The organism is Thermomonas flagellata (assembly GCF_022419185.1).
Lineage (GTDB): Bacteria > Pseudomonadota > Gammaproteobacteria > Xanthomonadales > Xanthomonadaceae > Thermomonas > Thermomonas flagellata.
In genome coordinates, this window is the sequence record NZ_JAJOZK010000003.1 from 1 (window position 1) to 112,591 (window position 112,591).

The following is a 112,591-nucleotide window of genomic DNA, read 5'->3' on the forward strand; positions in this document are numbered from 1 at the left end:
GTTCGGGCTGCAAGAAAGGACGGTCCGGCACAGGCACCCAGTGCTCAGTCGCGGGCTTCATTCACTGGCCCAGAGGCCGCTCGGGCTGCCCGAGCCGGTCCGCGGGCTGAAAGATACAAGGCCGCCATGCTCGATTCCCATGCCCATGCCGCCGCCGTGGATGCCGTGTTCGCGCGCGCCCCGGTGATCCCGGTGATCGCGATCGAACGCCGCGAGGACGCGCTGCCGCTGTGCCGCGCGCTGGTCGAGGGTGGCCTGCCCGTGCTCGAGATCACCCTGCGCACCGCGCACGCGCTGGAGGCCATCCGCGCGGTCGCCGCCGCGCTGCCCGAGGCCTGCGTCGGCGCCGGCACCGTGCTGTCCGCGGCCGACATGCAGGCCGCGGCGGAGGCCGGGGCGCAGTTCCTGATCGCGCCCGGGGCGACCGAGGCGCTGTACGCGGCGGGGCGCGCGCTGCCGGTGCCGCTGATCCCGGGCGTGGCCACCGCCAGCGAGCTGATGCGCGGGCTGGAGCACGGCTGGCGGCGCTTCAAGTTCTTCCCGGCCGCGGCCAGCGGCGGCGTGGCCGCGCTCAAGGCGCTGGGCGGGCCGCTGCCGATGGCGCGCTTCTGCCCGACCGGCGGGATCGACGCCGCCAGCGCCCCGGCCTATCTCGCCTTGCCCAACGTGGCCTGCGTCGGCGGTTCGTGGATGCTGCCGGCGGCCGCGGTGCGCGCCGGCGACTGGGCGCAGGTGCGCGCGCTGGCGCGCGCGGCGGCCGCCCTGGCGCGGCCGTGAGCGCGCTCAGCCCCGCGGCGTGGCCGGCGCGCCGGCCGCCAGCCAGCGGCTGAGCACCACCGCCACCAGCACCGTCGCCAGCAGGGTGATGAACATCAGGTGCAGGTAGTGCAGCGGCGTCCAGGCGAAGGTGAACACGCCGTACAGCACCACCCCAAACGCCAGCGCCAGGCGGATCGCGCGCGCGTCCGCGCCGCGCACGAAGATCGCCACGAAGAACGCCGCCAGCACCGGCATCGAATACAGCCCGTTGAGCTGCTGCAGGGTCGCGATGATGCTGCGCGCGTGCTCGTACAGCGGCACCAGCGCCAGCGATGCCAGCATGAACACGATCTGCACCGCCTGCCCGACCCGCTTGGCGTCCGCGCGCGGGTTGACCAGCGGCTGCCACAGGTCGAGCGTGAACAGTGCCGCGGCCGAGTTCAGGCCCGCGTTGTAGCTGGACAGCACGGCACCTGCGATCGCCGCCGCGAACGCCCCCGACAGCCAGGCCGGCAGCACGTCGCCGGCGAGCCGCCCGTACGCGTCGTCGTTGATGTCGCCATAGAGCTTGTAAGCGATGATCCCTGGCAGGATCACGATGACCGGGGTCAGGAACTTCAGCGCCGCCGCCGCGTAGATGCCCTTCTGCGCCTCGCGCACGTCGCGCGCCGCCATCGCCCGCTGCGCGATCAGCATGTTGGTGCCCCAGTAGAAGATGTGCGCGAACACCATCCCGGTCAGCAGGGTCGGCCACGGGATGTCGGAATCCGGCCCGCCCCACAGGGTCAGACGTTCGCGCGGGATGCCCGAGAAGTCCCAGCCGATCCGCTCCAGCGCGAACCAGGTCACCAGCCCGCCCATCACCAGCAGCACCAGGCCCATGTAGGTGTCGGAGATCGCGATCGCGCGCAGCCCGCCCAGCGCCGCGTAGGCCAGCCCGGCCAGCGCCAGCAGCGCCGCAATCGCCAGGATCGGCAGGTCCGGCTGGAACATCGACTTCATGAAGCGCGCGCCGGTGTAGAGCACCATCGGCAGCAGGATGAACATGTAGCCGAGCAGGAACAGCAGCGACACCGTGCGGCGCAGGCCGGCGCCGCCGGGCAGGCGCTTCTCCAGCAACTCGGTGGTGGTGCTGCAGCCGTGGCGGAAGTACATCGGGATCAGCACCTTGGCCAGCACCAGGAGGCCGGCGGCGGCGCCGAACTCCCACCACACCTGCAGCAGGTTCTGCGCGCCGTTCATGCCGACGATCTGCTCGGCGCTGATGTTGGTCAGCAGCAGGCTGCCGGCGATGAACGGCCAGCTCAGGTGCTTGCCGGCGAGGAAGAAGTCCTGCCCGGCGTCGCGGCTATGGCCCTCGCGCCGGTAGCGCCACCAGGTGGCGAGCGCCACCAGCGCGCTGATCGCCAGGAACACCCCCAGTTGGATCCCGTTGCCGTGCATCTGCCCTCCCGTGCGCGAACACGCGGCCCCCGCCTGCGCGCGCAGACGGGGGCCGGCCGGACGTCACCGCATGGCGCGGTCAGAACTTGTAGTTGACGCCGAGCAGGTAGGTACGGCCGTAGTCGGTGTACTTGCCTGGATAGCCGACGCCCGCGGTGGACGGTTCCACGAACGGCTCGTTCTTCAGGTTGTACAGCTGCAGCAGCACCGACAGCCCGCGCAGGGCGCCGTCCTGGAACTCGTAGCCCATCTGGAAGTCGGTGACCTTCTCCCCGGCGAAGTAGCGGTTGCGGTCGCGGTCGCCGCCGAAGCCCTCCACCTCACCGCGGAACTTGCTGCGGCCGCGCTGGCTGATCCGCGCCGAGAAGCCCCAGCGCTCGAAGTACAGGCTCATGTTGGAGACGTACTTGGACAGCCCCGGCAGCTGCGCGTTGGCGCCGCCCGGGTGGATGCTGCTGCTGACGTCGGCGTAGTTGCCCTGGAAGCCGAAGCCCTCCAGCGGCGCCCAGAACACGTCGAACGGCAGCGACAACGCCAGCTCGATGCCCTGCAGGGTGCCGCCCTGGCCGTTCACCGGCTGGGTGAACCAGCCCACGGTCGAGGTCACCGGGTAGTTCCCGGTCGGCAGCGGCAGCTGGGCGAAGTCGAAGCGGGTGGTGGCGTTGTAGATGTAGGTCTTCAGGTCCTTGTAGAAGTAGCCGGCGGTGAAGTAGCCGGTCTTGCCGAAGTACTTCTCGAACCCGAAGTCGAGCGCGTTGGCCAGCCACGGGCGCAGCGCCGCGTTGCCGCCGCTGCCGCTGAACTCGCGGCGGGTCGGGTCGTAGCCGTAGTTGGCGCTGGCCACCATCTCGTCCATGCGCGGGCGCGCCATCTGGCGGCCGAGCGCGAAGCGCACGTTGATGTCCTCCGGCAGCGCCAGCTTGAGGTTCAGGCTCGGCAGGTACTCGGTGTACTTGGCGCCGTAGCTGGCGGTGCCTGCGATCGGCACGCCGTTGAACATCGCGATCGCGTCCGACTTCTGGTCGGCCCGCACCGCCTGCACGCCGAGGTTGCCGGTCAGCGGCGCGCCGAACAGCTCGGTGTCGATGTTGGCCTGCAGGTAGACGGTGGTGAGCTTCTCGTCGACCGTCCAGTTCTTGTTGTTGATGTCCGGGTGGGTCTTCGGCAGCAGGATGTAGGTATTGCCCAGCATGCCGGTCAGGTTGAGGTCGAGCACGCGGTCGATGCCGGCGAACCCGGGGCTCACGCCGGCCACCGCGCTGGACGGGATCGGCAGGTAGACCGGGTTGCTGCTGGCGCAGTTGGCGGCCACGCACAGGGTGTTCTCGTCGGAGCCGCGGCTCTTGCTGCGCTCGCTGTAGTTGGCGCCGAACAGCAGCTTGCTGAAGGCGCCCTCGGCGAAGGCGTACTCGAAGTCGATCCGGCCCGAGTTGAGCTTGTCCTTGATCGACATGTCCTTCAGGTAGCCGGCCTGCCAGCGGTCGCCGCCCCAGCCGCCCGGATCGGCCAGGCGCAGGATCGAGGGATCGGTGTAGTCGTAGCCGGTGGTGAAGTTGAACCAGCGCCCGGACGGGTCCAGGCTCATCTGCAGGGTGTCGCCCGGCAGCGCCGGGTTGAGCACCGCGTAGCCCTCCAGGATCTGGTGCTTGCGGTCGGCCTGCGAGTGGCTGAGGTCGACGCTCATGGTCCAGGCGCCGTCCAGGCGGAAGGTGTTCTTCCAGCCGATCGAGGTCAGCGTGTCGCGGTAGTTGTTCTCGTCGTTGCGCACCACCGGGCGGAAGTTGCGGAAGCTGGCCTGGGTGACCAGGTTGTCGGCGTTGCGGGTGAACGAGATCGGCGCCCCGGTCGAGCCCCAGACCGTGCCGAACTGCAGGCCGGCGCGGTTCTGGTCGGTGTCGAACTTGGAGTAGAACACGTCCAGGGTCGATTCCCAGCGCTCGCTCGGGCGGTACTGCACGGTGCCGGCGAGGCCGTCGCGGCGGTTCTTGGTCTGGTAGTTGAAGACGTTGGCGCCGCCGAGCAGGCCGTTGTCGTAGCCCCAGGACTCGAACTCGCGCGACTGCCCGGGGCTGTCCAGGCGGGCATAGCCCAGCGCCAGGCCGAGGGTGTTGTCGGCGAACTGGTCGATGTAGGCGAAGCTGAAGCGGCTGCCGTACTTCTTGCGGTCCTGCACCTTGTTCATGTCGCCGCGCAGGTTGGCGGCGAGGGTGCGCTGGTCGTAGTCCAACGGGCGCACGGTGCGCAGGTCCACGGTGCCGGACAGGCCCTGCCCGACCAGCGCCGCGTTCTGGGTCTTGTACACCACCACCGAGCTCATCAGCTCGGACGGGTACTGGTCGAACTCCACCCCGCGGTTGTTGCCGAGGCTGACCTGCTCGCGGCCGTTGAGCAGGGTGGTCGAGAAGTCGCCGGAGAAGCCGCGGATGTTGATCTCCTGCGCGCGCCCGCCGAAGCGCTGCGCGGTCACGCCGGTCAGGCGCGCCAGCGAGTCGGCGATCGACACGTCCGGCAGCTTGCCGATGTCCTCGGCGGTCACCGCCTCGATGATCTCGTTGGAGGCCTGCTTCATCTCGATCGAGCGCTCGATCGCGCCGCGAATGCCGACCACCGTCACCTTGTCGAGGTTCTTGGCCTCGTCCTGCTTCTTCTTGTCGGCCGCGGCCTGCGCGTCCTGGTCGGCCTGCGCGGCGGTCTGCGCCTGCGCGTTCACGGCCAGGGCCAGGGCCGCCGAGGCCAGCGCCACGCTCAGCAGGTTTCGCTTGAATCGCACCATCTTCCCCTCCCGGAAGGCTGTCGGATGTGGCCGCGCTGCCGCGGTGGGGCGGCGCGAACGGCGGCGATGTTAATCCGCCGTTACGGTTGGCAATCGCGTTGCATACGTATTCATGCCCCGCCCCCGCATTCACTGCCATGCAGGGCGGATGGCAACGTTTGCAGTGCCGGGCGTCCGCCGGCTGGCAGCGCAGCGGTAGGCACCTGCTGCTGCGTCGCAGCAAGCCGCCGCGCGGACGCCTCAGGGGCGCGCCGGGTCGCCGCCGGCCGGCAGCACGTACACCACCGCCGTCCGCCCCGGCACCCTGAACGTGCCACGCGCGCGGTCGATCCGGGCCTGGCGCGGCCGTGGGTCGGCCGCGGTGGCGGCCGCCTGCACCGGGTGCAGCACGTAGGGCTTGGCGGCCTCCTGCGGCAGCGCCAGGGTCACCGCCTGCGGCGCGAGGTTGACCAGGTACAGCACCTCGCGCTGCGGCCCGGGCAGCCCCTGCCCGTCCAGATGGCCGACGATCACCCGCGGATCCTGGCCGGGGCCGCTGTTCGGGAAGCGCAGGCGCGCCTGCACCGCGGCCGCCTCGCGCAGCCGCAGCAGCGGGGTCTCGGCGCGGATCCGCAGCCAGTCGCGGAAGGCCGCGCGCATCCAGGCGATGTCGCGCGGCGCCGGGCGCGCGCGCGGGTTGCGCAGCGCCGGCCGCAGCAGCGGCCAGTCGCCGCCGTTGTCGCGCGCCGGCGGCAGGCCGCGGCCGAAGCCGTTGTCGCGCCCGGACCAGTCCAGCCGGTTGAACCAGTCGCCGGAGTCGTAGCTGTTGCGGTCCAGCGACTTGCTGCGCAGCAGTTCGATCCCGGCGTGGAAGTACGGCACCCCCTGCGCCAGCACGGTGAAGGCCACGCCCAACAGCTGCACGCGCGCGCGCTCCGCCGCCGGGGTGTCCGCCGGCAGGCGCAGCGCGTCCAGATCCCACAGGGTCAGGTTGTCGTGGTTCTCGACGTAGTTGACCACCTCTTCCGGCGAGCTCGCGTAGCCGGCGGGCTGCCCGTGGTAGTCCAGCGCCGCCAGCGGCGCGACCCGGCCATCGGCCAGGGGCAGGCGGTAGTCGCGCAGGCTGCCGGCCAGCCCGGCGCGCGCCAGGTCCGCCGCCTGCAGCGCCTGCGCGCGGCGCGCGCCGTCCGTGGCCAGGCCGTTGAGCAGGCCGCGCGCGTCGCGCAGCGCCGCGCCGCTGTCGCAGCAGCCGCCGCCGCGCAGGGCGTCGCGCAGGCGGTCGTTGAAGGTGGCGATGCCGGTGCCGTCCAGCCGCCCCTGCGCGGCCTGCACGAAGCGCGCGCCGTCGGCGACCTCGCCGAAGTTCCAGCCCTCGCCGATGAACGCGATCCGGCGCCCGGCGGCGGCGCCCACCGCGGCCTGCGCGGCCTCCATCACCGCGCGCGGCTGGTGCCCCATGAGGTCGAAGCGGAAGCTGTCGATCCGGTAGTCGCGCGCCCAGCGCACCAGGGTGTCGCGCAGCAGGCGCGCCATCATGCGGTGCTCGGTGGCGGTGTTGGCGCAGCAGGTGGAGGTGGCCACCCGCCCCTGCGCGTCCAGCCGCTGGTAGTAGCCCGGCACGATGCGGTCGAGCACCGCGCCGTCCGCCTGCCCGGCGGCATGGGTGTGGTTGTAGACCACGTCCATCCCCACCCGCAGCCCGAGCGCGTGCAGCGCCTGCACCATCGCGCGGAACTCGCGCACGCGTACCGCGCCGTCGTCGGGATCGCTGGCGTAGCTGCCCTCCGGTGCGCCGAAGTAGAGCGGGTCGTAGCCCCAGTTGTAGCAGTCGCGCGCGGCCTGCGCCGCCAGTACGGCCTGCGGGCGCGGATCGTCCGGCGCGCTTGCGCGCAGCGCCGGCGTGCGGCAGCCGCGCTCCGGCACGGTGGCGAAATCGAACACCGGCAGCAGCTGCACGTCGGTCAGCCCGGCGCGCGCCAGCGCGGCCAGGTGGCGGCGGCCGGCCGAACCGGGATCGGCGAACGCCAGGTACTTGCCGCGACGGGCCGCGGCCACGCCGGGGTCGTGCGCGGAGAAGTCGCGCACGTGCAGCTCGTAGACCTGCATGTCCACGTTCGCCGCGGCCGGCGGCGGGCGCGTGGCCCGCGCCCAGCCGGGCGGCGCCAGCGCCGGATCGTCGAGATCGCCGAGGTAGCCGCGCGCGCCGTCCGCGGACAGGCTGATCGCATACGGATCGCCGACCCGGTTGCGCACCCAGCCCAGGCCCGGCACGAACACCTCCACCAAATAGGCGTAGTAGCGCCCGCGCAGGTCGCCGGCGAGCGTGCGCTGCCAGGTCCCGGTGTGCGGGTCGAAGGCGAGCGGCAGCGGCGCGGCGGCCGGCGCATGCGCATCCGGGTACAGGCACAGCGCCACTGCGCGCGCGGTCGGCGCCCACAGCCGGAATTGCGCCTGCGCCACCGCGACCTGCGCGCCGAGCGCCAGCCCCGGTGCGTCCGCGGCGGCGTAGGCGGCATCCAGCGCGCCGGGCAGCTGCACGTAGGTCGCCTCCTGCACCCGCCCCTGCGCGTCCTCGCGCACCAGCAGCAGCTGGCCGCGCCACAGTGCGGGCAGGCGCGCGCGCTCCGCCGCCGGCACCTGCAGCTCCACCCCCGGCCCGGTGAAGGCGAAGCGCGCGGCGACCTCCGGCGCGAGGGCCGGCGCCGGCTCCAGCGTGATCGCCGCCTCCAGGCCCTGCGCCGGCGCGCCCGCGGACACCCGCAATCGCCCCTCCGATGAAGCCAGCAGGCGGTAGCGTCCCGGCGGCTGCCCCGGCCAGCGCAGGGTGGTCGCATCCAGCCAGTAGGCGCGGGCATCGCTGCGCGGATCGGCCACCGCCTGCAGCAGCCGCTGCGGCGGACCGTCGCAATCGTTTGCAGCGGCCTGCGGCGCGAGCAGGCAGGCCGCGGCCAGCCAGATCAGGGCCGACGCCCACTTGCGCACGGCCCCGGCCACGCGCACATACTGCCGGCCACCGCCGGTCCGGCCCACTGCTGCCTCAGGCTCCATGGACGCATCCTCCCGCATCACCCGCATCGTGATCGTCGGCGGCGGCACCGCCGGCTGGATGACCGCCGCCGCGCTGTCGAAGGTGCTCGAGCGCGGCTACGAGATCACCCTGGTCGAATCCGAGGAGATCGGCACCGTCGGCGTGGGCGAAGGCACCATCCCGATGATCAAGCTCTACAACCAGGCGCTCGAACTGGACGAAGCCGACTTCGTGCGCCGCACCAATGCCAGCTTCAAGCTCGGCATCCACTTCGTGGACTGGTGGCGGCGCGGGCAGTCCTACTTCCACGGCTTCGGCAAGATCGGCCAGGACCGCGGGCTGGTCACGTTCTACCAGTACTGGCTGAAGCTGGCCGCGCTGGGGCGCGCGGCGCCGCTGGACGAGTACTCGATCAACACCGTGGCCGCGCTGCGCAACCGCTTCCTGCCGGCCCTGCGCGAGCGCCCGAATTCGCCGCTGGCGGACATCGCCTACGCCTTCCACTTCGACGCCGCGCTGTACGCCGCGTACCTGCGCCAGTACGCCGAGAGCCGCGGGGTGCGCCGGATCGAGGGCAAGGTGGTGGACGTCGCCCTGCACCCGGAGACCGGCTTCGTGGAGGCGGTCGCGCTGGACGGCGAGCGGCGCGTGGCCGGGCAGCTGTTCATCGACTGCTCCGGCTTCCGCGGGCTGCTGATCGAGCAGGCGCTGCACACCGGCTACGAGGACTGGACCCACTGGCTGCCCTGCGACCGCGCGGTCGCGGTGCCGTGCGCCAACCCGGACGGGCCGATCACTCCGTACACCCGCTCCACCGCGCGCCCGGCCGGCTGGCAGTGGCGGATCCCGCTGCAGCACCGGATCGGCAACGGGCATGTGTTCTGCAGCCGCTACATGAGCGAGGACGAGGCCACCGCGCTGCTGCTGGCCAACCTCGACGGCGAGCCGCTGGCGGAACCGCGCACGCTGCGCTTCGTCACCGGCAAGCGCCGCCGCACCTGGAACCGCAACGTGGTCGCGATCGGGCTGTCCTCCGGCTTCATGGAGCCGCTGGAGTCCACCAGCATCCATCTGATCCAGTCCGCGATCGCGCGCCTGACCGCGTTCTTCCCCTACACCGGCTTCGACCAGGCCGACATCGACGAATTCAACGCGCATGCCGACTTCGAGGTCACCCGCATCCGCGATTTCCTGATCCTGCACTACCACGCCACCGCCCGCGACGACAGCCCGTTCTGGGACTACTGCCGGACCATGCAAGTGCCCGAGCCGCTGCGCCGGCGGATCGCCCTGTTCGAGGCGAACGGCCGGGTGTTCCGCGAGGCCAACGAGATGTTCGCGGAGATGAGCTGGGTGCAGGTGATGCACGGCCAGGGTCTGCGCCCGCGCGGCCACCATGGGCTGGTCGAACTGCTGCCGGAGCCGGAGCTGGCCGGGTTCGTGGAGAACGTGCGCCGGGTGATCGCCAACTGCGTCGACCAGATGCCCGGCCACGACGACTTCATCCAGCACGTAGTGAGCCAGGCGCGCGCGGCCTGAGGCGCGCATCCGCGGTTAGTCCAGGGCGAGGCAGGCGACACCGCGCGGCGGCAGCTGCAGGGCGGCGCCGTCCCATGTCGCCGGCGCCGGTCCGGGCAGGGCGACCGCGGTGCCGGCCAGCGGCGGCGTCCAGCGGCAGGCCGCGGGCGACAGGTTGAACACCAGCAGCAGGCGCTGGCCGGCATGCTCGCGCACGAACGCCAGCAGCGGCGGCGGTGCGTCCAGGAAGCGGATGCTGCCTTCCACCAGCGCCGGCTGGCCGCGCCGCCAGTGCAGGAAGGCGCGGGTGGCGTGCAGCACCGAGCGCGGATCGCGCTCTTGCGCGGCCACGCTGCGCGCGCGGTGGGCTTCTGGGATCGGCAGCCACGGCGTGCCGCTGGTGAAGCCGGCGTGCGCGCGATCGTCCCACGGCATCGGCGTGCGGCAGCCGTCGCGGCCCTTGAAGGCCGGCCAGAACGCCTTGCCATACGGGTCCTGCAGCGCCGCGAACGGGACCTCGGCCTCGGGCAGGCCCAGCTCCTCGCCCTGGTACAGGCAGACGCTGCCGCGCAGGCAGCACACCAGCGCCACCAACTGCCGTGCCAGCGCGTCGTCGCCGGCCTCCGGCACGCCGCCGCCCCAGCGCGTGACCGCACGCTGCACATCGTGGTTGGAGATCGCCCAGCACGGCCAGCCCGCGCCCAGCTTCGCCTCGAGCGCCTCCACCGTGGCCCGGATGTAGGCTGGGCTCGCGTCCTCGGTCAGCAGCTCGAAGCTGTAGCCCATGTGCAGGCGCCCGGGCGCGCAGTACTCGGCCATGGTCGCCAGCGAATCCTCGGAGGAAATCTCGCCGAGCGCGCCGACGTCCGGGTAGCAGTCCATCAGTGCGCGCAGTTCCTCGAGGAAGCCGAGGTTCTCCGGCTGGGTGTTGTTGTACCAGTGGTACTGGTAGGCGTACGGGTTGTCGGGGCTGAAGCCGCGGCCGGTGCGCAGCGCGGCGGGCTTGGGCGGGTTGTCGCGCAGCTGCGCGTCGTGGAAGCAGAAGTTGATCGCGTCCAGGCGCAGGCCGTCCACCCCTCGGTCGAGCCAGAACTTCACGTTGTCCAGCTGCGCCGCACGCACCTGCGGGTTGTGGAAGTTGAGATCCGGCTGCGCCGCCAGAAAGTTGTGCAGGTAGTACTGCGCGCGCCGCGGCTCCCACTGCCAGGCCACGCCGCCGAACAGCGACAGCCAGTTGTTGGGCGGTGTCCCGTCCGGCTTGGGATCGGCCCACACGAACCAATCGGCCTTCGGGTTGTCGCGGCTCTGCCGGCTCTCCTCGAACCACGGATGGCGCTCGGAGCAGTGGCTGAGCACCTGGTCGATCATCACCTTCAGCCCGAGCGCATGCGCCTTGGCCAGCAGGCGGTCGAAATCGGCCAGGGTGCCGAACAGCGGATCGACGTCGCGGTAGTCGGCGATGTCGTAGCCGAAGTCGGCCATCGGCGAGGTGAAGAACGGCGAGATCCAGATTGCGTCCGCGCCGAGCGCGGCCACGTGCTCCAAGCGCGCCTCGATCCCGCGCAGGTCGCCCACGCCGTCGCCGTCGCTGTCGAGGAAGCTGCGCGGGTAGATCTGGTAGATCACCGCGCCGCGCCACCACTGCCGTTGCTCCATCGCCATTCCGCCCTTGCCGGATCGCCGCGGACTATGCCGCGCACGGCCGCGGTACGCGCGGGCCGAGGGCCATGCCGGGCTTGAATACGTTTACATCCCGCGCAGTGCGCGCGTGCCCCGCGAATATGCGGCGACGCGTCACGACGCCGGGCGCCTGCGCCGGCACACTCCGCGCTGTTTGCCCACCGCCCTTCCGCGCATGCCCACGCCCCCGAACCCCGCATCGCCAGTGACCACCGCCAAGCCCGCGCTGTCGTTCTGGCAGATCTGGAACATGTGCTTCGGCTTCCTCGGCATCCAGTTCGGGTTCGCGCTGCAGAACGCGAACGTCAGCCGCATCTTCCAGACCCTGGGCGCCAGCATCGACGCGATCCCGGTGCTGTGGGTCGCCGCGCCGCTGACCGGCCTGCTGGTACAGCCGATCGTCGGCTACCTGTCCGACCGCACCTGGACCCGGCTCGGGCGGCGGCGGCCGTACTTCCTCGCCGGCGCGGTGCTGGCCTCGCTGGCCCTGTTCGCCTTCCCGAACGTGCCGGCGCTGTGGATCGCGGCGGGCATGCTGTGGATCCTGGATGCCTCGATCAACGTCTCGATGGAGCCGTTCCGCGCGTTCGTCGGCGACCAGCTGCCGCCGGCGCAGCGCCCGCTGGGCTATGCGATGCAGAGCTTCTTCATCGGGGTGGGCTCGGTGGTCGCCAGCCTGCTGCCGTTCGTGCTGGAACACTTCGGGGTGGCCAACACCGCGCCCGCCGGGCAGGTGCCGGACACCGTGCGCTACGCCTTCTACGCCGGCGGCGTGGTGCTGCTGGCGGCGATCGTCTGGACCGTGGCCAGCACGCGCGAATACCCGCCGGAACAGCTGGCCGCCTTCGACGCGGCCGCGCCGGTGCCGGCGCGCGACCGCCATTCCGGCCGGGTGCGCGCGATCGCGCTGCTGCTGCTGGCCGGCGGCGCCGCGCTGGCGGCCGTGGTCGCCGCGCGCGGGCTGGACAAGGCGCTGTACATCCTGGCCGGGCTGCTGGCCGGGTTCGGACTGGCGTACCTGCTGCGCGGCGCGCTGCGCGCGGACAACGCCTTCACCCGCATCCTCGACGACGTGCGCGACATGCCGGCGGCGATGGCGCGCCTGGCGGTGGTGCAGTTCTTCTCGTGGTTCGCGCTGTTTGCTATGTGGATCTACACCACCGCGGCGGTGACCGCGGTCCACTTCGGCAGCAGCGACCCGACCTCGGCCGCGTACAACGCCGGCGCCAACTGGGTCGGGGTGCTGTTCGCCGCGTACAACGGCTTCGCGGCGCTGGCCGCGATCGCGATCCCCTGGCAGGTGCGCCGGCTCGGCCTGCGCGGCAGCCACCTGGTCAACGCCGTGCTCGGCGGGCTGGGCCTGCTGTCGATGCAGTGGATCCGCGACCCGCACTGGCTGCTGCTGTCGATGGCCGGGGTCGGCATCGCCTGGGCCTCGATCCTGTCGCTGCCCTACGCGCTGCTGTCGGACAGCCTGCCCGCGGCCAAGATGGGCGTCTACATGGGCATCTTCAATTTCTTCATCGTGATCCCGCAACTGGTCGCGGCCAGCCTGCTGGGCTTCCTGCTGAAGTCGCTGCTCGGCGGCCAGGCCATCCACGCGCTGGCGGTCGGCGGCATCAGCATGATCGTCGCCGGGCTGTGCGTGCTGTGGGTGCGCACCCCGCACGACCGCAGCGCCTGAGGAGTCCACCGATGCGCGTCTCCCTGCCCCGCCTGCTGCCGCTGTTCGGCCTTGCCGCCGCACTCGCGCTGGCCGCCTGCCGACATCCCGCGCCGCCGGCCGCACCGCCGCCGGCCTCCGCATCCGCGCCGGCCGCCGCGGACTACTACGGCACCCTGGAGCCGTTCGCGGCGAATGCGGTGTATTTCGTGCTGACCGACCGCTTCGTCAATGGCGATCCCGGCAACGACCACCGCGACCAGGGCGGCAAGTACCGCACCTTCGACATCCCGCTGCCGCCGTGCGACGGCGTGGCCGGCAACATCGGCTACCTCGGCGGCGACTTCAAGGGCCTGGCCGAGCATTTGGACTACATCCGCGCCATGGGCTTCACCGCGGTGTGGATCACCCCGATCGTGGACAACCCGGACCAGCACTTCACCGGCGGCACCCCGCCCGGCTGCGGCAGCATCCTCAGCGACCACGGCAAGGCCGGCTACCACGGCTACTGGGGCGTGAACTTCTACAAGGTGGACGAACACCTGCCCAGCCCGGGCATGGATTTCCGGGACCTCACCGCGGCGATGCACGCCAAGGGCATGAAGCTGGTGCTGGACATCGTGGCCAACCACGGCTCGCCGGCCTGGGGCATGGCCTTCGACCAGCCCAAGTTCGGCAAGGTCTACGACCGCGATGGCCGCCTGCTGGCCGACCACCAGAACCTGCCGCCGCAGCAGCTCGACCCCGTGCACAACCCGCTGCACCGCTTCTACAACACACTCGGCCCGGTCGATCCCGCGCACGGGTCGATGTACGCCGGCAACCTGGCGGAACTGGCCGACTTCAACGAGGACAACCCGGCGGTGCTCGACTACCTGGCCGGCGCCTACGAACAGTGGATCGCACAGGGCGCGGACGCCTTCCGGATCGACACCATCGCATGGATGCCGGACGCCTTCTGGCAGAAGTTCACCAGCCGCATCCGCGCCCGGCATCCGGGCTTCTTCATGTTCGGCGAGGCCTTCGACTACGACGCCGCCAACATCGCCCGCTTCACCCGGCCCGGCCACGGCGAGGTCAGCGTGCTGGACTTCCCGATGAAGCAGGCGATGGAGGCCGTCTTCGGCCGCCAGCAGGCCGGCTTCGAACGGCTGGCCCCGGCGCTGCACCTGACCGGCGGGCCCTACGCCGACCCCTACGCGCTGGCCACCTTCTACGACAACCACGACATGCCGCGGCTGGACGCCAGCGACGCCGGCTTCATCGACGCCCACAACTGGCTGTTCACCGCGCGCGGCATCCCGGTGGTCTACTACGGCTCGGAGATGGGGTTCATGCGCGGGCGCGCCGAGCATGCCGGCAACCGCAACTACTTCGGGGTGGAGGGCATCCGCGCCGCGCAGGCCAGCCCGATCCACGTCGCGCTGACCCGCATCGCCAACGTGCGCAAGGCCTCGCCCGCCCTGCAGCGCGGGCTGCAGCTGGACCTCGAACTGGCCGGCAACCGCGCCGCGTTCTACCGGGTGTACCAGCACGCCGGCCAGCACCAGATCGCGCTGGTGCTGCTGAACAAGGGCGAGGCGCCGGAACGCTTCCGCATCGACCGCCTGCTGCAGCCGGGGCACTGGGTGTCGGCGATCGACGGCAGCACGCGCGATGTCGCCGCCGGCGGTACGCTCGAGGCCGAGGTGCCTGCGCACGGCGTGCAGGTATTCCTGCTGGATGCACCGGTGACCCAGCCGGCGCTGCGCGCGGCGCTGGACGCGGCGATGGCGGACGCGCGCGGCCGCCTGCCCGCCCGCGACTGAGCCGGCCGCGCGTCAGCCTCCGCTGGAGGCGCGCACCACCAGCTGCGGCGCCAGCACGATGCTCTGCGCCGGCTCGTCGCGCACCAGCCGCAGCAAGGTGTCCACCAACAGCTCGCCGGCACGCGCGGTGTCCTGCACCACCGTGCTCAGCGGCGGATCGGCGAAGCGCGCCATCGCGGTGCCGTCGAAGCCCACCACCGCGACGTCCTGCGGCACCCGCAAGCCGGCCTCTTTCAGCGCCTGCAGCGCGCCGATCGCGATCAGGTCGCTGGCCGCGAACACCGCATCGAAGGGCTCCCCGCGCGCCAGCAGGGTGCGCGCCGCCGCGTGCCCGGCGGATTCGGTGCTGGCCGCATCGACCTGCAGCGCCCGGTCCATCGCCAGGCCGGCCTCGGCGAGCGCGGCGTCGCAGCCGCGGTAGCGCGCGAAGAACTCCGGATAGTGGCTGCTGGCATCGCCCAGGAAGGCGATCCGGCGCCGCCCCTGCGCCAGCAGGTGGCGGCCGACCAGCGCCCCGCCCTCGGCGTTGTCGCAGCCGATCGAGATGCCCGGCTGGCCCGGCTCGACCTGGCCCCAGCGCACGAAGTGGGTGCCCTGCTCCACCAGCCGCTCCAGCTTGCCGCGGTAGGCCAGGTAGTCGCCGTAGCCGAGCAGGATCAGCCCGTCGGCCTTCATGCTGTCCTCGTAGTCGGCGTGCCAGTCGTCCGAAAGCTGCTGGAACGACACCAGCAGGTCGTGCCCGTGGCGCGCGCAGGCGCGGGTGATCGAGCCCAGCATGGACAGGAAGAACGGGTTGATGTGGGAATCGTCCGGGGTCGGATCCTCGAACAGCAGCAGCGCGAGCGTGCCGGCGCGCTGGGTGCGCAGGCTGGAGGCGTGGCGGTCGACCTTGTAGTTGAGCGCGCGCACCGCCTCCTCGACCCGGCGCCGGGTCTCGGCGTTGACCAGCGGGCTGCCGCGCAGCACGCGCGAAACCGTGGCCTGCGACACCCCGGCGCGGTGGGCGATGTCGAGCGAGGTCGCGCGGGTCCTGCGGCGTCGGCGGGGCGGTGCGTCGGGCGTCATCGCCGCAGTGTAGCAACGCCGTGCGCGGGCTCAGCCGGACGCGGGCGGCAGCACCCAGTCCGGCCGCTCCCAGTGGCAGGTGTAGCCGTGCGGGTGGCGCTGCAGATAGTCCTGGTGCTCCGGCTCGGCTTCCCAGAACGGGCCGGCAGGGGCCACCGTGGTCACCACCCGGCCCGGCCAGCGCCCGCTGGCGTCGATCTGCGCGATGACCTCGCGCGCGGTGCGCGCCTGCTCCGGCGTGGTGGCGAAGATCGCCGAGCGGTAGGAAGGCCCGCGGTCGTTGCCCTGGCGGTCGGGGGTGGTCGGATCGTGGATGCGGAAGAAGTACAGCAGCAGATCGCGGTAGGACAGCCGCGCCGGGTCGAACACGACCTCGACCGCCTCGGCGTGGTTGCCATGGTGGCGGTAGGTCGCATGCGCGACATCGCCGCCGGTATAGCCCACCCGCGTGCGCAGCACGCCCGGCAGGTGCCGCAGCAGTTCCTGCATGCCCCAGAAGCAGCCGCCGGCGAGGATCGCGGTCTCGGTGCGCGGGGAAGCCTGCATGGTCGGGATCTCCGGTGGTGCCATCAGTCGACCTTGCGCAGGGCCAGGGCATTGATGCAGTAGCGCAGGCCGGTCGGCGGCGGCCCGTCCGGGAACACGTGGCCGAGATGGCCATCGCACACCTGGCAGGTCACCTCGATCCGGTGCATGCCGTGGCTGTCGTCCGCGTGGTAGCCGACCAGGCCCGGCGCCAGCGGACGCGTGAAGCTCGGCCAACCGGAGCCGCTGTCGTACTTGCTGTCGGCATCGAACAGCACGGTGCCGCACCCGGCGCAGGCGTAGCGCCCCGGCTCGAACCGGCTGCACATCGGCGCGCTGAACGGGCGCTCGGTCGCCGCCTCGCGCAACACGGCATAGCGCTCGGGCTCCAGCCGCGCCCGCCACTCGGCCGGCGCCAGTTCCATCCGCCGCGGCGGGGGCGGATTCCCGGCGCGTGCCCAATGCAGCACCTCGCGCCAGGTCGGGGACGGATCGGCAGCGGTCGACGTGGTCATGGCCATCAGGTACGCCCGGGCGAACGGACGCGATGCATTGCAGCGGATGCCGGCTTGCGCCGGCGTGAAGCCTGCTCACTCGACGCTGCATGTGCGTGTGCAAATGGTTTGAGAGCAGGTGAGCTGAGTATGGAACTTGTAATCAATCAGGCAGTGAGTCCGGGGTTGATGGTATCGGGTTTCGACCAGTTCCGACGAACGCTCGCCGGGGGCTTGTAGCCATGGGCACTGTGCGGCCGCTGCTCGTTGTAGAACTGCCGCCAGCGTTCGATCAGCACCTTTGCCTCGGCGCGGCTGCGGAACCATTCGCGGTTCAGCAGCTCGTCCCGCAGCTTGCCGTTGAAGCTCTCGACGAAACCGTTCTGCCAGGGGCTACCTGGCGCAATGAACGCCGGGCCGATCGCCGCGTCGCGCAGCCAGCGCATCACCTTGGCCGCCGTGAACTCGGCGCCGTTGTCGGAGCGGACAAAGGCCGGCTTGCCGTAGAGCCGCATCAGCCGCGACAGGGTCAGGATCACGTCCTGCGCCCGCAGGCTGGCATCGACCTCGATCGCCAGGCATTCGCGGGTGTATTCGTCGATCACGCACAGCATCTTCAGCGAGCGCCCGTCGACCATCTGGTCGTGGACGAAGTCGTAGCTCCAGACCGCATTCGGGCGCACCGCGCCCGGCAGGCGGATGTCGTTGCCGCAGCGGCGGCGACGCGGCCTGCGGCGGGGGATGTTCAAGCCCAGCTGGCGCCACAGGCGCCGCACCCGGGCCTCGCCCAGGTCCAGCCAGGCCGCCATCCGGCGATACCCGAAGCGCGGCACCTTCGGCGATGCGGCAAGCAGCCGCTCGGCCACCGATTGGTCCTTGGCGGCCTGGCGCGGGACGTAGCTGGCGATGCGGCGGCTCAGGCCCAAATAACGAAGCGCCTTTCGCTGCGAGAGACCCCGACGGACCAGCACCTGAACCGTGTCGCGTCGTTCCGACGGGGTCGTCATTTTTTTCGGACGATCTCCTTCATCCCATCAATGACCAGCATCTGCTCGGCGACCAGCCGCTTGAGCCGGGCATTCTCAGACTCGAGGTCCTTGAGCCGGCGGGCATCTGGAACGTCAAGGCCGCCGAACTTGTTGCACCACCGGAAAAAGGTCTGCTCGGTGACGTTGTGCTTCTTGCACAAGGCCTTGATCGACATGGCGCCGATCTCGGCCTCGCGCAGGATGCCGATGATCTGCTCGTCGGTGAATCGCTTCTTCATGGAGCTCTCCTTGCCTGTTGAGGGTAGAGAACTCACCAGCCAGGTGGCTACACGATCCATCTCAGGTCAGCCGCCCGCGCGGCGCAGGCGGATGCGAAGGGCTGGAAGGAATGGCTACAAGCGGTCAGCGCCGCGGACGGACGATGAGGATGTAGGCGACGACGATGCCAAGGAACAGCGCGAAGCCCATGGTGACCAACATGGCTGCGCCGGTCGCCAGGCGCAGCGCGCGCTCAAGCCATGCGGGCCACATGCCGGCAAAGCCGAACATGAGGAAGACCGCGAACGCGATCATGAGCAACGAATACCAGCCGGGCAGGTGATGTGATGACCGCTCCATTGAACCTCTCCATCCGACTGGGTGTCGATGCAAAGGCAGGACTCGAGGCATTTGCCGGCCTCAAGCGCACGCTAGCGCAGAATGAAACTGCGCTCAAGACGGCGCGCGAGGAGGCCGCCCGGCTGGCCGCGCAGCTCAAGGACGTGGGCGGGACGGATGCCGGGCTGAAGGCGCAGTTCGACGCGGCTCGCTCGCGCGCCGCCATGCTCAAGCGGGAGGTCTCGGAAGGGCGCGAGCGCGTCGATGACCTGCCCCCAATCGCCGTACCACTGATTACTGGGAGAGTCCGGGGTTGAAGGGTACTTGGTGTTGCGGGGTTTGGGTACGGTGGTGGGCGGCGAACTGTGCGGGTGGGATGCGGCCGCAACTGCTGTGTGGTCGCACTTGGTTGTAGTCGCGGCGCCACTCGCTGATCACCTCGCGGGCCTGGGCAAGCGACGTGAACCAGTGCTCGTTCAGACACTCGTCGCGGAACTTGCCGTTGAAGCTCTCGATATAGCCGTTCTGCATGGGGCGGCCGGGCTCGATCAGCAGGTGCGCGATGCCGTGCTGCTGGGTCCACGCGATGAAGGCCCGGCTGGTGAACTCCGGACCGTTATCCGTGCGCACCGCCCGCGGGTAGCCGCGGAACCGCGCAGCCTGATCCAGTACGCGCACGACATAGGCGCCGCTGATGCCATGGTCGACCGTGATGTCGATGCACTCGTGGGTGAAGTCATCGGCCACCGTCAGGCTCTTCAGGCGGCGACCATTGGCCAGCGCGTCGCTGACGAAGTCCATGCTCCAGACTGCATTGGGCGCGGCGACAGCAGACAGTGCCTGGCGCTCGACCGGCGGCCTGCGGATCTTCTTGCGGCGGCGCACGGCCAGGTTCGCCTCGCGATAGAGGCGGTAGACCTTCTTGTGGTTCACGGTCGGATACTCCCGGCGCAGCAGGTCGTGCAGGCGGCGGTAGCCGAACCTGCGGCGCACCTGCGCCAGTTCGATGATCCTGGCCGACAGCGCCTGCGTCGCAGGCGCCGGCTCGGGCAGATGGCGGAAGGCGTCGCGGGACAGCCCCGCAAGGCGGCAGGCCCGGCGCTCGCTCACAGCCAAAGCCTCGAGCATGCGACGGACCGCCTCGCGCTTGCGTTGCGGGGCTAGCGTTTTACCCCGAAGCCGATCTTCAGCGCTTCGATGTCCAGGTGCGCCTCGGCCAGCAGGCGCTTGAGCCGGCTGTTCTCGGCCTCGAGGGCCTTCAGGCGCCTGGCGTCCTCTGCCTCCATGCCGCCGTACTTCGCACGCCACGCGTAGAAGCTGGCCGGGCTGAAGCCGTGCTGCCGGCCCAGCTCCGACACCGCCATGCCGGCCTCAGCCTGCTTGATGAACCCGATGATCTGTTCCGTGGTGAATCGACTCTTGCGCATGTCCGTCCTCTCTGGATGACGGACTCTACCTAGCTTCGAGTGGTACGGCTTGAGGGGGGCAGGTCAGTAGGGGTACAGCCAGTTCTTGGCATAGCTCCAGAAGCCTTCGATGCCGTTGATATGGTCGCGCCCGACCGGTCGCCCCTTCTCCTTGCGGATGACCACATGGTCTCCGCGCAGCTTCAGGGTGGCGTAGGCCTGCCACTGGTCTGTGTAGTAAAGCGAGCCTTCGCGGGTGTGGGCATCGATCTGCTCCATGACCGCCCGACGGTCGTGTGTGGCGATCGGCATCGCCTTGACCTCGCCATTGCGCTTGATGATGCCGAACACGATCACCTTGCCTAGGGCACCCCAGCCACGAGGCCCGTGGCGAGCGCTTCCGAACGTGGTTTCATCGCATTCCACCGCGCCGGTGAACGGCGCCCGCCACTGCTCGGCATAGGCGCAGCAGGCGCGCAGCACCCGGTACATCTTCTCGGCCGTGTTGGCTCCGCAGACGGGCCTGAAGCGCTGCCGGTAGACCGGCACACCCAGCACGAAGCGCTCGATCAGTTGGCGCTTCTGAGCGTCCGTGAGCCTGATGCTTGCCCACGCTGACAGCTCCTCCCGCTGGCGATGGCCGCAGGCCTTGCACTTGTACCGACCATCGGCCAACGCCCAGAACCGGGCACGTCCACAGGCAGTGCACTTACGCATGAGAACCAGCCTAAGCTGGTCCAGAAACTAGGGGAATTACCAAATGAAAACGCCGGCACGAGGCCGGCGTTGCGACGATGGCGCGCCCGGAAGGATTCGAACCTCCGACCCCCAAGTTCGTAGCCTGGTGCTCTATCCAACTGAGCTACGGGCGCGTAGAAGTAAAATTATGCGGCAACCGGGTCGGTGCGTCAACGCAAAATCGTCTTCGATCGACCGCCTTGCCATCCGCGCATCGCCGCCGGGTGGCGGAGACTGAGGGATTCGAACCCTCGATGGAGCTTTTGGCCCCATACTCCCTTAGCAGGGGAGCCCCTTCGGCCTCTCGGGCAAGTCTCCGTGGGGCGATCCGCGAGCCGGCAAGGATACAGGCAGGCGGCGCATCCGGCAAACCCGCGCCGCTGCCTCGCGCTCATTCCTCTTGGCGAGACGCCGCCTTGGCGGCCTCGTCGGACTGGATGCGCTGGTAGATCTCCTCGCGATGGACGGCCACGTCCTTCGGCGCGGTGATGCCGATGCGCACCTGGTTGCCCTTCACGCCCAGCACGGTCACGGTGATGGCGTCCCCGATCATGAGGGTCTCACCGACACGCCGAGTCAGGATCAACATGCTGCAACTCTCCTGTCGCTAACGGCAGCGCCGCGGAACCCGGTTCCGCCACGTCCTGCATCGCATTCGTCCGATGATACGGGGCGGCGTTCAGCTTCGACAAGACACATCTTCACGCCGCCCCTACCCGTTCACGCACCCAGACCGTGACATCGGCCAACGCGGCCTGCAGCGCCGGGCCGTCCTCGCCGCCGCCCTGGGCCATGTCCGGACGCCCGCCGCCCTTGCCGTTGCTGCGGCGGGCGACCTCGGCCAGCACCTCGCCGGCCTTGACCCGGGCCAGCGCGCGACCGCTGACGCCGGCCACCAGCGCCGCCTTGCCGGCCTCGGCCCCGGCCAGCACGATGACCGCGTCGCCAAGCTGCTGCTTGAGGCGGTCGGTGGCCTCGCGCAGCGCCTTGGCGTCGAAGCCCTCCAGCCGCGCCGCCACCACCTTGATGCCGTCCACGTCTTGCGCCTGCGCGGCGAGGTCGTCGCTGGCGTTGGACGCGGCCTTGGCCTTGAACTGCTCCAGCTCGCGCTCGAGCTTCCTCTGGCGCTCCAGCAGCGCGCGCAGCTTGTCGGCCACGTCCTGCGCGTTGCCGCCCAGCAACTGCGCGGCCTCGTGCAGGCGGCGTTCCTCGGACGCCACGTAATCCAGCGCGCCCTGCCCGGTCACCGCCTCGATCCGGCGCACGCCGGCGGACACGCCGCCCTCGCTGACGATCTTGAACAGGCCGATGTCGCCGGTGCGCGCGACGTGGGTGCCGCCGCACAGTTCGGTGGACGCCTCGCCGAAGCGCAGCACGCGCACGCGCTCGCCGTACTTCTCGCCGAACAGCGCGATCGCGCCGAAGTCCAGCGCCTCCTGCATGCCCATGTGGCGGATCTCGCCGACGTGGTTGGCGCGGATCTGCGCGTTGACCCGGCGCTCGATCTCGGCCAGCTCGGCCGCGGTCAGCGGCTGGAAGTGCGAGAAGTCGAAGCGCAGGCGGTCCGGCGCGACTAGCGAGCCCTTCTGCTGCACGTGGGTGCCCAGCACCTCGCGCAGCGCGGCGTGCAGCAGGTGGGTGGCGCTGTGGTTAAGCACGGTCGCGGCGCGGCGGGCGGCGTCCACCGCGCCATGCACGCGGTCGCCCACGCGCAGCGTGCCGGACGCCAGCTGGCCGAGGTGGCCGTGGTACTGCCCGGCCAGCTTCAGGGTGTCGCGCACTGTGAAGCGTAGCCCGGGCGCTGACAGGTCGCCGGTATCCCCGACCTGGCCGCCGGACTCGGCATAGAACGGGGTACGGTCCAGCAGCACGATGGCCTCGGCGCCGGCCGCGATCGCCTCGACCGGGCGCCCGTCCTGCAGCAGCGCGACCACCGTGAGGCCCTCGGCCTCCAGCTGCTCGTAGCCGAGAAAGCCGGTCGGCGCCAGCTGCGCCACCAGCTCCGCCGGCAGCTGCACGCCGCCGCCGAACTTGCCGGCCGCGCGCGCGGCCTGCTTCTGCTGCGCCATCGCCGCGTCGAAGCCGGCCAGGTCCACGGTCATCCCGCGCTCGCGCGCCATGTCCTGGGTCAGGTCGAGCGGGAAGCCGTAGGTGTCGTACAGGCGGAATGCGGCCTCGCCCGGGATCACCCCGCCGGCGCCGGCCTGCGCGGCGACCTCGGCGAAGATGCGCATGCCGGCATCCAGGGTCTCGGCAAAGCGCTCCTCCTCGGCCAGCAGCGCGCGCTCGGCGGTGGCGCGGCCCTCGCGCAGCACGGGGTAGGCCTCGCCCATCAGGGCGTCGAGGGTGGCGACCAGCTTATGGAAGAACGGCTGGCGCACGCCCAGCATCCAGCCGTGGCGCAGGGCGCGGCGGATGATCCGGCGCAGCACATAGCCGCGGCCCTCGTTGGAGGGCAGCACGCCGTCCACGATCAGGAACGCGCTGGCGCGGATGTGGTCGGCGATCACCCGCAGCGACTTGTTCTCCAGGTCGGCGGTGGCGGTGAGTTCGGCCGCGCGCTTGATCAGCGCCTGGAACAGGTCGATCTCGTAGTTGGAGTGCACGTGCTGCAGCACCGCGGCCAGGCGCTCCAGGCCCATGCCGGTGTCGACGCACGGCGCCGGCAGCGGCACCAGGCGGCCGTCCGGCTGGCGGTCGAACTGCATGAACACCAGGTTCCAGATCTCGATGAAGCGGTCGCCGTCCTCGTCGGCGCTGCCCGGCGGGCCGCCCGCGATGTGCGGGCCATGGTCGTAGAAGATCTCGGTGCACGGGCCGCAGGGCCCGGTATCGGCCATCTGCCAGAAGTTGTCGGACGCATACGGCGCGCCCTTGTTGTCGCCGATGCGGACGATGCGCTCCTCCGGCAGGCCGATGTCGTCGCGCCAGATGGCGTAGGCCTCATCGTCGGTGTGGTAGACGGTGACCAGCAGCCGCTCCTTCGGCAGCTTCCAGACCTCGGTCAGCAGTTCCCAGGCCCAGGCGATCGCCTCCTTCTTGAAGTAGTCGCCGAACGACCAGTTGCCCAGCATCTCGAAGAAGGTGTGGTGGCGCGCGGTATAGCCCACCGAATCGAGGTCGTTGTGCTTGCCGCCGGCGCGCAGGCAACGCTGGACGTCGGCCGCGCGCACGTAGCTGCGCTTCTCCGCGCCCAGGAACACGTCCTTGAACTGGACCATGCCGGAGTTGGTGAACAGCAGGGTCGGGTCGTTGCCCGGCACCAGCGGCGCGGACGGCACGATGGTGTGGCCCTTGGAGGCGAAGAAATCCAGGAAATCCCGGCGGATGTCGGCGGTGGTCTTCATGCAGGCGGCGGAGGATGGCGGGACCGGCGCGCCGGGCCCCGCGGGCGGACGCAACCGGCCTGGCGGCCGAGTCCGCTAGTGTACACAGCCATTGCGACGATGCCGGGCGCGCGCCGCTGCGCCCCGCCTGCGCTTGCGGTGGTTGCAGCGATCGGGCCGGCGCGGCCCTGCCGGGACCGCGCCGCGGGCTGCCCGGGATCGGCGATGGCTCTACGCCCCCGCGTCCAGGTCCTCGTCCTCGGCGGCATGCTCCGCCAGCACCTGCGCGGCCAGTTCGCGCCCGAACCCCCGCCGCCGCAGCAGGTCATGGGCCTTGCGCCGCGCCGGCGGATCGCCCGCCTGCCCGTGGCGCCGGCGCAGCAGGCGGCGGGCGGCCGCCTCCCACTCCTCCGCCGGGCAGGCGGCGAGTACTTCGGCGATGAGGTCGGCGCCGAGGCCGTGGGTGCCCAGTTCCGCGCGCACCCAGGCCGGCCCATAGCCGGAGGCCAGGCGGGCGCGCAGCAGGGACTCGGCGAAGCGGCGGTCGTCCTGCCAACCGGCGGCGGCCAGGCGCGCCACCGCCTGCGCCGCTTCTTCGGCCGGCACCCCGCGCGCGGCGAGCTTGCCGGCCAATTCCCGCTGCGAATGCTCGCGCCGCACCAGCAGGCCGAGCGCCCGCTGCAGCGGCGGCGGCTCCGGCCGGCGGCGGCCGCCGCGCCTGCCGCCCGCGCTGCCGCCGGGGTCCTGGCTCATGCCTCGGCGTCGGCCTCGGCCTCGCCGCGCGGGATGTCCTGCGGGACGTACTTCTCGCGCAGGGCGGCCTCGAGCTTGGCGGCGGCGGCCGGATTCTCCTTCAGGTACTGGCGGGCGTTCTCCTTGCCCTGGCCGATGCGCTCGCCGTCGTAGCTGTACCAGGCCCCGGCCTTCTCGACCAGTCGCGCCTCCACGCCCATGTCGATCAGCTCGCCCTCGCGGCTGATGCCCTCGCCGTACAGGATCTCGGTCACCACCTGCTTGAACGGGGGCGCCAGCTTGTTCTTGACCACCTTGATCCGGGTCTGGTTGCCGATGATCTCCTCGCCCTTCTTGACGCTGCCGATGCGGCGGATGTCCAGCCGCACGGAGGCGTAGAACTTGAGCGCGTTGCCGCCGGTGGTGGTCTCCGGGCTCTGGCCCGGCATCATCACCCCGATCTTCATGCGCAGCTGGTTGATGAAGATCACCAGGCAGTTGCTGCGCTTGATGTTGGCGGTCAGCTTGCGCAGGGCCTGGCTCATCAGGCGCGCCTGCAGGCCGGGCAGCTGGTCGCCCATCTCGCCCTCGATCTCGGCCTTGGGGGTGAGGGCGGCGACCGAGTCCACCACCACCATGTCGATCGCGTTGGAACGCACCAGCATGTCGGCGATCTCCAGCGCCTGCTCGCCGGTGTCCGGCTGCGACAGGTAGAGCTCGTCCAGGTTGACCCCGAGCTTCTGCGCGTAGATCGGATCGAGCGCGTGCTCGGCGTCGATGAAGGCGCAGGTGCCGCCGGCCTTCTGGCACTGGGCGATCGCCTGCAGGGTCAGGGTGGTCTTGCCGGAGGATTCCGGGCCGTAGATCTCGACCACCCGGCCGCGCGGCAGGCCGCCGATGCCGAGGGCGATGTCCAGCATCAGCGAGCCGGTGCCGACCGTCTCCACCGCCTCGACCGTGCGGTCGCCCATGCGCATCACCGAGCCCTTGCCGAACTGGCGCTCGATCTGGGTCAGGGCGGCCGCCAGCGCGCGCTTCTTGTTCTCGTCCATCGGGATGCTCCTCGCGTCGTGAATGTCTGGGATGGGGACAGCCTAGGCCGGCGGCGTCGCACGGGCTGCGACGCGACCCGCCGGAAGGGAAGGATCGCCGGCACCGGCCGTGGGCGCGATCGGGAAAGCCCGCGCCCCGGCTCGGATTGCCGCCCGCGGGCGCCCGGGCCGGGGCCTACGCATGCGGGCGCACCAGGCCGCAGTACAGGCCCTCGATGGCGAAGTCCTGGCCCGGGCGGACCTCGATCGGAGCATAGTCCGGGTTGCGCGGCAGCAGGCGGATGCGGCCGCCGGAGACCTTGAGCAGCTTGACGGTGATCTCCTCGTCGATGCGCGCGATCACCACCTGCCCGCTGCGCGCCTCGGACGTGCGGTGCACGCCGATCAGGTCGCCGTCGAAGATGCCCTCCTCGCGCATGGAGTCCCCGCGCACCCGCAGCAGGTAGTCCGGGGCCGGCGAGAAGAAGGCGCGATCCAGCAGCAGGACCTGCTCACTGCCGATGTCGGCGCCGATCGGGACGCCGGCCGCGACCTGCCCCAGGACCGGCAGGCGCAGGATTTCGTCCTCGGCCGGCAGTTCCAGCTGGCGCGGGCCGTCCGGCCACTGCCGCAGGCGCAGCCCGCGCGCGCGCCCGGGCACGCGCTCGATCATCCCGGCCGCCTGCAGCGCCTCCAGGTGGTACTGGGCGGCGCGCACGCCCTTGAAGCCGAAGGCGCGGGCGATCTCCGCCTGTGACGGCGCATAGCCGTCGGCCTCGATGCGTTCGGCGATGAAGGCGTGGATGGCACGCTGGGTGGCGGTGAGCGGCATGTTAGTAGCATTGCTACTAATGCCGCCGCTGTCAAGCCGGCGCATCCTCCAACTGCCGCAGCAGGCCGGCCAGCGCCGCCGCGACCGTCTGCCGGCGCACCGCCTCGCGGTCGCCCGCGAACCGGAACAGTTCCGCGCGCGCGTAGCCGCCGCGGCGCTTCCAGCCGATCCACACGCTGCCGACCGGCTTGTCCGGGCTGCCACCGCCGGGGCCGGCGATGCCGGTGACCGCGACCGCGAGGGTGGCACCGGAATGCACCAGCGCCCCGGACACCATTTCCACCGCGGTCTCGCGGCTGACCGCGCCGAACTGCTCGAGGGTTTGCGGACGCACCCCCAAGAGCGCCTGCTTGGCCTCGTAGCTGTAGGCGACCATGCCGCAGTCGAACCAGGCCGAGGAGCCCGGGATGTCGGTCATGCACTTGGCGATCCAGCCGCCGGTGCAGCTTTCGGCCGTGACCAGCATCTGGCGCGCGGCCTGCAGGCGCGCGCCGAGGTCGCGCGCGAGGGCATCGAGGTCGGCATCGGTCGGGACGGCAGTGGTCATCGGCAGCGCTGCGGGCATGGGATGGGCGCCAGTTGTAGCACCCTTCCCGGCCCGGCGACCGGTCCGACCGTGGGACCGTGGCGGGGATGCAGGATGCTCGGCCGTTCCTGGCCGCCGCGCCCGAAACGCAAGGCCGGCCCGGGGGCCGGCCTTGCGTCCATCGCGGCAGCGAGGCTCAGAAGCGCTTGCGCAGGGTCGCCCCGTACATCCGCGGCGCGCCGAGGAAGGCGTTCCACGAACCGGCCTGCAGCGGCGCGTCGAAGGCCACCTGCATGTACTTGGCGTTGGTCAGGTTCTCCGCCCACAGTTCGAAGGTCCAGTCGCGGTCGCGGCTGCCGATCCCGACCCGGGCATTGACCAGAGTGTAGGCCGGCTGCAGCTTCTCCGGGTCGAGGTCGGAGCCGGTGTTGTACTTGGTCATGTACTTGGCGCCCAGGTGCAGGCGCAGCAGCAGGTCGGCGCCGACGTCGAACTCGTAGGTGGCCGAGCCGGTCAGCGACCACTTCGGCGCGAAGCTGACGGTATTGCCCGGCAGCAGGCGCAGGTCGGCGTCCGGCAGCGGATCGCGCCCGTACCTGGTATCGGCATAGGTGGCGCCGCCCTGCAGGAACAGGCCGCCGTGCTGGTACAGGATCTCGGTGTCCAGGCCCTTGGAGGTGACCTTCGGGATCGCGCGCACCACGAAGCTGGTGCCAAGGAAGCTGTTGAGCTGGAAGTCCTTGTAGATCTGGTGGAACAAGGTGCCGTTGAGCAGCAGGTTGCCGCCCAGCCAGGTGGTCTTGGCGCCCAGTTCGTAGCTGTCCACGAACTCGGCCGGGAACGAGGTGTCGTTGACCGGGATCACGCCGGCGGTGCCGCTGGACAGGCCGTTGTTGGACTGCACGCGGTCGAAGTTGAAGCCGCCGGCCTTGTAGCCGCGCGCAGCCGAGGCGTAGGTCATCACGTGCTCGTTCCAGCGGTACGCCGCCTTCAGGGTGCCCGACCACTCGCCCTCGGACAGGCGCTGGCGGGTGCTGCGGCCGTTGTGCTGCGGATTGACCCAGGGCAGGCAGCTGAAGCCGATCACGGTCGGCGCCGCCGCGCTGGCCTGGGCCACGGTCAGGCCGCGCGCGACCAGCGCGGCCACCACCTGCGCCGGGTTGGCCAGCATCGCGCCGCAGCCGAGACCGCCGTTGGGGTTGCTGTACTGCGAGGCGAGCGTCTTCTTTTCCTTCGTGTAGCGCAGGCCGAGGGTGAAGTCGAGGCGCTCGCTGGCGTGCCAGGTGTTGTTGGTGAACAGCGCGGTGCTCTTGGCGTTCTGGCGGTAGGTGTCGGCCGCGGCATGGCCGAGGAACACGGTGCCGGCCGGGCGCCCGGACGCCTGCGACAGGAACAGCGGCGCAGTCGGGCTGGTACCCAGCGCCGGGTTGATCCGGCTCAGGATCGCGATCGACAGGTACGGCTCGTAGGCGGCGCCGACCCGGTAGGCCTCGTTGCGGTCGAGGTCCTCGTTGGAATAGAACAGCCCGACCAGCCAGTCGACATGGTCGTTGCTGCCGGCCAGCCGCAGTTCCTGGCTGAAGGTGTCGAACGCGCTGTAGCTGTCGCGCTTGTCCGGGTTGCGGTAGAGAATGTCGGCAGTCGTGTAGTCGTAATCGAGGCCGTTGACCGTACTCCACTTGCGCTTGGCGGTGATCGAGGTCAGGGTCGCGCCGCCGAACCACGGGGTGGTCCAGTCGGCCTGCAGCGACAGCCCCTCGTCGCGCACGCGCTGGGCGGTGCTGCGGTTGCTCCAGGCGACCCGCGCGTACGGGTCGGCGACCGGCGCCACCCCGGAGTCGGGGACCAGCGCGTCGATGATGGCGGCGGTCGGGCCGCGGATGATGGTCACCGCCGTGCAGCAGTCCTCGTTGCGGCGGGTGAAGTCGGCCGCGAGATTGAAGCTCAGGGTGTCGGTCGGATCCCAGCGGTACTGCGCGCGCACCGTGTAGAAATTGCGGTTGAAGTCGCGCGTCGCCTCGCGCGGGCCGGTGCCGGTGTTGACCTTGATGAAGCCCTCGCGGCTGCGGTCGGCGGCATACAGCCGGAACGCGGAGTGCTCCCCGATCGGCAGGTTGAAGCTGCCGGCCAGGCCGAACGCGGAGTAGTTGCCGGCGGTCAGTTCGACGTCGGCGGCCGGCTCGAAGTCCGGGCGGCGGGTGACGATGTTGATCACGCCGGCCGAGGTGTTCTTGCCGAACAGGGTGCCCTGCGGGCCCTTGAGCACTTCGATCCGCTCCAGCTCGCCGAGGTCGCCGAAGCCGACCCCGTTGCGCGGGCGGTACACCCCGTCAATCACGATCCCGACCGAGGACTCCAGGCCGATGTTGTCGCCCACGGTGCCGATGCCGCGGATGCGCGCCACCGTCTGCGCCTCGCTCTGGGTGCTGGTCACGGTCAGGCCCGGGACCACGGTCTGCAGATCCTTGATGTCGCGCACGCCGTTTTCCTGCAAGGTCTCGGCGGACAGCGCGGTGACCATCACCGGCACGTCCTGCAGGGCCTCCTCGCGCTTCTGCGCGGTCACCACCAGCTTGTCGAGCGTCTTCGGTTCGTCGCGGCCCGGCGCTTCCTGCGCATGCGCCGGCAGCGCACAGGTGGCGATCAGCCCGGCCAGCACGGCGATGGCCAGCGGCGTGGGTCGTGGATGCATGGCGTTCATAGGTCTTCCCCCGGATGGATGGCGATGGAACCGATGTGCGCAGGCGCCCGCCGTCGTGCATGCAACGGCGGATCGTCGCGGGTGCGGCCACGTGGGGGATGGACGCGCGGCGCGCGCCCCTGCGCACCGGATGTGAACGCTAGCACATCGGCGCGCGCCCGCGCAGCCGGCGGCTGCATTCGCCCCGATCACGGCGGCCGATGCGGCACACTATCGCGCCCGCCGCCGCCCCCGCCATGCCCTCGGACCCGCACACCCCGCTGATGCGCCAGTACTTCGCCGCCAAGGCGGAGCATCCGGACGTGCTGCTGTTCTTCCGGATGGGGGATTTCTACGAGTTGTTCTACGACGACGCGCGCAAGGCGGCGCGGCTGCTGGACATCACCCTGACCCAGCGCGGGCAGTCGGCCGGCCAGCCGATCCCGATGGCCGGGGTGCCGGTGCACGCCTACGAGGGCTACCTGGCGCGGCTGGTGGCGCTGGGCGAATCGGTGGCGATCTGCGAGCAGATCGGCGACCCGGCGACCAGCAAGGGCCTGGTCGAACGCAAGGTGGTGCGCATCGTCACCCCCGGCACCGTCACCGACGAGGCGCTGCTGGACGAACGCCGCGACACCCTGCTGCTGGCGATCAGCCGCGGCAAGGGTGGCTACGGCCTGGCCTGGGCGGACCTGGCCAGCGGCCGCCTGCGCGCCAGCGAGGTGGCCGGCGAGGACGCGCTGGAAGCCGAGTTGGCGCGCCTTGCGCCGGCGGAGACCCTGATCGCGGACGAGGACGGCTGGCCGCCCTGCGTGCAGGAGGCGCGCGGCCTGCGCCGGCGCCCGCCGTGGCTGTTCGACCCCGACTCCGGCCGCCGCCAGCTACTGCAGTTCTTCGGCGTGCACGATCTCACCGGCTTCGGCCTGGACGACCGCCCGCTGGCGATCGCCGCCGCCGCCGCGGTGCTGGGCTACGTGGAGGAAACCCAGAAGCAGCGGCTGCCGCACCTGCGCAGCATCGCGCTGGAGGCCGGCGACGAGGCGATCGCGATGAACGCCGCCACCCGCCGCCACCTCGAGCTGGACAGCCGGGTGGACGGCGATACCCGCGCCACCCTGCTCGGCGTGCTCGACAGCACCATCACCCCGATGGGCGGCCGCCTGCTGCGGCGCTGGCTGCACCGCCCGCTGCGCGAGCGCGCACCGCTGCGCCAGCGTCAGCACGCGGTGCAGGCGCTGCTGGACGGCGGCACCCAGGTGCCGCTGCGCGAGGCGTTCCGCGGACTGGGCGACATGGAGCGCATCCTCGCCCGGGTGGCCCTGCGCAGCGCGCGTCCGCGCGACCTGGCCACCCTGCGCGACGGCCTGTCCGCGCTGCCGGCGATCCGCGCGCTGCTGGCGCCGCTGGACTCGCCGCGGCTGCAGGCGCTGCACGCCGAACTGGGCGAACACGCCGCCACCGCCGCCCACCTCCAGGCCGCGCTGGTCGCGCAGCCGCCGCTGCTGGCGCGCGACGGCGGGGTGATCGCGGACGGCTTCGACGCCGAACTGGACGAACTGCGCCGGCTGTCCACCCATGCCGACCAGTTCCTGCTCGACCTGGAGGCGCGCGAGCGCGCCGCCACCGGCATCGCCAGCCTGAAGGTCGGCTACAACCGGGTGCACGGCTACTACATCGAGATCGGCAAGGCCCACAGCGACAAGGTCCCGGTGCACTACACCCGGCGCCAGACCCTGACCGGCGCCGAGCGCTACATCACCGAGGAGCTGAAAGGCTTCGAGGACAAGGTGCTGTCCGCGCGCGAACGCGCGCTGGCGCGCGAGAAGCTGCTGTACGAGGGATTGCTGGATACCCTCAACGGCGTGCTGGAGCCGCTGCGCCGCTGCGCGCTGGCGCTGTCCGAACTGGACGTGCTGGCGTGCTTCGCCGAGCGCGCGCTGGCGCTGGACTGGAACCGGCCCGAGCTGCGCGACGCGCCCGGCCTGCGCATCGAACGCGGCCGCCACCCGGTGGTGGAGGCGCTGCGCGATGCGCCGTTCGAACCCAACGACCTGGTGTTCGACGCCGAGGCCGAGGGCGGCGGCACCCGCATGTACGTCATCACCGGCCCGAACATGGGCGGCAAGTCCACCTTCATGCGCCAGAACGCGCTGATCGTGCTGCTCGCCCACATCGGCAGCTTCGTGCCCGCCGCGCGCGCCGAAATTGGCCCGATCGACCGCATCCTCACCCGCATCGGCGCCGGCGACGACCTCGCCCGCGGCCAGTCCACCTTCATGGTGGAGATGAGCGAGACCGCCTACATCCTGCACCACGCCACCGAGCAGTCGCTGGTGCTGATGGACGAAATCGGCCGCGGCACCTCCACCTACGACGGGCTGGCGCTGGCCGACGCGGTGGCGCGCCAGCTGGCGACGGTGAACCGCAGCTACACCCTGTTCGCCACCCACTATTTCGAACTGACCGCGCTGGCCGAACCGGGCAGCGGCATCGCCAACCTGCACCTGGACGCGGTGGAGCACGGCGAGGCGCTGGTGTTCATGCACGCAGTGCGCCCGGGCCCGGCCAACCGCAGCTTCGGCCTGCAGGTCGCGGCGCTGGCCGGGCTGCCGCGGACCGTGCTGCAGCAGGCGCGCGCGCGCCTGGCGGAACTGGAGGCGCAGGCACGCGAGGCACCACTACCTGCGATGACCGCGCCGGCGCTCGAAGCCCCGCAGCAGTTCGGGCTGTTCCCGCCTGCCTCCGCCGCGCTGGAAGCGCTGGCCGCGCTGGACCCGGACGCGCTCAGCCCGCGCCAGGCACTGGAGGCGCTGTACCGGCTGAAGGCGCTGGCGACGGCCTCCGGCGCCGGCCGGCCTTGACGCCGCGCGCGGCCGGGCCTGCTAGGGTGGCAGTGGGACTCCCCCGTACCGGAGGAGCCTGCCGCCATGGCCAGCCTCAGCGACGACCTGCTCGCGCAACTCACCGGCCCGGCACTGGGCCAGATCAGCCGCCAGCTGGGCGCCGACCCGGCCCAGACCTCCACCGCCATCGGCGCGGCCCTGCCGATGCTGCTCGGCGCACTCGGGCGCGACCACGCCGGCGCCGGCGGGATCGCCGAGGTCCTCGGCGCGGTGCTGGGCGGACAGGCCTCGCCGCAGACCGACGGCCAGGGCCAGCTCGGCCACATCTTCGGCGACCGCCTGCCGCGCGCCGAGGCCGGGCTGGGGCAGGCCAGCGGCCTTGGCCGCGACCAGGCCGGCCGCCTGCTGGCCATCCTCGCGCCGATCGTGCTGGCCTACCTGGGACGGCGCATGTTCGCGGGCGGCAGCGCCGGACCGCACGCCCTCGGGCAGCTGCTCGGGCAGGAACAGCAGCAGCTGGCCGAGCGCGGCAATCCCGGCCTCGCCCTGCTCGGCCAAGTGCTGGACCAGGACGGCGATGGCCAGTTCGGGCTGGACGACGTGCTGCGGCTCGGCGGGCGGCTGTTCGGCGCGGGTCGCTGAGCGCCAGACCGCACGCCAGCGCACGCCGTAGGCACAGTCTGAGAAGGGCGGCACGGCCGCAGTCGATGCAGCGGGCCGATCAATAGTCTGTTGCTATCGTAATTTTCCAATCATTCGATTTTTCATAGAGACCGGCCCGGCCTAGAGTGAGGCCTCTACCGCCGGGAGCCCGCTCCATGAACGTCGAATCGAAGTGCCCGTTCCACAGCGCCGCCGCCGTCCGCAGCAGCACCACCAACGAGGACTGGTGGCCGAATGCGCTCAACCTCGACATCCTCCATCAGCACGACCGCAAGACCAATCCGATGTCGCCCGGGTTCAACTACCGGGAGGAAGTGAAGAAGCTCGACGTGGCCGCGCTCAAGCGCGACCTGCACGCGCTGATGACCGACAGCCAGTCTTGGTGGCCGGCCGACTGGGGCCACTACGGCGGCCTGATGATCCGCATGGCCTGGCATGCCGCCGGCACCTACCGCGCCGGCGACGGCCGCGGTGGCGGCGGCACCGGCAACCAGCGCTTCGCCCCGCTCAACAGTTGGCCGGACAACGCCAGCCTGGACAAGGCGCGACGCCTGCTGTGGCCGATCAAGAAGAAATACGGCAACAGGATCAGCTGGGCCGACCTGATGATCCTGGCCGGCAACATCGCCTATGAGTCGATGGGTCTGAAGACCTTTGGCTTCGGCTTCGGCCGCGAGGACATCTGGCATCCGGAGAAGGACATCTACTGGGGAGCGGAGAAGGAGTGGCTGGGCCGCGGCCGCTACGAGGACGACAGCGACCCGACCTCGCTGGAGAACCCGCTGGCCGCGGTGCAGATGGGCCTGATCTACGTCAATCCCGAGGGCGTGGGCGGCAAGCCCGACCCGGCGAAGACCGCGCTGGAGGTACGCGAGACCTTCAAGCGCATGGGCATGAACGACGAGGAGACCGCGGCCCTCACCGCCGGCGGCCACACCGTCGGCAAGGCCCACGGCAACGGCCGCGCCGAGCGCCTCGGCCCGAACCCGGAGGCCGCCGACGTCACCGAGCAGGGCTTAGGCTGGACCAACCCGGACATGCAGGGCAAGGCCGCCAATGCGGTGACCTCCGGCATCGAGGGCGCCTGGACCAGCAACCCGACCCAGTTCGACATGGGCTACTTCGAGATGCTGTTCGGCCACGAGTGGGAGCTGCGCAAGTCCCCGGCCGGGGCCAACCAGTGGGAGCCGGTCGACATCAAGGAGGAGGACAAGCCGCTGGACGCCAGCGACCCGTCCAAGCGCCACAACCCGATCATGACCGACGCCGACATGGCGATGAAGGTCGATCCGATCTACAACGCGATCTGCCGCAAGTTCATGGCCGATCCGGAGTACTTCAAGGACACCTTCGCCCGCGCCTGGTTCAAGCTCACCCACCGCGACATGGGCCCGAAGGCGCGCTACCTCGGCCCGGACGTGCCGGCCGAGGACCTGATCTGGCAGGACCCGGTGCCGAAGGGCAGCACCGGCTACGACGTGGCCGCGGTGAAGGCGAAGATCGCCGCGAGCGGGCTGTCGGTGGGCGACCTGGTGAGCACCGCGTGGGACAGCGCGCGCACCTTCCGCCAGTCCGACTACCGCGGCGGCGCCAACGGCGCGCGCATCCGCCTGGCCCCGCAGAAGGACTGGGAGGGCAACGAGCCGGCGCGGCTGGCGCGGGTGCTGGCGGTGCTCGAGCCGATCGCCAAGGAGGCCGGTGCCTCGCTGGCCGACGTGATCGTGCTGGCCGGCAACGTCGGCCTGGAGCAGGCGATCCAGGCCGCCGGCTTCGACGTGCCGGTGCCGTTCGCCCCCGGCCGCGGCGATGCCAGCCAGGAACAGACCGACGTCGAGTCGTTCGCCCACCTCGAGCCGCTGGCGGATGGCTACCGCAACTGGCAGAAGAAGCAGTACGCCGCCAGCCCCGAGGAGATGCTGGTCGACCGCACCCAGCTGATGGGCCTGACCGCGCCGGAGATGACCGTGCTGATCGGCGGCATGCGCGTGCTCGGCACCAACCATGGCGGCACCCGCCACGGCGTGTTCACCGACCGCGTGGGCGCCCTGACCACCGACTTCTTCGTCAACCTGCTGGACATGGGCAACCGCTGGGTCAAGGCCGGCGACCACTACGAGATCCGCGACCGCGCCACCGACGCGGTGAAGTGGACCGCCACCCGGGTCGACCTGGTGTTCGGCTCCAACTCGATCCTGCGCGCCTACGCCGAGGTCTATGCTCAGGACGACAACAAGGAGAAGTTCGTGCGCGACTTCGTGGCCGCCTGGACCAAGGTCATGAACGCCGACCGCTTCGATCTGGGCGCCTGATCCCGGCCGATTGCGCCCCTTCGGCGGCCGCCTGCGGGCGGCCGTCGTCGTTTTCCAGGGGCGATACGCGCACCAGGCTCAGGACGGGATCAGCACGTATTCCAGCGAGGCCGCCGCGCGGCGCGCCCCGTCGCGCAGGATGATCGGGTTGACGAAGCTGCCATAAACCGTGCCGCGCCCCGGCGGCCAGGGATCGTGGATGCGCACCATGGTGCCCTGCCCGGAGGGATCGCCGTCGCTGTAGACGCCGCTCAGCACCACGGCATGCCCACCGAGATGGTTGGCCCCATCTCGATATATGGTCCCGATCCACAGAGGCATGCGCAGCAGCAGTCCCACGAGTTCCTGCACCCCCAGCGAGCGGTTTGGCATGCGCCAACCCAAGCCGCGCGCGAAGGTGTCGAGGTTGTCGAGATCCGCGATTATCCCACCCCTCAGGCCGAGGCTGGCCCGGCCTCGGCCGACGCTCATGGTGTTGCCGAGGATCATGGTCGCCGCCGCCGACCAGCAGCTCATGCCGTCCGGCTGGCCGAAGAGCCGGATCGGATGCTCGCGCTGGTGGCGCAGGCCCAGTGCGGTCCAGGTCTGCGGGCCGACCACCCCGTCCACCACCAGGCCCGGATGCCGGCGCTGGAAGGCGCGTACCGCGCGCTCGCACTCCCCGTCGAAGCGGCCATCGCTGCCGGAGTACGGCAGGTCGGCATGCTCGCGGGTGTCCGCCCGCACCAGCAGGCACTGCATGAACTCGACGTCGTGGCCGTGGCTGCCGCGGTACAGGGTGCGCATGGCCGTCCTCCGGAACTGGATGCCGGCAGTCTCGGCGGCACGATCTGCCGCGGCAATCCGCCATGCGTCATAGACCGGACGCGGCAAGCCCCGGCATGGCAGGGCATGCGGGCAAGCGAGCCGCTCACCGCGCAGTGCTGAAGCTAGAGTGCGCCGATATCGCCCAGCGCGCGCAGCAGGCGGCGGGCGCGCTTGTCCGGCTTGGTTTCGGGTGGCTGGAAGCCGGCGCGCTCGGCCGCACGCTGCGCGCGGGCATGCGCGCGCGCCTGCCGCGATGCCTCGGATTCGCGGTACAGGGCCTGGGCGGCGCTGGCCGGGCCGCGGGTATCGCTGAGTGCCAGCACTTCGATCTCGAAGCGCTCCTCCGCGCGCTGCACCACCAGCGCATCGCCCACCCGCACGCCGCGCGCGGGCTTGGCACGCTGGCCGCCGACTTCGACCTTGCCAGTCTCGATGGCGTGCTTGGCCAGCGCGCGGGTCTTGAAGAAGCGCGCGGCCCACAGCCACAGGTCGAGGCGGACGCTGGCGGTCTCGTCGGAGCTGGGCATGCGCGGCGGTCCTGTACCACAAACGCAGACGGCCACCCGGGGGTGGCCGTCGCGTGGCGAGGCGCTTGGTCCCGCCTTACTCGGCGGCAGCGGCGGCCGCCGCCGCGGCGGCCTTGGCCTTGGCGTTGCCGGCCAGGTCTTCCTTGATGCGCGCCTTCTTGCCCTCCAGTCCGCGCAGGTAGTAGAGCTTGCTGGCGCGCACGTCGCCGCGGCGCTTGACTTCGACCGAGTCGATCGCCGGGCTGTGGGTCTGGAACACGCGCTCGACGCCGTAGCCGTGCGAGATCTTGCGCACGGTGAAGGACGAATTCAGGCCGGCGTTCTTCTTGGCGATCACCACGCCCTCGTAGGCCTGCACGCGCTCGCGGTTGCCTTCCTTCACCTTGACGTTGACGACGACGGTATCGCCGGGGCCGAAGTCGGGCAGCTGGCGCGAGACCTGGGCGGTCTCGAACTCCTGGACGAGGGTGTGGATCGAGGGCTTGTTCATGGGATCAACCTAGGAAAGGGATTGCGTGCGGCTGCACGCGCCTGTTGGAGTCGTTGTTGCGCGAGTGCACGTGGACCCGCGTCATGGCATCGGGGGTGCTGCAGGCACGACCCAGGAAGGCCGTGGGCAGCGCAGCATGATCGCATGTTTTCCCCGCCCGCGCCAGCGGCCGGGCGCGGCGCCGGATCAGGCATCGCCCTCCGGCGCGTCGAGGGCGCGCAGGAAGTGCGCCTTGAAGTCCTCCAGCAGGGCGCGGTCGGCCTTCGACAGCGCGGCCTCGTCCAGCAGGTCGGGGCGGCGCAGCCAGGTCCGGCCCAGCGCCTGCTGCCGGCGCCAGCGCGCGATCCTGGCATGGTCGCCGGACAGCAGCACCTCCGGCACCCGGCCCAGCGGGTGGTCCACCGGGCGGGTGTAATGCGGGCAGTCCAGCAGGCCGTCGCCCTCGAAGCTGTCCTGCGCCGCGGACTCGGCATCGCCCAGCGCACCGTCCAGCAGCCGCGCCACCGCATCGACCACCACCGCCGCACCCAGCTCGCCGCCGGACAGCACGTAGTCGCCGATTGACAGCTCCTCGTCCACCTCGGCCTGCAGCAGGCGCTCGTCCACGCCTTCGTAGCGGCCGCACAGCAGCACCAGCCGCGGCAGCGCCGCCAGTTCGCGCACCTTGCGCTGGTCGAGGCGCCGCCCCTGCGGGCTGAGGTACACCACCCGCGCGGGCGCCGGATCCGCCGCCCGCGCCGCCGCGATCGCCGCACGCAGCGGGTCGATCAGCATCACCATGCCCGGACCGCCGCCGAACGGACGGTCGTCCACCCGGCGGTAATTGCCCTCGGCGAAGTCGCGCGGGTTCCAGCCGTGGATCGCCAGCAGCCCGCGCTCGCCGGCGCGCCCGACCACGCCGTGGGCGGCGAGCTGGGCGACGAACTCGGGGAACAGGCTGATGACGTCGAAACGCATGCCGGCGGGCGCCTAGAAGTCCGGGTCCCAGTCCACCACCACCAGGCCGGCGGCGAAATCGACGCTGCGGATGTAATCGGGCTGGACGAACGGGATCATGCGCTCACGCTCGCCCTGCGCCACCAGCACGTGGTTGGCGCCGTTGTCGAACAGGTAGGCCACGCGGCCGAAGTCCACGCCCTCGACGTTGGCCACGCGCAGGCCTTCCAGGTCCACCCAGTAGTACTCGCCGGGGGCCGGCGGCGGTAGCGCGCTGCGCGGCACCAGCACCTCGGTCCCGCGCAGGGCCTCGGCGGCATCGCGGTCGGCGATCCCCGGCAGGGTGGCGATCAGGCCCTTGCCGCCGGCGCGCACCTGCGCGCCCGCGCACACGCGCTCGCCGCCGCGCGGGTCGCGCAGGGTCCACGGCTGGTAGCGCGCGATCGCGCGGGCAGGTTCGGTATAGCTCTCGAGCTTGACCTCGCCGCGCACGCCGAACGCACCGTGGAGGCGGCCCACGGCGATCATCCGCTGGCCGGCCGACGGTGCGTTCATTGCGGGATCCAGTCCGGCGGCGCCCGCGGGGCGCCGCCCGGGATGCGGCGGGATCAGGCCGCCTTGGCGGCGGTCTTGTACAGGTCGGCGACCTTGTCGGTCAGCTGGGCGCCGTTGTCCAGCCAGTACTTCACGCGCTCCAGATCCAGCTCGACCCGCTTCTCGTTGCCCTGCGCCACCGGGTTGTAGTAGCCCACGCGCTCGATGTTGCGGCCGTCGCGGGCGCTGCGGCTGTCGGTGACGATGATGTGGTAGAAGGGGCGCTTCTTGGCGCCGCCGCGGGTGAGGCGGATCTTGACCATGGTGTGCTCGGTGTTGCCCAGCGGCCGGGATGGCCGGGTAAGCTGGCAAGTATAGCCGACGCGCCCGCCGCGGCCAAGCCCGGTGCTCAGCGGAACGGCAGCCCGCCGCGCCCGCCCATCATCCCGGACAGCCCGCGCAGCAGCCCTTTGGCGCCGCCGCGGCCGAGCTTGCCCATCATCTTCTCCATCTGCTGGTACTGCTTGAGCAGGCGGTTGACGTCGGCCGGGGTCAGCCCGGCGCCGCGCGCGATGCGCGCCCGCCGCGAGCCGTTGAGCAGGTCCGGGTTGCGCCGCTCTTTCCGGGTCATCGAATTGATGATCGCGATCATGCGCGGCACCTCCTTGCCGGTGACCTGCTGCTTGACCGCCTCCGGCAGCTGGCCGACGCCCGGCAGCTTGTCCATCAGCCCGTGCAGGCCACCCATCGCCTGCATCTGCTGCAGCTGGTCGCGCATGTCCTCGAGGTCGAAGCGCTTGCCCTTGGCGACCTTCTCCGCCAGCTTCTGCGCCTTGTCCTTGTCGACCTGGGCCTCGACCTGCTCCACCAGCGAGAGCACGTCGCCCATGTCGAGGATGCGGCTGGCGGCGCGGTCGGGGTGGAACACGTCCAGCCCGTCGGGCTTCTCGCCCACGCCGACGAACTTGATCGGCTTGCCGGTGATGTAGCGCACCGACAGCGCGGCGCCGCCGCGGGCGTCGCCGTCGGTCTTGGTCAGCACCACGCCGGTCAGCGGCAGCGCCTCGCCGAAGTGCTTGGCGGTGACCGCCGCGTCCTGGCCGGTCATCGAGTCCACCACGAACAGGGTCTCGACCGGGTTCACCGCGGCGTGCAGGGCCTTGATCTCGGCCATCATCGCCGCGTCGATGCTGGTGCGGCCGGCGGTGTCCACGATCAGCACGTCCGCGTAGGCGCGGCGGGCCTCGTCGATCGCGGCCTTGACGATGGCCTCCGGCTTCTGCCCGGCATCGGACGGGAAGAACAGCGCGCCCACCTGTCCGGCCAGGGTCTGCAGCTGTTCGATCGCGGCCGGGCGGTACACGTCGGCCGAGACCACCATCACCTTCTTCTTGCGCTTCTCCTTGAGGTGCTTGGCGAGCTTGGCCACGGTGGTGGTCTTGCCCGCGCCCTGCAGGCCGGCCATCAGGATCACCGCCGGCGCCGGTACGTTGAGGTTGAGGTCGGACGCCTGCGCGCCCATCACCGCGGCCAACTCGTCGCGCACGATCCGCACCAGCACCTGGCCCGGGGTCAGCGAGCGCATGACCTCCTGCCCCACCGCGCGCACCTTGATGCGCTGGATCAGGGCCTGCACCACCGGCAGCGCCACGTCCGCCTCCAGCAGCGCGATCCGCACCTCGCGCACCGCCTCGGCGATGTTGGACTCGGTCAGGCGCCCGCGTCCGCGCAGGCGCTCGATGGTGCCGGACAGGCGCTGGGTCAGGGATTCGAACATGGCGGTACAGGCTGCGGGCGGGCCGGGGGCGCGCAGTATACCGGCGGCGATGCCGGCCCCGGCTGTGCGACACTTCCGCGGATGCTGATGCCTGCGATCGCCCTCGCCCTCTACCTGGCCGCTTGCGTGCTGCTGTGGCGCACCGCCACGGGCGCGCATCCGCACGCGCGCGGCTGGGTCCCGGTCGCGGTGCTGGCGGTGCTGTTCCATGCCGAGACCCACGTCGAGGCCTGGCGCCTGCTGCAGGGGCCGGACATGCACTTCTTCGCCGCGCTGTCGCTGGTCGGGCTGGGCATGGCCGCGCTGACCACCGCCTACGGCGCGACCGGGCGGATGCCGGCGCTCGGGCTGGTGGTGTTCCCGCTGGCAGCGCTGGCGCTCTTGGCCTATGCGCTGTACGGGCATGCCGATGCGGTCAGCCGGCTCGACTGGCGGCTGCAACTGCACGCCTGGCTGGCGCTGCTGGCCTACGCGGCGCTGGCGCTGGCGGCGGTGCTGGCGGTGTTCCTGTGGGCGCAGGAGCGCGCCCTGCGCCGGCGCCGGCTGTCGCACTGGCTGGCCGCCCTGCCGCCGCTGACCGAGCTGGAGACCCTGCTGTTCCGCACCATCGCGGTCGGCTTCGTGCTGCTGACCGCGACCCTGCTGACCGGGGTGCTGTTCGTGCACGACCTGCTCGCCCAGCACCTGGTGCACAAGACCGTGCTCAGCGTGCTGTCGTGGCTGGCATTCGGCGCCCTGCTGCTGGGGCGCTGGCGGCGCGGCTGGCGCGGGGCGACCGCGGTGCGCTGGACGCTGGCGGCGATGGCGCTGCTGGTGCTGGCCTTCTTCGGCAGCAAGTTCGTACTGGAGCTGGTGCTGCGCCGCCCGGGCTGAGGCGGGCGCGGCTCAGGCCTGCTCCAGCGCCTCCGCCAGCCGCTCCACCGCGACCACCTGCAGGTCCTTGTAGTGGCCCGACTTGGGCGCATTGGCCCTGGGCACGATCGCGCGCCTGAAGCCGTGCGAGGCGGCCTCGCGCAGGCGCTCCTCGCCGTTCGGGACCGGGCGGATCTCGCCGGACAGGCCGACCTCGCCGAACGCCACCGTCTTCTCCGCCAGCGGGCGGTCGCGCAGCGAGGACAGCACCGCCAGCAGCACCGGCAGGTCGGCCGCGGTTTCCTGCACGCGGATGCCGCCGACCACGTTCACGAACACATCCTGGTCGCCCACCATCACCCCGCCGTGGCGGTGCAGCACCGCCAGCAGCAGCGCCAGCCGGTTGCCCTCCAGCCCCACCACCACCCGCCGCGGGTTGGACAGCGGCGAGGCGTCCACCAGTGCCTGCACCTCCACCAGCAGCGGGCGGGTGCCCTCGCGGGTCACCATCACGCAGCTGCCGGGCTGGGCCGCGCCCATGCCGGAGAGGAAGATCGCGGACGGGTTGGCCACCTCGCGCAGGCCGGCATCGGACATCGCGAACACGCCCAGTTCGTTGACCGCGCCGAAGCGGTTCTTGAACGCGCGCAGCACCCGGAAGCGGCTGCCGGAATCGCCTTCGAAATACAGCACCGCGTCCACCATGTGCTCCAGCACGCGCGGGCCGGCGATGCCGCCCTCTTTGGTGACGTGCCCGACCAGGAACACCGCGGTGCCGGTCTCCTTGGCGTAGCGCACCAGGCGCGCGGCGGATTCGCGCACCTGCGACACCGAGCCGGGCGCGGCGGTCAGGGTCTCCGTCCACAGGGTCTGGATGGAATCGGCCACCAGCAGCCGCGGGCGCGCGGCGATGGCGTGCTCGAGGATACGCTCGATGCAGGTCTCGGCCAGCGCCTGCAGCCCGTCCAGCGGCAGCCCGAGGCGCTGCGCGCGGCCGGCCACCTGCGCCAGCGATTCCTCGCCGGTGACGTACAGCCCCGGCAGGCTCGGCGCCATCTTCGCCAGCGCCTGCAGCAGCAGGGTGGACTTGCCGATCCCCGGATCGCCGCCGACCAGCACCACCGCGCCTTCGGCCAGGCCGCCGCCGAGCACGCGGTCGAACTCGCCGATGCCGGTGGAGGCGCGCACCTGCGCCTCCAGCCGCACGTCGGCCAGCGCGGTGATCTTCGGTGCATCCACCTTGCCGGCCCAGCCGCCGCGCCGCGGCGCCGGCGCCCGCGCGGACGCGGCCGGCTCCAGCGCGACCTCGGCTAGCGTGTTCCACGCGCCGCAGGCCTCGCACTGGCCCTGCCATTTCGGGTAGTCGGCACCGCATTCGCTGCAGACGTAGGCGGTGCGGGGCTTGGCGCTGGCCTTGGGCATGCCGGCTCACCGATCGGACGGGCCGCCAGGATCGCCGGCGACGGTCGCAGCGGCTGCGACCGCGGCCTGCGCGCGTCCGTCCAGGCGGGCGCAGGGGCAGGCGGGAAGTGGTGCCGGAAACAGGAGTCGAACCTGCGACCTACGCATTACGAATGCGCCGCTCTACCAGCTGAGCTATTCCGGCGAGGGCCTGGATTGTAGCCAATGCCGCGTGCCGGCCGCCAGCGCGGGCGGGCCGTCACAGCGGGCGGCGCGGGCGGCGGCGCTGCCCCTGCAAGGCCTGCGCCAGCTCCAGCACCAGCAGCTGCGCGCGCCGCGGCAGCGCGCGCCAGGCGGCGAGCAGGGCGCGCTCCTCGCTGGCATCGACCAGTTCGGCATCCGCCGCCGGCACGTCCGCCAGCACGTCGGCGTCCGGCACCATCGGCCCGCGCCCGGTGCCGAGCCACTCCAGCGACACCTTGCAGGTGCGCGCGATCGCGATCAGGTTCGGCATCGCCGGACGGATGTCGTTGGCCGATTCCCAGTTCGAGACGGCGCTGCGGCGGACCCGGAGGCGCTCGGCCAGCGCCGCCTGCGACAGCCCGGCGCGCCGGCGCGCGCGCCGAATGCGTTCCTGCATGCTCAGCATGGCGCCTCCCGCAAGACAGATTCATTGGCTGGCAGCAACACTGGCATCAACTGGTACACAACGGCTGTCCTCCCTGCCCGTATCCCATGTTGTAAACGATTTTCGCGCACGCCCGCCAGTCATGCTGGCCGGCCGCAAGGATGCGGCCAACGACCTGTTCAGGGATCATGCGTGCGGGCGGGTGACAGGGAGGTCGCCCGCGGCATCCGCCGATGCCGCCGGCACGAGGGACGGTGCCCGCCCATCCCCATGCACGCCATCCATGCACGAGGCGCGGCGCCGGGGCGGCGGCCTGCACGCGACGGCACGCCGGGGCCGACCGCAGCGACGCATCCGGCGCTGCCCCGCCCCGCCGGCGCGGCGGCCACGGGGAACGCGGCCGGCGCCGGGTCAGTCCACCAGGCGGATGCGCAGCTCGCGCGGCAGCGCGAACTCCATGTCCTCCGGCTCGCCGTCCAGCTCGCGCACGCCGCAGGCACCGAGCGCACACAGCCGGTCCAGCACGCCCTGCACCAGCACGTCCGGCGCGGAGGCCCCGGCGGTGACGCCGATCCGGCGCCGGCCGTGCAGCCAGGCCGGATCGATCTGGCCGGCATCGTCGATCAGCCAGGCCGCCGCGCCCTCGCGCTCGGCCAGCTCGCGCAGGCGGTTGGAATTGGAGCTGTTGGGCGAGCCGACCACCAGCACCAGGTCGCAGCCCTCGGCCACCAGCGCGCGCACCGCGTCCTGGCGGTTCTGGGTGGCGTAGCAGATGTCGTCGTTCTTCGGCCCCTGGATGGCCGGGTACTTGGCCTTCAGCGCGGCGATGATGTCGCGGGTGTCGTCCACGCTGAGAGTGGTCTGGGTGGTGTAGGCGCAGTGCTCCGGCTGCGCCAGCGCGAGCGCGGCGACGTCGGCCAGGCCTTCGACCAGGTGGATGCGGCCGCGCCCGGCCTCCGCCTGCCACTGGCCCATGGTGCCCTCGACCTCGGGATGCCCGGCATGCCCGATCAGCACCATGTCGCGCCCGGCGCGGCACTGGCGGGCGACCTCGAGGTGGACCTTGGTCACCAGCGGGCAGGTCGCGTCGAACACCTTCAGCCCGCGCCGCGCGGCCTCCTCGCGCACCGCGCGCGCGACCCCGTGCGCACTGAAGATCACGGTGGCGCCGTCCGGCACCGCGTCCAGCTCCTCCACGAACACCGCGCCACGGCGGCGCAGATCGTCCACCACGTGGCGGTTGTGGACCACCTCGTGGCGCACGTAGATCGGCGCGCCCAGCGTCTCCAGCGCGCGCTTGACGATCTCGATGGCGCGGTCGACCCCGGCGCAGAACCCGCGCGGATTGGCCAGCAGTACGTCCATCCTCAGCCCCCCCGGGCGCGGCGGCGCTCGCCGAGCAGCCCGAACACTCCGATCCCGATCGCGCCGGTCACCACCGCGGCGTCGGCGAGGTTGAACGCCGGCCACGACCAGCGCCCGGCGTACCACTGGATGAAGTCGACCACGTGCCCGTGCAGCAGGCGGTCGATCACGTTGCCGAGCGCGCCGCCGATCACCAGCGCCGGCGGTAGCGCCTGCCGCCAGTCGCCGCGCGGGGTGCGCGCCAGCATCCAGGCCAGTATCCCGCTGATCGCCAGCGCCAGCCCCAGGAACAGGTACTTCTGCCAGCCGCCGGCATCCGCGAGAAAGCTGAACGCGGCGCCGGTGTTGTAGGTGCGGTACCAGTTCCAGAACCCGGGGATCACCGGCACCGGGGTGTATTCCGGCAGCCGCGCCAGCACCCAGGCCTTGCTCAGCTGGTCGAGCACGATCACCGCCAGCGACACCCCCAGCCAAGGCAGCGCGTTCGGGCGCGGGGCGGCCATCAGAACCAGGCCCGGGCTTCGCCCGGCCCCTCGACATTGCCGACGCAGCGCAGGCACAGCTGCGGATGCGCCGGATCCTGGCCGACGTCGGCGCGGTGGTGCCAGCAGCGGATGCACTTGGGCTTGGCGGTCGGCGCCGCGCTCACCCGGATCGCATCCGCCGCCGGGTCGGCGACCACGGCCACATCGCCGCTGATGAACAAAAAGCGCAGCTCCTCGGCCAGCGGCTGCAACCAGGCCGCCTCCGCCGGCGGCGCGTACAGGGTCAGCTCCGCCTCCAGGGCGGCGCCGATCGCACCGGAGGCGCGCATCGGCTCCAGCACGCGCGCCACCTCCTCGCGCAGCGCCAGCAGGCGCGCCCAGCGCGCGGCGTCGAGCGCGGCGTCTTCCGGCAGCGGCGCCAGGTCCGCGAACCAGGTCGCGAACATCACGTTGCCGGCGCGCGCGCCCGGCAGGTGGCCCCACAGTTCGTCGGCGGTGAAACACAGGATCGGCGCGATCCAGCGCGCGAACGCCTCGGCGATCCGGAACATCGCCGACTGCGCACTGCGGCGCCCGGCCGAGGCCTCGGGCATGGTGTACAGCCGGTCCTTGGTCACGTCCAGGTAGAACGCGCCGAGGTCCACGCTGCAGAAGTTCATCAGCGCCTGCACCACCGCGGCGAAGTCGTAGCGCTCGTAGGCGGCGGCGATCTCCTCCTGCACCTGCCAGGCGCGGTGCACTGCCCAGCGGTCCAGCGGCAGCAGCGCCGGCAGCGGCAAGAGGTCGCGCTCCGGCGCGAAGCCGTGCAGGTTGCCGAGCAGGAAGCGCGCGGTGTTGCGCAGGCGGCGGTAGGCGTCCGCGGTGCGCTTGAGGATCTCCTGCGACAGCGACATCTCGTTGCTGTAGTCGGTGCTGGCGATCCACAGGCGCAGGATGTCGGCGCCGAGGGTCTTGAGGATGTCCTGCGGCTCGATGCCGTTGCCGAGCGACTTGGACATCTTGCGGCCGTGCTCGTCCACAGTGAAGCCGTGGGTCAGGCACTGCCGGTAGGGCGCCGCGCGGTCGATCGCGACGCCGGTGAGCAGGCTGCTCTGGAACCAGCCGCGGTGCTGGTCGGAGCCCTCGAGGTAGAGGTCGGCCGGCTTGCCGAGCCCGCGCGCCGGCAGCACGCACTCGTGGGTGACCCCGGAGTCGAACCAGACGTCGAGGATGTCGGTGACCTTCTCGTAGTCGGCGGCTTCCGTGCCGAGCAGCTCGGCCGGATCCAGCGCGTACCAGGCGTCCACCCCGCCCTGCTCGACCCGCGCGGCGACCTGCTCCATCAGTTCCACGCTGCGCGGGTGGAGCTGCCCGCTCTGGCGGTGCACGAACAGCGCGATCGGCACGCCCCAGGTACGCTGGCGCGAGATCGTCCAGTCCGGGCGGCCCTCGACCATGGCGGCGATCCGCGCCTGGCCCCAGGCCGGATACCAGCGCACTCCGGCGATCGCCGCCAGCGCGTCGCGGCGCAGGTGCGCCTGCTCCATCGAGATGAACCACTGCGGGGTGGCGCGGAAGATCACCGGGGTCTTGTGCCGCCAGCAGTGCGGGTAGCTGTGCACCAGCGGCGCGTGCGCCAGCAGGCGCCCGTGCGCGCGCAGGACCGCGACCAGGGCGTCGTTGGCCTGCCAGACGTGCAGCCCGGCCAGCGCGGTGTCGAAGGCCGGCGGGGTCCCCGGCAGGTACACCCCGCGCGCGTCCACCGGGTTGAGTTCGGCCGCCTCGTAGCGCTCGGTGAGGCCGTAGCGGCGGCCGACCGCGTAGTCCTCCTGGCCGTGCCCGGGCGCGGTGTGGACCGCGCCGGTACCGTCCTCGGCGCTGACGTGCTCGCCGAGCAGGATCGGGATGTCGCGTTGCGGGTAGAACGGGTGCGCGAACAGCAGCCCCTCCAGCGCCGCTCCGCGCGCGCGGCCGTGCACGACGACCTCGTCCACGCCGTAGCGCGCGAGCGCCTTTTCGGCCAGCGCCGCGGCCAGCACCAGCCAGCGGCGGCAGCCGTCGGCGCGCGCCGGGCCCTCCACCAGCACATAGTCCAGCTCCGGGCCGAGCGAGATCGCCAGCGAGGCCGGCAGCGTCCACGGGGTGGTGGTCCAAATCGGCACCGCCACCTCGACGCCGTCCGGCAGCACGGCCGCGAACGCGCGCGCCACCGCCTGCGGGTCGCGCGCGGCATAGGCCACGTCGATCGCCGGCGAAGTCTTGTCGTGGTATTCGATCTCGGCCTCGGCCAGCGCGCTGCCGCAGTCGAAGCACCAGTACACCGGCTTGGCGCCGCGGCTGAGGTGGCCGTTGGCGACCACCTTGGCCAGCGCGCGGATCTCGTCGGCCTCGTAGCGGAAGTCCATGGTCCGGTACGGCTGCTCCCAGTCGCCGAGCACGCCCAGGCGCTGGAAGTCGCGCCGCTGCAGCTCGATCTGCGCCGCGGCGTATTCGCGGCACTGCTGGCGGAAGGCGGCGGCATCCAACTTGCTGCCGACCTTGCCCCACTGCTTCTCGACCGCCAGCTCGATCGGCAGCCCGTGGCAGTCCCAGCCGGGCACGAACGGGGCGTCGAAGCCGGCCAGCGTGCGCGCGCGCACGATGATGTCCTTGAGGATCTTGTTGACCGCATGCCCGAGGTGGATCGCGCCGTTCGCGTACGGCGGGCCGTCGTGCAGCACGAACCGCGGGCGCCCGGCGCAGTGCGCGCGCAGCTGCGCGTACAGCCCCTCGCGCTGCCAGCGCTCGAGGATCGCCGGCTCCCGCCGCGGCAGGTCGCCGCGCATCGGGAAGTCGGTCTGCGGCAGCAGCACGCTGGCCTTGTAGGGATTGTCCTGGCGGTCGGTGTCGCTCACGCGGGGCCTGTGGAGGTCGGGAAAAGGGGAAGGTCAGGCGCTGGCGCGCCGCGGCGGCGCGGCGGCCAGCAGGGCGCGCGCCTGCGCGGCGTCGCGGTCCATCTGCGCCACCAGCGCCGGCAGGTCGGGGAATTTCTGCTCGTCGCGCAGGCGAGCGACGAACTCGACCGCGATCCGGCGCCCGTACAGGTCGCCGTCGAAATCGAACAGGTGCGCCTCCAGCAGCGGCTCCACCCCGTCCACGGTCGGACGGGTGCCGAAGCTGGCGACCGCCGGCCACGGCGTCGTGCCGACCCCGTGCACCCAGGTCGCATAGATCCCGCGCAGGGCCGGCTGCTTGCCGCCGAAGCGCAGGTTGGCGGTGGGATAGCCGAGATCGCGCCCGAGCTGGCGGCCGCGCACCACCCGCCCGGCGATCGCATACGGGCGGCCGAGCAGGCGCGCGGCCTGGGCGAAGGCACCGTCCGCCAGCGCCGCGCGGATGCGGGTGCTGGAGACGCGCGCACCGTCCAGCTCGACCGGCGCGATCGCATGCGCGCCGAACCCGAGCTCCGCACCCAGCGCCTGCAGCAGCGCCAGATCGCCGGCGCGCCCCCGGCCGAAGCGGAACTCCGGGCCGACCCAGACCTCGCGCGCGCGCAGGCGCGCGGCCAGCACCCCGTGCACGAACGCGGCGGCAGGCATCGCCGCCAGCGCGGCATCGAAGCGCAGCAGGCCGACCGCGTCGCAGCCCAGCGCCCACAGCCCCTCGGCCTTGGCCCGCGGCAGCATCAGCCGCGGCGGGCGCGCGGCGGGCGCGAAGAACTCGCGCGGCAAGGGTTCGAAGGTGAGCGCCAGCGCCGGCACGCCCAGCGCCCGCGCGCGCGCGACCGCGCGGTCGACCAGCGCGCGATGGCCCAGATGCAGGCCGTCGAAGGCGCCGATGCAGACCACGCTGCCGTCCGGGCACAGCGGCGCGCCCAAGGGGTCGCGGAACAGGCGGTTCATGGGAGCGCGCAGTATAGCCGCCGGCCCGCGCCGCGGCCGGGTCAGTGCTCGCGGAAATCGCGCAGACGGAAGCCCAGCGCCAGCATCGCCAGCGCGTACACCGCGGCGCCGCCGCCGACCAGCGCCAGCAGCCACCCGATCCGCTGCCACTTGTCGACCGCGGTGAAGTCCGGCGCCAGCTGCAGGCCCCACCACAGGGCCAGGCCCATCGCCGCGTTCGCCAGCAGCAGGCGCAGCAGGAAGCGCGCCCAGCCCGGGCGCGGGTCGTACACGTCGGCGCGGCGCAGCCAGCGCCACAGCAGCAGCAGGTTGAGGTAGCTGGACAGGGCGGAGGCCACGCCCAGCGCGAAATGCAGCCCCGGCACCCGCGCCAGAGTCGCCATCACCCCGCCGGCCTTGTCCGCCGCCGGCACCCACAGCCAGTACAGCAGGGCTAGGATCGCCACGTTGAAGGCCATGTTGGCGACCATCGCCACCAGCCCCGCGCGCACCGGGGTGCGGGTGTCCTGGCGCGCGTAGAACGCCGGCAGCACGGTCTTGACCAGCGCGAACGCCGGCAGCCCGAAGCTCAGGCCGAATACCGACAGCGCGGTCATGCGCGCCGCCTCGGCGGTGAACTTGCCGTACTGGAAGATGGTGGACACCAGCGGCAGCGCCAGCAGCATCAGCCCCAGCATCGCCGGCAGGATGATCATCAAGGTGGTGCGCAGGCCCCAGTCCAGCGCGTGCGAGAAGCCGGCGCGGTCGGTGTTGACGTGGTGGCGCGACAGGGTCGGCAGGATCACCGTGCCCAGCGCGATCCCGAACACGCCCAGCGGGAACTCGAGGAAGCGGTCGGCGGTGGACAGCCAGCTCTGCGAGCCGTGCACCAGCATCGCCGCGATGAAGGTATCGAACAGCAGGTTGACCTGCGCCACCGACGAGCCCAGCAGGGTCGGCACCATCAGCCGCACCACCTTGCGCACGTCCGGATGGCGCCAGCCCCAGCGCGGCAGCGCCAGCACGTCCAGCCGCGCCAGCGCCGGCAGCAGGAACAACAGCTGCAGCACGCCGGCGGCGAGGATCGCCCAGCCCATCGCCATGATCGGCGGATCGGCCAGGCGCGAACCCCATAGCGCCCCGGCGATCATGCACAGGTTGAGGATGATCGGCACGAACGCCGGCAGCCCGAAGCGGTGGTAGCTGTTGAGCACCCCGCCGGCCAGCGCGGTCAGTGAGACGAACAGCAGGAACGGGAAGGTCAGCCGCAGCAGGTCGGCGATCAGCGCGGCCTGGCCCGGGGCCGGGTCGGCCTGGGTGAACACCTCAGCCAGCTGCGGCGCCAGCAGCATGCCCAGCGCGGTCACCACCAGCAACACCCCGCCCAGGGTGCCGGCGGCGCGCGCCACCAGCGCCTTGAGGTCGGCGTGGGGGCGGGTCTCCTTGACCTCGGTCAGCACCGGCACGAACGCGGTCGAGAACGAGCCTTCGGCGAACAGCCGGCGCATGAAGTTGGGGATCCGGAACGCCACCCAGAACGCATCGGTCATCCAGTTGGCGCCGAAGGTGGCGTTGAACACCTGGTCGCGCACCAGCCCGAACACCCGGCTGAGCAGGGTCATGCCGCCGAACGACAGCACCCCGCGCGCCATGCTGCGCGGCCTGCGCGCGCCGGCCGCGCTCACGCGGCACCCGCCCGCGGCCCGCGGGAGTTGACCCAAGCCATTGAATCGTCCATTATTTCCAGTCTTTCCGAATCCCCCGCCCGCTGGCAAGCCCGCCGCCGGGCGGACCCCGCAGCCCCGCCAACCGACTTTCCAGGATCTTCCCCGTGGCCAACATCAAGTCCGCCAAGAAGCGCGCCAAGCAGGCCGTCGTGCGCAACGCCCGCAACGTCGCCCAGCGCTCGCAGATGCGCACCGCCATCAAGAAGGTGATCAAGGCGCTGGACGCCAACGACGCCAATGCCGCCCGCGAGGCCTTCGCGGTCGCCCAGCCGCTGCTGGACCGCTTCGCCGCGCGCGGCCTGATCCACAAGAACAAGGCCGCCCGCCACAAGGCGCGCCTGACCGCGCGCATCAAGGCGCTGCAGGCCGCCTGACCCGGCCGCCCCTGCGGATTCGGCGAGAGACCCCGCGCAAGCGGGGTTTTTCGTGCCCGCCGCCGGCACCGGGCCGGGCTCAGGCATCCGCCTCCCCCCCGGCCGGCCCCGCCGCCGCGCGCGCTTCGCGCTGCGCCGCGCGCTCGCGGTCGAAGAACGCCTGCACCGCCAGCATGATCGGCCAGGTGCCCTCGCGCCCGAGCGCCGACACCAGGTACCACGGCGCGTGCCAGTCCAGTTCCGCCACCACCGCGGCCGCCGCGGCGCGCGCCTCCTCCTCCAGCATCAGGTCGGCCTTGTTCAGCACCAGCCAGCGCGGCTTGTCCAGCAGCGCCGGATCGTAGCGGCGCAGCTCGCGCTCGATCGCGCGCACCTGCTCGGCCGGCGGCGGCATATGGCCGCTGGCGCCGAGCGGATCCAGCGGCGAGATGTCGACCAGGTGCAGCAGCAGGCGGGTGCGCTGGATGTGGCGCAGGAACACGCTACCCAGCCCGGCGCCGTCGGCCGCGCCCTCGATCAGCCCGGGGATGTCGGCGATCACGAAGCTGCGGTGCGGCTCCACGCTGACCACCCCGAGGTTCGGGTAGAGCGTGGTGAACGGGTAGTCGGCGACCTTCGGAGTGGCCGCCGAGACCGCGCGGATGAAGGTGGACTTGCCGGCGTTGGGGAAGCCGAGCAGGCCGACGTCCGCCAGCAGCTTGAGCTCCAGCCGCAGGGTGCGGCTCTCGCCCTCGCCGCCCGGGGTGGCCTGGCGCGGGGCGCGGTTGACCGAGCTCTTGAAGTGCATGTTGCCCAGCCCGCCCTTGCCGCCCTTGGCCACCAGCAGGCGCTGGCCGTGCGCGGTGAGGTCGCCGATCACCTCGTCGGTGTCGACGTTGTGCACCACGGTGCCGACCGGCACCGTGATCACCAGGTCCTGCCCGGCCTTGCCGTACATCTGCCGGCCCATGCCGTTCTCGCCGCGCTGGGCCTTGAACTTGGTTTGGTGTCGGAAATCCACCAGGGTGTTGAGGTTCTCGTCGGCCTGCAGCCAGACGTCGCCGCCGTCGCCGCCATCGCCGCCGTCGGGCCCGCCCAGCGGGATGAACTTCTCGCGGCGGAAGCTGACGCAGCCGTTGCCGCCGTTGCCGGCGGTGACCGTGATTTCCGCTTCGTCGACCAGTTTCATGGGATGCGCGACCGGGATAGGGGGATGGCGGCAGGGTAATGCCCGCAAACGAAAAACCCCGCCGAGGCGGGGTCGTTCGCCGCAGCGCGGTCCGCCTCAGGCGGCCGCGACCACGCTGACGGTGCGGCGCTTCTTCGGACCCTTGGTCGAGAACTCGACGGTGCCGTCGACCAGCGCGAACAGGGTGTGGTCGCGGCCGAGGCCGACGCCGCTGCCCGGGTGGAACTGGGTCCCGCGCTGGCGCACGATGATGTTGCCGGCCTCGACGGCCTGGCCGCCGTACACCTTCACGCCGAGGTACTTCGGGTTGGAGTCGCGGCCGTTGCGGGTGGAACCTACGCCCTTTTTGTGTGCCATGGCGGCGTCTCCTTACTTCTGCTCGCCGGCGCCGATGCCGGTGATCTGGATTTCGGTGTAGTGCTGACGGTGGCCCATCTGCTTGCGATGGTGCTTGCGGCGGCGGAACTTGACGATGCGGATCTTGTCGGCGCGGCCGTGGCCGATGACCTTGGCGCGCACGCTGGCGCCCTTCACGGCGTCGCCGAGGCGGATGCCGTCGGCATCGCCCAGCATCAGCACATTGTCGAGGGCGATCTCGCTGCCGGCCTCGGCCTCGAGCTTCTCGACCCGGAGCGTCTCGCCCTGCATCACGCGGTATTGCTTACCGCCGGTGACCAGTACTGCGTACATGGTGGCTGTCCTCGTGGGTTCTGTCGTTATTCTGGGCGCGCGGCCGGGGGGCCTTGCGCAGGGGTTCTGCCCGGCCCGTGATGGGCAGGAGCGGAATGATAGGAGATTCAATCGCTTAGGGTCAAGCGCCCGCCCCCCTGCGGCGCGCGGGGCCGGCTCCTCGGCGCGATACCTCCTACCTCACTCCTCCGCTCCCCGGCGCGCGGGGCCGGCTGAGCCCGGGCACTGCGGCCATTTGCCCCGCCCGCCCCGGCTCGCTAGGCTCACGGATTGGCCCGCGCGACCGCCGGCGCGGGCCGCACGCCCCCACCGCAGGACCTCCCCCGATGGCGCTGGACCACATCCGCATCCGCGGCGCACGGACGCACAACCTCAAGAACATCGATCTCGACCTGCCGCGCGACCGGCTGATCGTGGTCACCGGCCTGTCCGGCTCCGGCAAGTCGTCGCTGGCGTTCGACACCATCTACGCCGAGGGCCAGCGCCGCTACGTGGAATCGCTGTCGGCCTACGCCCGGCAGTTCCTGAGCATGATGGACAAGCCGGACCTCGACCACATCGAGGGCCTGTCCCCGGCGATCTCGATCGAGCAGAAGTCCACCAGCCACAACCCGCGCTCGACGGTCGGCACCATCACCGAAATCCACGACTACCTGCGCCTGCTGTATGCGCGGGTCGGGGTCCCGCGCTGCCCGGACCACGGCTTCCCGCTGGAGGCGCAGACCGTCAGCCAGATGGTGGACCAGGTGCTGGCGATGGAGGCCGAGCCGGCGCTGGCCGAGCAGCGCTGGATGCTGCTGGCGCCGGTGGTGCGCGAGCGCAAGGGCGAGCACGCGCAGGTGTTCGACCAGCTGCGCGCGCAGGGCTACGTGCGGGTGCGGGTGGACGGCGTGCTGCACGAGATCGACGCGGTGCCGCCGCTGGCCGCGCGCGCCAAGCACACGATCGAGGCGGTGATCGACCGCTTCCGCCCGCGCGCCGACCTGCGCCAGCGCCTGGCCGAATCGTTCGAGACCGCGCTCAAGCTCGGGGAGGGGATGGCGATCGTGCAGTCGCTGGACCAGCCGGAGCGCGCGCCGCTGCTGTTCTCCTCGCGCTACGCCTGCCCGGTGTGCGACTACTCGCTGCCGGAGCTGGAGCCGCGGCTGTTCTCGTTCAACTCCCCGGTCGGCGCCTGCCCGACCTGCGACGGCCTCGGGGTGGCGCAGTTCTTCGACCCGGCCAAGGTGGTGGCGCACCCGGAGCTGTCGCTGGCGGCCGGGGCGATGCGCGGCTGGGACCGCCGCAACGCGTACTACTTCTCGATGATCGCCTCGCTGGCGCGGCACTACCGGTTCGACGTGGAGACGCCGTGGCAGCAGCTGCCGGCGCGCATCCGCGAGATCGTCCTGCACGGCAGCGGCGAGGAGGAGATCGCGCTGACCTACATCGGCGAGAGCGGGCGCCGGGTGCAGCGCCGGCACCCGTTCGAGGGCATCCTGCCGAACCTGGAGCGGCGCTACCGCGAGACCGAGAGCGCGGCGGTGCGCGAGGAACTGGCCAAGTACATCAGCGAGCGCCCTTGCCCGGACTGCGGCGGCGCGCGCCTGAACCGGCAGGCGCGCAACGTGTTCGTGGCCGACCGCCCGCTGCACGCGCTGTCGGCGCTGGCGATCGGCGACGCCTTGGCGTTCTTCGCGCAGCTGGCGCTGCCGGGCTGGCGCGGCGAGATCGCCGCGCGCATCGTCAAGGAGATCCGCGAGCGGCTGGGCTTCCTGGTCGACGTGGGGCTGGACTACCTGACCCTGGAGCGGCGCGCGGAATCGCTGTCCGGCGGCGAGGCCCAGCGCATCCGCCTGGCCAGCCAGATCGGCGCCGGCCTGGTCGGCGTGATGTACGTGCTGGACGAGCCCAGCATCGGCCTGCACCAGCGCGACAACGAGCGCCTGCTGGCGACCCTGGCGCGCCTGCGCGACCTCGGCAACACCGTGATCGTGGTCGAGCACGACGAGGATGCGATCCGGCTGGCGGACCACATCGTGGACATCGGCCCCGGCGCCGGCGTGCACGGCGGCGAGGTGGTGGCGCAGGGCAGCCTGGCGCAGGTGATGGCCGAGCCGCGCTCGCTGACCGGGCAGTACCTGTCCGGGCGCCGCCGGATCGCGGTCCCGGCACACCGGCACCCACCCAACCCGAAGATGCTGCTGCGCCTGCTGGGCGCGCGCGGCAACAACCTGCAGGACGTGGATCTGGAGATCCCGGCCGGGCTGCTGACCTGCATCACCGGGGTGTCCGGCTCCGGCAAGTCCACCCTGATCAACGACACCCTGTACGCGCTGGCGGCGAACGAGATCAACGGCGCCGCGCACACCCCGGCGCCCTACCGCGAGGTGCACGGGCTGGACCTGTTCGACAAGGTGGTGGACATCGACCAGTCGCCGATCGGGCGCACCCCGCGCTCCAACCCGGCCACCTACACCGGGCTGTTCACCCCGCTGCGCGAGCTGTTCGCGCAGGTGCCGGAGGCGCGCGCGCGCGGCTATTCGCCCGGCCGCTTCAGCTTCAACGTGCGCGGCGGCCGCTGCGAGGCCTGCCAGGGCGACGGCCTGATCAAGGTCGAGATGCACTTCCTGCCGGACATGTACGTGCCCTGCGACGTCTGCCAGGGCAAGCGCTACAACCGCGAGACCCTGGAGATCCGCTACAAGGGCCACAGCATCCACGACGTGCTGGAGATGACGGTCGAGGACGCGCTGGAGCTGTTCGCGCCGGTGCCGGCGATCGCGCGCAAGCTGGAGACGCTGGTGGACGTGGGCCTGTCCTACATCAAGCTCGGCCAGAGCGCGACCACCCTGTCCGGCGGCGAGGCGCAGCGCGTGAAGCTGTCCAAGGAGCTCAGCCGCCGCGACACCGGGCGCACCCTGTACATCCTCGACGAGCCGACCACCGGCCTGCACTTCGCCGACATCGAGCAGCTGCTGGCGGTGCTGCACCGGCTGCGCGACGAGGGCAACACGGTGGTGGTGATCGAGCACAACCTGGACGTGATCAAGACCGCCGACTGGATCGTGGACCTCGGCCCCGAGGGCGGCCAGCGCGGCGGCCGCATCATCGCCACCGGCACCCCGGAGCAGGTGGCGGCCAACCCCGCCTCGCACACCGGGCGCTTCCTTGCGCCTTTGCTCGAACGCGATCGGGCAGGATCGCCGCCACCTCCGCCCACCTCCCGCAAACGCCGCGAGCCGACCGCATGAGCCCCGTCTTCCGCACCCCGATCGCCCTGCGCTGGAGCGACCTGGACGCCTTCAACCACGTCAACAACGCGCGCTTTCTGACCTTCCTCGAGCAGGCGCGGATCGAGTGGCTGCAGAGCATCGGCACGCCGTGGGTGGACGAGCACAGCGGACCGGTGGTGGCCTCCGCCACGCTCAACTTCCGCCATCCGATCGCCTACCCGGCGCGGATCGCGGTCGAGCTGTCCACCCTCAAGGTCGGCACCAGCAGCGTGGTGATCGGCCACCGCATCGTCGCCGAGGACGGCACCCTGCACTGCGACGGCCAGGTGGTGGCGGTCTGGGTCGAGCGCGCCGGCGGCCGGCCGACCGCGCTGCCGCCCGGCGTGCGTGCCGCCGCCGAGGCCCTGCTGGCCGCCCCCAGCCCCTGACCCGCGCGGCGTCGCGCCGCGCCCCTGCCCGCCGAAGTCCGCATGTCCGCCCTGATCGCCACCACCGACCACGGTCCGCTGCGGGTGCTGCGCCTGCAGCGTCCGCCGGTGAACGCGCTGCACCCGGCGCTATGCCATGCGCTCGCGGACGCGGTGGATGCCACGGTCGCGGCCGGCGCGCAGGCGCTGGTGCTGGCCGGCGGTCCCGGCGTGTTCTCGGCCGGGCTGGACGTGCCGCACCTGATGGCGCTCGGCGACGACCGCGCCGCCCTGCTGCAGGCGTGGTCGGCGTTCTTCCGCGCCGCGCGCACGCTGGCCGCGTGCCCGGTGCCGGTGGCGGCGGCGATCGCCGGGCATGCTCCGGCCGGCGGCTGCGTGCTGGCGCTGTGCTGCGACTGGCGGGTGATGGCCGAGGGCCCGTTCCGGATCGGCCTCAACGAGACCGAAGTCGGGCTGGTGGTGCCGGAGGGCATCCAGGCCCTGATGGCGCGCACGGTCGGGCCGCGCCAGGCCGAGCGCCTGCTGGTCGGCGGGCGCATGCTGGACGCCGCGGAGGCCGCGCGGATCGGGCTGGTGGACGAACTGGCCGCAGTCGAGAAGGTCGAGACCCGCGCCCGCCGCTGGCTGGAGGGCCTGCTGCAATTGCCGGCGATGCCGATGCGCGAGACCCGCGCGATCGCCCGCCGCGACGTGCTGGCCGCACTCGCGCCGGAACGCATCGACCTGGAGCGCTTCGTCACCCACTGGACCCACCCGGACACCCAGGCCGGGCTACGCGCGCTGCTGGCGCGGATCGGCAAGTAGGCGCCGCCGGCCGGCAACCCCCATCGCGCCTGCCGGCGTGCGTCAGAGGATCTCCCGCACCCGCTCCGGCGGCCGGCACAGGCGAACGCCCTTGGCGGTGAACACGAACGGCCGCTCGATCAGGCGCGGATGCGCCACCATCGCCTGCAGCAGCGCCTCGTCATCCAGCGCGGGATCGCCCAGCCCGAGCGCGGCGTACTCCGGCTCGCCCTTGCGCAAGGCATCGCGCACCGTCAGGCCAGCCCGTGCGATCGCCTGCCGCAGCTCGGCCAGCGTCGGCGGCTGCGCCACGTAGTCCACGATCCGCGGTTCGAGGCCGGCCTCCCGCAGCAGGGCCAGCGCGCCGCGCGACTTGCTGCAGGTCGGCCGGTGCCAGATCACCACCCCGCGCGCCGCCATCCCGGGTCCTCCGCCCTGCCCGCTCACGGCCCGGTCGCCACCGGGCGCGCCGGATCGCTGATCCAGCCGCTCCACGAACCGGGGTACAGGCGCGCGCCGCGGATGCCGGCGCGCTCCAGCGCCAGCAGGTTGTGGCAGGCGGTCACGCCCGAGCCGCACATCGCGACCACCCGCTCGCCGGGCTGGCCGCCGAGCAGGGCACGGAACTCGTCCGCCAGCTGTGCCGGCGGCTTGAACCGCCCCTGTGCGAGGTTGTCGGCATAGGGTCGGTTGCGCGCACCCGGCACATGCCCGGCGATGCGGTCGATCGGCTCCTCCTCGCCGCGGAAGCGGGCCGGTGCGCGCGCATCCAGCACCACCCCGCCGGCGGCCAGGTGCGCGGCGACCTGGTCGGCGTCGCACAGGCGGGCGGCGTCGAAGGCGCGCGCCGGGTACGTCGCCGGCACCGGCGCCGGCGCGCTGCTGCTCACCGGCAGACCGAGCGCGACCCAGCGCGACCAGCCGCCGTCGAGCACCGCGACTTTCTCGTGCCCGAGGGTGCGCAGCAGGAACCACAGCCGCGCGGCGAAAGCGCCATCGCCGTCGTCGTAGGCCACCACCTGCATGCCGGGCGCGATCCCCCACTGACCCAGGCGGGCGGTGAAGGCTTCGGCCTGCGGCCACGGATGCCGGCCCTCGCCGCGCCGGCGCATGTCCGACAGGTCGCGCTCCAGGTGCGCATACACCGCTCCCGGCAGGTGCGCGACCCGCCACGCCTGCTCTCCGGCGGCCGGATCGGCCAACGCAAAGCGGCAGTCCACCAGCGCCAGATCCGCGCGGCCGAGGGCCAACGCCAGCGGTTCGGGTTGCACCAGGGTGGTCCAGCCGGCCATGCCGTCTCCTCCTTGCGATCAGGCTTGCGATCAGGGCGGGAGCGGGCGTCCCGCCAGGCGTCGGCGCAGGTCGTCGAGGATGGCGGCGGTCGCCCCCCAGATCCGCTGCGGGGCATAACGATACTGCAGCACGTGGCGCGTGCGCCCGGCGAAGTCGAGCGCGATCTGCTCCACGTTGGCCGGGTCCAGCAGCCAGCGCAGATCCAGGGCAAAGACCTCGGCCACCTCGTCCGGGTCCGGCTGCGGCACGAAACCGGAATCGACCAGCGCCACCACCGGCTGCACCCTAAAGCCGGTCAGGGTCAACAGCGGGTCGAGGTAGCCGAGCGGCTCGGCCAGGGACGGCGGCAGGCGGATCTCCTCCTGCGCCTCGCGCAGGGCGGTCGCCACCGGATCGCGGTCGTCCGGTTCGGCCGCGCCGCCGGGGAAGCTGACCTGCCCGGCATGGTGGCGCAGGCCGTCCACCCGCCGGGTCAGCCACACCTGCGCACCGGCGGCCTGCGGTGCGATCGCAACCAGCACCGCCGCCGGGCGCGGTGGCCCGGGCGGCAGCAGGTCGCGCACCTCGTCCAGATTCGCCGGCGGGCCGGCCGGCACCACCGCCAGCGGCAGCAGGGCCGTGCGCAGCGCCTGCGCCAGCGCGTCCGCATTCATCCGGCCGCCTCGCGGCGGGCGGCGCGCTGCGGTAGCACCTCGTCCATCATCCGCAGGCGGGCATCGTCGTTCATCAGCGCCCAGCGCGCGATCTCGTCGCCGCTGCGGTGGCAGCCGAGGCAGTAGCCCTCGTCGTCGAGCCGGCATACCCCCACGCAGGGCGTGAGCACCGGGCGGAATCCATGGTTCATGCGATCACTGCAAACGCGATGCGCCGGCAGCGCCGGCGCATCGTGGGAGGACGGCGTGGCCTTACTTGACCGCGCCCAGTTCGACCTGCAGCGCGATCGCCTGCTGGTTCAGCTGCTCGTTCTGCGCGCCCACGCCCTTGCCCGGCGGGATCACGACTTCCCAGACCGCGCCCTGCTGCATCAGCGGGATGGTTTCCTTCAACGCCGGGATCGGCGCATCGGCCACCTTGAACGGCGGCGGGGTCTGGACGCCGCTGAGCGGCACCCCGACCGCGCCCAGGAAGCTGCGGAACGCGATCTGCACCTCGCTGTTGGCGGTCGCCTTCGGGCCGGTGCCGGCCTTGGCCACGCGGTACATGATCCCGCTCGGCAGGGTCACCACGCCCTGCTGGGCCTTGTACTTGGCCACGAAGTCGGCCGACTGCGCCTGGTTGTCGGCCAGCGCCTTGCGGAACGCCGCCTCCATCTTCTGCTGCACGCGCTGCTGGAAGGCGGTGTAGGCCGCCCCGAGCTGCTGCTCGGTGTAGGCCGGCTGCTTCTTGGCATAGGCGTCCTGCACCCCGCGCACGACCGCGGCGATGTCCACCGGCTCCTCGGTATTGGCCAGTTCCTGCCCCAGCTGCCAGCCGAACGCATAGCCGGCATGCGCCTTGTCATAGGTCGGGGCGGCCGCAGCGGGCGCGGCCGGGGCGGCCTGCTTCGGGGCCGGCGCCGCGGCCGGCTTGGTCTGCGCCGACGCGATCCCGGCGGTGAGGGTCAGGGCCGCCGCGGCGACCGCAAGCACGCGAAACTTCATCCACTACCTCGCTTTGCTCAAAATGAGGGGCGGCTGCGCCGCCCTGGACCGCCAGGGCCTGCGCCCCGATGGCATCGATGGATCGCCTGCCGGCCTGCCGGCATGACGCGCTAGGATAGTCGCCGAGGGGCTTAATCGCCACTGAGGCCATGCTGGGACAGGCCCCGCGGCGGAAAGTTCCCGCCCACCTGCCGACTGCCGACCCCATGACCGACCTGCTGCAGACCGAGGACGCCGGCGGCGTCCGCCTGATCCGCATCCACCGCCCGGACAAGCTCAACGCCCTCAACGCCGCCGTGATCGACGCCCTCGACGCGGCCTTCGCCGCCGCCGCGGCGGACCCCGCGGTGCGGGTGGTGGTGCTGACCGGCAGCGGCCCCAAGGCCTTCGTGGCCGGCGCCGACATCGCCGAGATGCACGCGCTGACGCCGGTGCAGGGCCGCGACTTCTCGCTGCGCGGCAGCCGCATGATGCGCCGGATCGAGACCCTGCCCAAGCCTGTCATCGCGATGGTCAACGGCTTCGCCCTCGGCGGCGGGCTGGAATTGGCGATGAGCTGCCACCTGCGGATCGCCGCGGATACCGCCAAGCTCGGCCAGCCCGAGATCAACCTCGGCCTGATCCCCGGCTTCGGCGGTAGCCAGCGCCTGCTGCGCCTGTGCGGACGCGCCGCCACCCTCGAGCTGTGCCTGACCGGCGCGCCGATCGCGGCCGAGCGCGCGCTGCAGCTGGGGATCGTGAACAGGGTGGTGCCCGCGGCCGAACTGGAAGCGGAGACGATGAAGGTGGCCCGGCAGCTGGCCGCGGCCGCGCCGCTGGCGCTGCGCGGGCTGCTGGACTGCGTCAACGTCGGCGGCGAATGCGCGCTGGAGGAAGGGCTGGAATACGAGTCCGCGCAGTTCGGGCTGCTGTTCTCCACCCGCGACATGCGCGAAGGCACGTCCGCGTTTCTGGAGAAGCGCAAGCCGGTCTTCGACGGCACCTGAGCACGGCGATGGCGATGGCCTGCCGCGATTGCGGATGCCGCGCGCCGGAGGGTGCGCCGGCGCATGCGATCCTCGCCGCGCTGGCGGTGGACGACCTCGACGCCGCGCTGCGCCTGGGCTTGCTCGAAGCGGCCCCGTGCGCCGGCTGCGCGCCCGCCTGCCGGGAGCGACTGCAGGCGGCGCGCGACGCACGCCTGCGCGCGCTTGCCGCACGCGCACGCCACCGCGCCCGAGTGGCCCGGCTGGCGCGCCTGCAGGCCGAGCGCGAGGCTGTCCGACGCGCGCCGGCGAGCCCCGGCGCGCTGCCGCCCGCCGCGGCCGCGGCCCTCGCCCGCGCGCTGGAGAAGGCGCGCCAGCGCCGGCCATGAACCGTCCGTCCACCCGCCGACGCCCGGCCCCCGGCAGCCGCCTCACCCGCGACGAGATCCAGGCGCTGTTCGCCCGCCTGCGCGCGGCCAACCCGCATCCCACCACCGAGCTGGAGTACACCACCCCGTTCGAGCTGCTGGTGGCGGTGGTGCTGTCGGCGCAGGCCACCGACGTCGGCGTCAACAAGGCCACCCGCCGCCTGTTCCCGGTCGCCAATACCCCGCAGGCGCTGCTGGCGCTGGGCGAGGAAAAGCTCAAGGGCTACATCAACACGATCGGCCTGTACAACGCCAAGGCGGCCAACCTCATCGCCCTGTGCAGGCAACTGCTGGAACGCCATGGCGGCGAGGTGCCGCGCACCCGCGAGGCGCTCGAGGCCCTCCCCGGCGTCGGCCGCAAGACCGCCAACGTGGTGCTCAACACTGCGTTCGGCGAGCCCACCATCGCGGTGGACACCCACATCTTCCGGGTCGCCAACCGCACCGGGCTCGCCCCGGGCAAGGACGTGCGCACGGTCGAGGACAAACTGGTGAGGCTGGTGCCGGCGGAATTCGCGCGCGACGCCCACCACTGGCTGATCCTGCACGGCCGCTACGTCTGCAAGGCGCGCAAGCCGGACTGCCTGCACTGCCCGATCCACGACCTCTGCCGCTGGCCGCACAAGGCCGCACCCGCCGGCCCGATCCCGCTGCCGCCCGCCTGAGCGCGGCCTCAGCGGCCGGCGATCCGCAGCCGCACCTGCGGATCCAGCGCGAGCACGGTGTCGCTGCCGTAGGCGCGCGCATTCGGCCCGGTCCACTGGCAGTCCTCGCGCGCCTGGCTGGCCTGGAAGCAGACCGGCAGCAGCACCTCCCCGGCGACCGCGCGCCCGGCCACCCGCTCCGGCAAAAAGCGCCACTGCTGCGCCGCGGCGAGCGCGGCCCGCGCCATCGCGCGGGTGACATCGCCCTGCACCTGGTCCACCGCCACGTCCGCGACCCGGCCCTCGGCATCGGTCTGCAGGCGCAGCACCACCACCCCGCGCTTGCCCTGGCGGCGCACGTCCGCCGGCAGCTCGGGCAGGGTCAGGTGCGCCGGCGCCGGGCCGGCGGTCGCCTGCAGGATCTGCGGGGGCGCGCCCGCCGCGCCGGGCCGCGCCAGCACCCGCACGTAGGACTCGCTGGCGACCGGGCGGCCGTCCTCGCGCGCCGGTTCGAACAGCCAGTGGCGCAGTTCCTGCGCGATGCGGTCCGTCTCCGCGCGGTCCTGCCCGGACAGGGGCTGGAGCGCGCGCAGGCCGCCGCCGGCATCGAGTTCCACCCGATAGGTATGCACCTGCGCGGCGGCCGGCTGCGTGGCCTGCGCCCATCCCGACAGCAGGCCGCACGCCGCCGCCAGCACTGCGATCCGTACCGTCTTGCCGTTCACGCCCCACCTCCGCGCCTAGCACACCAGGATGACGGGACGATGACACGGCATCCGCCGGTGACATGGGTGACAGGCGTATGACAAACGGGCCTCGGGCCGACCAGCGGTCGGTTTTGGTAGACCAACGGCAAAACCCTGGCAGCCGGCGCGGGAAACCGCGGCATCCCTCAGAAGCCGCGGCAGCCCTCAGTGGTGCACGCCCTCGCGCAGCCACTTGGTCACGATCCACTTCTCGCCGGCGCGCACCGGGCAGCCGGCGTGCAGGGTGCGGGTCATCGGATGCGGGCGGTCGTAGCTGAAGAACACCGCGTTGCCCTTGACCGCGGCGGCCTCGAAGTGGGCATCGGGGAAGGCGGTGGCGCCGCCGCGCTCGGGGGTGTTGAGGTACATCACCACAGTCGCGACGCGCTGCCCGCCGCGGCGCAGCAGCACCTCGCTGCCGGGCATGGCCGGATCGAAGTAGTCGTGGTGCGGGCGGTACTGCGCGCCCACCCCGTAGCGCAGCACCTGCAGGCCTTCACCGTGGTCGAGCGGCCAATCTAGCAGGCGCGCGATGCGCGCCTCGATCCGCGCGCACAGGGCATTCTCGCCGCGCGCGAAGCCCATGCCCTCGCTGGTGCGGTCCGGGTGGACCATGTCGCCACCGGTCTCCGGCTCGACCGTGGTCGAGCGCGCCAGGCGCGGCCGTGCCAGCGCGATCAAGGCATCGCACTCGGCGTCCGACAGCAGCCCGCCGAGCACCACCACCCGTGGCAGCTGCAGGCTGGCCAGCACCCGGACCTGGCGGTCGCCGGCATCGAGCACGCTGGCGCCGTTGGGCTCGGCCAGCACCGGCACCTTCAGCGGCGGCGGCAGGCCGCGCGCCTGCGATTCGCGCGCCACGTGCGCCTCGACCGCGGCGGTGACCGCAGCGACCGCAGCTTCCTCCTCCCAGCCCTCCGCGCGCAGGCGTTCGATCACCTCACCCGGGTCGGCGCCCGCCATGGCGCGCGCCACTACCCAGCGTTCCAACTCGGGCGACAGCGGCGGGATCACGGGCGCGGACATGAGGGCTCCCTGCAGGCGAAAGCGACGATGTGACAGCCAGACGAATTTCCGCAATACGCATGACACCGCGATGAAACATCGCCGTTAAAGACTCATTCATGGCTGGCGTGCACGCCCGCCGCGCCCACTCGCGCACGCCCGCGCCCCTCCCGCATCGCCACCGTCTTCGACCGGAGATCGAGCCCCATGTCTGTCAGCAAGCACACCAAGACCCTCTTGATGGCCTTCGGCGCCGCCCTCGCGCTGGCAGGCTGCGGCAACGGCGCCGACAAGGTCGTCTCGCCCGGCGAGGGCGCGTTCCCGCCGGCGCCGCCGACCACCCCGCCGCCGACCACGCCCCCGCCGACCACTCCGCCGCCGACCGGCGGCCCGGCGGCCGACTGCCCGACGGGCCTGGCCAACGTCGGCACCGTCGCCAACGGCACCCTGCGCGCCTGCCAGCTGCCGAACCTGATCACCGGCAACCTGGTGCTGCGCAAGCTGGCCGGCACCATCTACGTGATCAACGGCCAGGTCAACGTCGGCGAGGATCTCGGCGGCGACGCCACCAAGCCGATCGCCGGCCGCCAGGCGGGCATCCTGACCATCGAGCCGGGCGTCAAGCTGTTCGGCTCGGCCGGCGCCGACTCGCTGGTGATCAACCGCGGCTCGCAGATCTACGCCGAGGGCAGCAGCACTGACCCGATCATCTTCACCTCGCGCGCCAGCGTCGAGGGCCAGACCAACATCGACTCGATGGGCCAGTGGGGTGGCCTGGTGATCCTCGGCCGCGCCCCGATCAGCGCCTGCCCCGGCTCGACCGTGTCCGGCACCCCGGAATGCCAGGCCGCGATCGAGGGCATCAGCAACGTGTTCTACGGCGGCAACGCGCCGGGCGACAACAGCGGCCGCCTGCGCTACGTGCGGGTCATGTACTCCGGCTTCCAGGTCTCGCCGGACAACGAGCTCAACGGCATCAGCTTCGGCGGCGTCGGCAGCGCAACCACGGTCGACCACATCCAGGTCCACAACAGCTCCGACGACGGCATCGAGATCTTCGGCGGCAGCGTCAACCTGCGCTACGTGGTGCTGACCGGCAACGACGACGACAGCCTCGACACCGACACCGGCTGGTCCGGCGCGGCGCAGTTCGGCATCGTGATCCAGCGCGCGGGCGGCGGCGACCGCGGCTTCGAGTGGAGCGCGATCCGGCGCACCCCGTACTCGACCCCGAAGGTGTCCAACTTCACCCTCGTGCTGCGCGAGAACGGCGGCGCCGGCATCATGCTGAACCAGGGCACCCAGGCCACCATCATCAACAGCGTGGTCTCGCGCCCGACCGGCAGCAAGGAACTGCTGGCGATCCAGGACACCGACACCAAGGGCACCTTCCAGTCGGTCTACTTCTCCGGCGCCAAGGCTTTCCTCGACACCCGCGCCGAGACCGACTTCAAGGCCGGCACCAACAACAGCGTGGGCGCCTCGACCCTGACCAACACCTTCGTCAACGGCGCCAACGAGAACGCAGTGCCGGCGTTCAGCGGCACCACCGGCGTCTCGCCGTTCTTCCAGAGCGTCAGCTACATCGGCGCGGTGCGCAACAGCAGCGACACCTGGTGGCAGGGCTGGACCTGCGGCCTGACCGCCGACACCGCCTGCCGCTGATCCGGATCGCAACGGGCCGGCCGCGCGCCGGCGCGCCGGCCCGTCGCACTGCCGTGCCGCGCCACGTCCGCTGCCCCTCCGCGCGCCCTCCGACGACCAAGGCTGCCCCCATGAAGCACACCCTTACCCGCACCGGGCTGTTCCTGGCCATCGCCGCCCTGCTCGCCCCGTCCGCCGCGCTCGCGCAGGACGCCGCGCAGGACGCGCAGAAGGCCGGCCAGGACGCGCCGAAGACCCTCGACTCGGTGGTGGTGCGCGCCGACTATATCCCCGAACCGCTGCTGCAGAGCCCCGAGGTGATCGCGGTGGTGAGCCAGGCCGACCTCACCCGCACCGGCGACAGCGACGCGGCGCAGGCCCTGACCCGGGTCAGCGGCCTGAGCCTGGTCGGCGACAAGTTCGTGTACGTGCGCGGCCTCGGCGAGCGCTATTCCTCGGCGCTGTTCAACGGCTCGCAGCTGCCGAGCCCGGAGCCGCTGCAGCGGGTGGTGCCGCTGGACCTGTTCCCGAGCGAGGTGCTGGCCGGGATCACCGTGCAGAAGACCTACTCGGTGCGCTATCCGGGCGAGTTCGGCGGCGGCGTGATCGACCTGCAGGGCCTGACCGTGCCGAAGGAGGACTTCCTCAAGCTCAGCGCCGGCACCGGCGGCAACAGCGCGACCACCTTCCACAAGGGCCTGACCTACTATGGCGGCGACTGGGACTTCTGGGGCTACGACGACGGCAGCCGCAAGATGTCGCCGGAGCTGAAGGCCGCGATCGCCACCGGCCACCGGATCGTGCGCGGCGCCAACTTCACCCAGGCCGAGATCCGCACCATCGGGCGCAGCATCAACAACCCCAACCTGTACCTGCTGCAGCAGAAGGACAGCATCGACCCGGACGTGGAGTTCGGCGGCAGCGGCGGGTTCTCGCGCGAGATCGCCGACGGGGTGCGCATGGGCGGGATCGCGGTCGCCAACTTCAGCAACCAGTGGCGCACCCGCTACGGCATCCAGCGCGATGCGTTCTTCACCAACGACACCGTCGAGTACAACTACGACTACGACTTCGCCGCGACCAAGAACACCGCGCGGGTGAACGCGATGCTCGGCTTCGGCGTGGAGAGCGCACGCCACCGGGTCGGGCTGACCGCGCTGTACGTGCACGACACGGTCAAGACCGCGCGCAGCAGCTGGGGCTACAACGACCTGGCCGGCTTCGTGAAGCGCGAGGACGTGACCGACTGGGTCGAGCGCCAGCTGACCAACGTGCAGCTCAACGGCCAGCACAGCTTCGGCCAGTACAAGGACGTCGAGGTGAGCTGGCGCGCGGCGGTGGCCAAGGCCCGCCGCGACGCCCCGTACGAGACCGGCATCGCCTACGAGAACATCGACGGCTACTGGTCGCACGACGCCTCGCGGGTGCAGAACTACATCCGCTTCAGCAAGGTCGACGACCAGACCCGCAGCGCCGGCGTGGACGTGGTCTGGCACCTGCCGACCGAGCGCAGCCTGACCGTGAGCGGCGGCCTGGACTATTCCGACAACCAGCGCAATGCCTGGACCCGCCAGTTCCGCTTCCTCGCGCTGGACGGTGCGCTGCCGTTCTACAACCGCTACCAGCGCATCGACTACCTGCTGAGCGACTACAACCTCAGCCAGAACCTGCTGTCCCTGGTGGAGGACACCGGTGCCTCCGGTGCGGCCGCGTACGACGGCGAGCTGAAGGTCGCCGCCGGCTACCTGCAGCTGGAGGGCACCATCGCCGACAACCTGCGCGGCAGCCTCGGGGTACGCTACGAGGACGGCAAGCAGCGGGTGCGCCCGTACGACATCTTCACCGGCGCGGTCACCGACGCGCCCGCGCCGCTTCGGAACAAGTACCTGCTGCCGGCGCTGACCGTGACCTGGAACCTGGCCGACAACCAGCAGCTGCGCTTCGGCGCGTCCAAGACCATCGCCCGCCCGCAGTTCCGCGAGCTCTCGCCGATCCAGTACACCGACCCGGACAACGACCGCCTGTACTACGGCAACCCGAACCTGGTGGACAGCAAGCTGCGCAACTTCGACCTGCGCTGGGAGCGCTACTTCGAGGCCGGCGAATACCTCACCGCCGGCGTGTTCTACAAGCACCTGGACCGCCCGATCGAGGCGACCGTGAACGAATCCGGCGCAGTGGTGTTCCAGAGCTTCTTCAACGCCCCGCGCGCGCGCATCCACGGCCTCGAGCTGGACGCCAAGAAGTACTTCCCGCTGCCGGCCGGGCTGGCCTGGCTGGACGGCAGCCGGCTGTATGCGGCGGCCAACTACACCTGGTCGAAGTCGCGGGTGTCCGCGCGCGAGGGCGACACTGTGCAGCCGTTCGGCTACGCCGAACCGGTGCCGGCGCTGCTGTTCGTGCGCGACGGCAGCCGCCTGCAGGGGCAGTCCGACCATATCGCCAACCTGCAGCTGGGGATCGAGGACACCGACGGCGACCTGCAGGCGACCCTGATCGCCAACTACGTCAGCCCGCGCATCCTCGCCCGCGGCCGCCCCGGCCAACCGGACTACATGGAAAAGCCCGGCACCAACCTCGACTTCGTCCTGCGCAAGGGCATCCGCCTGGGCGGGCAGAAGCTCACCGCCGCGTTCGCCGCGCGCAACCTGCTCGGCACCAAGCACCGCGAATACCAGCAGGGCAACGGGCAGACGGTGGACATCTACCGCTACACCCGCGGCACCAGCTACAGCGCTAGCCTGTCGCTGGAGTTCTGAGCCGGCCGGCCCGCCGCCCTGCCCCGGGCAGGCGGCGGCTCCCGGCGGCGGGGAGCAGGGCCGCGGTCGCGCAGACCGCGGCCCTGCCGACTCAGAAGCGGAATTCCCCCCACACCCCGAGTTCGCGGCCCTGCTGGTCGAGGTCGCCGTGGGTGCCGCGCTGGTCGAGGTGCTTGAGCACGGTGGCGAGCCGGATCCCGGGCGCCAGCGGCCATTCCACGCCGAGGTTGTAGTAGGTCTGGCGCAGCGCCGGATCCTGCAGCCGGCTGAGGTCGGCGCGGTCGTAGCGCGCGAACAGGGCCATCCCGTGCGCGCCGATGCCGACGCTGCCCCACAGCGAATAGCCGCTGGCCTCGTCGCGCCGCGGCAGCACCACGTCGTTCCAGTTGCGCGCGAGGAAGTATTCGGCCCCCAGCCGGTTCGGGCCGTCGGCATAGGCCAGCAGCGCGGTCCAACGGGTCGCGGTGTGCAGCGCCGGGCGCTGCTGCGCGTCCAGCCCGAGCGTGCCGGAATAGCCGCCGAGCGCGAGCACGGTGTGCGCACTCGGCGCATAGGCCAGCCGCGTCTCCACGTCCAGGCGCTTGGAGCGAGTCGGGTTGCGGAAGCCGCCGCCGCCCACCAGCGCCGCCGCGTAGTCGAGGCCCGCCGCGTCCCAGCGCCCGCTGGCGTGCAGGCCCCAGTCGGCCGAGGTGCCGAAGCGCAAGCGGTCGACCAGGCTCGGCTCGATCCAGCGGTAGCCGTTCCAGGTCTCCGCGAACGGCACCCAGGGCATGTCGGCGGAGCCCGCGCGCACGGTCAGGCCGGGCCCGAACCGGCCTTCCACATAGGCCTTCTTGACGAACACCTGGGTCGAGCCGATCGCCGAGGAATACTGGAAGTCGGTGGTGAGGTTGAGCGCCCAGGTCGCGTCGATCCGGTGGTCGACCCCGAGGTAGAACCGGCGCACGTCGAACCCGATCCCGCTGCGGTTGGTCTTCACGCCAGCGAGGCGCTCGTCGACCTGGCTCAGGTTGTAGTACATGCGCCCGCTCAGGCGGGTCGCGGGGGGCGCCACCGTCGCCGTGGGCGCCGGGACCGGCGCTGCGGCGGCCACCTGCGCGGCCGGTGCCGGGACGGGTGCCGGTGCGGCGGCCGGCGTCGCGCTGCGCGCGCGCTCCAGCGCCTCGATCCGCGCCGCCAGTTGAGCCAATTGACGGCGCAGTTCGGCGATCTCCGCATCGCGCGGGTCCTGCCCCGGCGCCGCCTGCGCCGCCTCCTGCGCCGCGACCGGCGCGGCCAGTCCCATGCCACTACCGAGGGCTGCCGCCAGTACCGCCACCCTGCCCATGCACCGCATCCGAAGGCCTCCCGTCGCTGTGTCGGCGGCCAGTCCAGCCGCGCCCGGCGGCCGCCCCATGACCGAAATTTGGCAAGCGTGTTCCGGTTTCGTGTCAATCGCGTGACAGCCCCCGGCGCACCCCGCCGCGCGCCGACGAACGGCGCTCCATCAGGCCGCCCTCGTTCGCCGCCCCTGCACCCAACGCCGGGCGGGTGTCACCCGGCCCGCGCGCGGGCGTCATCGGCTTGTCACAAAAACATCATTTCATGGCGGGATTCCCCATCCGCGATCCGCCCATGAACGCCATGCTGCCCCGCTCCGCCGCCCTCGCCCTGTGCCTGGCCCTGGGCCTGGCCGCCTGCAAGCAACAGCCCGCCGCCCCCGGCGCGAGCGCCGATGCCGCCGCGCCGGCCGCGGGCGCGGCCAAGACCATGGCCGAGATCACCGGCGCCGGCTCGACCTTCGTGTATCCGCTGATCTCCAAGTGGTCGGACGACTACAACAAGGCGTCCGGGCACAAGATCAACTACCAGTCGATCGGCTCCGGCGGCGGCATCGCCCAGATCAAGGCCGGCACGGTCGACTTCGGCGCCTCCGACAAGCCGCTGCCGCCGGAGGAACTGGCCAAGGACGGGCTGGCGCAGTTCCCGGTCACCATCGGCGGGGTGGTGCCGGTGGTGAACCTGGACGGCATCGAGGCCGGCAAGCTGCGCCTGACCGGCCCGCTCATCGCCGACATCTTCCTCGGCAAGATCACCCAGTGGAACGACCCGGCGATCGCCGCGCTCAACCCGGGGCTCAAGCTGCCGGCGCAGAAGATCAACGTGGTGCACCGCTCCGACGGCTCCGGCACCACCTTCAACTTCGTCAACTACCTGTCCAAGGTCAGCCCGGCGTGGAAGGCCGCGGTCGGCGAGGGCACCTCGGTGAAGTGGCCGACCGGCGTCGGCGGCAAGGGCAACGAGGGCGTGGCCGCCTACGTCAAGCAGATGAAGGGCTCGATCGGCTACGTCGAGCTGGCGTATGCCACCGAGAACAAGATGAGCTGGACGGCGATGCAGAATGCCGCCGGCAACTGGGTGCAGCCGACCATCGACACGTTCAAGGCCGCTGCCGCCAGCGCCGACTGGAGCACCGCCAAGGACTTCAGCCTGGTGATCACCAACGCGCCGGGCACGGACGCCTGGCCGCTGGCGGCGACCGTGTTCGTGCTGATGCACCGCCAGCCGAAGGATCCGGCGCGCAGCCGCGAGGCGCTGGACTTCTTCAAGTGGGCGCTGGAGAACGGCAAGCCGCAGGCGGACGCGCTGCACTACGTACCGCTGCCGGATGCGCTGGTCAAGCAGGTCGAGGCCTACTGGGCCGAGCAGATCAAGGCCTGAGCCGCGCCCGCGGCCGCCCGGCCGCGGGGGACGCCCCCGAGCGCATGACCCGCCCATGACCGCGACCCCTGCCACCGCCGCCGGCGACGCCCTGCGGCGGGAGATCCGCGACCAGCACGCCGACCGCCGCTTCCGCCGGTTGGTGACCGCCGCCGGCCTGTTCGTGCTGGTGTCGCTGCTGGCGGTCGCGCTGTCGATGCTGTGGGGCGGACGCGAGGCGTTCGCCCGCTTCGGCCTCGGCTTCCTGTGGGGCCAGGACTGGGACGCGGTGCAGGGCCAGTTCGGCGCGCTGGTGCCGATCTACGGCACCGTCGTCACCGCGGTGATCGCGATGCTGATCGCGGTGCCGGTCAGCTTCGGCATCGCCTTCTTCCTGACCGAGGTCGCGCCGAAGTGGCTGCGCGCCCCGGTCGGCGCCGCGATCGAGCTGCTGGCCGGCATCCCCTCGATCATCTACGGCATGTGGGGCCTGTTCGTGCTGGTGCCGCTGCTGGCCGAGCACGTGTACCCGTGGGTGGACGCGCACCTGGGCGCACTGCCGGGCATCGGCGCCCTGTTCCGCGGGCCGCCGCTCGGGCTGGGCATGGGCACCGCCGGCCTGGTGCTGGCGGTGATGGTGATCCCGTTCATCTCCTCGGTCATGCGCGAGGTGTTCCTGACCGTGCCGGCGCGCCTGAAGGAATCCGCCTACGCGCTGGGTTCGACCCGCTGGGAGGTGATCTGGGACATCGTGCTGCCCTACACCCGCTCGGCGGTGATCGGCGGCATCTTCCTCGGCCTCGGGCGCGCACTCGGCGAGACCATGGCGGTCACCTTCGTGCTCGGCAATGCGCACCGGCTGACCTTCTCGCTGCTGGAGCCGGGCAACTCGATCGCCGCCACCATCGCCAACGAGTTCACTGAGGCAGACACCGCGCTGTACCGCTCGGCGCTGATCGCGCTCGGGTTCGTGCTGTTCGTGGTCACCTTCGTGGTGCTGGCCGCGGCGCGCCTGATGCTGCGCCACCTCAACAAGCGCGAGGGCAACTGATGGACGCCCGCCTGCACGCCTGGCGCCAGGCCAAGAACCTGATCGCGCAGGGGCTGGCCGTGCTGGCCGCCCTGTTCGGCCTGTTCTGGCTGGTGTGGATCGTGTGGACCACGCTGAGCAAGGGCATCGGCGCGATGACCCCGGCCCTGTTCACCCAGATGACCCCGCCGCCGGGCGCGGAGGGCGGCGGACTGCTCAACGCCTTCTACGGCAGCCTGGTGATGAGCGTGCTGGGCGTGCTGCTGGGCGCGCCGATCGGGATCCTCGCCGGCACCTATCTCGCGGAATACGCGCGCGGCTGGCTCGGGGAGTCGGTGCGCTTCATCAACGACATCCTGCTGTCGGCGCCCTCGATCGTGCTCGGCCTGTTCGTCTATACCCTGGTGGTGGCGCAGATGGGCCACTTCTCGGCGCTGGCCGGCGCGATCGCGCTTGGCTTCATCGTGCTGCCGGTGGTGGTGCGCACCACCGACGAGATGCTGCGGCTGGTGCCGGCGCAGATGCGCGAGGCCGCGCTGTCGCTCGGCATCCCGCAGTGGAAGGTGGTGGTGCAGGTGCTGTATCGCAGCGCCCTGCCGGGCGTCATCACCGGCATCCTGCTGGCGCTGGCGCGCATCACCGGCGAGACCGCGCCGCTGCTGTTCACCGCGCTCAACAACCAGTACTGGTCGAGCGACCTGCTCGGGCCGATGGCGAACGTGCCGGTGGTGATCTTCCAGTTCGCGATGAGCCCGTTCGACGGCTGGCACGCGCTGGCCTGGGCCGGCGCGTTCGTGCTGACCCTGTTCGTGCTGCTGGTGAGCATCCTGGCGCGGGTGATCGTCGCCCGCAGCCGCATCCTCCACGACTGACCATGACCGACCTCGCCCGGGCGCCCGCCATGAACGACCTGTATACCCAACTCCCCGCCCACGCGCGCGCCGCCGCGCTGCCGCAGGCGGCCCCGGCCAAGCTCGCCGCGCGTGGGCTGAACTTCTGGTACGGCGCGACGCACGCGGTGCGCAACATCGACCTCGACATCGCCGAGCGCAAGGTGACCGCGCTGATCGGCCCGTCCGGCTGCGGCAAGTCCACCCTGCTGCGCATCTTCAACCGCATCTACGCGCTCTATCCCGGCCAGCGCGCGGCCGGCCGGGTGCTGCTGGACGGCGAGGACATCCTCGACCCCAAGTACCCGATCAACCGCCTGCGCAGCAAGGTCGGCATGGTGTTCCAGAAGCCGGTGCCGTTCCCGATGACGATCTACGAGAACGTCGCCTACGGCATCCGCCACCACGAGCGCCTCGGCAAGGCCGCGCTGGACGAGCGGGTGGAGCTGGCGCTGCGCCAGGCCGCGCTGTGGGACGAGGTCAAGGACAAGCTCAAGGAGAGCGGGCTCGGACTGTCCGGCGGCCAGCAGCAGCGGCTATGCATCGCGCGCGCGGTGGCGCTGCGCCCGGAGGTACTGCTGCTGGACGAGCCGACCTCGGCGCTCGACCCGATCTCCACCAGCCGCATCGAGCAGCTGGTGGAGGAGCTCAAGCACGAGTACACGATCATGATCGTGACCCACAACATGCAGCAGGCCGCGCGCGTCTCCGACTACACCGCCTTCATGTACCTGGGCGACCTGGTCGAGTTCGGGCCGACCGAGCAGCTGTTCTCCAACCCGAGCAAGCAGCAGACCGAGGACTACATCACCGGGAGGTTCGGCTGATGAACGAGCATGCCCACATCGTGCGCAGCTACGACGAGGAGCAGGCCGCGCTGCTGGCGGAGCTGGTGCGCATGGGCGAGATGGCGGTCGCCCAGCTGGAGGCCGCGCTCGATGTGGTCGAACGCCGCGACGACAAGGCCGCCGAGCGCATCATCGGCAACGACGAGGCGATCGACGCGCTCGAGCAGCAGGTCAACGCCGACGTGATCCGCCTGATCCGGCGCGGCCCGCTGGCAACCGACCTGCGCATCATCCTGGCTGCGCTGCGGGTCGCCTCCGACATCGAGCGGATCGGCGACTACGCCGCCAACATCGCCAAGCGCTCGATGGCGCTGAACCTGTCGCCGCCGCTGCCGCACACCCGCGGGCTGGACGCGCTCGGCCGCCTCGCCGCGCGCCAGGTGCGCGAGGTCATGGCCGCCTACGTCGCGCGCGACGGCCAGGCCGCGCTGCGCGTGCGCGAGCGCGACGCCGAGCTGGACACCCTCTACACCGGGCTGTTCCGCGAGCTTCTGACCTACATGATGGAGGACCCGCGCGCGATCACGCCCTGCACCCACCTGCTGTTCATGGCCAAGAACCTGGAGCGGATCGGCGACCATGCCACCAACATCGCCGAGAACGTCTGGTTCCTGGTCCACGGCGAGGAGCTAATGCCGCCGCGCGACAAGCGCGACGACAGCAGCACCACCGTGGTCTGAACCGCGGGCTGGCCGGCGCCCGCCGCCGGCGCTAGGATCGGGTTCGCATCCACGCATCCGGAGCCCGCCATGTCCCGCATCCCCCGTCCCCCGCTGGCCGCCGCGATCGGCGCCGTCCTCGCTACCGGCGCGCTTGCCGGCGGCAGCCTGTTCAGCATGGACGCGCTCGCCCACGGCTACATGCAGGACGCCGCCAAGCCCGGCAGCGGCAAGGCTAGCGAAGGCAAGTGCGGCGGCGAGGGCAAGTGCGGCGCCGGCAAGATGGCGGCCGCCAAGGCCAACCACGAAGGCGGCTGCGGCATGGCCAAGATGGACACCGACAAGGACGGCCGCGTCTCGCGCGCCGAGTTCACCGCCGCGCACCCCGATCGCGCGGCGATGTTCGCCAAGATCGACACCGATGGCGACGGCTTCATCAGCCAAGCCGAGATGGACGCCCACCACGCGGCCATGCAGAAGCCGGCCACCGGCGGCAAGGCCGGCGAAGGCAAGTGCGGGGAAGGCAAGTGCGGCGAGGGCAAGTGCGGCAGCATGTGAGCCGCCATGCCCGGTCCTGCCCTGCCCGCGCGTAGCGCCGGCCTCGGCCTGCGGCGCGCGCTGCTGGACGGCTTGCTCGCGGCGCCCGCCGGCGCGTTCGACTTCCTCGAGTGCGCGCCCGACAACTGGATCGGCGTCGGCGGGCGCGCCGGCGCCGCGCTGGCCGAGCTGGCGGAGCGCCACCCGCTGGCCTGCCACGGCCTGTCGCTGTCGCTGGGCGGGCCGGACCCGCTGGACCTGGATTTCCTGGATCAGACCCGCGGTTTCCTCGAACGCCACCGGGTCGCGCTGTACAGCGAGCACCTGAGCTACTGCGCCGCCGGCGGCCAGCTGTACGACCTGCTGCCGCTGCCGTTCACCGAGGAGGCGGTGGCCCACGTCGCCGCGCGCATCCGCCAGGCGCAGGACCGCCTCGGGCGGCGGATCGCGGTGGAGAACGTGAGCTACTACGCCGCGCCGTGGCAGGTGCTGGACGAGGCCGGCTTCATCAACGCGGTGCTGGCCGAGGCCGACTGCGACCTGCTGCTGGACGTGAACAACGTGTGCGTGAATGCCGCCAACCACGGCTACGACGCGCGCGCCTTCATCGATGCCATGCCGGGCGCGCGCATCGCCGCCTACCACGTCGCCGGCCACCACGTGGAGCCGGACGGGCTGCGGATCGACACCCACGGCAGCGCGGTCGGCGCGGAGGCCTGGGCGCTGCTGGCGCATGCGTACGCGCGCCACGGCGTGCGCCCGACCGTGCTCGAGCGCGACTTCGGGCTGCCGCCGCTGCCGGCGCTACTGGCGGAAGTGGCGCACATCCGCACCCTGCAGGCGGCGGCATGAGCACGCTGGAACGCCAGCTGCACGCGTTCGCCGCGCACCTGCGCGACCCTGCCGCCGCGCCCGCGCCGGAGGGCGTGCCGGCGCGCCGGCTGGCGGTCTACCGCGACCTGGTGTTCCACAACCTGGCGGGGCTGCTGGGCAGCGGCTTCCCGGTGCTGCGCGCGACCCTGGGCGAGCCGGCCTGGCCGGCACTGGTGCGCGAGTTCCTGCGCCGCCACCGCAGCCAGACCCCGCTGTTCCCGCAGCTGGCGCTGGAATTCGTGGCCTTCCTCGGCGGCGAGCATGCCGACCCGGCCCGCCCGTGGCTGGGCGAGCTGGCCCACTACGAGTGGGCCGAGGCCGGCCTGCAGCAGTCGGATGCCGCAGTGCCGCCGCACGACCCCGACGGCGATCTGCTGGAGGGCATACCGGTGCTGTCGCCGCTGGCCTGGCCGCTGGCCTACCGCTGGCCGGTGCACCGGATCGGCCCGGAGTGGACTCCCCCGGCGGATCCGCCGCCGGAGCCGACCTGCCTGCTGCTGCGGCGCACGCCCGAGGGCGAGGTGCGCTTCGCGCAGATCTCGCCGCTGCTGTACCGCCTGCTGGAACTGGTGGACGCCTGCCCGGGCGAACGCGGGCGCGACCTGCTGCGCCGGCTCGCGGCGGAGACCGCGCAGTCGGAAGCCATGCTGGAGGCACAGGCACGCCCACTGCTGGCGCGCCTGCAGGGCGAGGGCGTCCTGCCCGGCACCCGCATCGCGTAACCTGTGCGCATGCCCGCCGACCTTGCCCTGGCGCCCGCCGCGCCCGCCCCGCCGCTGCCGATGGCGCAGCGCTTCCGCGGCTACCTGCCGGTGGTGGTGGACGTGGAGACCGGCGGCTTCGACTGCGGCCGCCATGCGCTGCTGGAGATCGCGGCGGTGCCGATCGAGTTGGACGCCGCCGGCCGCTTCGTGCCGGGCGAGGTCGCGCACGCGCACATCGCCCCGGCGCCGGGCACCAGCATCGACCCCAAGTCGCTGGAGGTCACCGGGATCAAGGTCGGCCATCCGCTGCGCGGCGAGGTGGACGAGCGCACCGGGCTGGACGCGGTGTTCGTGCCGGTGCGTGCGGCGGTGAAGAAATACGGCTGCCAGCGCGCGATCCTGGTCGGCCACAACGCGCATTTCGACCTCGGCTTCCTGAACGCGGCGGTGGCGCGGGTGCAGCACAAGCGCAACCCGTTCCATCCCTTCAGCGTGTTCGACACCGTGACCCTGGCCGGGATCGCCTACGGGCAGACCGTGCTGGCGCGCGCGGCGATCGCAGCCGGGCTCGGCTGGGATCCGCAGGAGGCGCATTCGGCGGTGTACGACGCGCTGCAGACCGCGCGCCTGTTCTGCGCGGTCGCCAACGCCTGGCCCGCCTCGCCGGCCGCCTGCGCGCAGGACGCCGACGCCGGCCCGGCCTGAGGGTGGCTCAGAGCGTGCCGTCGCCCGCGCGCCGACCGCCACCGAGCGAACGCGCGATGCCGTACAGGCTGATCGCGACCCAGGTCAGCTCCAGCAGGAACACCGAGATGTTGAAGCTGCCCCACAGCGAGGCCAGCACCCCGGCCGCGCCCAGCAGGTTCATCAGCTGGTAGGGCAGGCGGTTGCCGTGCAGGCGCCCGGCCTGCAGCAGGAAATACGACAGCACGATCAACACCGTGCCGGCCAGCCCCACCCAGTCGTACCAATGCAGGTTCATCCGCGTCTCCTTGCCCCGCTCACGCCAGCCGCTGGCGCACGGCCTCGAACAGCGCCACCCCGGCCGCGACCGAGACGTTCAGGCTCTCGAAGCCGCCGGGCATCGGCACCTTCACCAGCCCGTCGCAGTTCTCGCGGGTCAGCCGGCGCAGGCCTTCGCCCTCGCTGCCCAACACCAGCGCCACGTTGCCGGTCAGGTCCTGCGCGTACAGCGAGGCCTGCGCGTCGCCGTCCAGCCCGTAGATCCACACCCCGGCCTGCTGCAGCTCGCGCAGCGTGCGCGCAAGGTTGGTGACGCGGAACACCGGCAGCCGGTCGGCGGCGCCGGCCGAGGTCTTGCGCACGGTGGCGTTGACCTGCACCGCCTTGTCCTTGGGGATCACCACCGCGGTCGCGCCCGCCGCCGCCGCGCTGCGCAGGCAGGCGCCGAGGTTGTGCGGGTCCTGCACGCCGTCCAGCACCAGCAGCAGCGCCTTGCCTGCGGCGGCTTCGACCAGGCCCGGCAGTTCGTGTTCGTCCCGGGTCTTTGCAGCCGCATAGCGCGCGGCCGCGCCCTGGTGGCGCAGCCCGCCGGCCACGCCGTCCAGCGCCTGTCCGGCGACCCGGCGCACGGCGATGTCCTTGCGCCGCGCCTGCTGTTCGATCTCGAGGAGGCGCGGGTTCTTGCCGCCGGCTTCCAGCAGCACCTCGCGCACGTGTTCGGCGTCGTGCTCCAGCGCGGAGGCCACCGCGTTGAGGCCGACGATCCATTGGGCTTGCTTGCTCATGCGCGCATTGTGCCTCGCCGGGGGCATCGCGTTGCCTCTCCACGGCCAGGCGGCCTGCGCCTGCGCCTCTGCGCACAGCCTGCTGGAGGCGCGGCCACCGGCCATCCATGGCCGGCCCTCCGCGGGCCGCCCGGCCATCGCGCCGCACCGGGGCTGCCCGCGTCGCGCGGCATCCGACCCTCAGTACGTCTGCTTCTGCCGCCGGGCCGGCTGGCCGCGCGCCGGCGCCGGCGGCAGGCCGGCGTCGTCCTCGGCCAGGCGGAAGTCGATCTTGCGCTCCTCCACGCTGGCCTTGAGCACCACGATGCGGACGCGGTCGCCGAGCCGGAACACCCGCCCGCGACGCTCGCCGGTGAGCGTCTTGCGCACTGCGTCGAAGTGGTAGAAGTCGCGCGGCAGTTGGGTCACGTGGATCAGCCCGTTGACCTTGGACTCGTCCAGCTCCACGAACAGCCCGAAGCTGGTCACGCCGCTGATGGTGCCGTCGAACTGCTTGCCGACGTGCTCCTCCATCCACGCTGCGCGGTAGCGCTCGTCCACCTCGCGCTGGGCCTCGTCGGCGCGGCGGGCGCGTTCGGAGCACTGCAGCGAGAGGCTGGCCATGTCGTGCGGGGAATAGGCGTAGGCCTCCGGCCGGCCGCCGGCCAGCGCATGCTTGATCGCACGGTGCACCAACAGATCCGGGTAGCGCCGGATCGGCGAGGTGAAGTGGGCGTAGGCCTCCAGCGCCAGCCCGAAGTGGCCGATGTTCTCCGGCGCATACACCGCCAGCGACTGGCTGCGCAGGATCACCGATTCCAGCAGCGCCGCGTCCGGGCGCTCGCGCACCTTCTCCAGCAGGTGGCGGAAGTCCTTCGGCCGCACCTTGCTCCACGGTGGCAGGCGCAGCTGGAACTCCTTGAGGAACTCCTCGAGGTCGGCGTACTTGGACTCCGGCGGCTTGTCGTGGTTGCGGAACGGCGCCGGCACGCCGCAGGCCAGCAGGAACTTCGCGGCCTCCACGTTGGCCGCGATCATGCATTCCTCGATCAGCTTGTGGGCATCGTTGCGCGGCAGCATCCCGGCCTGTGCCACCGCGCCCTGCGCATCCAGCACGAAGCGCACTTCGCCGGTCTCGAAGTCGATCGCGCCGCGCCGCGCGCGCGCCTTCTCCAGCACCTTGAACAGCCGGTGCAGATGGCGCACCTGCGGCAGCAGCGGGCCGATCTTGGCCAGCGCCGCGGCGCGGTCGTCCTCGGGGATGCCCTCGCCCACCGCGTTCCACACGTCGGTATAGGTCAGCCGCGCGTGCGAGTGCATCACCGCCTCGTAGAAGCGCGAGGCGTGCACCAGGCCGTCGCGCCCGACCTGCATGTCGCACACGAAGCACAGCCGGTCCACTTGTGGGTTGAGCGAGCAGATGCCGTTGCTCAAGGTCTCCGGCAGCATCGGCACCACGAACCCGGGGAAGTACACCGAGGTCGCGCGCTTCTGCGCCTCCGCGTCCAGCGGCGTGCTGGGGCGCACGTAGTGCGAGACATCCGCGATGGCGACGACCAGGCGGAAGCCGTCGCGGGTCGGCTCGCACCAGACCGCATCGTCGAAGTCCTTGGCGTCCTCGCCGTCGATCGTCACCAGCGGCAGCGCGCGCAGGTCCACCCGCCCGGCGATCTCCTCAGGCTGCACCGCGAGCGGCACCGCGGTGGCCTGCGCCAGCACCTCTGGCGGGAATTCGTGCGGGAGGTCGTGGCCGTGGATCGCCGCCTCCACTGCCTGCGAGGCGGTGAGCTTGTCGCCCAGCACCGCCAGCACCCGCCCGATCGGCGGGCGGTAGGCCTCCTGCGGGGTGGTGATCTCGGCCACCACCAACTGCCCCGGGCGGGCGCCGTTGCGCGCGTCCTGCGGGATCATCAGGTTGCGCAGGATGCGCTTGTCGTCCGGCACCACGTAGCCGATGCCCAGCTCCTCGGCATAGCGCCCGAGCAGCCGGGTCAGGCGGCGCTCCAGCACCTCGACGATGCTGGCCTCGCCGCGGCCGCGGTGGTCCAGCCCGATCAGGCTCACCAGCACGCGGTCGCCGTGGCTGACCTTGCGCATCTCCAGCGGCGGCAGGAACAGGTCGTCGCCGCCCTGCTCCGGGCGCAGGAAGCCGAAGCCGTCCGGGTTGGCGATCACGGTGCCGGCGATCAGGTCCGCGCCCTGCGCCGGCACGTAGCCGCCGCGGCGGTTCTGCAGCAGCTGGCCGTCGCGCAGCATCGCCGCCAGCCGCTTCTGCAGCGCCTCGAAGCGCTCGGGCGCCTGCAGCCCGAGCGCCTGCGCCAGCGCGCGCTCGTCGAGCGGTCCGTCGCTGGCGGCCAGCGTCTGCAGGATCAGCTCGCGGCTGGCGATCGGGTTGGCATAGCGCTCGGCTTCGCGCCGCGCCTGCGGGTCGGCGGCCGGCGCCGACGCCGACGCCGTGCGCCCGGGGGGCGCGGCCGGCGCGGGCTCCGGCAGCCACGGCGGGCGGCCCGCACCCTTGCGCGACGGCGCGCGCGGCTTGCCGGAAGCGGAGGAAGGGGCGCCGGGCGGGCCGGCGGGCGTCGTGCCGCGGCCGGGGCCGCGCTTGGTCGGAGGTTTGCGCATCCGCCGATGGTACGCGCCCGCCGGTGCAGGCCGCGTGCGCATCCCCGGGCGTTGACAAGCGCCGACGACATGCCCAGAATGCGCGGCTCCGAACGCCCAGGTGGCGGAATTGGTAGACGCACTAGTTTCAGGTACTAGCGGGTAAAACCGTGGAGGTTCGAGTCCTCTCCTGGGCACCACGTTCGGATCGTCGAAAAACCCGCCGCCGGCGGGTTTTTTGTTGCCCGCCCGCAGCCGGCATGGCGCGCGCCTGAGGGCACCGATAGCGCCTGCGCAGCGCCGCAGGCCCGGCGAACCCAGCGCGGTGCCCCGCCAAGGTTGGGAAACTGTATCCCCGCGGCAACCGCCGCGCGCACTACCCTTGGGCAGCATGGATGGCGTTCCACCCACCCATCCAGATCAGGAGCTTCCCATGCACACCCTGTCCCGCACCGCCCTGCTGGCCGTCCTGGCCGCGTTCGCCGCCGGCGCCGTCGCCGGCAACCCGCCCGCCGCGCCGGCCGCCGGCATCAGCCTGGCGCAGGCGCGCGCGATCGCGCTCAAGGCCGCGCCCGGCAAGATCGTCAAGGAAGAGCGCGAGCAGGAAGACGGCAGCCTGCGCTATTCGTTCGACATCCGCCAGGACGGCAGGATCCACGAGATCGGCGTGGACGTCGCCACCGGCAAGATCGTCGAGGACAAGTTCGAAGACCCGGCCAACCGCGACTGAGCCCGCCGTGCTGCGCATCCTGCTCGCCGAGGACGACCCCGAGACCCGCCAGTTCGTGGAGCGCGGCCTGCGCGAGCAGGGCCACAACGTCCTCGCCGCCGAGCGCGGCGAGGACGCCCTGCACCTGGGCCTGACCGAGGCGCTGGACGTGGTCGTGCTCGACCGCATGCTGCCGGGGCTGGACGGGCTGGGCGTGCTCAAGCGCCTGCGCGCCGCCGAGGTCGCGGTCCCGGTGCTGATGCTGACCGCGCTCGGGCGGATCGAGGACCGCGTGGACGGCCTGCAGGCCGGCGCCGACGATTACCTGGTCAAGCCGTTCGCCTTCAGCGAGCTGGCCGCGCGGGTGCAGGCGCTGGCGCGCCGGCGCGCACCCGCCAGCGTCGCCACCGTGCTGCAGGCGGGCGGGATCGAGATGGATCTGCTGCGCCGCGAGGTGCGCCGCGAAGGTCGCGCCATCGCACTGCAGCCGCGCGAGTTCCGGCTGCTGGAGGAACTGCTGCGCAATGCCGGCCAGTTCGTCACCCGCACCATGCTGCTGGAGCGGGTGTGGGACTTCCACTTCGACCCGCAGACCAAGATCGTGGAGACCCACATGAGCCGGCTGCGCGCCAAGCTCAACGACGGCTTCGCGAGCGACGCGATCGAAACCGCGCGCGGCGCCGGCTACCGGGTGCGCACATGAGCCGCACGCATCTGGGGCCGCGCAGCGCGGCGCGCCGGATCGCGCTGGTCGGCCTGCTGATCTACGCGATCGCGCTGCTGCCGCTGGGCGCGGGGGTGTATCTGGCCACCCGCGGCGCGCTGCTGCGCCAGATCGACGCCGGCATCGAACAGCTGTCGGCCACCCTGGCCGCCGAATACCGGCTGGAGGGCACCGCCGGGGTCGCGCATGCGCTGGCGCACCTGGCCGGCAATGGCCCGGTGCCGATCGGCGCGGCCCTGTTCGCCGCCGACGGCCAGCGCCTGGCCGGCAACATCGACACCGCCCTGCCCGCGCCCGGCTGGGCGCGCATCCTGCTCCGCGACCCGCGCGAAGGCCCGGATCCGGCGCGCGCGCTCACCACCGTGCAGGCGGACGGCACCCGGCTGGTGGTGGCGGCCGACCTGGAGGCGCTGGAAGCCATCGGCGGCACCCTGCTCGGCATGTTCGCGCTGGCCGCGCTGGCGCTGTTGGTGCTGGGCGCGCTCGCGGCGTGGGCGCTCACCCGCTACCTCGGCCAGCGGCTGGCGCCGATCCAGGCCACCGCCGATGCGGTGATGCGCGGCCAGCTGGAGCAGCGCGCCCGGGTCGGCACCGGCGGCGACGAATTCGACCGCGTGGCCGCGTCGCTGAACGCAATGCTGGACCGCATCGCCGCGCTGGTCGGCCACCTGCGCCAGGTCAGCGCCGACCTCGCCCACGACCTGCGCACTCCGCTGATGCACCTGCGCAACCAGCTGGAGGCGCTGCGCGACGAATCCGACCCGGCACGCCGCCAGGCCCGGATCGAAGCCGCGCAGGCACGCACCGACGAAGTGCTGGGCCTGTTCGATGCCATCCTGCGGATCGCCGAGGTCGATGCCGGGCAACTGGCCAAGGGGTTCGGCATGCTTGACCTGAGCGCGCTGCTGGCCGAGTTGGCCGACAGCCTGCAGCCGCTGGCCGAGGACAGCGGGCATGCCTTCGCCACCGCGATCGCGCCCGGCCTGCGCGTGCGCGGCGACCGCCAGCTGCTGGCGCAGGCGGTGCTGAACCTGGTCGAGAACGCCCTGCGCCACACCCCACCCGGCTGCCGGGTGGAACTGCACGCCGGGATCGATACCGACACCGGCGCGACCATCATCTGCGTGCGCGACGACGGCCCCGGCATTCCGGCCGCCGACCGCGCACGCGTGCGCCAGCGCTTCGTGCGGCTGGAGGCCTCGCGCAGCACGCCCGGCCACGGCCTCGGCCTGAGCCTGGTCGAAGCGATCGCGCAGGCGCACGCCGGCCGGCTGCAACTGGAGGACGCCGCCCCCGGCCTGCGCGCCTGCCTGGTCATGCCGCCCCACCGCGCCCCCCCGGAGCCCCGCGCATGATCCGATCCCCACGGCCGCTGCCTGCGCTGGCGTTCGCGCTGCTGCTGGCCGGCTGCGCCAGCTACGCGCCGCAGCCGCTGGCACCCGACCCCGCCCTGCTGGCACCGCCGGTGGCCAGCGTCCTGCAGGCACGGGCGGACGCGATCGCGCGCCCATGGCTGGCCCCGGTGCGGATCGACCTGCAGGCCCCGCTGGACGATGCCGCGGTGGCCGCGCTGGCGGTGGTCAACGGCCCCGACCTGGTCGCCCTGCGCGCGCGCTCAGGGATCGCCGAGGCGCAGGCCTTCGCCGCCGGCCTGCTGCCCGACCCCACCTTCAGCCTCGGCGCCGACAAGGTGCTGCGCGGACCGGACACCCTGCTCAACCTGAGCGCCGCGCTCGGGTTCGACCTCAATGCCCTGCGCACGCGCGCGCTGACCCGCGCCCAGGCGAACGCGCAGGCGCGCAGCGTGCGCCTGGACCTGGCCTGGGCGGAATGGCAGGCGGCCGGCCAGGCGCGCCTGCAGGCGGCGCGCATCCGCGCCTATGAGCGCCAGCTGCCGCCGCTGCGCGAGAGCGCCGAGGCCGCATCGCGCCTGGCCGAGGCCAGCCTGCGCGCGGCCGCGCGCGGCGACCTGGCGGCCGACGCGGCGCAGGCGCAGCGGCTGGCGGCACTCGACGCGCAAACCCGCCTGCGCACGCTGGAGCAGGACCTGCTGGGCGCACGCCAGGCCCTGAACCGGCTGCTCGGGCTGCCGCCGGACACCACGCTGGTGCTGGCCGCGACAGCGGTGGCGGAAACCCCGCCGGCGACGCTGGACGCGCTGTTCGCGCAGGCGCGCGCGCAGCGCAGCGACCTGGCCGCGCTGCGCGCCGGCTACGACGCCCAGGAGGCCGCGCTGCACAAGGCGATCCTGCAGCAGTTCCCCAGCCTCAACCTGAGCCTGACCGGCAACCGCGACTCCGCTGGCAACCTGCTGCTCGGGCCGGCGCTGGATTTCACCCTGCCGCTGTGGAACCGCAACCGCGGCAACATCGCGGTCGAGACCGCCACCCGCGCCACCCTGCGCGCGGAATACGACGCCCGCCTGTTCCAGACCCGCGCCGACCTGGCCGCCGCGCGCGAGGCCCTGCTCTTGGCGCTGCGCCAGCGCGCGGCGGCGCAGGCGGATGCCCCGGCCCTGCAACGGCAGGCCGCGGCCGCGCGCGCCGCCGCCCGCCGCGGCGACCTGTCGCAGGCCGCCGCCGAGGCCAGCACGCAGGCCTGGCGCGACCGCGCCCTGCTGCTGGCGCAGCTGGACCAGACCATCGCCGAACACCGGATCGCGCTGGAGCTGCTGACCGGCGCACCGAGCGAGAACACCCCATGACGCCTCGCCTGCCCCTGCTCCCCCTGTGCCTGCTTCCCGCTTGCCTGCTGCTGGCCGCCTGCAGCCGTCCCGGCGATACCGGCGACGCGGCGGGCGACGCCGCCCCGAGCGCGCTGGTCACTCTCGCGACCGCCCAACGCGGCGCGGTGGCACAGACCATCACCGTGTACGGCCAGGTCGAGGCCGGCAGCGACAGCCAGCGCATGCTGGCGGCACCGGTAGAGGCCGTGGTCGCGGCGATCGACGCCCCCGCCGGCAGCCGCGTGCGCCTGGGCCAGCGCATCGTGCGCCTGCAGCCCAGCCCGGCCACCAGCGCGCAGTGGCAGTCCGCCGTGGCCGAGGCGCGCGCCGCGCAGGACGCCCTGGCGCGCAGCCAGCGCCTGCGCGGCGACGGCCTGGCCGGACAGGCCGAGGTGGAGGCCGCACGGGCGCGGTGGGCCACCGCCGACGCGCAGCGCCGCACGCTGCAGGCGCGGCTGGCCCAGCTCGACCTGCGCGCGCCCGCCGCCGGCGACGTGCAGCGGGTGCTGGTGAATGTCGGCGACCTGCTCGCCCCCGGCGCGCCGGTGGCCAGCCTCGCGGCGGCCGGCGCCGGAGTGGCGCGGTTCGGGATCGATCCGGCGCAGATCGGCCGCCTGCAGGTGGGCGCCCCGGTGCAGGTGCAGCCGCTGGATGGCCACCCGCCGTTCACCGCGCGCGTGCGCAGCGTGAGCCGAGCCGTCGATCCGCAGACCCGGCTGGCGGCGTTCCTGGTGGACGTGCCCGCCGGCCTCGCGCCCAGCCCCGGCCAGCCGCTGACCGCGCAGGTGGCGGTGGCCGGCGCGGCCGATGCGGTCGTGGTGCCGTATGCCGCGCTGCTGGACGATGGCGGCCAGCCCTACGTGTACGTGGTCGCCGGCGGCACCGCGCATCGCCGCGACGTGCAGCTGGGGCCGACCGATGCCCGCCGGGCCGCGATCCTCGCCGGCGTGCACGCCGGCGAGCAGGTGGTGGTCGCCGGCGGCACCGCGCTGGAGGACGGCCTGAAGGTGCGCACGCGATGAGCAGCGCCCTCACCCGCCACGCCCGCAGCCTGTGGCTGGCGCTGCTGCTGCTCACCTTGGGCGGGGTGGTCGGCGCGCTGCGGATGCCGGTCAGCCTGTTCCCGCGGATCGACTACCCGCGCGTGCTGGTGGCGATCGACGCCGGCGAGCGCGATCCGGCGCAGATGGAGGCGGAGATCACCCGCCCGATGGAGGTCGCCCTGCGCGCGGTGCCCGGGGTCACCCACATCCGCTCCACCACCAGCCGCGGCGCGGCCGAGATCGCGCTCAACTTCCCCTGGGGCCAGGACATGGCGCAGGCCACCCTGGCCACCCAGGGCGCGCTGGCCACGGCGGCGGCGGGAATCCCGCCGGGCACCCGCTACGAGGTGCGCCGCTCCGATCCCAGCCTGTTCCCGGTACTGGGGCTGGCCCTGACCTCCGACAGCCTCGACCCGCAGGCGCTGCGCCAGCTGGCGGAGCTGAAGATCCGCCCGGCCCTGATCGCAGTGGACGGCGTGGCCGGGGTGGACGTGCTCGGCGGCGCCGCGCGCGAGTTCGCAGTGGACATCGACCCGGCGCGGCTGGCCGCGCGCGGGCTGTCGATCGACGACGTGGCGCGCGCGCTGGCCCAGGGCAACCTGGTGCGCGGCGCCGGCCGCCTGCAGGACCGCCACCGACTGTACCTGGTGCTGGTCGAACACCGCCCGGCCACGCCCGCGGCGCTGGCGCGGCTGCCGCTGAAGGCCGGCGCCAGCGCCGCCGCCGGGCAGGTGACGCTGGGCGACGTCGCGCAGATCCGCCCCGCCAGCGCGCCCAACTACACCCTGGTCAACAGCGACGGCCACCGCGCGGTGCTGGTGAACGTGCGCCAGGGCCTCGGCGGCGACACCGTGCGCATCGTGCAGCAGGTGCAGGCGCGGCTGGCCGCGCTGGGGCTGCCGCCGAGCGTGAAGGTGACCCCGTTCTACGACCAGTCCGAGCTGGTGGTGGGCGCTGCCGGTGCGGTGCGCGACGCGATCCTGCTCGGCGCCCTGCTGGCCGGGCTGGTGCTGTGGCTGTTCCTGCGCTCGTGGCGGCTGGTGGCGATCACCGCCGCGGTGCTGCCGGCGGTGCTGGCCGCCACCAGCCTGCTGCTGTACGCGCTGGGCATGCACTTCGACATGATGACCCTGGGCGGCATGGCCGCCGCGGTGGGCCTGGTGGTGGACGATGCGGTGGTGATGCTGGAGCACGTGATGCGGCGGATGCAGGAAGGCCGCGCGCACACGCCGCCGACGATCCTCGCCGCCGCCGCGGAGATGACCCGCCCGCTGCTGGGCTCCACCGGCGCCACCATCGTGGTGTTCCTGCCGCTGGCCTTCATCGCCGGCGTCAGCGGCGGCTTCTTCAAGGCGCTGGCGGTGACCATGGTGGCCGCGCTGGTGATCTCGCTGCTGTATGCGCGCCTGCTGATCCCGCTGCTGTGCGCGCACTGGCTGCGGCCGCGCGACGCCGAGCTGGCCGAGCGCGCCGGCGGCTGGCTGGGCTGGCTGCTGCGCCAGTACCACCGCGCCATCCAGGCGGTGATGGCAGGGCCGGCGCGGTTTGCCGCGGTGGTGGTGCTGGTGCTGGCTGGCGCAGGAGGGCTGGCCTGGTACAAGGTGCCGTCCGGCTTCATGCCGAAGATGGACGAAGGCGGCTTCATCCTCGACTACAAGGCTCAGCCCGGCGCCGCGCTGGCCGACACCGACCGCCTGCTGCGCCAGGTCGAGGCGATCATCCGCGCCATGCCCGAAGTCGCCAGCTATTCGCGCCGCACCGGCCTGCAGCTCGGCGGCGGGCTGACCGAGGCGGACGAGGGCGACTACTTCATCCGCCTCAAGGACGGCCGCCGGCGCCCGATCGAGGCGGTGATGGCCGACCTGCGCCAGCGCATCGCCACCCAGGTGCCGGGGCTGCAGGTGGAGACCGCGCAGCTGATGGAGGACCTGATCGGCGACCTCACCGCGGTGCCGCAGCCGATCGAGATCAAGCTGTTCGGCGACGATCCGGCGCAGCTGGCGCCGATTGCGCAGCGGGTGGCCGGCGCGATCGCGCGCATCCCCGGCGTGGTGGAGGTGGTGGACGGCCTGCGGGTGGCCGGCGACGCGATCGCGATCCGGGTGGATGCCGGGCGCGCGCGCCTGCACGGGCTGGATCCGGCCCAGGTGGCGGACCAGGTGGAGGCGCTGGTCGGCGGCAACGTGGCGACCCGGGTCCGCGTCGGCGAGCAGATGCTGGACGTGCGCGTGCGCGCCCCGGCCGACCTACGCGCGCGCGCGGCGGAACTGGCGCAGTTGCCGCTGGTGGCACCCGACGGGCATGCCCTGCGCGTGGGCCAGATCGCGCAGGTCGCGGTGGTGGCCGGGCAGATGCAGCGCACGCGCGAAGACCTGGCACCGTTCATCGACGTCACCGCGCGCCTGGAAGGCCGCGACCTCGGCTCGGCGATGGCCGACGTGCGCCGCACCGTGGCCGCGCTGCAACTGCCGGCCTCGGTCCGGGTGGAGTACGGCGGGCTGTACGCGCAGCAGCGGCAGAGCTTCGCGGACATGGCGATGGTGTTCAGCGCCGCCCTGCTGCTGGCGGCGCTGCTGCTGACCTTCCTGTTCGAGCGCCTGGCCTGGACGCTGGCGGCGATGGCCACCGTGCTGCTCAGCGTGGCGGCCGTGTTCATCGGCCTGTGGCTGACCGGGATCGAGCTGGACGTGTCGGCGCTGATGGGCCTGACCATGGTGGTCGGCATGGTCACCGAGCTGATCGTGTTCTATTTCTCCGAGCTCACCGCCGGCCAGCCGGCGAGCGCGCGCGCACTGGCCGAGGCCGGCGAGAAGCGCCTGCGCCCGATCCTGATGTCGGCGCTGATCGCGATCCTCACCTTGAGCCCGCTGGCGCTGGGCGTGAGCCGCGGCGCCGGGCTGCAGCAGCCGCTGGCCACCGCCATCATCTTCGGCCTGACCGCCGCGGTGCCGCTGGTGCTGTTGCTGCTGCCGGCGCTGGTGTGCGTGCTGCAGGGCCGCGCGCGCACCGCGTCGGCCTGAGCGGCGGGGGGCGGCGCTCAGGCGGTCGCGTGCAGCAGCGCGCTACCGCTGCGGTAGAGAATGTAGGCGGCGACCACGAACACGATCCCGGCGAAGATCCGGGCCAGGGTGTTGCGCTGACCGGCCAGGCGCAGCGAGAGCTTGGTTCCGATCAGGCCGCCGACCACGCCGCCAGCGATGAACAGCCCGGCCACTGCCCAGTTGACCATCCCGGAGACGGCGTAGTTGAGCGCAGTGGCGAGGCCAAAGGTGCCGACTGCCAGCAGCGAGGAGCCGACTGCGTTCGACATCGACATCCCGGTGGCCATGATCAGCGCCGGCACGATCAGGAAGCCGCCGCCGATCCCGAAGAAGCCGGAGGCGCCGCCGGCGACCAGCGCCGCCAGCCCGGTGCGCAGGCAGTTGCGCAGGTTGGTGACCTGGTGCGCGGCGCCGCGCTCGCGCCGCGGGCGCAGCATCGCGATCCCGACCGCGACCATGATCAGGCCGAACAGGAACAGCAGCTTCTGCCCGTCCATCGCCTTGCCGAGGGTGGAGCCGAGCAGCGCGCCGACGGTGCCGACCAGCGCGAACAAGATCGCGCAGGTCCAGCACACGTTGCGGCGCAGGGCATGGGTGGCAAAGTTGGCGTAGGCATTGGCCGACACCGCCAGCGCGCTGGTGCCGATCGCCACGTGCGGCTGCGCGATCCCGACCACGTACAGCAGCAGCGGGGTGGCGAGGATCGAGCCGCCGCCGCCGATCAGGCCGAGCACGAACCCGACCGCGGCGCCGGAACTGATCGAGGAGAACGCCTGCCAGGCATCCAGCATGGCCGCCTCAACCCGGCAGCTGCTGGGCCATCTGATAGGCCATCGCGCAGCGGTTGCCGGAGGCGCAGTAGGCCAGCACCTTGCCCGGCGCCTGCGCCAGCACCTGCTTGAGCTGGGCGGCCTGGGCCGGGGTCACCGCGCCGGAACGGACCGGGATGAAGTGGGTCTGCAGCCCGTGCTTCTTCGCCTCCGCCTCGACCTGGGCCCAGTCGGGCTGGCCGAACATCTCGCCGTCCGGGCGCATGCAGACCAGGGTGGTGTAGCCGGCGGCGGCGATCGCGGCGACCTCGCGCGGATCGACCTGCGGACTGACGTGGTAGTTGGGGGTGAGCGGGGTGATCGCGGGCATGGGGGACTCGCGCTGGCAAGAGTGGTTGCAAAGGAAACGGCGCGGGCCGCCGGGCGGCCCGCGCCATGAGAGTACCGCAAGCGCCGGTCAGGCCGCCGGCTTCATCGAAAAGTACCAGTCGGTGGTCTCCAGCCCGGCCTGCAGGCGGTCCTTCAGCTCGTCCACCGTCTTCGGCGCACCGACCAGCACTTTGTCCCCTGGCTGCCAGCCCTCCGGGGTGGCCACGCCGTTGGCGAGGCTGTACTGCAGGGCCTTGACCAGGCGCAGGATCTCGGCGATCGAGCGGCCGTTGGTCATCGGGTAGTAGATCATCGCGCGCAGGATCCCGGTGTCGTCGATCACGAAGGTCGCGCGCACCGCCGAGGTGTCGGACGCCCCCGGATGGATCATCCCGTAGGCCCGCGCCACGTCCATCTTCAGGTCCTCGATGATCGGGAACGGGATCTCGACCCCGAACTTCTCCTTGATGTTCTGCACCCAGGCCAGGTGCGCGAAGATCGAGTCGATCGACAGCCCGAGCAGCTCGGTGTTGATCGCGCGGAACTCGTCCGCGGCGCGCGCGAAGGCCATGAACTCGGTGGTGCACACCGGGGTGAAGTCGGCCGGGTGCGAGAACAGCACCAGCCACTTGCCGCGGTAGTCGGCCAGCGCGCGCGGGCCGTGGGTGGTCTGGGCGTGGAAGTCCGGCGCCGGCTCGTTGATGCGCGGCAGCCCGACCGCCGGCGCGGGCGCGGCGACGGCGGTCTCGGCGGCGGTCACGGCCTTGGGGGTGGCGTCGTTGCAGCTCATCGGGAGTCTCCTCGGGTTGGGGGAAGTTCGGTTGGGGGCAATGCTGGCGACGGTGGAAGGAAGGGCCGACGGGGCCGAGAGGCAGGGAGCCGGGGGGAAGTCTCGGCCCCGTCGGTGCAAGCGCGTGTCAACGACCGGTGACGCCGGGGATCACGGGCCTCGGCGAAGGCGTCCGGCCGCGACCGCACGGTGTGCACCTTAGGCCGCGCCTGCCATGATGGGAAACGAATTGTTTTGCGCTGTGTGATCGCATATTTCGATAAGATGGCAGCGCCTCCCGGTGCTCCGCCCCGCCATGCCCGCCCTGCCCAACCTGCGCCACCTGCGCTATCTGGTCGCCCTGCACGACCACCTGAACTTCAGCCGCGCGGCACAGGCCTGCTTCGTCACCCAGTCCACCCTCAGCGCCGGCATTCGCGAGTTGGAGGCGCAACTGGGCGCGCAGGTGGCCGAGCGCAGCAAGCGCCACGTGGTGATCACCCCGCTCGGGCACCGGCTGGTCGCGCGTGCGCGCCCGCTGCTGCGCGAGGCGGCGGCGCTGCTGGAGATGGCGCGCGAGGACGGGGACGCGATGGCCGGCACCCTGGAGATGGGCGTGCTGCCGACGATCGGGCCCTACCTGCTGCCGCGGCTGGTACCGGCGGTCACCCGCCAGTTCCCGCACCTGCGCCTGGCGCTGCGCGAGGACAAGACCGGCAACCTGCTGGCGCAGTTGGCGCAGGGCCGGCTCGACCTGGTGCTGATGGCCTTCCCCTACGACACCCCGGGGATGGAGAGCGCGCCGCTGTTCGAGGACGCCTACCGCTTCGCCACCCGCGACGACGACATGCCGCGGCCGCAGCGCGGACGCCGCTTCGACCTGCAGGCGCAGATCGACGAGCGCAACCTGCTGCTGCTCGAGCACGACCACTGCCTGCACAGCCATGCCCTGCCGGCGTTGCAGCGCGCGGCCGAAGTCGGGCGCGCCAACTTCGCCTCGACCAGCCTGCACACCCTGGTGGCGATGGTGTCCGAGGGCATGGGCGCGACCTTCCTGCCGGACCTGGCGATCAACGGCGGCATCCTCAAGGGCAGCCGGGTGGTGGTGCGCCCGCTCGGCGATGCCGCCAACGCCCGCACCATCGGCCTGTGCTGGCGGCGCGGCGCGGCCCGGCGCGACACCTTCCTCGCCCTGGCCGCCTTCCTGCGCGAGTGGGCCGCGCAGCATGTGCGCCCATGGCAGCCGGGCGGGCCGCACAGCGCGCGCGATCTGGCCTGAGTTCCCGCGCAGCGTGACCGCGCGCACGGAACCGTGCGCCTGCCATCGCCGCGACATGCAAGCGTCAAGCGGGCATGGCAGGCTCGCGCGCCCAATCACAGGGGTGACCATGCACCACACCATCCGCACCGCCGCAACCTGCGCCGGCCTGGCCCTGCTGCTGGCCGGCTGCAACGCCCAGCAATCCGATACCACCGCCGCCCCGGCCACGGCCAGCGCCCCGAGCGCGGCCCCCGCGCTGCCCGCAGCCAATGCCGAGGAGCTGCGCGCGCGCGCGGCGCAGGCCACCGCTGCGCAACGCTTGTTTGCCCCGACCGGGGACAACGCACTGGAGTACTACCTCGCCCTGCGCACGCGCGTCCCAGACGACCCCGCGGCGCGCGCGGCGCTGGAGGACCTGCAGCCGCAGCTGGTCATCGCGGTGGAACAGGCGCTGGCCCGCGACCGCCTGGACGAGGCGCGGCGCCTGCTCGGGCTGCTGGCGCAGGTGGATGCGCAGGCGCCGGCGCTGGCACGCCTGCGCGCCAGCTTGGCGGAAGCCGACCGCCTCGCGCAGGCGCGCACCCAGGCCGCGGACGAGCAGGCGCGGCTGGCGGCCGAGCGCGCGCAGGCGGCGCTGCGCCAGCAGGCCGAGGCGAATGCCGCGCGCCTGGCGCGCGAGCGCGCGGACAGCACGCCGGCCAGCCCCGCGGCCACCGCTGCCGCCACTGTGGCGGCGCCCGCCGCCGCGAGTCCGGCACCCGCGCCCGTCGCGGCCCCCGCGCCGACTCCGCCGCCACCGAGCGAGCGTGCGGCCGCGCGCGCCCCGGACCCCAGTGCCGACAGCCGCCCAGCCATCGCCGCCGCACCGGCACCTGCCCCTGCACCGGCATCGCCCCCCGCGCCCGCGGCCGCGCGCAGTGCGTCCGGCGGCGCGCCGGCCGCGGCCCCGCGCCTGCTGCGCGACGCCGCCCCGCGCTATCCGCAGAACGCCGGGGTGAACGTCAAAGGCGAGGTGACCATCGCGTTCACCATCCTGCCGGACGGCAGCGTGGCCTCGCCGCGGGTGGTCTCCTCCACCCTGCCGCCGGCGTTCGAGCGCGCGGCGCTGGCCGCGGCCCAGCGCTGGAAGTTCGAGGGCACCGGCAGCGCGCAGGAAAGCCGACGCACCGTCGCGTTCTAGGCGCAGGCGCTATCCTGATCGCCCGTGGCCCAGGACACCCCCATCATGACCCGCAAGCGCGTGTTGTTCGTGTGCGTGGAGAACAGCAACCGCAGCCAGATGGCGGAAGCCTTCGCGCGTCTGCACGGCGGCGACCGGGTGGAGGCGCTGAGCGCCGGTTCGCGCCCGTCCGGACGGATCAACCCGAAGGCGGTGCGGTTCATGGCCGAACGCGGCTATGACCTCAGTACCCATGCCAGCAAGTCGCTGCAGGAGGTGGGCGGCGCGTTCGACGCGGTGGTGACCATGGGCTGCGGCGACGACTGCCCGTGGGTGCCGGCGCAGCGGCGCGAGGACTGGGCGCTGCCCGACCCGCGCGACCTCGACGACGACGGCTACCGCGCGGTGCGCGACGAGATCGAACGCCGGGTGCAGGCGCTGCTGGCCGCGCTGTAGGCCGACCCCGGGGCCCTCACAGCCAGCGCCGCACCCGCCGCCGGTAATCCGCGTAGGCGGCGCCGAAGCGTGCGTGCAGGGCGCGCTCCTCGGGCAGGATCTGGAAGCGGGTGACGTAGGCCACGAACAGCAGGGGCGCCAGCAGCGCCGCCGGCTGCCCCAGCCACAGCGCCCAGCCGCACAGGCTCGACGCCATCCCGAGGTACATCGGGTTGCGGCTGATCCGGTACGGGCCGTGCACCACCATGCGCGCGCTGCGCTCGGGCGCGAGCGGGTTGACCGTAGTGCCCGCGCGCAGCACCACTGCCAGTGCCCACAGGTCGAGCGCGGTCCCGGCCAGCACCGCGGGCAGCGCGAGGGCCAGCCGCAGCGCCTGCGGCCAGTCACAGGGCGCCCATGCCCGCGCGCCGGCCCAGGCCAGCAACGCGCACGCCAAGCCGACCACCGGCGGCGGCACCCGATGGTCCAGCCAGTGCCGGCGCGGCGCGGCGGGCATGCTCAGCGCGCCTGCAGGGCCTGCAGCTGGCGCGCCAGCCCGGCCTCGGTCAGCTCGCCCATGTGCGCCTGCACCAGATGCCCGCGGGCATCGTAGAACAAGGTCGTGGGCAGGCCGCGCGAGCCGGCCGCCTGCATCAGCGCCGAGGCCGGATCGCGCACCACGTTCTGCAGTGCGAACGGCTGCCGCTGCAGGAAGGCCGCGACCTCGGCCGGCGTCTCGCCCTGGTTGGCGAACACGAACGCGACCTGCGGATGCGCCGCCTGCGCGCGCGCCAGCACCGGCATCTCGCGCCGGCAGGGCGGGCACCAGGTCGCCCACAGGTTGACCACCAGCGGCCGCCCGCCGGCCAGCGCGGCCAGATCGGTGCGCGCCGCGGGCGTCGTCGCGGTCTGCAGCTCCAGCGTCACCGCCGGCAGCACCGCCCCCGCCAGCATCCGCGCATGCAGCAGGCCCAGCCCCAGCCAGACCGCCAGCCCGACGCCCGCGCCCCAGGCCAGCGGCTGGCGCAGCGCCGGCTGGCGGCGGATGCGCCAGACCAGGAAGGCGAGTGCCGCCAGCACCCCGAGCCAGCCGAGATAGCCGCCGTCGCCCAGCCGCAGGACCGCCCACGGATCCGCCAGGTAGGCCCGCCACCAGCGCAGCACGAAGCCGACCCGCGCCGCCAGCACTCCGACCAGCAGCGCGTCCAGCAACGCCGGCGCGACCGCCGGGCGCGGCTCCGGCAGCCGCCGCGCGATCCCGGCCGCGACCCCGGCCGCCAGCGCCCAGGCCAGCAGCAGGATCACCGCATCGATCGGGAACGGGCCAAGGCTGGTCAGCATCGCAGGCGGCAGCGGGGCGGGAAGCGCAAGGCTAGCCGCCGCCGCGCGCGTGTGCCATCCGCCCGGCCGCGGCAGGGGCTGCCCGTACAATGGGCGGATGACCGACGCCCCCACCCGCACCGCCTTCCACGGCTTCGAACAGATCCCGCTGCGCGAGTACGCCGAGCGCGCCTACCTCGACTACTCGATGTACGTGGTGCTCGACCGCGCCCTGCCGTTCATCGGCGATGGCCTCAAGCCGGTCCAGCGCCGCATCGTGTACGCGATGAGCGAGCTCGGCCTCGATGCCGGGGCCAAGCCGAAGAAGTCCGCGCGCACCGTGGGCGACGTGATCGGCAAGTACCACCCGCACGGCGATTCGGCCTGCTACGAGGCGCTGGTGCTGATGGCGCAGCCGTTCTCGTACCGCTACCCGCTGATCGACGGCCAGGGCAACTTCGGCTCCAGCGACGACCCGAAGTCGTTCGCGGCGATGCGCTACACCGAATCCAAGCTGGCGCCGATCGCCGAAGTGCTGCTGGGCGAGCTGGGCCAGGGCACGGTGGACTGGACGCCGAACTTCGACGGCACCTTGGAGGAACCGGCCTGGCTGCCGGCGCGGCTGCCGCACCTGCTGCTGAACGGCACCACCGGGATCGCCGTGGGCATGGCCACCGACGTGCCGCCGCACAACCTGGGCGAGATCGTCAGCGCCTGCGTGCGCCTGCTGGACGATCCCGACGCCACCGTGCGCGACCTGTGCGAGCACGTGCGCGGCCCCGACTACCCCACCGCGGCGGAGATCATCACCCCGGCCGCGGATCTGCGCGCGATCTACGAGACCGGCAGCGGCTCGCTGCGCGCGCGCGCGGTGTACGTGCGCGAGCAGGGCAACCTGGTCATCACCGAACTGCCCTACCAGGTCAGCCCGAGCAAGGTGATCGAGCAGATCGCCCAGCAGATGCGCGCCAAGAAGCTGCCGTGGCTGGAGGACATCCGCGACGAGTCCGACCATGCCAACCCCACCCGCATCGTGCTGGTGCCGCGCAGCAACCGGGTGGACGCCGAGCAACTGATGGGCCACCTGTTCGCCACCACCGACCTCGAGAAGAGCTACCGGGTCAACCTCAACGTGATCGGGCTGGACGGGCGTCCGCAGGTCAAGAACCTCAAGCAGCTGCTGAGCGAGTGGCTGACGTTCCGGCAGGACACCGTCACCCGCCGCCTCAAGCATCGCCTGGACAAGGTCGAGCGCCGCCTGCACCTGCTGGACGGCCTGCTGGTGGCCTTCCTCAACCTCGATGAGGTGATCCGCATCATCCGCAGCGAGGACGCGCCCAAGCCGGTGCTGATGGCGCGCTTCGCGCTATCCGAGGCGCAGGCCGACTACATCCTCGACACCAAGCTGCGCCAGCTGGCGCGGCTGGAGGAAATGAAGATCCGCGGCGAGCAGGACGCGCTCGCCGCCGAGCGCAAGACCCTGCTGGCCACCCTCGAGAGCAAGGCGAAGCTGAAGAAGCTGATCAAGGACGAGCTGCTGGCCGACGCCAGGAAATTCGGCGACGACCGCCGCAGCCCGCTGGTGACACGCCAGGCCGCACAGGCCCTGGACGAGGCCGAACTGGTCGCCAGCGAGCCGATGACCGTGGTGCTGAGCGAGAAGGGTTGGGTGCGCGCGGCCAAGGGCCACGACATCGACGCCGCCGGGCTGTCCTACCGCGAAGGCGACCGCCTGCTCGCCGCCGTGCGCACGCGCAGCACGCAGCAGGTGGCGTTCCTGGATTCCGCCGGGCGCAGCTATTCCACCGCCGTGCACAGCCTGCCGTCGGCGCGCGGCAACGGCGAGCCGCTGACCGGCCGCTTCAGCCCGCCGCCCGGCGCCAGCTTCCAGGCCCTGGCCAGCGCCGGCAACGACGACCGCCTGGTGCTGGCCTCCAGCCATGGCTATGGCTTCGTCACCCGGTTCGAGAACCTGACCAGCCGGCAGAAGGCTGGCAAGGCGCTGCTCTCGCTCGCGGATGGCGCGCGCGTGCTCGCCCCGGCGCCGGTGCACGACCCGGCGAGCGACCGCGTGGTGGTGGCCACCAGCGCCGGGCACGTGCTCGCCTTCCCGCTGGCCGAGCTGCCGGAACTGGACAAGGGCAAGGGCCACAAGCTGATCGAGATCCCCAAGGCCAAGCGCGGCACCGAACAGGTGGTGGCGGTGGCGGTGGTGCCCGCCGGCGGCAAGCTGCTCATCGCCTCCGGCGCGCGCACCATGACCCTGGCGTTCAAGGACCTGGACGCCTACCTCGGCGCGCGCGGCAGCCGCGGCGGCCTGTTGCCGCGCGGCTGGCAGAAGGTGGATGGACTGGCGGTGGAGGCCTGACCGCCGCACGTTCCGCGCAGCGGCATTTCGCGTCGCGTGGCGGAATGCACAGCGGTCGGCGCGTCCAACCCGAGGAGACACGCATGCAACCGGAATTCTGGCAACAGCGCTGGGCCCACCACGAGATCGGCTTCCACCAGCCGGTGCCGACCCCGCAGCTGCTCGCGCACTGGCCGGCGCTGGGCGTCCCGGCCGGCGCGCAGGTGTTCGTGCCGCTGTGCGGCAAGTCGCTGGATCTGGCCTGGCTGGCCGGCCAGGGCTACCGCGTGCTGGGGGTGGAGCTGTCGCAGATCGCGGTGGACGAGTTTTTCGCCGAGCACGGGCTGGTGCCCGCGGTGGAACGCACCCGCTACGGCCTGCACCACCGCGCAGGCGCGATCGAGCTGATCTGCGGCGATGCCTTCGGGCTGGACGCCGAAGCGCTGGCCGGCTGCGCCGCGGTGTTCGACCGCGCCGCCCTGATCGCCCTGCCGCCGGACATGCGCCAGCGCTACGCAGGCACGCTGTATGCGCAGCTGCCGGCGGGCTGCCGCGGCCTGCTGGTCACCCTGGAATACCCCCAGGCCGAGCGCGCCGGCCCACCCTTCAGCGTGGACGAGGCGGAGGTACGCGCGCTGTACGCACCGCACTGGGACGTGGCGCGGCTGGAACGCCAGCCGATCCTGCCGGGGCAGCCGGGCTTCGTCTCCGGCGCCTCGCGCCTGGCCACCGCCGCCTACGCGCTGACCCGGCGCTGAACCTGGTCGCCCCCGTGGAGGCTTGATCGGCATCAAGCCGGGCCGGACCGGGCACGACTACAGTCGCGGCAGCCCGGTGGAGAGCCCCGCATGCCGCAGACCGCCCTCGCCTTCGATGCCGACCTGCTGCGCCGCTACGACCGCCCGGGGCCGCGCTACACCTCCTATCCGACCGCGCCGCAGTTCCACCCCGGGTTCGGCGAGGCCGAGCTGCGCGCCGCCGCCGCGCGCAGCAACGGCGATCCGATCCCGCGCCCGCTGTCGCTGTACGTGCACGTGCCGTTCTGCCACAGCCCCTGCTTCTACTGCGGCTGCAACCGGGTCATCACCCGCGACCCGGCGCGCGGCGAGGCCTACCTGGCCCGCCTCCGGCGCGAGATCGCCCTCACCGCCCCGCTGTTCGACCGCGACCGCCGCGCCGTCCAGCTGCACTTCGGCGGCGGCACCCCGAACTTCCTGAGTGCCACCCAGTTGGCCGACCTGGCCCTGCTGCTGCAGAGCCGCTTCCACTTCGGCCCGGCCGCGGACTGCGACATCTCGATCGAGCTGGATCCGCGCCACGGCCGGCCGCAGGACCTGCCGGTGCTGGCCGAGGCCGGCTTCAACCGCGTCAGCCTCGGCGTGCAGGACTTCGACCCGGCCGTGCAGCAGGCGGTCAACCGCGAGCAGGGCATCGAGGACACCGCGGCGATCATCGAGGCCGCGCGCGGAGCAGGGATGCAGTCGATCAACATCGACCTGATCTATGGCCTGCCGGGGCAGTGCCTGGAGGGCTTCGGCCGTACGCTCGAGATCGTCACCGAACTGCGCCCGGACCGCCTGGCGGTCTACAGCTACGCGCACCTGCCGCACCTGTTCAAGGCCCAGAAGCAGATCGACGCGCGCCTGCTGCTGGACGGCGAGGCCAAGCTGGCGCTGCTGCAGCTGGCGGTGGAGCGGCTCACCGCCGCCGGTTACGTCTACATCGGCATGGACCACTTCGCCCTGCCCGGCGACGCGCTGGCGCGCGCCCGCGCGCGCGGCGACCTGCACCGCAACTTCATGGGCTACACCACCCACGCCGACAGCGACCTGATCGGCCTGGGCGTGTCCGCGATCAGCCACATCGCCGACACCTACAGCCAGAATCCGCGCGACCTGCCGGCCTGGGAGGCGGCGATCGACGCCGGCCGCCTGCCGGTGGCGCGCGGGATGGTGCTCGACGCCGACGATGAACTGCGTGCCGACCTGATCCAGGGTCTGATGTGCCACGGCGAGATCCCGATCCCGGCGCTGGAGGCACGCCACGGCATCGCCTTCGCCGAATACTTCGCGGCCGACCTGGCGCGGCTGTACCCGCTGGCCGAGGACGGCCTGGTCACGATCGCCCCGGACGCCATCCGCGCCACCCCGCGCGGGCAGCTGCTGCTGCGCAACATCGCGATGTGCTTCGACCGCTACCTGGCGCCGCCGGCGGACGCGGCGGACACCCGCCCGCGCTACTCGCGCGCGATCTGAACGCGCCGGCTCAGGCGCGGCCGCCGCGCGCCCGCGCACGTGCCATGTCGGCCTCGCAGCCCTGGGTCTGGGCGCGCAGCGCCTGCGGGTCGAGGATGCGTACGCGGCGCCCGCGCACCTCGATGATGCCGTCCTCGTGCAGGCGACTGAAGCCGCGGCTGACGGTCTCCAGCGCCAGCCCGAGGTGGCGGCCGATCTCCTCGCGGCTCATCGGCAGGCTGAACTCCTCGCCCGGCTGCCCGATCCGCCGGTAGCGGTCGCTCAGGCCCTGCAGGAACAGCGCGATGCGCTCGCAGGCCTGGCGCCGCGAAAGCACTTCCACCAGGTCGTGGTCGCGATCGGCGCTCTGTCCCATCACCCGCAGCAACTGGCGCTGCAGGCTCGGCAGCTGGCCGGCGACCTGCGCCAGGCTGGCGAACGGCAGCTCGCACACCCGCGCGTCCTCCAGCGCGACCGCCTCGCAGCGGTGGCGGCCGGTGCCGACCGCGTCCAGCCCGAACAGCTCGCCGGGCAGGTGGAAGCCGAGCACGTGCTCCTCGCCGGATTCGCTGACCACCACGGTCTTGAAGCTGCCCTCGCTGGCCACGAACACCGCGCCCAGCGGATCGCCGGCGCGGTACAGGCGATCGCCGCGCGCGACCGGGCGGCGCTTCTTCACCAGCTCGTCCAGCCGCCCGAGGTCGCCGCGGTCGATCCCGGCCGGCAGGCACAGCTGCGCCAGCGAGCAGTCGGCGCAGCTGCGGCGCAGGCGGGCCAGGTCGATCGGGCTGACGGACGGCGTGCTCACTGATACCCCCGGGGGTATATTATGCGGGCGGATCCCGGGGGGGATTATGGGCCATGCGGCCCGCGCAGGGCGGTATTGATCCGGATCAAGAGGCGTCCCGCCGCGGGCGGGAACAATTCGCGCGCAATCCAGGTGGAGGTTCGCATGCAGGCCATGACTGCAACATACAACGACAAGGTGGTGAAGCAGTTCGCCATCGCCACGGTGCTGTGGGGGATCGTGGGCATGCTGGTGGGGGTGATCGTCGCCACCCAGCTGTACTGGCCCCACCTGTTCGAGGGCATCCCGTGGCTCAGCTACGGGCGGCTGCGCCCGCTGCACACCAACGCGGTGATCTTCGCGTTCGGCGGCTCGGCGCTGATGGCGACCAGCCTGTACGTGGTGCAGCGCACCAGCCACGTGCGCCTGCTCTCCGACAAGCTCGCGGCCTTCGTGTTCTGGGGCTGGCAGGCGGTGATCGTGGCCGCCGCGATCACCCTGCCGCTCGGCATCACCCAGAGCAAGGAGTACGCCGAGCTGGAATGGCCGATCGACATCCTGATCACGGTCGTGTGGGTGGCCTACGCGGTGCTGTTCTTCGGCACCATCGCCCGGCGCAAGGTCACCCACATCTACGTGGCCAACTGGTTCTATGGTGCGTTCATCATCGCGGTCGCGCTGCTGCACGTGGTCAACAACCTGGCCCTGCCCTCGACCCTGACCAAGTCCTATTCGCTCTACAGCGGCGCGGTCGACGCGATGGTGCAGTGGTGGTACGGCCACAACGCGGTCGGCTTCTTCCTGACTGCCGGCTTCCTCGGGATGATGTACTACTTCGTGCCGAAGCAGGCCGGGCGCCCGATCTACTCCTACCGCCTCTCGATCGTGCACTTCTGGGCGCTGATCGCGGTCTATATGTGGGCCGGCCCGCACCACCTGATGTACACCGCGCTGCCGGACTGGGCGCAGAGCCTGGGCATGGTGTTCTCGCTGATCCTGCTGGCGCCCAGCTGGGGCGGCGCGATCAACGGGATCATGACCCTGTCGGGGGTGTGGCACAAGCTGCGCACCGACCCGATCCTGAAGTTCCTCATCGTCTCGCTCAGCTTCTACATGATGAGCACGTTCGAGGGGCCGATGATGTCGATCAAGACGGTCAACTCGCTGTCGCACTATACCGACTGGACGATCGGCCACGTGCATTCCGGCGCGCTCGGCTGGGTGGCGATGATCTCGATCGGCTCGATCTACTCGCTGCTGCCGCGCATGTTCAGCCTGAAGGAGATGTGGTCGACCCGGCTGGTGGACGTGCACTTCTGGATCCACACCATCGGCGTGGTGTTCTACATCGCGGCGATGTGGATTGCGGGGGTCATGCAGGGCCTGATGTGGCGCGCCACCAACGCCGACGGCACCCTCACCTACACCTTCGTCGAGGCGCTCAACGCGACCTACCCGTACTACCTGGCGCGCCTGGTCGGCGGGCTGATGGTGCTCAGCGGCATGTTCCTGATGGCCTGGAACGTCTACAAGACCTGGGCCATGGCCAAGTCGCCGGCGGAGCAGCCGGTGCTGGCCCCCGACCCGTCGCAAGCGCGCGCCTGAGGAGACGGCCATGAGCGAGAACCAGACCCCCTATGCCCACGAGAAGGTCGAGAGGAACGTCGGCCTGATGGCGATCCTGATCGCAGTGGCGGTGTCGTTCGGCGGCCTGGCCGAGATCGTCCCGCTGATGTCGCAGGCGGAGGCGATCGAGCCGCTGCCCGGCATGAAGCCGCGCACCGCGCTGGAGCAGGCCGGCTTCGACGTGTACGTGCGCGAGGGCTGCTACAACTGCCACTCGCAGATGGTGCGCACCCTGCGCTTCGAGACCGAGCGTTACGGCCACTACTCGCTGGCCGGCGAATCGGTGTACGACCGCCCGTTCCAGTGGGGCAGCAAGCGCACCGGACCCGACCTGGCCCGGGTCGGCGGCCGCTACAGCGACGACTGGCACCGCGTGCACCTGATGAACCCGCGCGACGTGGTGCCGGAGTCGAACATGCCGAGCTTCCCGTGGCTGGCCGAGAACAAGCTCGACCCGGCGGTGGTGCAGGAGCACCTGCGCACCCTCAAGCGCCTGGGCACGCCGTACACCGACGCCGAGATCGCCGCCGCCGCGCAGGAGCTGGAAGGCAAGACCGAACTGGATGCCGTGGTCGCCTACCTGCAGAGCCTCGGCAAGTACGCGCCGAAGGGGAGCAGTTGAGCCATGGTCTACGGAATCGTGACGCTGCTGCTGATGCTGATCTTCATCGGCGGCTGGATCTGGGCCTGGAGCCCGCGCCGCAAGAAGGCCTTCGACGAGGCCGCCAGGCTGGCGCTGGACGACGCAGACACGACGCAGGGTGGGAAGAAGCAGGGCGCCGACAGCGACGCCCACAGCGAAAGGGGTGACACGCCATGAGCACGGGCTGGTCGATCTACGTCATCGCCCTGGTGGTGCTGAACATCGTCGGGTACGTGGTGCTGCTGTGGTGGACCTCGCACCGCCGCCCCGGCGACCCGGCGCCGGAGGACACCAGCCACCTGTGGGACGGCGACATCACCGAGTACAACAAGCCGCTTCCGAAGTGGTGGATCAACCTGTTCTACCTGACCATCCTGTTCGCGATCGGCTATCTGATCTGGTTCCCGGGCCTGGGCGCGTTCGCCGGGGTCGGCCACTGGACCAGCGCCAAGGCGGTCAAGGAGGCGCAGGCGCGCGAGAACGCCAAGCTGGCCAAGACCTTCGCGCCCTACGCCAACCAGCCGATCGACAAGCTGGCGCAGGATCCGAAGGCGCTGGCGCTGGGCAAGTCGATCTACGGCAACAACTGCGCCACCTGCCACGGCTCCACCGGCCAGGGCGCGCTCGGCTACCCCAACCTGACCGACGACATCTGGCACTGGGGCGGCTCGCCCGACCAGGTGCTGGAGACCGTGCTGCACGGGCGCGAGGGCGTGATGCCGAGCATGGGCAGCGTGCTCACCGGCATGGGCGGGCCGAACGCGGTCGACGAGGTCGTGGCCTACGTGCGTGCGATGGGCAACCCGGAGGCGCTGAAGAACGACTACCTCGCCGCCCAGGGCAAGAAGCTGTTCGAGGGCGTGTGCGCGGCCTGCCACGGCGCCGACGGCCAGGGCAACCCGGCGATGGGCGCGCCCAACCTGACCGACAACTACTGGCTGTACGGCAACAGCGCGGCGGCGATCCGCAAGACCATCATGGACGGCCGCCACGGGGTGATGCCGGCGTGGGAGCCGATCCTCGGCGACACCCGCGCGCGCCTGGCCGCGGCCTACGTGTGGTCGCTGTCGCACAACAAGCCGGGGGCGGCGGCCGCCGCCGCGCCATGAGCACGCCGGCGCCGTTCGACCATCCGCCGCGCCCGCTGGCGCAGCGGATCGGCGCGATCCTCTGGCCCAGCTTCATCGCCGCGGCGGTCGCCGCGGCGGTGTTCTTCGCCTTCGTCGATCCCGAGCAGCTGCGCGAGATCGCCTTCCCCGGGCATGCGCTGTCGCGGATGCTGGTCAGCGGCCTGATGTTCTTCGCGTTCTGGGCCGCGACCGCGGCCTCCAGCCTGTTCACCTGGATCCTGCTGCGCCCGGCCAGCCGCTACAACCGCGCGCTGCCCCCGGACTGACCGCGGCCCGCGGCCGCCCCCACCCGCCCGCCCACGATGGCCAGCCAAGACGACAAGAAGAAGATCGAGATCGCGCTCGACGCCGGCATGCCCGGGATGTACGTCAGCGAGCGCAAGGTCTACCCGCGCGAGGTGTCCGGCCGCTTCGACCGCCTGCGCAAGGCGGCGGTGTTCTGGCTGCTGGGCATGTTCTACCTGTTCCCGTGGCTGAACTGGGACGGCCGCCAGTCGGTGCTGTTCGACCTGCCGGCGCGCAAGTTCTACGTATTCGGGCTGACCTTCTGGCCGCAGGACTTCATCTTCCTGGCGATGCTGCTGATGATCGCGGCGTTCGCCCTGTTCTTCTTCACCACCCTCGCCGGCCGCCTGTGGTGCGGCTATGCCTGCCCGCAGACCGTCTGGACCGAGACCTTCCTGTGGATCGAGCGCTGGACCGAGGGCGACCGCAACAAGCGGATGAAGCTCGACCAGCTGCCGTGGAGCCACCGCGAGAAGCTCCTGCGCAGCGGCAGCAAGCACGTGCTGTGGGTGCTGTTCGCGCTGTGGACCGGGTTCACCTTCGTCGGCTTCTTCTCGCCGATCCGCGACCTCGGCGCGCGCCTGCTGCACCTGGACCTGGGTGGCTGGGAGACCTTCTGGATCCTGTTCTACGCGCTGGCGACCTGGGGCAACGCCGGCTTCCTGCGCGAGCAGGTGTGCAAGTACATGTGCCCGTACGCGCGCTTCCAGAGCGCGATGTTCGACCGCAACACCCTGCTGATCGCCTACGACCCGATGCGCGGCGAGCCGCGCGGCGCGCGCCGGCGCGGCCTGCCGAGCGTGCTCGAGCGCGCGCGCGGGCTGCTGCCGTTGGCGCAGGCAGAGGACTACGTGGTGCGCGCGGCGTTCAACCCGAGCGCCGCCGACGCACGCAGCGGCGCGCACGGCACCATCACCTTCGACCGCAGCGCCCGCCACGACCCGCTGCCGAAGTTCGCGCCGGAGGAACTCGGCGACTGCATCGACTGCACCCTGTGCGTGCAGGTCTGCCCGACCGGGATCGACATCCGCAACGGCCTGCAGTACGAATGCATCGCCTGCGGCGCCTGCATCGACGCCTGCGACTCGGTGATGGAGAAGATGGGCTATCCCAAGGGCCTGATCCGCTACGACACCCAGAACGGGATCGACGGCAAGCCCACCCGGGTACTGCGCCCGCGCATCTTCGTGTACGGCACCCTGCTGGTGCTGCTGCTGGCCGGCTGGATCGCCGGCGTCACCCTGCGCAGCCCGCTGAGCGTGGAGGTGCTGCGCGACCGCAATGCGCTGTACCGCGAGACCGCCGACGGCCTGGAGAACAGCTACACCCTCAAGCTGATCAACAAGACCGACCAGCCGGTAGCCTACCGGCTGCGGCTGGCGCAGGCCCCGGCCGGCGCGCACCTCAGCCGCGTGCCGCCGGAGGTGGTGCTGGAGCCGCAGCAGGTGCTCAACCTGCCGGTGACCGTGGTCGCGCCGGAAGGCCCGCGCGGGCGCGCGCCGCTGCGGTTCGAACTGGAATCGCGCGACGGCCGCGTGCGAAAGTCGGTCGACAGCAGCTTCTTCGGCCCGATCTGATGGCGCAGGCCCCGTCCCACTGGCGCAACCCCGTGCTCTGGCTGGTGCTGCTGCTGCCGCTGGCGGCGGTGGTCGCCGGGGTCGGGATGGTGGTGGTCGCCAGCCGCAGTAGCGGCAACAACGACCTGGTCAACGACGAGGTCCGCCGCACCGGCCAGATCCAGCAGGCGGCGATCGGCCCGGACGCGACGGCGCGCGCGGCCGGGCTGTCGCTGGTGCTGCGCAGCCAGGACGGCGTGCTCGAGCTGTTCCCGGCCACGGGCCGGTTCGACCGCACCCGCCCGCTGCGGCTGCTGCTGGAGCACCCGACCGAGGCGCGCCGCGACCTACGCCTGGAACTGCCGCCGAGTGCCACCGGCTGGCGTGCTGCGCAGGTGCTGCCGGCTGCCGACCATTGGAACCTGACCGTCACCGACCCGGACGGTCACTGGCGCCTGAAGGGCCGGCTGGACGCCGGCCTGCACGCGGCGCGGCTGGCGCCGGCGCTGCCCGCGGGGCACTGAGATGGCGACCGCCGCGCTCCCGGCCCGGCCCGGCGCGGACGGCGCGGCTGCCGCACGCGCCGAGGCCACCTGCTACCACTGCGGCGAGCCGCTGCCGGAGGCCCCGGCGCGCGCGACCGTGGCCGGCGCAGAGCGCGCGTTCTGCTGCACCGGCTGCGCCGCCGCCAGCCAGTGGATCGCCGACAGCGGCCTGTCCGACTACTACCGCCTGCGCACGGCCACGGGCGCCCGGGTGGACACCGCCCCCGCCGCGCTGGAGGTCTGGGACGACCCCAGCGTGCAGGCCGAGCACGTGCGCCGCACCGAGGACGGCTGCGAAATCACCCTGATCGCCGACGGCATGCACTGCGCCGCCTGCGCCTGGCTGATCGACAACGCGCTGACCCGCGAGCCGGGGGTCAAGCTGGCGCAGGCCAACGCGGTCACCGGCCGCCTGCGGCTGGTCTGGGATCCCGCCCGCATCCGCCTCTCGCACGCCCTGCAGCGGCTGCGCGCGCTCGGCTACAGCCCGGCGCTGGCCACCGGCGCCGCGCGCGAGCAGGCGCGCCGGCGCGAACGCAACCGCGACCTGCTGCGGATCGGGATCGCCGGGCTCGGCAGCATGCAGGCGATGATGTTCGCCGAGGCGCTCTACCTCGACACCGGCAACAGCATGTCGCTGCCGATGCGCGACTTCCTGCGCTGGATCACCTTCCTGGTGGCGACCCCGGTGGTGTTCTACGCCGGCTGGACCTTCCTCGCCGGGGCCTGGCGCGAGCTGCGCCTGCGCCGCCCGGGGATGGATACCCTGGTCGCGACCTCGGTGCTGCTGGCCTACTTCGCCAGCGTGTGGGCGACCGTGACCGGCGGCGCGCACGTGTGGTACGACGCCGCGGTGATGTTCGTGTTCCTGCTGCTGGCCGCGCGCCTGCTCGAGCAACGCGCGCGGCGGGTGGCCAGCGCGCAGGTGGATGCGCTGGCGCGCGCGCGCCCGGTGTTCGCCACCCGCCTCGACCCCGCAGGCCAGCCGCAAGCGGTGCCGCTGGCGGCGCTGCAGGAAGGCGACGTCGCGCTGGTCGCCGCCGGCGAGCCGCTGCCGGCCGACGGCGAGCTGCTGGACGCCCCGGCGCAGCTGGAGGAAGCCCTGCTCACCGGGGAATCGCGCCCGGTCACCCGCCAGCCGGGCGAGACCGTGCTCGCCGGCAGCCTCGCGCACGCGCGCCCGCTGCGGCTGCGGGTCACCGCGACCGGCACCGCGACCCGGCTGTCGCACCTGATCCGGTTGGTGGAGGCGGCGCAGGCGCACCGCCCGCCGCTGGCGCAGGCCGCCGACCGCATCGCCGCCTGGTTCGTGCTCGGCATGCTGCTGGCGGCGACCGCGGTGTACTTCGCCTGGCGGGTGCTCGACCCGGCGCGTGCGTTCGAGGTGGCGCTCAGCCTGCTGGTGATCAGCTGCCCGTGCGCGCTCTCGCTCGCGGTCCCGGCCGCGCTCGCAGCGGCGCACGGCGCGCTGGCGCGGATCGGGGTGCTGGCCACCCGTCCGGACGCGCTACAGCGGCTGGCCAGCGCCACCGACGTCGTGTTCGACAAGACCGGCACCCTCACTGACGGCCAGCCGGAACTGCGCGCGATCGAACCGCTGCCCGACACCAGGCTCGACGAGGACGCCGCGCTGGCGATCGCCGCGGCGCTGGAACGCGGCAGCCGGCATCCGCTGGCGCAGGCGTTCGAGGCCGCCGCGCGCGCGCGCGAGCTGGCGATCGCGCCCGCCGCGGACGTGCGGGTGCGGCCGGGGCTGGGCCTGCAGGGCCGGGTCGGCGGCCGCGACTGGCGGCTCGGGCGTGCCGACTTCGCCGCCGCCGGCGCAGGCGACGACGGCCGCCTGTGGCTGGGCGACGGCACGCGCCTGCATGCGGCGTTCGCGATCGGCGAACGGCTGCGCGCAGACGCCGCGGCCGCGGTCGCCGCGCTGCGCGCGGCCGGGCTCGAGGTGCACCTGGCCAGCGGCGACGGCGCCGCCGCGGTCGCCGGAATCGCCGCCGCGCTGGGGATCGCCGATGCGCGCGCACGCCTGGCGCCAGAGGACAAGCTGGCGCTGGTGCGCGGGCTGCAGGCCGGCGGGCGGCGGGTAGCGATGGTCGGCGACGGCATCAACGATGCGCCGGTGCTGGCGGCGGCGGACGTGGCGATCGCGCTCGGCGACGGCGCCGCCCTGGCCCACCGCAGCGCCGACCTGGTGCTGGCCGCGCCGGCCCTGCAGCGCATCCCGCAGGCGCTGGCGCTGGCGCGCCGCAGCGGGCGCATCGTGCGCCAGAATTTCGCCTGGGCGCTGGGCTACAACGCGCTGGCGCTGCCGCTGGCCGCGCTCGGCTGGGTCACCCCGTGGCTGGCCGCGCTCGGGATGGCGGTGTCCTCGCTCACGGTCACCCTGAACGCCCTGCGCCTGACCCGGAGCCGCGCATGAGCATCCTGCTGCTGCTGATCCCGCTGAGCCTGGTGCTGCTGGTGGTGGCGGTATGGGCCTTCGTCTGGGCGGTGCGCAAGGGCCAGTTCGACGACCTCGACACCCCCGCGCTGGACATCCTGCGCGAGGACGATCCGCCCGTGCGCGCCGCGCCGGAGCGGGAGGAGCCACCGCGCGATGCCGGTTGACGCGCTGGTCCTGCTCGGCGCGTTCGCCAGCGGCCTGCTCGGCAGCGCGCACTGCGTGGCGATGTGCGGCGGCATCGCCACCGGGCTGTCGCATGGGCGCCAGCACGGCCTGTGGCAGGCGGCGCTGCCCAACCTCGGGCGGATCCTCGGCTATGCGCTGGCCGGCGCGATCGTCGGCGGGCTCGGCGGCGGGCTGCTCGCGCTGGCGCGCACGCCCTGGCTGGCGGTCGGCATGCGCGCGGCGGTCGGCCTGGTGCTGATGGTCGCCGGGCTGCGCCTGCTCGATCGCCGCGGCTGGCTGCCGCGCTTCGCCGGCGGCAGCGGGGCGCGCCTGTGGCAGTGGCTGGCGCCGCTGCGGGCGCGGGTGTGGCCAGCGGACACCGCGGGCAAGCGGCTCGCGCTCGGCATGCTGTGGGGCTGGATGCCGTGCGGACTGTCCACCACCCTGCTGGCCGCGGCCTGGCTGCAGGCCAGCGCCTGGCACGGGGCCCTGACCATGCTCGCGTTCGGGTTGGGCACCCTGCCGGCGATGGTGCCGCTGACCTGGGCGGGGGTGCGGATCGCGCGCCTGCTGAACGCCGGCGGCACCCGCACGCTGGCCGGCTGGGGCGTGATCGCCGCCGGCGTGGTGACGCTCGCCGGACCCTGGCTGATGCAGGTGCCGGCGTTGCACGGCGTGCTGTCCGCGCTCGGGTGCCGCAGCCTGCCCGGCTGACGGCACCCGCCGCGCTCAGCCGCCGATGGGCGGCGTCAGTTCTTGCACTTGGTGAACTTGCCGTGCTCGTCGCGGCACTGCTTCTTCTCGGGCTTGGCCTCGCACTTGACGAACTTGCCCTTGGCGTCGCGGCAGGGCTCGTGCTTGGCCGGCTCCGCCTTCTTGGCCTCTTCCTTCTGCATCGGCTTGGCCTCGGCCGGCTTGCTCGCAGGCTTGGCCTCTTCCTTCTTCATCGGCTTGGCTTCCGCCGGCTTGGCGGCGGGCGCGGCGGCCTGCGGGGTGGCCTGCGGGGTGGCGGCGAGGGCCTGGGCGCCGAACACCAGCAGCGAGGCCAGCAGGGCGGAACGCAGGATCTGTTTCATGGCAGGGCTCCGGTCGGAGTGGGTGGATGGCCGGCGCATTAGGCCGGGCGCCGGTTTGCCGCGGGGTGACGGCGACATGACAGCCGCGTCATCCGATGCCGGGCAACGCAGCAATGCCGACGCGACGGCCACGGCGCGCGTGCGCATGCCATCATCTGCCGCCGTCCGCCCTGCCCGCCGAGCCGCCGATGTCCGCACCCGCCCCTGCCCCGTCCCGCCGCCGCTGGCTGTGGTGGCTGCTGGCCCCGATCGCCCTGGTCGCGCTGCTGCTGGCGGTGCTGGCCTGGCTGCTGACCGGCAGCCTGGCCCGGCTGGACGGCCGGATCGCCCTGCCCGGGCTGGCGGCGCCGGCCACGGTCGAACGCGATGCGCTCGGGATCGCCACCGTGGACGCCGCCAGCGCCGCCGACGCCATGCGCGCGCTCGGCTACGTGCATGCGCAGGAGCGCTATTTCGAGATGGACCTGTCGCGCCGGCTGGCCGCCGGCGAGCTGGCCGAACTGGTCGGTAGCAAGGCGCTGGAGGCCGACCGCAAGCACCGGGTGCACCGCCTGCGCGCGCGGGTGGCGGCGGATCTGGCGCGCATGGACGGGGAGGAGCGCGCGCTGCTGGACGCCTACGTGGCCGGCGTCAATGCCGGCCTGGCCGCCCTGCGGGTGCGGCCATGGCCCTACCTGCTGCTGCGGCAGGCGCCGCGGCCGTGGACCGCGGCCGACAGCCTGCTGGTCGGCATGGCGATGTACTTCGACCTGCAGGATGCCGAGGGCAAGGACAGCCTCGCCCTGTGGCGGATGCGCCCGCACCTGCCGCCCGCGCTGTACGCGCTGCTGACCCGCGACGGCACCGCCTGGGACGCGCCCTTGTTCGGCCCGCCGCGCGGCAACGCCGTGCTGCCGGAGGCGGCCACGCTCGACCTGCGCGCCCTACCCGCGCCGCCGCGCGCGCCGGCGCAGGCCGCGACCGCCGCCATCGCGGCGCCAGAACCCGCCTCGGTGGTCGGCAGCAACAACTTCGCCGTCTCCGCGCGCGCCACCGCCGATGGCCGCGCGATCGTCGAGGACGACATGCACCTGACCCTGCGCGCGCCGAACATCTGGTTCCGCGCGCGCCTGCGCTACCCCGACCCCAAGGCGCCCGGCGGGCGGGTCGACATGACCGGCTTCAGCCTGCCGGGGCTGCCGGCGATCGTGGTCGGCAGCACCGGGCACATCGCCTGGGGCTTCACCAACAGCTACATCGACACCGCCGACTGGCTGCGCCTGCGCCCGTGCGGCGCGCGGCCGCAGCCCGGCTGCACGCCGGTGCAGGTGCACACCGAGGTGATCAAGGTCGCCGGCGGCGCGGCGGAACGCCTGGAGGTCGAGGAGACCGCGTGGGGCCCGATCCTGCACCGCGAGCCGGACGGCCACGCGCTGGCGCTGCGCTGGGTGGCGCACCTGCCCGGCGCGCTCAACCTGCATCTGCTGGACTTCACCCGCGCCAGCTCGGTGGAGGACGCCCTGCGCGCGGGCGACCGCATCGCGATCCCGACCCAGAACCTGATGCTGGCCGACCGCGGCGGGCGCATCGGCTGGCGCCTGCTCGGCCCGATCCCGCAGCGCGGCCCGGGCTGGGACCCGGCGCACCTGGTCGAGGAAGCCAGCGCGCAGCCGGCCTGCGCGCCGTGGCCGATCGCGACCGACCGCGCGCCGCAGCTGTACGACCCGCCGGACGGCCGGCTGTGGACCGCCAACAACCGCACCCTGGACGGCGCGGCGCTGGCCTATGTCGGCGACGGCGGCTACGACCTCGGCGCGCGCGCGCGCCAGATCCGCGACGACCTGTTCGCGCGCCCCACCCTGGACGAGCGCGCGCTGCTCGCGATCGCGCTGGACGACCGCAGCCTGTTCCTCGATCCCTGGCGCGCCTTCCTGCAGGCGCAGGCGGCGCGCCAGCGCACCCCGGCGCTGCAGGCGCTGGCCGCCGCCAGCGCCGACTGGCCCGGGCGCGCCGCGGTGGACTCGGCCGGCTACCGGATCGTGCGCGCGTGGCGGCTGGCGGTGGTGGAGCGGATCGCGCGCGGGCTGTCCGCGCCGGCGCTGGCCGCGCTCGGCCCGGACTTCGCCCTGCCCAAGTTCCGCCAGCTCGAGGGCGTGGCCTGGCCGCTGCTGCAGCAGCAGCCGGCGCACCTGCTGCCGCGCGCCTGGCCGAGCTGGGCGGCGCTGTTCGAGGATGCCGCCGCCGAGGTCCAGCGCGACCTCGGCCGCCACGGCCCGTTGCCGCAGCGGACCTGGGGCGAGCGCAACACCGCGCACATCTGCCACCCGTTGGCGGCGGCGCTG

At 72.3% G+C, this 112,591-nt stretch carries 100 protein-coding genes, 4 tRNA genes and 2 pseudogenes (1 of these 106 cut by a window edge); 51 read left to right on the forward strand and 55 right to left on the reverse strand.

Annotation, left to right across the window (positions count from 1 at the left end; genetic code table 11):
- Positions 1–126 precede the first annotated feature (126 nt).
- Positions 127–777 carry a bifunctional 4-hydroxy-2-oxoglutarate aldolase/2-dehydro-3-deoxy-phosphogluconate aldolase gene (gene eda / locus ML340_RS03540; protein ID WP_240096729.1) on the forward strand — a complete coding sequence of 217 codons (651 nt, stop codon included), beginning with the start codon at positions 127–129 and terminating at the stop codon, positions 775–777.
- 6 nt (positions 778–783) lie between these two features.
- Here the strand turns inward: eda and ML340_RS03545 are convergent, their stop codons facing one another.
- The 3 genes from ML340_RS03545 to ML340_RS03555 form a co-directional block, all read right to left on the reverse strand.
- The gene (locus tag ML340_RS03545; RefSeq protein WP_240096731.1) at positions 784–2,202 is read right to left on the reverse strand and encodes a sodium:solute symporter family transporter; all 1,419 of its coding nucleotides are present in this window, start codon (positions 2,200–2,202) and stop codon (positions 784–786) included.
- 79 nt (positions 2,203–2,281) lie between these two features.
- Positions 2,282–4,972 (reverse strand): TonB-dependent receptor, encoded by a 2,691-nt coding sequence (locus ML340_RS03550; protein ID WP_240096733.1) that lies wholly within the window; start codon positions 4,970–4,972, stop codon positions 2,282–2,284.
- A 243-nt stretch (positions 4,973–5,215) separates the two neighbouring features.
- The gene (locus ML340_RS03555) at positions 5,216–7,948 is read right to left on the reverse strand and encodes an alpha-1,6-glucosidase domain-containing protein (protein WP_240096735.1); all 2,733 of its coding nucleotides are present in this window, start codon (positions 7,946–7,948) and stop codon (positions 5,216–5,218) included.
- 52 nt (positions 7,949–8,000) lie between these two features.
- Between ML340_RS03555 and ML340_RS03560 the strand changes: the two genes are divergently transcribed.
- Positions 8,001–9,521 carry a tryptophan halogenase family protein gene (locus tag ML340_RS03560; RefSeq protein WP_240096737.1) on the forward strand — a complete coding sequence of 507 codons (1,521 nt, stop codon included), beginning with the start codon at positions 8,001–8,003 and terminating at the stop codon, positions 9,519–9,521.
- 15 nt (positions 9,522–9,536) lie between these two features.
- On the opposite strand, the gene ML340_RS03565 is transcribed toward ML340_RS03560, so the two are convergent.
- Complete coding sequence (locus ML340_RS03565; RefSeq protein ID WP_240096739.1) at positions 9,537–11,156, reverse strand: alpha-glucosidase family protein; 1,620 nt, start codon at positions 11,154–11,156, stop codon at positions 9,537–9,539.
- 199 nt (positions 11,157–11,355) lie between these two features.
- On the opposite strand from ML340_RS03565, the gene ML340_RS03570 reads away from it, so the two are divergent.
- The gene (locus tag ML340_RS03570; RefSeq protein ID WP_240096741.1) at positions 11,356–12,864 is read left to right on the forward strand and encodes an MFS transporter; all 1,509 of its coding nucleotides are present in this window, start codon (positions 11,356–11,358) and stop codon (positions 12,862–12,864) included.
- 11 nt (positions 12,865–12,875) lie between these two features.
- Positions 12,876–14,651, forward strand: a complete 1,776-nt coding sequence (locus ML340_RS03575; protein WP_240096743.1) for an alpha-amylase family glycosyl hydrolase — start codon at positions 12,876–12,878, stop codon at positions 14,649–14,651.
- Between the two features lie 12 nt (positions 14,652–14,663).
- On the opposite strand, the gene ML340_RS03580 is transcribed toward ML340_RS03575, so the two are convergent.
- The 5 genes from ML340_RS03580 to ML340_RS03600 all read right to left on the reverse strand — a co-directional run bounded on the left by ML340_RS03580 (position 14,664) and on the right by ML340_RS03600 (position 18,297).
- Positions 14,664–15,716, reverse strand: a complete 1,053-nt coding sequence (locus tag ML340_RS03580) for a LacI family DNA-binding transcriptional regulator (protein ID WP_240096745.1) — start codon at positions 15,714–15,716, stop codon at positions 14,664–14,666.
- Between the two features lie 30 nt (positions 15,717–15,746).
- The gene (gene msrA, locus ML340_RS03585) at positions 15,747–16,262 is read right to left on the reverse strand and encodes a peptide-methionine (S)-S-oxide reductase MsrA (RefSeq protein WP_240096747.1); all 516 of its coding nucleotides are present in this window, start codon (positions 16,260–16,262) and stop codon (positions 15,747–15,749) included.
- A 23-nt stretch (positions 16,263–16,285) separates the two neighbouring features.
- Complete coding sequence (gene msrB, locus ML340_RS03590; RefSeq protein ID WP_240096748.1) at positions 16,286–16,756, reverse strand: peptide-methionine (R)-S-oxide reductase MsrB; 471 nt, start codon at positions 16,754–16,756, stop codon at positions 16,286–16,288.
- A gap of 146 nt (positions 16,757–16,902) precedes the next feature.
- Positions 16,903–18,002, reverse strand: a protein-coding gene (locus ML340_RS03595) for an IS3 family transposase (protein WP_240096750.1) whose coding sequence is annotated in 2 segments (ribosomal slippage) — positions 16,903–17,753 and positions 17,753–18,002 — 1,101 coding nt in all. Because the reading frame shifts where the segments join, the coding sequence is not laid out codon by codon here.
- 124 nt (positions 18,003–18,126) lie between these two features.
- Complete coding sequence (locus tag ML340_RS03600; RefSeq protein ID WP_240096752.1) at positions 18,127–18,297, reverse strand: hypothetical protein; 171 nt, start codon at positions 18,295–18,297, stop codon at positions 18,127–18,129.
- A 32-nt stretch (positions 18,298–18,329) separates the two neighbouring features.
- On the opposite strand from ML340_RS03600, the gene ML340_RS03605 reads away from it, so the two are divergent.
- Positions 18,330–18,638 (forward strand): hypothetical protein, encoded by a 309-nt coding sequence (locus tag ML340_RS03605; protein WP_240096754.1) that lies wholly within the window; start codon positions 18,330–18,332, stop codon positions 18,636–18,638.
- On the opposite strand, the gene ML340_RS03610 is transcribed toward ML340_RS03605, so the two are convergent.
- From ML340_RS03610 to ML340_RS03660, 11 genes and pseudogenes are all read right to left on the reverse strand, one after another.
- A protein-coding gene (locus ML340_RS03610) for an IS3 family transposase (protein ID WP_240096756.1) occupies positions 18,616–19,748 on the reverse strand; the annotation gives its coding sequence in 2 pieces (ribosomal slippage) (positions 18,616–19,493 and positions 19,493–19,748; 1,134 coding nt in all). The two genes, ML340_RS03605 and ML340_RS03610, sit on opposite strands and share 23 nt — an antisense overlap.
- Before the next feature lie 132 nt (positions 19,749–19,880).
- Positions 19,881–20,444, reverse strand: a pseudogene (locus ML340_RS03615) (transposase); the annotation flags it as partial.
- A 78-nt stretch (positions 20,445–20,522) separates the two neighbouring features.
- A tRNA-Arg gene (locus ML340_RS03620) sits at positions 20,523–20,599 on the reverse strand.
- Positions 20,600–20,690: 91 nt separating this feature from the next.
- Positions 20,691–20,783, reverse strand: a tRNA-Ser gene (locus ML340_RS03625).
- Positions 20,784–20,856: 73 nt separating this feature from the next.
- Positions 20,857–21,054 carry a carbon storage regulator CsrA gene (gene csrA / locus ML340_RS03630; RefSeq protein ID WP_240096760.1) on the reverse strand — a complete coding sequence of 66 codons (198 nt, stop codon included), beginning with the start codon at positions 21,052–21,054 and terminating at the stop codon, positions 20,857–20,859.
- Positions 21,055–21,166: 112 nt separating this feature from the next.
- Positions 21,167–23,812 (reverse strand): alanine--tRNA ligase, encoded by a 2,646-nt coding sequence (gene alaS, locus ML340_RS03635; RefSeq protein WP_240096762.1) that lies wholly within the window; start codon positions 23,810–23,812, stop codon positions 21,167–21,169.
- 210 nt (positions 23,813–24,022) lie between these two features.
- Positions 24,023–24,544, reverse strand: coding sequence for a regulatory protein RecX (locus ML340_RS03640; protein WP_240096764.1), 522 nt, complete (start codon positions 24,542–24,544; stop codon positions 24,023–24,025).
- Positions 24,541–25,575 (reverse strand): recombinase RecA, encoded by a 1,035-nt coding sequence (gene recA, locus ML340_RS03645; RefSeq protein WP_240096766.1) that lies wholly within the window; start codon positions 25,573–25,575, stop codon positions 24,541–24,543. The genes ML340_RS03640 and recA overlap by 4 nt, the downstream gene beginning before the upstream one ends.
- 175 nt (positions 25,576–25,750) lie before the next feature.
- Positions 25,751–26,386: a transcriptional repressor LexA gene (gene lexA, locus ML340_RS03650; protein ID WP_240096768.1), complete on the reverse strand. Its 636-nt coding sequence runs from the start codon at positions 26,384–26,386 to the stop codon at positions 25,751–25,753.
- A gap of 31 nt (positions 26,387–26,417) precedes the next feature.
- Positions 26,418–26,933, reverse strand: a complete 516-nt coding sequence (locus ML340_RS03655; RefSeq protein WP_240097198.1) for a CinA family protein — start codon at positions 26,931–26,933, stop codon at positions 26,418–26,420.
- Positions 26,934–27,108: 175 nt separating this feature from the next.
- Positions 27,109–29,604 (reverse strand): TonB-dependent receptor, encoded by a 2,496-nt coding sequence (locus tag ML340_RS03660; RefSeq protein ID WP_240096770.1) that lies wholly within the window; start codon positions 29,602–29,604, stop codon positions 27,109–27,111.
- A gap of 209 nt (positions 29,605–29,813) precedes the next feature.
- Between ML340_RS03660 and mutS the strand changes: the two genes are divergently transcribed.
- The 3 genes from mutS to katG all read left to right on the forward strand — a co-directional run bounded on the left by mutS (position 29,814) and on the right by katG (position 35,407).
- Entirely contained in the window at positions 29,814–32,453 is a 2,640-nt protein-coding gene (mutS, locus tag ML340_RS03665; RefSeq protein WP_425608274.1) for a DNA mismatch repair protein MutS, read from the forward strand.
- 66 nt (positions 32,454–32,519) lie between these two features.
- Positions 32,520–33,077, forward strand: a complete 558-nt coding sequence (locus ML340_RS03670; protein ID WP_240096774.1) for a DUF937 domain-containing protein — start codon at positions 32,520–32,522, stop codon at positions 33,075–33,077.
- A 176-nt stretch (positions 33,078–33,253) separates the two neighbouring features.
- Complete coding sequence (katG, locus tag ML340_RS03675) at positions 33,254–35,407, forward strand: catalase/peroxidase HPI (protein ID WP_240096776.1); 2,154 nt, start codon at positions 33,254–33,256, stop codon at positions 35,405–35,407.
- A 78-nt stretch (positions 35,408–35,485) separates the two neighbouring features.
- On the opposite strand, the gene ML340_RS03680 is transcribed toward katG, so the two are convergent.
- The 7 genes from ML340_RS03680 to ffh form a co-directional block, all read right to left on the reverse strand.
- Complete coding sequence (locus ML340_RS03680; protein WP_240096778.1) at positions 35,486–36,193, reverse strand: peptidoglycan-binding protein; 708 nt, start codon at positions 36,191–36,193, stop codon at positions 35,486–35,488.
- A 143-nt stretch (positions 36,194–36,336) separates the two neighbouring features.
- Positions 36,337–36,741, reverse strand: a complete 405-nt coding sequence (locus tag ML340_RS03685; RefSeq protein WP_240096780.1) for an RNA-binding S4 domain-containing protein — start codon at positions 36,739–36,741, stop codon at positions 36,337–36,339.
- Between the two features lie 76 nt (positions 36,742–36,817).
- Complete coding sequence (gene rplS, locus ML340_RS03690) at positions 36,818–37,231, reverse strand: 50S ribosomal protein L19 (protein WP_240096782.1); 414 nt, start codon at positions 37,229–37,231, stop codon at positions 36,818–36,820.
- Positions 37,232–37,417: 186 nt separating this feature from the next.
- Positions 37,418–38,188, reverse strand: a complete 771-nt coding sequence (gene trmD, locus ML340_RS03695; protein ID WP_240096784.1) for a tRNA (guanosine(37)-N1)-methyltransferase TrmD — start codon at positions 38,186–38,188, stop codon at positions 37,418–37,420.
- A gap of 12 nt (positions 38,189–38,200) precedes the next feature.
- A complete protein-coding gene (gene rimM / locus ML340_RS03700; RefSeq protein ID WP_240096786.1) occupies positions 38,201–38,722 on the reverse strand; it encodes a ribosome maturation factor RimM in 522 nt (173 codons plus the stop codon).
- 53 nt (positions 38,723–38,775) lie between these two features.
- Entirely contained in the window at positions 38,776–39,024 is a 249-nt protein-coding gene (gene rpsP, locus ML340_RS03705; RefSeq protein WP_240096788.1) for a 30S ribosomal protein S16, read from the reverse strand.
- A gap of 86 nt (positions 39,025–39,110) precedes the next feature.
- Positions 39,111–40,478 carry a signal recognition particle protein gene (gene ffh, locus ML340_RS03710; protein ID WP_240096790.1) on the reverse strand — a complete coding sequence of 456 codons (1,368 nt, stop codon included), beginning with the start codon at positions 40,476–40,478 and terminating at the stop codon, positions 39,111–39,113.
- 81 nt (positions 40,479–40,559) lie between these two features.
- Here ffh and ML340_RS03715 point away from each other — a divergent pair, with 81 nt between their 5' ends.
- Positions 40,560–41,351 carry a cytochrome C assembly family protein gene (locus ML340_RS03715; protein ID WP_240096792.1) on the forward strand — a complete coding sequence of 264 codons (792 nt, stop codon included), beginning with the start codon at positions 40,560–40,562 and terminating at the stop codon, positions 41,349–41,351.
- 12 nt (positions 41,352–41,363) lie between these two features.
- On the opposite strand, the gene radA is transcribed toward ML340_RS03715, so the two are convergent.
- The 8 genes from radA to murJ form a co-directional block, all read right to left on the reverse strand.
- Positions 41,364–42,752 (reverse strand): DNA repair protein RadA, encoded by a 1,389-nt coding sequence (gene radA, locus ML340_RS03720; protein ID WP_240096794.1) that lies wholly within the window; start codon positions 42,750–42,752, stop codon positions 41,364–41,366.
- 108 nt (positions 42,753–42,860) lie between these two features.
- Positions 42,861–42,936 (reverse strand) — tRNA-Thr (locus ML340_RS03725).
- A 54-nt stretch (positions 42,937–42,990) separates the two neighbouring features.
- Positions 42,991–43,371: a helix-turn-helix domain-containing protein gene (locus ML340_RS03730; RefSeq protein ID WP_240096796.1), complete on the reverse strand. Its 381-nt coding sequence runs from the start codon at positions 43,369–43,371 to the stop codon at positions 42,991–42,993.
- A 399-nt stretch (positions 43,372–43,770) separates the two neighbouring features.
- Positions 43,771–44,724: a 4-hydroxy-3-methylbut-2-enyl diphosphate reductase gene (gene ispH / locus ML340_RS03735; protein WP_240096797.1), complete on the reverse strand. Its 954-nt coding sequence runs from the start codon at positions 44,722–44,724 to the stop codon at positions 43,771–43,773.
- Positions 44,725–44,726: 2 nt separating this feature from the next.
- Positions 44,727–45,227 (reverse strand): signal peptidase II, encoded by a 501-nt coding sequence (gene lspA / locus ML340_RS03740; protein ID WP_425608275.1) that lies wholly within the window; start codon positions 45,225–45,227, stop codon positions 44,727–44,729.
- Entirely contained in the window at positions 45,227–48,013 is a 2,787-nt protein-coding gene (ileS, locus tag ML340_RS03745) for an isoleucine--tRNA ligase (protein WP_240097202.1), read from the reverse strand. Before ileS ends, lspA begins: the two co-directional genes overlap by 1 nt.
- Before the next feature lie 102 nt (positions 48,014–48,115).
- Positions 48,116–49,069, reverse strand: a complete 954-nt coding sequence (locus ML340_RS03750; protein ID WP_240096799.1) for a bifunctional riboflavin kinase/FAD synthetase — start codon at positions 49,067–49,069, stop codon at positions 48,116–48,118.
- Between the two features lie 41 nt (positions 49,070–49,110).
- On the reverse strand, positions 49,111–50,700 hold the full coding sequence (gene murJ, locus ML340_RS03755; RefSeq protein WP_240096801.1) for a murein biosynthesis integral membrane protein MurJ: 1,590 nt from the start codon (positions 50,698–50,700) through the stop codon (positions 49,111–49,113).
- A gap of 179 nt (positions 50,701–50,879) precedes the next feature.
- On the opposite strand from murJ, the gene rpsT reads away from it, so the two are divergent.
- On the forward strand, positions 50,880–51,149 hold the full coding sequence (rpsT, locus tag ML340_RS03760) for a 30S ribosomal protein S20 (protein WP_240096804.1): 270 nt from the start codon (positions 50,880–50,882) through the stop codon (positions 51,147–51,149).
- A 79-nt stretch (positions 51,150–51,228) separates the two neighbouring features.
- Here rpsT and obgE read toward each other — a convergent pair whose 3' ends face one another.
- The 3 genes from obgE to rplU form a co-directional block, all read right to left on the reverse strand.
- Positions 51,229–52,317, reverse strand: a complete 1,089-nt coding sequence (gene obgE, locus ML340_RS03765; RefSeq protein ID WP_240096805.1) for a GTPase ObgE — start codon at positions 52,315–52,317, stop codon at positions 51,229–51,231.
- A 96-nt stretch (positions 52,318–52,413) separates the two neighbouring features.
- On the reverse strand, positions 52,414–52,674 hold the full coding sequence (gene rpmA / locus ML340_RS03770; protein WP_240096807.1) for a 50S ribosomal protein L27: 261 nt from the start codon (positions 52,672–52,674) through the stop codon (positions 52,414–52,416).
- Positions 52,675–52,686: 12 nt separating this feature from the next.
- Positions 52,687–53,007 (reverse strand): 50S ribosomal protein L21, encoded by a 321-nt coding sequence (gene rplU, locus ML340_RS03775; RefSeq protein WP_240096809.1) that lies wholly within the window; start codon positions 53,005–53,007, stop codon positions 52,687–52,689.
- A gap of 326 nt (positions 53,008–53,333) precedes the next feature.
- Between rplU and uvrA the strand changes: the two genes are divergently transcribed.
- Genes uvrA through ML340_RS03790 form a run of 3 tightly spaced genes read left to right on the forward strand, consistent with a single transcriptional unit; the run spans position 53,334 to position 57,454 of the window.
- Positions 53,334–56,240, forward strand: a complete 2,907-nt coding sequence (gene uvrA / locus ML340_RS03780) for an excinuclease ABC subunit UvrA (protein WP_240096811.1) — start codon at positions 53,334–53,336, stop codon at positions 56,238–56,240.
- Positions 56,237–56,650, forward strand: a complete 414-nt coding sequence (locus ML340_RS03785) for an acyl-CoA thioesterase (protein ID WP_240096812.1) — start codon at positions 56,237–56,239, stop codon at positions 56,648–56,650. Before uvrA ends, ML340_RS03785 begins: the two co-directional genes overlap by 4 nt.
- A 42-nt stretch (positions 56,651–56,692) precedes the next feature.
- Positions 56,693–57,454 (forward strand): enoyl-CoA hydratase/isomerase family protein, encoded by a 762-nt coding sequence (locus ML340_RS03790; protein ID WP_240096814.1) that lies wholly within the window; start codon positions 56,693–56,695, stop codon positions 57,452–57,454.
- Between the two features lie 42 nt (positions 57,455–57,496).
- Here the strand turns inward: ML340_RS03790 and arsC are convergent, their stop codons facing one another.
- From arsC to ML340_RS03810, 4 genes and pseudogenes are all read right to left on the reverse strand, one after another.
- On the reverse strand, positions 57,497–57,853 hold the full coding sequence (gene arsC, locus ML340_RS03795) for an arsenate reductase (glutaredoxin) (protein WP_240096816.1): 357 nt from the start codon (positions 57,851–57,853) through the stop codon (positions 57,497–57,499).
- Positions 57,854–57,876: 23 nt separating this feature from the next.
- A complete protein-coding gene (locus ML340_RS03800) occupies positions 57,877–58,725 on the reverse strand; it encodes a sulfurtransferase (protein WP_240096818.1) in 849 nt (282 codons plus the stop codon).
- A gap of 30 nt (positions 58,726–58,755) precedes the next feature.
- A pseudogene (locus ML340_RS03805) lies at positions 58,756–59,570 on the reverse strand (NUDIX hydrolase).
- 61 nt (positions 59,571–59,631) lie between these two features.
- On the reverse strand, positions 59,632–60,354 hold the full coding sequence (locus ML340_RS03810) for an FKBP-type peptidyl-prolyl cis-trans isomerase N-terminal domain-containing protein (protein WP_240096820.1): 723 nt from the start codon (positions 60,352–60,354) through the stop codon (positions 59,632–59,634).
- A 218-nt stretch (positions 60,355–60,572) separates the two neighbouring features.
- On the opposite strand from ML340_RS03810, the gene ML340_RS03815 reads away from it, so the two are divergent.
- The 3 genes from ML340_RS03815 to nth are packed head-to-tail and all read left to right on the forward strand — an operon-like array spanning position 60,573 to position 62,424.
- On the forward strand, positions 60,573–61,352 hold the full coding sequence (locus ML340_RS03815) for an enoyl-CoA hydratase/isomerase family protein (RefSeq protein WP_240096822.1): 780 nt from the start codon (positions 60,573–60,575) through the stop codon (positions 61,350–61,352).
- A gap of 14 nt (positions 61,353–61,366) precedes the next feature.
- Positions 61,367–61,720 carry a hypothetical protein gene (locus ML340_RS03820; RefSeq protein ID WP_240096824.1) on the forward strand — a complete coding sequence of 118 codons (354 nt, stop codon included), beginning with the start codon at positions 61,367–61,369 and terminating at the stop codon, positions 61,718–61,720.
- Positions 61,717–62,424 (forward strand): endonuclease III, encoded by a 708-nt coding sequence (gene nth / locus ML340_RS03825; RefSeq protein WP_240096826.1) that lies wholly within the window; start codon positions 61,717–61,719, stop codon positions 62,422–62,424. The genes ML340_RS03820 and nth overlap by 4 nt, the downstream gene beginning before the upstream one ends.
- Before the next feature lie 8 nt (positions 62,425–62,432).
- Here nth and ML340_RS11970 read toward each other — a convergent pair whose 3' ends face one another.
- Both ML340_RS11970 and ML340_RS03835 read right to left on the reverse strand, forming a co-directional pair.
- Positions 62,433–63,128, reverse strand: coding sequence for a TonB family protein (locus ML340_RS11970; RefSeq protein WP_338064407.1), 696 nt, complete (start codon positions 63,126–63,128; stop codon positions 62,433–62,435).
- A 186-nt stretch (positions 63,129–63,314) separates the two neighbouring features.
- Positions 63,315–64,175, reverse strand: coding sequence for a 2OG-Fe(II) oxygenase (locus tag ML340_RS03835; protein ID WP_240096828.1), 861 nt, complete (start codon positions 64,173–64,175; stop codon positions 63,315–63,317).
- Between the two features lie 186 nt (positions 64,176–64,361).
- On the opposite strand from ML340_RS03835, the gene ML340_RS03840 reads away from it, so the two are divergent.
- On the forward strand, positions 64,362–65,819 hold the full coding sequence (locus ML340_RS03840; RefSeq protein WP_240096830.1) for a hypothetical protein: 1,458 nt from the start codon (positions 64,362–64,364) through the stop codon (positions 65,817–65,819).
- Positions 65,820–65,929: 110 nt separating this feature from the next.
- Positions 65,930–68,557: a TonB-dependent receptor domain-containing protein gene (locus ML340_RS03845; RefSeq protein WP_240096832.1), complete on the forward strand. Its 2,628-nt coding sequence runs from the start codon at positions 65,930–65,932 to the stop codon at positions 68,555–68,557.
- Between the two features lie 91 nt (positions 68,558–68,648).
- Here the strand turns inward: ML340_RS03845 and ML340_RS03850 are convergent, their stop codons facing one another.
- Entirely contained in the window at positions 68,649–69,884 is a 1,236-nt protein-coding gene (locus ML340_RS03850; protein ID WP_240096834.1) for a porin, read from the reverse strand.
- A 287-nt stretch (positions 69,885–70,171) separates the two neighbouring features.
- Here ML340_RS03850 and pstS point away from each other — a divergent pair, with 287 nt between their 5' ends.
- The 9 genes from pstS (at position 70,172) to rnt (ending at position 77,482) form a co-directional block, all read left to right on the forward strand.
- Positions 70,172–71,257 (forward strand): phosphate ABC transporter substrate-binding protein PstS, encoded by a 1,086-nt coding sequence (gene pstS / locus ML340_RS03855; protein WP_240096835.1) that lies wholly within the window; start codon positions 70,172–70,174, stop codon positions 71,255–71,257.
- Between the two features lie 55 nt (positions 71,258–71,312).
- Complete coding sequence (pstC, locus tag ML340_RS03860; RefSeq protein ID WP_240096837.1) at positions 71,313–72,287, forward strand: phosphate ABC transporter permease subunit PstC; 975 nt, start codon at positions 71,313–71,315, stop codon at positions 72,285–72,287.
- Positions 72,287–73,138: a phosphate ABC transporter permease PstA gene (gene pstA, locus ML340_RS03865; RefSeq protein WP_240096839.1), complete on the forward strand. Its 852-nt coding sequence runs from the start codon at positions 72,287–72,289 to the stop codon at positions 73,136–73,138. The genes pstC and pstA overlap by 1 nt, the downstream gene beginning before the upstream one ends.
- A gap of 29 nt (positions 73,139–73,167) precedes the next feature.
- Positions 73,168–73,983, forward strand: a complete 816-nt coding sequence (pstB, locus tag ML340_RS03870; RefSeq protein WP_240097206.1) for a phosphate ABC transporter ATP-binding protein PstB — start codon at positions 73,168–73,170, stop codon at positions 73,981–73,983.
- Positions 73,983–74,684 carry a phosphate signaling complex protein PhoU gene (gene phoU / locus ML340_RS03875; RefSeq protein WP_240096841.1) on the forward strand — a complete coding sequence of 234 codons (702 nt, stop codon included), beginning with the start codon at positions 73,983–73,985 and terminating at the stop codon, positions 74,682–74,684. The genes pstB and phoU overlap by 1 nt, the downstream gene beginning before the upstream one ends.
- A gap of 69 nt (positions 74,685–74,753) precedes the next feature.
- Positions 74,754–75,221, forward strand: a complete 468-nt coding sequence (locus ML340_RS03880) for an EF-hand domain-containing protein (protein WP_240096843.1) — start codon at positions 74,754–74,756, stop codon at positions 75,219–75,221.
- 6 nt (positions 75,222–75,227) lie between these two features.
- A complete protein-coding gene (locus ML340_RS03885; protein ID WP_240096845.1) occupies positions 75,228–76,052 on the forward strand; it encodes an HvfB family MNIO-type RiPP peptide maturase in 825 nt (274 codons plus the stop codon).
- Positions 76,049–76,795, forward strand: a complete 747-nt coding sequence (locus tag ML340_RS03890; protein WP_240096847.1) for an HvfC family RiPP maturation protein — start codon at positions 76,049–76,051, stop codon at positions 76,793–76,795. Before ML340_RS03885 ends, ML340_RS03890 begins: the two co-directional genes overlap by 4 nt.
- A gap of 9 nt (positions 76,796–76,804) precedes the next feature.
- Positions 76,805–77,482 (forward strand): ribonuclease T, encoded by a 678-nt coding sequence (gene rnt, locus ML340_RS03895; protein WP_240096849.1) that lies wholly within the window; start codon positions 76,805–76,807, stop codon positions 77,480–77,482.
- A 7-nt stretch (positions 77,483–77,489) separates the two neighbouring features.
- Here rnt and ML340_RS03900 read toward each other — a convergent pair whose 3' ends face one another.
- The 3 genes from ML340_RS03900 to rnr all read right to left on the reverse strand — a co-directional run bounded on the left by ML340_RS03900 (position 77,490) and on the right by rnr (position 81,168).
- A complete protein-coding gene (locus tag ML340_RS03900) occupies positions 77,490–77,759 on the reverse strand; it encodes a CBU_0592 family membrane protein (RefSeq protein WP_240096851.1) in 270 nt (89 codons plus the stop codon).
- A gap of 19 nt (positions 77,760–77,778) precedes the next feature.
- Positions 77,779–78,525 (reverse strand): 23S rRNA (guanosine(2251)-2'-O)-methyltransferase RlmB, encoded by a 747-nt coding sequence (gene rlmB / locus ML340_RS03905; protein WP_240096853.1) that lies wholly within the window; start codon positions 78,523–78,525, stop codon positions 77,779–77,781.
- Positions 78,526–78,705: 180 nt separating this feature from the next.
- Positions 78,706–81,168 carry a ribonuclease R gene (gene rnr / locus ML340_RS03910; protein ID WP_425608276.1) on the reverse strand — a complete coding sequence of 821 codons (2,463 nt, stop codon included), beginning with the start codon at positions 81,166–81,168 and terminating at the stop codon, positions 78,706–78,708.
- Between the two features lie 52 nt (positions 81,169–81,220).
- On the opposite strand from rnr, the gene ML340_RS03915 reads away from it, so the two are divergent.
- The 7 genes from ML340_RS03915 (at position 81,221) to ML340_RS03945 (ending at position 89,326) form a co-directional block, all read left to right on the forward strand.
- Positions 81,221–81,305, forward strand: a tRNA-Leu gene (locus ML340_RS03915).
- A gap of 233 nt (positions 81,306–81,538) precedes the next feature.
- Positions 81,539–81,835 (forward strand): PepSY domain-containing protein, encoded by a 297-nt coding sequence (locus ML340_RS03920; protein WP_240096857.1) that lies wholly within the window; start codon positions 81,539–81,541, stop codon positions 81,833–81,835.
- A 7-nt stretch (positions 81,836–81,842) separates the two neighbouring features.
- A complete protein-coding gene (locus ML340_RS03925; RefSeq protein ID WP_240096859.1) occupies positions 81,843–82,517 on the forward strand; it encodes a response regulator transcription factor in 675 nt (224 codons plus the stop codon).
- On the forward strand, positions 82,514–83,893 hold the full coding sequence (locus ML340_RS03930; RefSeq protein WP_240096861.1) for a sensor histidine kinase: 1,380 nt from the start codon (positions 82,514–82,516) through the stop codon (positions 83,891–83,893). The genes ML340_RS03925 and ML340_RS03930 overlap by 4 nt, the downstream gene beginning before the upstream one ends.
- Positions 83,890–85,242: a TolC family protein gene (locus tag ML340_RS03935; protein ID WP_240096863.1), complete on the forward strand. Its 1,353-nt coding sequence runs from the start codon at positions 83,890–83,892 to the stop codon at positions 85,240–85,242. The genes ML340_RS03930 and ML340_RS03935 overlap by 4 nt, the downstream gene beginning before the upstream one ends.
- Positions 85,239–86,285 (forward strand): efflux RND transporter periplasmic adaptor subunit, encoded by a 1,047-nt coding sequence (locus tag ML340_RS03940; protein ID WP_240096865.1) that lies wholly within the window; start codon positions 85,239–85,241, stop codon positions 86,283–86,285. The genes ML340_RS03935 and ML340_RS03940 overlap by 4 nt, the downstream gene beginning before the upstream one ends.
- Positions 86,282–89,326 (forward strand): efflux RND transporter permease subunit, encoded by a 3,045-nt coding sequence (locus ML340_RS03945; protein ID WP_240096867.1) that lies wholly within the window; start codon positions 86,282–86,284, stop codon positions 89,324–89,326. Before ML340_RS03940 ends, ML340_RS03945 begins: the two co-directional genes overlap by 4 nt.
- Positions 89,327–89,343: 17 nt before the next feature.
- On the opposite strand, the gene ML340_RS03950 is transcribed toward ML340_RS03945, so the two are convergent.
- The 3 genes from ML340_RS03950 to ML340_RS03960 form a co-directional block, all read right to left on the reverse strand.
- Positions 89,344–90,138, reverse strand: a complete 795-nt coding sequence (locus tag ML340_RS03950) for a sulfite exporter TauE/SafE family protein (RefSeq protein ID WP_240096869.1) — start codon at positions 90,136–90,138, stop codon at positions 89,344–89,346.
- A 7-nt stretch (positions 90,139–90,145) separates the two neighbouring features.
- Positions 90,146–90,487, reverse strand: coding sequence for a protein tyrosine phosphatase family protein (locus tag ML340_RS03955; RefSeq protein WP_240096871.1), 342 nt, complete (start codon positions 90,485–90,487; stop codon positions 90,146–90,148).
- 87 nt (positions 90,488–90,574) lie between these two features.
- Positions 90,575–91,276: a peroxiredoxin gene (locus ML340_RS03960; protein WP_240096873.1), complete on the reverse strand. Its 702-nt coding sequence runs from the start codon at positions 91,274–91,276 to the stop codon at positions 90,575–90,577.
- Positions 91,277–91,571: 295 nt separating this feature from the next.
- Here ML340_RS03960 and ML340_RS03965 point away from each other — a divergent pair, with 295 nt between their 5' ends.
- From ML340_RS03965 to ML340_RS03975, 3 genes are all read left to right on the forward strand, one after another.
- The gene (locus tag ML340_RS03965; protein ID WP_240096875.1) at positions 91,572–92,534 is read left to right on the forward strand and encodes a hydrogen peroxide-inducible genes activator; all 963 of its coding nucleotides are present in this window, start codon (positions 91,572–91,574) and stop codon (positions 92,532–92,534) included.
- 109 nt (positions 92,535–92,643) lie between these two features.
- Positions 92,644–93,696, forward strand: coding sequence for a TonB family protein (locus tag ML340_RS03970; RefSeq protein WP_240096877.1), 1,053 nt, complete (start codon positions 92,644–92,646; stop codon positions 93,694–93,696).
- Between the two features lie 45 nt (positions 93,697–93,741).
- Positions 93,742–94,131, forward strand: a complete 390-nt coding sequence (locus ML340_RS03975; RefSeq protein WP_240096879.1) for an arsenate reductase ArsC — start codon at positions 93,742–93,744, stop codon at positions 94,129–94,131.
- A gap of 16 nt (positions 94,132–94,147) precedes the next feature.
- Here the strand turns inward: ML340_RS03975 and ML340_RS03980 are convergent, their stop codons facing one another.
- Together ML340_RS03980 and ML340_RS03985 are read right to left on the reverse strand one after the other, a co-directional pair.
- Positions 94,148–94,627, reverse strand: a complete 480-nt coding sequence (locus tag ML340_RS03980) for a methyltransferase family protein (protein WP_240096889.1) — start codon at positions 94,625–94,627, stop codon at positions 94,148–94,150.
- A 2-nt stretch (positions 94,628–94,629) separates the two neighbouring features.
- The gene (locus tag ML340_RS03985; RefSeq protein WP_240096891.1) at positions 94,630–95,451 is read right to left on the reverse strand and encodes a redoxin family protein; all 822 of its coding nucleotides are present in this window, start codon (positions 95,449–95,451) and stop codon (positions 94,630–94,632) included.
- A 97-nt stretch (positions 95,452–95,548) separates the two neighbouring features.
- Between ML340_RS03985 and parC the strand changes: the two genes are divergently transcribed.
- The 3 genes from parC (at position 95,549) to hemN (ending at position 100,032) form a co-directional block, all read left to right on the forward strand.
- Positions 95,549–97,798, forward strand: a complete 2,250-nt coding sequence (gene parC / locus ML340_RS03990) for a DNA topoisomerase IV subunit A (RefSeq protein WP_240096893.1) — start codon at positions 95,549–95,551, stop codon at positions 97,796–97,798.
- 83 nt (positions 97,799–97,881) lie between these two features.
- Complete coding sequence (locus ML340_RS03995) at positions 97,882–98,535, forward strand: thiopurine S-methyltransferase (protein ID WP_240096895.1); 654 nt, start codon at positions 97,882–97,884, stop codon at positions 98,533–98,535.
- Positions 98,536–98,625: 90 nt separating this feature from the next.
- Entirely contained in the window at positions 98,626–100,032 is a 1,407-nt protein-coding gene (gene hemN / locus ML340_RS04000; protein WP_240096897.1) for an oxygen-independent coproporphyrinogen III oxidase, read from the forward strand.
- 10 nt (positions 100,033–100,042) lie between these two features.
- On the opposite strand, the gene ML340_RS04005 is transcribed toward hemN, so the two are convergent.
- Complete coding sequence (locus ML340_RS04005; protein ID WP_240096899.1) at positions 100,043–100,819, reverse strand: helix-turn-helix domain-containing protein; 777 nt, start codon at positions 100,817–100,819, stop codon at positions 100,043–100,045.
- A gap of 144 nt (positions 100,820–100,963) precedes the next feature.
- On the opposite strand from ML340_RS04005, the gene ccoN reads away from it, so the two are divergent.
- Genes ccoN through ML340_RS04055 form a run of 10 tightly spaced genes read left to right on the forward strand, consistent with a single transcriptional unit; the run spans position 100,964 to position 109,908 of the window.
- Positions 100,964–102,403, forward strand: a complete 1,440-nt coding sequence (gene ccoN, locus ML340_RS04010; protein WP_275672598.1) for a cytochrome-c oxidase, cbb3-type subunit I — start codon at positions 100,964–100,966, stop codon at positions 102,401–102,403.
- Between the two features lie 10 nt (positions 102,404–102,413).
- The gene (ccoO, locus tag ML340_RS04015; protein ID WP_240096903.1) at positions 102,414–103,046 is read left to right on the forward strand and encodes a cytochrome-c oxidase, cbb3-type subunit II; all 633 of its coding nucleotides are present in this window, start codon (positions 102,414–102,416) and stop codon (positions 103,044–103,046) included.
- 3 nt (positions 103,047–103,049) lie between these two features.
- The gene (locus tag ML340_RS04020) at positions 103,050–103,244 is read left to right on the forward strand and encodes a cbb3-type cytochrome oxidase subunit 3 (protein WP_275672599.1); all 195 of its coding nucleotides are present in this window, start codon (positions 103,050–103,052) and stop codon (positions 103,242–103,244) included.
- Positions 103,241–104,176, forward strand: coding sequence for a cytochrome-c oxidase, cbb3-type subunit III (ccoP, locus tag ML340_RS04025; RefSeq protein WP_240096907.1), 936 nt, complete (start codon positions 103,241–103,243; stop codon positions 104,174–104,176). Before ML340_RS04020 ends, ccoP begins: the two co-directional genes overlap by 4 nt.
- A complete protein-coding gene (locus tag ML340_RS04030) occupies positions 104,173–104,463 on the forward strand; it encodes a hypothetical protein (RefSeq protein WP_240096909.1) in 291 nt (96 codons plus the stop codon). Before ccoP ends, ML340_RS04030 begins: the two co-directional genes overlap by 4 nt.
- 36 nt (positions 104,464–104,499) lie before the next feature.
- The gene (locus ML340_RS04035) at positions 104,500–106,059 is read left to right on the forward strand and encodes a 4Fe-4S dicluster domain-containing protein (protein ID WP_338064408.1); all 1,560 of its coding nucleotides are present in this window, start codon (positions 104,500–104,502) and stop codon (positions 106,057–106,059) included.
- Positions 106,059–106,562 carry a FixH family protein gene (locus ML340_RS04040; protein ID WP_240096911.1) on the forward strand — a complete coding sequence of 168 codons (504 nt, stop codon included), beginning with the start codon at positions 106,059–106,061 and terminating at the stop codon, positions 106,560–106,562. Before ML340_RS04035 ends, ML340_RS04040 begins: the two co-directional genes overlap by 1 nt.
- Before the next feature lies 1 nt (position 106,563).
- The gene (locus tag ML340_RS04045) at positions 106,564–109,005 is read left to right on the forward strand and encodes a heavy metal translocating P-type ATPase (RefSeq protein ID WP_240096913.1); all 2,442 of its coding nucleotides are present in this window, start codon (positions 106,564–106,566) and stop codon (positions 109,003–109,005) included.
- Positions 109,002–109,193, forward strand: a complete 192-nt coding sequence (gene ccoS, locus ML340_RS04050) for a cbb3-type cytochrome oxidase assembly protein CcoS (protein WP_240096915.1) — start codon at positions 109,002–109,004, stop codon at positions 109,191–109,193. Before ML340_RS04045 ends, ccoS begins: the two co-directional genes overlap by 4 nt.
- Positions 109,183–109,908 (forward strand): sulfite exporter TauE/SafE family protein, encoded by a 726-nt coding sequence (locus ML340_RS04055; protein ID WP_240096917.1) that lies wholly within the window; start codon positions 109,183–109,185, stop codon positions 109,906–109,908. The genes ccoS and ML340_RS04055 overlap by 11 nt, the downstream gene beginning before the upstream one ends.
- Positions 109,909–109,943: 35 nt before the next feature.
- Here ML340_RS04055 and ML340_RS04060 read toward each other — a convergent pair whose 3' ends face one another.
- The gene (locus ML340_RS04060) at positions 109,944–110,270 is read right to left on the reverse strand and encodes a hypothetical protein (RefSeq protein ID WP_240096920.1); all 327 of its coding nucleotides are present in this window, start codon (positions 110,268–110,270) and stop codon (positions 109,944–109,946) included.
- A gap of 188 nt (positions 110,271–110,458) precedes the next feature.
- On the opposite strand from ML340_RS04060, the gene ML340_RS04065 reads away from it, so the two are divergent.
- Positions 110,459–112,591 carry the 5' portion of a penicillin acylase family protein gene (locus tag ML340_RS04065; RefSeq protein WP_240096922.1) on the forward strand. Its footprint extends 276 nt past the window's final position, so the window shows 2,133 of its 2,409 coding nt (coding positions 1–2,133); its start codon is at positions 110,459–110,461; the stop codon falls past the right edge of the window.

Bases quoted from the DNA above. Each gene is read 5' to 3' on its own strand.
- eda (WP_240096729.1), top strand. From the start codon at position 127: ATGCTCGATTCCCATGCCCATGCCGCCGCCGTGGATGCCGTGTTCGCG.
- ML340_RS03545 (WP_240096731.1), bottom strand. From the start codon at position 2,202: ATGCACGGCAACGGGATCCAACTGGGGGTGTTCCTGGCGATCAGCGCG.
- ML340_RS03560 (WP_240096737.1), top strand. From the start codon at position 8,001: ATGGACGCATCCTCCCGCATCACCCGCATCGTGATCGTCGGCGGCGGC.
- ML340_RS03565 (WP_240096739.1), bottom strand. From the start codon at position 11,156: ATGGAGCAACGGCAGTGGTGGCGCGGCGCGGTGATCTACCAGATCTAC.
- ML340_RS03570 (WP_240096741.1), top strand. From the start codon at position 11,356: ATGCCCACGCCCCCGAACCCCGCATCGCCAGTGACCACCGCCAAGCCC.
- ML340_RS03575 (WP_240096743.1), top strand. From the start codon at position 12,876: ATGCGCGTCTCCCTGCCCCGCCTGCTGCCGCTGTTCGGCCTTGCCGCC.
- ML340_RS03580 (WP_240096745.1), bottom strand. From the start codon at position 15,716: ATGACGCCCGACGCACCGCCCCGCCGACGCCGCAGGACCCGCGCGACC.
- msrA (WP_240096747.1), bottom strand. From the start codon at position 16,262: ATGCAGGCTTCCCCGCGCACCGAGACCGCGATCCTCGCCGGCGGCTGC.
- msrB (WP_240096748.1), bottom strand. From the start codon at position 16,756: ATGACCACGTCGACCGCTGCCGATCCGTCCCCGACCTGGCGCGAGGTG.
- ML340_RS03600 (WP_240096752.1), bottom strand. From the start codon at position 18,297: ATGATCGCGTTCGCGGTCTTCCTCATGTTCGGCTTTGCCGGCATGTGG.
- ML340_RS03605 (WP_240096754.1), top strand. From the start codon at position 18,330: ATGACCGCTCCATTGAACCTCTCCATCCGACTGGGTGTCGATGCAAAG.
- csrA (WP_240096760.1), bottom strand. From the start codon at position 21,054: ATGTTGATCCTGACTCGGCGTGTCGGTGAGACCCTCATGATCGGGGAC.
- alaS (WP_240096762.1), bottom strand. From the start codon at position 23,812: ATGAAGACCACCGCCGACATCCGCCGGGATTTCCTGGATTTCTTCGCC.
- ML340_RS03640 (WP_240096764.1), bottom strand. From the start codon at position 24,544: ATGAGCCAGGACCCCGGCGGCAGCGCGGGCGGCAGGCGCGGCGGCCGC.
- recA (WP_240096766.1), bottom strand. From the start codon at position 25,575: ATGGACGAGAACAAGAAGCGCGCGCTGGCGGCCGCCCTGACCCAGATC.
- lexA (WP_240096768.1), bottom strand. From the start codon at position 26,386: ATGCCGCTCACCGCCACCCAGCGTGCCATCCACGCCTTCATCGCCGAA.
- ML340_RS03655 (WP_240097198.1), bottom strand. From the start codon at position 26,933: ATGACCACTGCCGTCCCGACCGATGCCGACCTCGATGCCCTCGCGCGC.
- ML340_RS03660 (WP_240096770.1), bottom strand. From the start codon at position 29,604: ATGCATCCACGACCCACGCCGCTGGCCATCGCCGTGCTGGCCGGGCTG.
- mutS (WP_425608274.1), top strand. From the start codon at position 29,814: ATGCGGCACACTATCGCGCCCGCCGCCGCCCCCGCCATGCCCTCGGAC.
- ML340_RS03670 (WP_240096774.1), top strand. From the start codon at position 32,520: ATGGCCAGCCTCAGCGACGACCTGCTCGCGCAACTCACCGGCCCGGCA.
- katG (WP_240096776.1), top strand. From the start codon at position 33,254: ATGAACGTCGAATCGAAGTGCCCGTTCCACAGCGCCGCCGCCGTCCGC.
- ML340_RS03680 (WP_240096778.1), bottom strand. From the start codon at position 36,193: ATGCGCACCCTGTACCGCGGCAGCCACGGCCACGACGTCGAGTTCATG.
- ML340_RS03685 (WP_240096780.1), bottom strand. From the start codon at position 36,741: ATGCCCAGCTCCGACGAGACCGCCAGCGTCCGCCTCGACCTGTGGCTG.
- rplS (WP_240096782.1), bottom strand. From the start codon at position 37,231: ATGAACAAGCCCTCGATCCACACCCTCGTCCAGGAGTTCGAGACCGCC.
- trmD (WP_240096784.1), bottom strand. From the start codon at position 38,188: ATGCGTTTCGACGTCATCAGCCTGTTCCCCGAGTTCGTCGCCCAGCTC.
- rimM (WP_240096786.1), bottom strand. From the start codon at position 38,722: ATGAACGCACCGTCGGCCGGCCAGCGGATGATCGCCGTGGGCCGCCTC.
- rpsP (WP_240096788.1), bottom strand. From the start codon at position 39,024: ATGGTCAAGATCCGCCTCACCCGCGGCGGCGCCAAGAAGCGCCCCTTC.
- ffh (WP_240096790.1), bottom strand. From the start codon at position 40,478: ATGTTCGAATCCCTGACCCAGCGCCTGTCCGGCACCATCGAGCGCCTG.
- ML340_RS03715 (WP_240096792.1), top strand. From the start codon at position 40,560: ATGCTGATGCCTGCGATCGCCCTCGCCCTCTACCTGGCCGCTTGCGTG.
- radA (WP_240096794.1), bottom strand. From the start codon at position 42,752: ATGCCCAAGGCCAGCGCCAAGCCCCGCACCGCCTACGTCTGCAGCGAA.
- ML340_RS03730 (WP_240096796.1), bottom strand. From the start codon at position 43,371: ATGCAGGAACGCATTCGGCGCGCGCGCCGGCGCGCCGGGCTGTCGCAG.
- ispH (WP_240096797.1), bottom strand. From the start codon at position 44,724: ATGGACGTACTGCTGGCCAATCCGCGCGGGTTCTGCGCCGGGGTCGAC.
- lspA (WP_425608275.1), bottom strand. From the start codon at position 45,227: ATGGCCGCCCCGCGCCCGAACGCGCTGCCTTGGCTGGGGGTGTCGCTG.
- ileS (WP_240097202.1), bottom strand. From the start codon at position 48,013: ATGCGCGGCGACCTGCCGCGGCGGGAGCCGGCGATCCTCGAGCGCTGG.
- ML340_RS03750 (WP_240096799.1), bottom strand. From the start codon at position 49,069: ATGAACCGCCTGTTCCGCGACCCCTTGGGCGCGCCGCTGTGCCCGGAC.
- murJ (WP_240096801.1), bottom strand. From the start codon at position 50,700: ATGGCGCGCGGGGTGCTGTCGTTCGGCGGCATGACCCTGCTCAGCCGG.
- obgE (WP_240096805.1), bottom strand. From the start codon at position 52,317: ATGAAACTGGTCGACGAAGCGGAAATCACGGTCACCGCCGGCAACGGC.
- rpmA (WP_240096807.1), bottom strand. From the start codon at position 52,674: ATGGCACACAAAAAGGGCGTAGGTTCCACCCGCAACGGCCGCGACTCC.
- rplU (WP_240096809.1), bottom strand. From the start codon at position 53,007: ATGTACGCAGTACTGGTCACCGGCGGTAAGCAATACCGCGTGATGCAG.
- uvrA (WP_240096811.1), top strand. From the start codon at position 53,334: ATGGCGCTGGACCACATCCGCATCCGCGGCGCACGGACGCACAACCTC.
- ML340_RS03785 (WP_240096812.1), top strand. From the start codon at position 56,237: ATGAGCCCCGTCTTCCGCACCCCGATCGCCCTGCGCTGGAGCGACCTG.
- ML340_RS03790 (WP_240096814.1), top strand. From the start codon at position 56,693: ATGTCCGCCCTGATCGCCACCACCGACCACGGTCCGCTGCGGGTGCTG.
- arsC (WP_240096816.1), bottom strand. From the start codon at position 57,853: ATGGCGGCGCGCGGGGTGGTGATCTGGCACCGGCCGACCTGCAGCAAG.
- ML340_RS03800 (WP_240096818.1), bottom strand. From the start codon at position 58,725: ATGGCCGGCTGGACCACCCTGGTGCAACCCGAACCGCTGGCGTTGGCC.
- ML340_RS03815 (WP_240096822.1), top strand. From the start codon at position 60,573: ATGACCGACCTGCTGCAGACCGAGGACGCCGGCGGCGTCCGCCTGATC.
- ML340_RS03820 (WP_240096824.1), top strand. From the start codon at position 61,367: ATGGCCTGCCGCGATTGCGGATGCCGCGCGCCGGAGGGTGCGCCGGCG.
- nth (WP_240096826.1), top strand. From the start codon at position 61,717: ATGAACCGTCCGTCCACCCGCCGACGCCCGGCCCCCGGCAGCCGCCTC.
- ML340_RS03835 (WP_240096828.1), bottom strand. From the start codon at position 64,175: ATGTCCGCGCCCGTGATCCCGCCGCTGTCGCCCGAGTTGGAACGCTGG.
- ML340_RS03840 (WP_240096830.1), top strand. From the start codon at position 64,362: ATGTCTGTCAGCAAGCACACCAAGACCCTCTTGATGGCCTTCGGCGCC.
- ML340_RS03845 (WP_240096832.1), top strand. From the start codon at position 65,930: ATGAAGCACACCCTTACCCGCACCGGGCTGTTCCTGGCCATCGCCGCC.
- ML340_RS03850 (WP_240096834.1), bottom strand. From the start codon at position 69,884: ATGGGCAGGGTGGCGGTACTGGCGGCAGCCCTCGGTAGTGGCATGGGA.
- pstS (WP_240096835.1), top strand. From the start codon at position 70,172: ATGAACGCCATGCTGCCCCGCTCCGCCGCCCTCGCCCTGTGCCTGGCC.
- pstC (WP_240096837.1), top strand. From the start codon at position 71,313: ATGACCGCGACCCCTGCCACCGCCGCCGGCGACGCCCTGCGGCGGGAG.
- pstA (WP_240096839.1), top strand. From the start codon at position 72,287: ATGGACGCCCGCCTGCACGCCTGGCGCCAGGCCAAGAACCTGATCGCG.
- pstB (WP_240097206.1), top strand. From the start codon at position 73,168: ATGAACGACCTGTATACCCAACTCCCCGCCCACGCGCGCGCCGCCGCG.
- phoU (WP_240096841.1), top strand. From the start codon at position 73,983: ATGAACGAGCATGCCCACATCGTGCGCAGCTACGACGAGGAGCAGGCC.
- ML340_RS03880 (WP_240096843.1), top strand. From the start codon at position 74,754: ATGTCCCGCATCCCCCGTCCCCCGCTGGCCGCCGCGATCGGCGCCGTC.
- ML340_RS03885 (WP_240096845.1), top strand. From the start codon at position 75,228: ATGCCCGGTCCTGCCCTGCCCGCGCGTAGCGCCGGCCTCGGCCTGCGG.
- ML340_RS03890 (WP_240096847.1), top strand. From the start codon at position 76,049: ATGAGCACGCTGGAACGCCAGCTGCACGCGTTCGCCGCGCACCTGCGC.
- rnt (WP_240096849.1), top strand. From the start codon at position 76,805: ATGCCCGCCGACCTTGCCCTGGCGCCCGCCGCGCCCGCCCCGCCGCTG.
- ML340_RS03900 (WP_240096851.1), bottom strand. From the start codon at position 77,759: ATGAACCTGCATTGGTACGACTGGGTGGGGCTGGCCGGCACGGTGTTG.
- rlmB (WP_240096853.1), bottom strand. From the start codon at position 78,525: ATGAGCAAGCAAGCCCAATGGATCGTCGGCCTCAACGCGGTGGCCTCC.
- rnr (WP_425608276.1), bottom strand. From the start codon at position 81,168: ATGCGCACGCGGCCTGCACCGGCGGGCGCGTACCATCGGCGGATGCGC.
- ML340_RS03920 (WP_240096857.1), top strand. From the start codon at position 81,539: ATGCACACCCTGTCCCGCACCGCCCTGCTGGCCGTCCTGGCCGCGTTC.
- ML340_RS03930 (WP_240096861.1), top strand. From the start codon at position 82,514: ATGAGCCGCACGCATCTGGGGCCGCGCAGCGCGGCGCGCCGGATCGCG.
- ML340_RS03935 (WP_240096863.1), top strand. From the start codon at position 83,890: ATGATCCGATCCCCACGGCCGCTGCCTGCGCTGGCGTTCGCGCTGCTG.
- ML340_RS03940 (WP_240096865.1), top strand. From the start codon at position 85,239: ATGACGCCTCGCCTGCCCCTGCTCCCCCTGTGCCTGCTTCCCGCTTGC.
- ML340_RS03945 (WP_240096867.1), top strand. From the start codon at position 86,282: ATGAGCAGCGCCCTCACCCGCCACGCCCGCAGCCTGTGGCTGGCGCTG.
- ML340_RS03950 (WP_240096869.1), bottom strand. From the start codon at position 90,138: ATGCTGGATGCCTGGCAGGCGTTCTCCTCGATCAGTTCCGGCGCCGCG.
- ML340_RS03955 (WP_240096871.1), bottom strand. From the start codon at position 90,487: ATGCCCGCGATCACCCCGCTCACCCCCAACTACCACGTCAGTCCGCAG.
- ML340_RS03960 (WP_240096873.1), bottom strand. From the start codon at position 91,276: ATGAGCTGCAACGACGCCACCCCCAAGGCCGTGACCGCCGCCGAGACC.
- ML340_RS03965 (WP_240096875.1), top strand. From the start codon at position 91,572: ATGCCCGCCCTGCCCAACCTGCGCCACCTGCGCTATCTGGTCGCCCTG.
- ML340_RS03970 (WP_240096877.1), top strand. From the start codon at position 92,644: ATGCACCACACCATCCGCACCGCCGCAACCTGCGCCGGCCTGGCCCTG.
- ML340_RS03975 (WP_240096879.1), top strand. From the start codon at position 93,742: ATGACCCGCAAGCGCGTGTTGTTCGTGTGCGTGGAGAACAGCAACCGC.
- ML340_RS03980 (WP_240096889.1), bottom strand. From the start codon at position 94,627: ATGCCCGCCGCGCCGCGCCGGCACTGGCTGGACCATCGGGTGCCGCCG.
- ML340_RS03985 (WP_240096891.1), bottom strand. From the start codon at position 95,451: ATGCTGACCAGCCTTGGCCCGTTCCCGATCGATGCGGTGATCCTGCTG.
- parC (WP_240096893.1), top strand. From the start codon at position 95,549: ATGACCGACGCCCCCACCCGCACCGCCTTCCACGGCTTCGAACAGATC.
- ML340_RS03995 (WP_240096895.1), top strand. From the start codon at position 97,882: ATGCAACCGGAATTCTGGCAACAGCGCTGGGCCCACCACGAGATCGGC.
- hemN (WP_240096897.1), top strand. From the start codon at position 98,626: ATGCCGCAGACCGCCCTCGCCTTCGATGCCGACCTGCTGCGCCGCTAC.
- ccoN (WP_275672598.1), top strand. From the start codon at position 100,964: ATGCAGGCCATGACTGCAACATACAACGACAAGGTGGTGAAGCAGTTC.
- ccoO (WP_240096903.1), top strand. From the start codon at position 102,414: ATGAGCGAGAACCAGACCCCCTATGCCCACGAGAAGGTCGAGAGGAAC.
- ML340_RS04020 (WP_275672599.1), top strand. From the start codon at position 103,050: ATGGTCTACGGAATCGTGACGCTGCTGCTGATGCTGATCTTCATCGGC.
- ccoP (WP_240096907.1), top strand. From the start codon at position 103,241: ATGAGCACGGGCTGGTCGATCTACGTCATCGCCCTGGTGGTGCTGAAC.
- ML340_RS04030 (WP_240096909.1), top strand. From the start codon at position 104,173: ATGAGCACGCCGGCGCCGTTCGACCATCCGCCGCGCCCGCTGGCGCAG.
- ML340_RS04035 (WP_338064408.1), top strand. From the start codon at position 104,500: ATGGCCAGCCAAGACGACAAGAAGAAGATCGAGATCGCGCTCGACGCC.
- ML340_RS04040 (WP_240096911.1), top strand. From the start codon at position 106,059: ATGGCGCAGGCCCCGTCCCACTGGCGCAACCCCGTGCTCTGGCTGGTG.
- ML340_RS04045 (WP_240096913.1), top strand. From the start codon at position 106,564: ATGGCGACCGCCGCGCTCCCGGCCCGGCCCGGCGCGGACGGCGCGGCT.
- ccoS (WP_240096915.1), top strand. From the start codon at position 109,002: ATGAGCATCCTGCTGCTGCTGATCCCGCTGAGCCTGGTGCTGCTGGTG.
- ML340_RS04055 (WP_240096917.1), top strand. From the start codon at position 109,183: ATGCCGGTTGACGCGCTGGTCCTGCTCGGCGCGTTCGCCAGCGGCCTG.
- ML340_RS04060 (WP_240096920.1), bottom strand. From the start codon at position 110,270: ATGAAACAGATCCTGCGTTCCGCCCTGCTGGCCTCGCTGCTGGTGTTC.